This is a genomic window from Pseudomonas sp. GW823-FHT02E01 (genome assembly GCF_058797535.1).
In genome coordinates this window covers 56,254-140,308 of record NZ_JBXAJS010000013.1, presented here as the reverse complement: position 1 = coordinate 140,308, position 84,055 = coordinate 56,254, and the positions used below count along the sequence as shown (strand labels likewise).

General features: G+C 58.1%; 74 protein-coding genes and 1 pseudogene (1 of these 75 cut by a window edge). 16 read left to right on the top strand and 59 right to left on the bottom strand.

All coding sequences use genetic code 11. The features are described 5' to 3' along the window. The 24 genes from AC1RDQ_RS25845 to mtnA all read right to left on the bottom strand — a co-directional run. The coding region (locus AC1RDQ_RS25845; RefSeq protein ID WP_492588460.1) for a nucleoside-diphosphate sugar epimerase/dehydratase at positions 1–1,097 on the bottom strand (1,097 nt) is incomplete at its 3' end. 313 nt (positions 1,098–1,410) lie between these two features. Further along, positions 1,411–2,589: a DegT/DnrJ/EryC1/StrS family aminotransferase gene (locus AC1RDQ_RS25840; RefSeq protein WP_492588461.1), complete on the bottom strand. Its 1,179-nt coding sequence runs from the start codon at positions 2,587–2,589 to the stop codon at positions 1,411–1,413. Between the two features lie 86 nt (positions 2,590–2,675). Then, complete coding sequence (locus AC1RDQ_RS25835) at positions 2,676–3,302, bottom strand: acetyltransferase (protein ID WP_492588459.1); 627 nt, start codon at positions 3,300–3,302, stop codon at positions 2,676–2,678. Beyond that, entirely contained in the window at positions 3,299–3,895 is a 597-nt protein-coding gene (locus AC1RDQ_RS25830) for a sugar transferase (protein WP_492588458.1), read from the bottom strand. The genes AC1RDQ_RS25835 and AC1RDQ_RS25830 overlap by 4 nt, the downstream gene beginning before the upstream one ends. A 48-nt stretch (positions 3,896–3,943) precedes the next feature. Then, positions 3,944–5,164, bottom strand: a complete 1,221-nt coding sequence (locus AC1RDQ_RS25825) for a glycosyltransferase family 4 protein (protein ID WP_492588457.1) — start codon at positions 5,162–5,164, stop codon at positions 3,944–3,946. A 5-nt stretch (positions 5,165–5,169) separates the two neighbouring features. Beyond that, positions 5,170–6,300: a non-hydrolyzing UDP-N-acetylglucosamine 2-epimerase gene (gene wecB / locus AC1RDQ_RS25820; RefSeq protein WP_150726251.1), complete on the bottom strand. Its 1,131-nt coding sequence runs from the start codon at positions 6,298–6,300 to the stop codon at positions 5,170–5,172. 311 nt (positions 6,301–6,611) lie between these two features. Continuing rightward, complete coding sequence (locus AC1RDQ_RS25815; protein WP_492588456.1) at positions 6,612–7,775, bottom strand: EpsG family protein; 1,164 nt, start codon at positions 7,773–7,775, stop codon at positions 6,612–6,614. 239 nt (positions 7,776–8,014) lie between these two features. After that, positions 8,015–9,133, bottom strand: coding sequence for a UDP-2-acetamido-2,6-beta-L-arabino-hexul-4-ose reductase (gene wbjC, locus AC1RDQ_RS25810; protein ID WP_492588455.1), 1,119 nt, complete (start codon positions 9,131–9,133; stop codon positions 8,015–8,017). Between the two features lie 4 nt (positions 9,134–9,137). Next, complete coding sequence (locus AC1RDQ_RS25805) at positions 9,138–10,172, bottom strand: polysaccharide biosynthesis protein (RefSeq protein ID WP_150726248.1); 1,035 nt, start codon at positions 10,170–10,172, stop codon at positions 9,138–9,140. A gap of 7 nt (positions 10,173–10,179) precedes the next feature. Next, entirely contained in the window at positions 10,180–10,584 is a 405-nt protein-coding gene (locus AC1RDQ_RS25800) for a hypothetical protein (RefSeq protein ID WP_492588454.1), read from the bottom strand. A gap of 24 nt (positions 10,585–10,608) precedes the next feature. Then, positions 10,609–11,814 (bottom strand): glycosyltransferase family 4 protein, encoded by a 1,206-nt coding sequence (locus tag AC1RDQ_RS25795; RefSeq protein WP_489270973.1) that lies wholly within the window; start codon positions 11,812–11,814, stop codon positions 10,609–10,611. Further along, on the bottom strand, positions 11,811–13,064 hold the full coding sequence (locus AC1RDQ_RS25790; protein WP_492588453.1) for an O-antigen translocase: 1,254 nt from the start codon (positions 13,062–13,064) through the stop codon (positions 11,811–11,813). Before AC1RDQ_RS25790 ends, AC1RDQ_RS25795 begins: the two co-directional genes overlap by 4 nt. Before the next feature lie 920 nt (positions 13,065–13,984). Continuing rightward, positions 13,985–15,019, bottom strand: coding sequence for an LPS O-antigen chain length determinant protein WzzB (locus AC1RDQ_RS25785; RefSeq protein WP_492588451.1), 1,035 nt, complete (start codon positions 15,017–15,019; stop codon positions 13,985–13,987). Between the two features lie 79 nt (positions 15,020–15,098). Further along, positions 15,099–15,323 carry a lipopolysaccharide assembly protein LapA domain-containing protein gene (locus AC1RDQ_RS25780; RefSeq protein WP_150726242.1) on the bottom strand — a complete coding sequence of 75 codons (225 nt, stop codon included), beginning with the start codon at positions 15,321–15,323 and terminating at the stop codon, positions 15,099–15,101. A 23-nt stretch (positions 15,324–15,346) separates the two neighbouring features. Then, the gene (gene ihfB / locus AC1RDQ_RS25775; RefSeq protein ID WP_150726241.1) at positions 15,347–15,649 is read right to left on the bottom strand and encodes an integration host factor subunit beta; all 303 of its coding nucleotides are present in this window, start codon (positions 15,647–15,649) and stop codon (positions 15,347–15,349) included. Positions 15,650–15,798: 149 nt separating this feature from the next. Further along, the gene (locus AC1RDQ_RS25770) at positions 15,799–16,083 is read right to left on the bottom strand and encodes a hypothetical protein (RefSeq protein ID WP_492588450.1); all 285 of its coding nucleotides are present in this window, start codon (positions 16,081–16,083) and stop codon (positions 15,799–15,801) included. 211 nt (positions 16,084–16,294) lie between these two features. Further along, a complete protein-coding gene (gene rpsA / locus AC1RDQ_RS25765) occupies positions 16,295–17,986 on the bottom strand; it encodes a 30S ribosomal protein S1 (RefSeq protein WP_007973639.1) in 1,692 nt (563 codons plus the stop codon). Positions 17,987–18,106: 120 nt separating this feature from the next. Then, positions 18,107–18,796 carry a (d)CMP kinase gene (cmk, locus tag AC1RDQ_RS25760; protein WP_007973641.1) on the bottom strand — a complete coding sequence of 230 codons (690 nt, stop codon included), beginning with the start codon at positions 18,794–18,796 and terminating at the stop codon, positions 18,107–18,109. After that, a complete protein-coding gene (locus AC1RDQ_RS25755) occupies positions 18,793–21,000 on the bottom strand; it encodes a bifunctional prephenate dehydrogenase/3-phosphoshikimate 1-carboxyvinyltransferase (RefSeq protein WP_235863965.1) in 2,208 nt (735 codons plus the stop codon). Before AC1RDQ_RS25755 ends, cmk begins: the two co-directional genes overlap by 4 nt. 28 nt (positions 21,001–21,028) lie before the next feature. Further along, positions 21,029–22,141, bottom strand: coding sequence for a histidinol-phosphate transaminase (gene hisC, locus AC1RDQ_RS25750; RefSeq protein ID WP_090457149.1), 1,113 nt, complete (start codon positions 22,139–22,141; stop codon positions 21,029–21,031). Positions 22,142–22,154: 13 nt separating this feature from the next. Continuing rightward, positions 22,155–23,249: a prephenate dehydratase gene (pheA, locus tag AC1RDQ_RS25745; protein ID WP_007939916.1), complete on the bottom strand. Its 1,095-nt coding sequence runs from the start codon at positions 23,247–23,249 to the stop codon at positions 22,155–22,157. Continuing rightward, positions 23,249–24,334 carry a 3-phosphoserine/phosphohydroxythreonine transaminase gene (serC, locus tag AC1RDQ_RS25740; RefSeq protein ID WP_492588448.1) on the bottom strand — a complete coding sequence of 362 codons (1,086 nt, stop codon included), beginning with the start codon at positions 24,332–24,334 and terminating at the stop codon, positions 23,249–23,251. Before serC ends, pheA begins: the two co-directional genes overlap by 1 nt. 201 nt (positions 24,335–24,535) lie before the next feature. Continuing rightward, on the bottom strand, positions 24,536–27,190 hold the full coding sequence (gene gyrA / locus AC1RDQ_RS25735) for a DNA gyrase subunit A (RefSeq protein WP_057713769.1): 2,655 nt from the start codon (positions 27,188–27,190) through the stop codon (positions 24,536–24,538). Between the two features lie 425 nt (positions 27,191–27,615). Continuing rightward, positions 27,616–28,692, bottom strand: a complete 1,077-nt coding sequence (gene mtnA / locus AC1RDQ_RS25730; RefSeq protein WP_057713768.1) for an S-methyl-5-thioribose-1-phosphate isomerase — start codon at positions 28,690–28,692, stop codon at positions 27,616–27,618. Positions 28,693–28,800: 108 nt separating this feature from the next. Here mtnA and AC1RDQ_RS25725 point away from each other — a divergent pair, with 108 nt between their 5' ends. The 5 genes from AC1RDQ_RS25725 (at position 28,801) to AC1RDQ_RS25705 (ending at position 33,756) form a co-directional block, all read left to right on the top strand. Continuing rightward, the gene (locus tag AC1RDQ_RS25725; protein ID WP_090457151.1) at positions 28,801–30,135 is read left to right on the top strand and encodes a TRZ/ATZ family hydrolase; all 1,335 of its coding nucleotides are present in this window, start codon (positions 28,801–28,803) and stop codon (positions 30,133–30,135) included. Positions 30,136–30,193: 58 nt separating this feature from the next. Beyond that, positions 30,194–30,892, top strand: a complete 699-nt coding sequence (gene ubiG, locus AC1RDQ_RS25720; RefSeq protein WP_057713766.1) for a bifunctional 2-polyprenyl-6-hydroxyphenol methylase/3-demethylubiquinol 3-O-methyltransferase UbiG — start codon at positions 30,194–30,196, stop codon at positions 30,890–30,892. 4 nt (positions 30,893–30,896) lie between these two features. Next, positions 30,897–31,568: an N-acetylmuramic acid 6-phosphate phosphatase MupP gene (gene mupP, locus AC1RDQ_RS25715; protein ID WP_057713765.1), complete on the top strand. Its 672-nt coding sequence runs from the start codon at positions 30,897–30,899 to the stop codon at positions 31,566–31,568. Between the two features lie 143 nt (positions 31,569–31,711). Then, positions 31,712–32,452 carry a YciK family oxidoreductase gene (locus AC1RDQ_RS25710; protein WP_007999919.1) on the top strand — a complete coding sequence of 247 codons (741 nt, stop codon included), beginning with the start codon at positions 31,712–31,714 and terminating at the stop codon, positions 32,450–32,452. Between the two features lie 377 nt (positions 32,453–32,829). Then, a complete protein-coding gene (locus tag AC1RDQ_RS25705; RefSeq protein WP_057713764.1) occupies positions 32,830–33,756 on the top strand; it encodes a GGDEF domain-containing protein in 927 nt (308 codons plus the stop codon). Positions 33,757–33,892: 136 nt separating this feature from the next. Here the strand turns inward: AC1RDQ_RS25705 and AC1RDQ_RS25700 are convergent, their stop codons facing one another. The 7 genes from AC1RDQ_RS25700 to AC1RDQ_RS25670 form a co-directional block, all read right to left on the bottom strand. Further along, complete coding sequence (locus AC1RDQ_RS25700) at positions 33,893–34,654, bottom strand: iron-containing redox enzyme family protein (protein WP_492588447.1); 762 nt, start codon at positions 34,652–34,654, stop codon at positions 33,893–33,895. Between the two features lie 76 nt (positions 34,655–34,730). Beyond that, positions 34,731–37,190, bottom strand: coding sequence for an EAL domain-containing protein (locus AC1RDQ_RS25695; RefSeq protein WP_090457153.1), 2,460 nt, complete (start codon positions 37,188–37,190; stop codon positions 34,731–34,733). 187 nt (positions 37,191–37,377) lie between these two features. After that, the gene (locus AC1RDQ_RS25690) at positions 37,378–39,195 is read right to left on the bottom strand and encodes an ABC transporter ATP-binding protein (protein ID WP_492588446.1); all 1,818 of its coding nucleotides are present in this window, start codon (positions 39,193–39,195) and stop codon (positions 37,378–37,380) included. Beyond that, complete coding sequence (locus AC1RDQ_RS25685; protein ID WP_057713760.1) at positions 39,188–39,823, bottom strand: DsbA family protein; 636 nt, start codon at positions 39,821–39,823, stop codon at positions 39,188–39,190. The genes AC1RDQ_RS25690 and AC1RDQ_RS25685 overlap by 8 nt, the downstream gene beginning before the upstream one ends. Positions 39,824–39,826: 3 nt before the next feature. Next, a complete protein-coding gene (trhO, locus tag AC1RDQ_RS25680; RefSeq protein WP_090457157.1) occupies positions 39,827–40,768 on the bottom strand; it encodes an oxygen-dependent tRNA uridine(34) hydroxylase TrhO in 942 nt (313 codons plus the stop codon). Between the two features lie 102 nt (positions 40,769–40,870). Continuing rightward, the gene (locus AC1RDQ_RS25675; protein ID WP_057713758.1) at positions 40,871–41,170 is read right to left on the bottom strand and encodes a BolA family protein; all 300 of its coding nucleotides are present in this window, start codon (positions 41,168–41,170) and stop codon (positions 40,871–40,873) included. 12 nt (positions 41,171–41,182) lie between these two features. Beyond that, positions 41,183–41,707, bottom strand: a complete 525-nt coding sequence (locus AC1RDQ_RS25670; RefSeq protein WP_007997268.1) for a DUF2059 domain-containing protein — start codon at positions 41,705–41,707, stop codon at positions 41,183–41,185. 191 nt (positions 41,708–41,898) lie between these two features. On the opposite strand from AC1RDQ_RS25670, the gene AC1RDQ_RS25665 reads away from it, so the two are divergent. After that, positions 41,899–43,293 carry a class II fumarate hydratase gene (locus AC1RDQ_RS25665; protein ID WP_492588445.1) on the top strand — a complete coding sequence of 465 codons (1,395 nt, stop codon included), beginning with the start codon at positions 41,899–41,901 and terminating at the stop codon, positions 43,291–43,293. Between the two features lie 130 nt (positions 43,294–43,423). Here AC1RDQ_RS25665 and AC1RDQ_RS25660 read toward each other — a convergent pair whose 3' ends face one another. The 3 genes from AC1RDQ_RS25660 to pap all read right to left on the bottom strand — a co-directional run bounded on the left by AC1RDQ_RS25660 (position 43,424) and on the right by pap (position 47,453). Then, positions 43,424–44,383 carry a DMT family transporter gene (locus AC1RDQ_RS25660; protein WP_057713756.1) on the bottom strand — a complete coding sequence of 320 codons (960 nt, stop codon included), beginning with the start codon at positions 44,381–44,383 and terminating at the stop codon, positions 43,424–43,426. Positions 44,384–44,645: 262 nt separating this feature from the next. After that, positions 44,646–45,830, bottom strand: a complete 1,185-nt coding sequence (locus AC1RDQ_RS25655) for a thiolase family protein (RefSeq protein ID WP_492588444.1) — start codon at positions 45,828–45,830, stop codon at positions 44,646–44,648. A 102-nt stretch (positions 45,831–45,932) separates the two neighbouring features. After that, positions 45,933–47,453 (bottom strand): polyphosphate:AMP phosphotransferase, encoded by a 1,521-nt coding sequence (pap, locus tag AC1RDQ_RS25650; RefSeq protein ID WP_154863392.1) that lies wholly within the window; start codon positions 47,451–47,453, stop codon positions 45,933–45,935. A 329-nt stretch (positions 47,454–47,782) separates the two neighbouring features. Here pap and mnmC point away from each other — a divergent pair, with 329 nt between their 5' ends. The 5 genes from mnmC to AC1RDQ_RS25625 all read left to right on the top strand — a co-directional run bounded on the left by mnmC (position 47,783) and on the right by AC1RDQ_RS25625 (position 55,232). Further along, positions 47,783–49,762: a bifunctional tRNA (5-methylaminomethyl-2-thiouridine)(34)-methyltransferase MnmC2/FAD-dependent 5-carboxymethylaminomethyl-2-thiouridine(34) oxidoreductase MnmC1 gene (gene mnmC / locus AC1RDQ_RS25645; RefSeq protein WP_492588443.1), complete on the top strand. Its 1,980-nt coding sequence runs from the start codon at positions 47,783–47,785 to the stop codon at positions 49,760–49,762. 170 nt (positions 49,763–49,932) lie between these two features. Next, a complete protein-coding gene (locus AC1RDQ_RS25640; RefSeq protein ID WP_492588442.1) occupies positions 49,933–51,705 on the top strand; it encodes an N-acetylglutaminylglutamine amidotransferase in 1,773 nt (590 codons plus the stop codon). Positions 51,706–51,708: 3 nt separating this feature from the next. Continuing rightward, a complete protein-coding gene (gene ngg / locus AC1RDQ_RS25635) occupies positions 51,709–53,457 on the top strand; it encodes an N-acetylglutaminylglutamine synthetase (protein ID WP_057713751.1) in 1,749 nt (582 codons plus the stop codon). Positions 53,458–53,613: 156 nt separating this feature from the next. Further along, a complete protein-coding gene (locus AC1RDQ_RS25630; protein ID WP_492588441.1) occupies positions 53,614–54,804 on the top strand; it encodes an osmoprotectant NAGGN system M42 family peptidase in 1,191 nt (396 codons plus the stop codon). Between the two features lie 200 nt (positions 54,805–55,004). Continuing rightward, positions 55,005–55,232, top strand: a complete 228-nt coding sequence (locus tag AC1RDQ_RS25625; protein WP_056727184.1) for a YheU family protein — start codon at positions 55,005–55,007, stop codon at positions 55,230–55,232. A 5-nt stretch (positions 55,233–55,237) separates the two neighbouring features. Here AC1RDQ_RS25625 and csrA read toward each other — a convergent pair whose 3' ends face one another. The 3 genes from csrA to AC1RDQ_RS25610 all read right to left on the bottom strand — a co-directional run bounded on the left by csrA (position 55,238) and on the right by AC1RDQ_RS25610 (position 56,790). Further along, the gene (gene csrA, locus AC1RDQ_RS25620) at positions 55,238–55,423 is read right to left on the bottom strand and encodes a carbon storage regulator CsrA (protein WP_057713749.1); all 186 of its coding nucleotides are present in this window, start codon (positions 55,421–55,423) and stop codon (positions 55,238–55,240) included. 154 nt (positions 55,424–55,577) lie between these two features. Beyond that, the gene (locus tag AC1RDQ_RS25615) at positions 55,578–55,910 is read right to left on the bottom strand and encodes a YnfA family protein (RefSeq protein WP_057713748.1); all 333 of its coding nucleotides are present in this window, start codon (positions 55,908–55,910) and stop codon (positions 55,578–55,580) included. A gap of 64 nt (positions 55,911–55,974) precedes the next feature. Continuing rightward, complete coding sequence (locus AC1RDQ_RS25610) at positions 55,975–56,790, bottom strand: SDR family oxidoreductase (RefSeq protein WP_057713747.1); 816 nt, start codon at positions 56,788–56,790, stop codon at positions 55,975–55,977. 277 nt (positions 56,791–57,067) lie between these two features. Between AC1RDQ_RS25610 and AC1RDQ_RS25605 the strand changes: the two genes are divergently transcribed. Beyond that, a complete protein-coding gene (locus tag AC1RDQ_RS25605; protein WP_172435350.1) occupies positions 57,068–57,226 on the top strand; it encodes a DUF3309 family protein in 159 nt (52 codons plus the stop codon). 57 nt (positions 57,227–57,283) lie between these two features. Here AC1RDQ_RS25605 and AC1RDQ_RS25600 read toward each other — a convergent pair whose 3' ends face one another. From AC1RDQ_RS25600 to AC1RDQ_RS25555, 10 genes are all read right to left on the bottom strand, one after another. Then, positions 57,284–59,377: an LTA synthase family protein gene (locus AC1RDQ_RS25600; RefSeq protein ID WP_492588440.1), complete on the bottom strand. Its 2,094-nt coding sequence runs from the start codon at positions 59,375–59,377 to the stop codon at positions 57,284–57,286. Positions 59,378–59,714: 337 nt separating this feature from the next. After that, positions 59,715–60,320, bottom strand: coding sequence for an START domain-containing protein (locus AC1RDQ_RS25595; RefSeq protein WP_057713745.1), 606 nt, complete (start codon positions 60,318–60,320; stop codon positions 59,715–59,717). Between the two features lie 41 nt (positions 60,321–60,361). Continuing rightward, a complete protein-coding gene (locus AC1RDQ_RS25590) occupies positions 60,362–60,616 on the bottom strand; it encodes a YkgJ family cysteine cluster protein (RefSeq protein ID WP_057713744.1) in 255 nt (84 codons plus the stop codon). Positions 60,617–60,782: 166 nt separating this feature from the next. After that, positions 60,783–61,262, bottom strand: a complete 480-nt coding sequence (locus tag AC1RDQ_RS25585) for a translation initiation factor 2 (protein WP_492588438.1) — start codon at positions 61,260–61,262, stop codon at positions 60,783–60,785. 80 nt (positions 61,263–61,342) lie between these two features. Continuing rightward, on the bottom strand, positions 61,343–62,782 hold the full coding sequence (locus tag AC1RDQ_RS25580) for an aminotransferase-like domain-containing protein (protein WP_007973699.1): 1,440 nt from the start codon (positions 62,780–62,782) through the stop codon (positions 61,343–61,345). Between the two features lie 200 nt (positions 62,783–62,982). Continuing rightward, on the bottom strand, positions 62,983–63,795 hold the full coding sequence (locus AC1RDQ_RS25575) for an OmpA family protein (RefSeq protein ID WP_218494419.1): 813 nt from the start codon (positions 63,793–63,795) through the stop codon (positions 62,983–62,985). Then, positions 63,792–64,148 (bottom strand): DUF4398 domain-containing protein, encoded by a 357-nt coding sequence (locus tag AC1RDQ_RS25570; RefSeq protein ID WP_056727192.1) that lies wholly within the window; start codon positions 64,146–64,148, stop codon positions 63,792–63,794. Before AC1RDQ_RS25570 ends, AC1RDQ_RS25575 begins: the two co-directional genes overlap by 4 nt. Positions 64,149–64,157: 9 nt before the next feature. Then, positions 64,158–64,997: a substrate-binding periplasmic protein gene (locus AC1RDQ_RS25565; protein WP_492588437.1), complete on the bottom strand. Its 840-nt coding sequence runs from the start codon at positions 64,995–64,997 to the stop codon at positions 64,158–64,160. 197 nt (positions 64,998–65,194) lie between these two features. Continuing rightward, positions 65,195–66,124, bottom strand: a complete 930-nt coding sequence (locus AC1RDQ_RS25560) for an electron transfer flavoprotein subunit alpha/FixB family protein (protein ID WP_008004325.1) — start codon at positions 66,122–66,124, stop codon at positions 65,195–65,197. Beyond that, a complete protein-coding gene (locus AC1RDQ_RS25555) occupies positions 66,125–66,874 on the bottom strand; it encodes an electron transfer flavoprotein subunit beta/FixA family protein (RefSeq protein ID WP_015093946.1) in 750 nt (249 codons plus the stop codon). Between the two features lie 548 nt (positions 66,875–67,422). Here AC1RDQ_RS25555 and AC1RDQ_RS25550 point away from each other — a divergent pair. Then, a complete protein-coding gene (locus AC1RDQ_RS25550) occupies positions 67,423–69,087 on the top strand; it encodes an electron transfer flavoprotein-ubiquinone oxidoreductase (RefSeq protein WP_057713739.1) in 1,665 nt (554 codons plus the stop codon). A gap of 184 nt (positions 69,088–69,271) precedes the next feature. Here AC1RDQ_RS25550 and AC1RDQ_RS25545 read toward each other — a convergent pair whose 3' ends face one another. Further along, positions 69,272–70,162: an AraC family transcriptional regulator gene (locus AC1RDQ_RS25545; protein WP_492588436.1), complete on the bottom strand. Its 891-nt coding sequence runs from the start codon at positions 70,160–70,162 to the stop codon at positions 69,272–69,274. 191 nt (positions 70,163–70,353) lie between these two features. Here AC1RDQ_RS25545 and AC1RDQ_RS25540 point away from each other — a divergent pair, with 191 nt between their 5' ends. Further along, positions 70,354–71,406, top strand: coding sequence for an NAD(P)-dependent alcohol dehydrogenase (locus AC1RDQ_RS25540; protein ID WP_057713737.1), 1,053 nt, complete (start codon positions 70,354–70,356; stop codon positions 71,404–71,406). On the opposite strand, the gene AC1RDQ_RS25535 is transcribed toward AC1RDQ_RS25540, so the two are convergent. From AC1RDQ_RS25535 to AC1RDQ_RS25510, 6 genes are all read right to left on the bottom strand, one after another. After that, positions 71,403–72,206: an IclR family transcriptional regulator gene (locus AC1RDQ_RS25535; protein WP_492588435.1), complete on the bottom strand. Its 804-nt coding sequence runs from the start codon at positions 72,204–72,206 to the stop codon at positions 71,403–71,405. The genes AC1RDQ_RS25540 and AC1RDQ_RS25535 overlap by 4 nt on opposite strands. Positions 72,207–72,266: 60 nt before the next feature. Then, complete coding sequence (locus AC1RDQ_RS25530; protein WP_057713735.1) at positions 72,267–73,577, bottom strand: MFS transporter; 1,311 nt, start codon at positions 73,575–73,577, stop codon at positions 72,267–72,269. A 168-nt stretch (positions 73,578–73,745) separates the two neighbouring features. Next, positions 73,746–74,894, bottom strand: a complete 1,149-nt coding sequence (gene dgoD, locus AC1RDQ_RS25525; RefSeq protein WP_008047041.1) for a galactonate dehydratase — start codon at positions 74,892–74,894, stop codon at positions 73,746–73,748. Positions 74,895–74,942: 48 nt separating this feature from the next. Continuing rightward, complete coding sequence (locus tag AC1RDQ_RS25520) at positions 74,943–75,563, bottom strand: 2-dehydro-3-deoxy-6-phosphogalactonate aldolase (RefSeq protein ID WP_057713734.1); 621 nt, start codon at positions 75,561–75,563, stop codon at positions 74,943–74,945. Between the two features lie 19 nt (positions 75,564–75,582). Beyond that, complete coding sequence (locus AC1RDQ_RS25515; protein ID WP_492588434.1) at positions 75,583–76,575, bottom strand: 2-dehydro-3-deoxygalactonokinase; 993 nt, start codon at positions 76,573–76,575, stop codon at positions 75,583–75,585. A gap of 145 nt (positions 76,576–76,720) precedes the next feature. Continuing rightward, positions 76,721–77,203 (bottom strand): GNAT family N-acetyltransferase, encoded by a 483-nt coding sequence (locus AC1RDQ_RS25510; protein ID WP_057713732.1) that lies wholly within the window; start codon positions 77,201–77,203, stop codon positions 76,721–76,723. A 293-nt stretch (positions 77,204–77,496) separates the two neighbouring features. On the opposite strand from AC1RDQ_RS25510, the pseudogene AC1RDQ_RS25505 reads away from it, so the two are divergent. Together AC1RDQ_RS25505 and AC1RDQ_RS25500 are read left to right on the top strand one after the other, a co-directional pair. Next, positions 77,497–78,701 (top strand): annotated as a pseudogene (locus tag AC1RDQ_RS25505) (MFS transporter). An 81-nt stretch (positions 78,702–78,782) separates the two neighbouring features. Further along, positions 78,783–79,106: a hypothetical protein gene (locus AC1RDQ_RS25500; protein WP_057713730.1), complete on the top strand. Its 324-nt coding sequence runs from the start codon at positions 78,783–78,785 to the stop codon at positions 79,104–79,106. Positions 79,107–79,157: 51 nt separating this feature from the next. Here AC1RDQ_RS25500 and araH read toward each other — a convergent pair whose 3' ends face one another. The 5 genes from araH to AC1RDQ_RS25475 all read right to left on the bottom strand — a co-directional run. Beyond that, complete coding sequence (gene araH, locus AC1RDQ_RS25495) at positions 79,158–80,126, bottom strand: L-arabinose ABC transporter permease AraH (RefSeq protein ID WP_090457976.1); 969 nt, start codon at positions 80,124–80,126, stop codon at positions 79,158–79,160. A gap of 12 nt (positions 80,127–80,138) precedes the next feature. Beyond that, on the bottom strand, positions 80,139–81,683 hold the full coding sequence (gene araG, locus AC1RDQ_RS25490) for an L-arabinose ABC transporter ATP-binding protein AraG (RefSeq protein ID WP_492588433.1): 1,545 nt from the start codon (positions 81,681–81,683) through the stop codon (positions 80,139–80,141). A gap of 64 nt (positions 81,684–81,747) precedes the next feature. Beyond that, on the bottom strand, positions 81,748–82,752 hold the full coding sequence (locus AC1RDQ_RS25485) for a substrate-binding domain-containing protein (RefSeq protein ID WP_090457187.1): 1,005 nt from the start codon (positions 82,750–82,752) through the stop codon (positions 81,748–81,750). A 142-nt stretch (positions 82,753–82,894) separates the two neighbouring features. Continuing rightward, the gene (locus AC1RDQ_RS25480) at positions 82,895–83,713 is read right to left on the bottom strand and encodes an SDR family oxidoreductase (RefSeq protein ID WP_090457189.1); all 819 of its coding nucleotides are present in this window, start codon (positions 83,711–83,713) and stop codon (positions 82,895–82,897) included. Between the two features lie 274 nt (positions 83,714–83,987). Further along, positions 83,988–84,055: the end of an SMP-30/gluconolactonase/LRE family protein gene (locus AC1RDQ_RS25475; protein ID WP_492588432.1), read on the bottom strand. The gene runs 808 nt beyond the window's last position; 68 of the gene's 876 nt are visible here — the last part of the coding sequence; its start codon lies beyond the right edge, outside the window — the gene reads right to left on this strand; the stop codon is at positions 83,988–83,990.

Here is an 84,055-nt window from a genome sequence, read left to right as displayed (position 1 = left end):
TCCGGATTGCGCACGGAACCGAGAATCGGCAATAGACGGACGGACAAAGACTCACGAGCAATCCGCTGTTCAAGTTCAGACAAGATGCTGTAGAGATTGAATTCACTGTGCTCGAACAACAGCAGCGTAGTTGGATGCAGGGCAAGAATCTGTCGGCATAACTCTGAACCGATAGAACCACCGGCCCCGGTGACAAGAACAGACTGTCCCTTGATGCAATGTTCAAGCAGGTCGCCCTGGGCCGGAACCGCATCCCGGCCCAAGAGATCAGCGATATCCACTTCCTGGATGTCGTCGACCTTTACCCGTCCGCTGGCCAAGTCCATGAAACCGGGAACGCTTCGGACGTGAAGCGGGAAACCTTCGAGATAACCAAGAATTTCACGCCGCCGCCCACGGTTTGACGAAGGGATGGCCAGCAGGACTTCCTGAGCCCCGGTGTTATCGATCATCTGCTGGATATGCTTGGGTTTATAGACCTGCAAACCGGAAATAACCCTGTCGGCAATCCCGCTATCGTCATCGATAAACGCCACCGGGCGCATGAGGCGCCCCATCCGTAAGGCAGCGACCAACTGGTTACCGGCTGAACCCGCACCGTAAATGGCAACTTTCGGCAAGCCATCGTCCCGATTGGTAAACGGGACATGCTGAGCCGCACTGAACCAGTCGCCCAAGAAGTACTGACGCATGGCCAGGCGAAGCCCGCCGATCATGATCAAACTCAACCACCAGTAGTTGAAAATGATTGAGCGTGGGACGACGTTTTGGTGATTGCTGTACCAGTACACGGAAACACCTAAGATCAACGACGCCAATGTGACAGCTTTGATAATGGCGATTAGCGCATCATTTCCAAAGTAGCGCATGACAGCACGGTACATGCCAAAGCGAATGAAAAGCGGAATAGCAATCACAGGAGCGCTAATAAATAGCCAGACGTGCTGAATAAACGGATTGACCATCTCGTCTGGTCCCAGACGCACAATAAACGCCATCCATAAGGCTACCCACACAAGAACGACGTCGGCCACAACCTGAATGAGCCGTTTTTGACGGCGTGGTAGCTCAAGCAACAGTTTGCGCAATTTACCCATAATCCCGTCGTACACCTCGAACCGCTCACCTATTGATCATGCTGACGAGTGTACGTCTCCGACGCTCTCGTAACGTTGAAATAACTTATCTGATTCAAAACATTGAAACCGGTAGCGCCATAAGGAAGCTAAATCACCATCACGGGGCGTGTGCAAGGAATGCAGGCCTCGACCGATACTACCGGCAAGAACTGAAAACTGTGAGGAGAAGGGGATCAGATATCGCGAATATCAGGCGGTTTTTCGCCATCCCTTTTCCCCACCAGCAAGAACCGACTCGCACCAAAAGGAAATTGTGAGCCCCCAAACAGGTCTAAGGCTTCACGGCTTGCTGCATAACACTGCGAATCACCTCGCAGGTCTTTTCGATTTCGGCTTCAGTCAACGTCGGGTGTACCAAGAACATCAAGCTTGTCTCACCCAGCTCTTTCGCAATAGCCAGTCGTACTTCTGGACGCCAGCCCGTATCGTCGAACGCTTTCTCGAGGTATACCTCAGAGCAAGAACCCGAAAAACATGGAACGCCAAGAGCAGAAATCTCGGACAGAATACGATCTCGATTCCAGTCAGCCTTCAACTGCTGCGGCTCTACGAACACATAACATTTATAGGCAGCGTGAGCATAATTTTCGGAAACCGCTGGAGCACGCAAACCTTTAAGCTCTCGAGCCTGCGACCAAATACGTTCCGCATAATTGATTCGGCTAGCACGCCACTGCGCCATGCGACGAAGCTGAATCCGGCCTATGACCGCTTGCACTTCCAGCATCCGCCAGTTCGTACCAAAGCTCTCATGCAACCACCGGAAACCTGGTTGATGGTCTCCTTCGTAAATGGCTTCCCAGCTCTTGCCATGATCCTTGAATGCCCACATTTTCAACCAAAGGGTGCGGTCATTCGTCGTGACCATCCCACCCTCCCCCCCAGTGGTCATGATTTTGTCCTGGCAAAACGACCAGGCGCCTATATGACCAATGGAACCTACGGGGCGTCCCTTATACTTCGCACCATGTGCCTGGGCGCAATCTTCGATTACCTTGACATCATGAAGTGCTGCCAACTCCATGATCGGATCCATATCACACGGCCAGCCGGCCAAATGCACACAGATAATACCCCGGGTACGAGGGGTCAAGACGGCCTGGATCGTCTGTGCGGTAATGTTCTGGGTATCGCGGTCGACCTCAGCGAAGACCGGAATCGCACCGGCATTGACAATGCTGGAAACTGAGGCGAGGAAGGTGCGAGGCGTGACGATGACTTCGTCTCCACGCCCAATACCCAGCGCAACCAGTGCAAGGTCAAGTGCTACAGTGCCGTTCGCCAGGGCGACGGCATATTCAGTGCCTGCCCATGTGGCGAACTCTTTCTCAAACTCGCGGCATTCCTGCCCGGTCCAGTAGTTGACCTTATTGGAAAGCACTACGTCGCGAACGGCATCGGCCTCTTCCTCAGTGAACGAAGGCCAAGGAGAAAATGGGGTATTCAACACGGTTTTTACCTGCCACACATAATTTATAAAGAACCATCGACAATCCAGCACGGCCAATCAGTCACGTGTATCCGATGGTTAAACACTCAGGATCTTGCAATCGCTCGAGCGGGCACTCCTGCGACCGTCATGTTATCAGAGATATCGCAGATCACCGCGGCTCCGGCCCCCACCATCACGTTAGAACCTATGCTGAGCACCTGTCTGACACAGGCACCGATACCAATCCAGCTTCCGTCGCCGACGGTTACTGAACCAGCCAACCGCGCACCTGGACTGACATGCACGCACGCGCCAAGAACACAGTCGTGATCAATGCTGCAGCCGGTGTTCAGAATTGCCCCTTCACCAACGATCGCATAGGCATTGACTACTGCAGATGCAAACACGACGGTTCCGGACCCGATCTTAGCGTATCGGCTTATGATCGAAGAAGGGTGCATCAAAACAGGAAGTTGTGCGCCTGAAGCTTTCAGTTCGTCCATTTTACGTCGACGGACACTATTGTTGCCAATAGCAACCAGAACTCCATCAAACTCCCCTACACGGCCGAGCAAGTCTCTGGTGTTTCCAACGACCGGCCAAACCCCGATGGAAGACACTTGTGGCCATGCGTCATCAAAGAACTCTATGACTTGCCATCCACAACATTCCGCCGTGTCAGCGACAACTTTTCCATGTCCACTCGCACCAAGAATTGCCAGCCTCTTCATTTTTTTGACCCGGTGAACTTGGTCATTGTTACTTCACCCTCAGCGCTGATCCCATCCCTGATCAAAACTTTTTTGATGGTGAGAAAAATAATTTTCAGGTCGAGCCACAGCGACTGATTGTCTACATACCAAACATCAAGTTTGAATTTTTCTTCCCAGGACAACGCATTGCGACCATTTATCTGTGCCCACCCGGTAACCCCGGGTCGCGCATCATGCCTGCGAACCTGCACTTCATTGTACAGAGGCAGATATTCCATCAATAGCGGACGAGGCCCTACCAAACTCATATCCCCCTTGATGACGTTCCACAACTCCGGCAACTCATCCAAGCTGCTGGATCGAAGAAATCTGCCAAAATCTGTCATTCGCTCAGAATCAGGTAACGGATTACCATTGGCGTCCAACGCATCCCGCATAGTGCGAAACTTAACCATCTCAAAGGGTTTACCACCGAGACCCGGTCTGACTTGTCGAAACAAAATCGGAGATCCCAATCGCTTGCGAATCAGGTATGCGACAACCGCGATCACGGGAGACAAGATAATCAACCCGGCTACAGAAGCCACAATATCGAAGAAGCGTTTTGACATCGGAAGTCCTTGAAAGACAAATTATTGTTGGGGAAAAAGCGTTGGAGTTCATTTCGACAAACGCTTGAAGTGCTCACCAAAACGCTTGACACCGACATGCAAGGACAGCTCTCTGTGATAGAACGCCAATCCGTTTTCAGCCATGTCCTTATGCCCTTGTACCGAGACATCTATCAAGGCCAGGACCGCGTCCGCAAGAGCCTGCGGATTGTCTGACTCGCTGACAACTCCACAACCGGCGTCGCGCACAAGATCGGCAGCATCACCGTCTACCGCCATCAAGATCGGCTTACCGGCCGCCATATACGCCTGGGTTTTAGAAGGAATAGTGATGGTGAACAACGGATCCTTCTTCAAATGTACAAGCAAGGCATCGGCGCTGGAAAGATAGGCTCCCACTTCAGGCATCGGAACAGCAGGCAGGAAGAATACATTGTCGAGCTGTCTGCTTTTCGCAAGTGCTTCCAGCCTGGAGGCCTCAACTCCCCCGCCCAGGAAGATAAACGCTACTTGACTGGCCTTTTCCTGCAACAACTGTGCAGCTGCAATGACTGTATCAAGCGACTGCGCCTTGCCCATATTTCCAGCAAACAGAATTCGAAACTTCGAAGTCACTGGAAAATTGGCCGGTGGATTACTCGAAGTGGAACGAACCATATCTTCGGCACACCAGTTGTAGATGACATCGATTTTTTGCGAAGGCACTCCCCGCTCGATCAATAGATGCTTGAAACCAGGAGACAATACGACAATCTGGTCTACGTGACCGTATACCCAATCGCAGACGCGAGAGACAATTTTCAGGAGCTTTTCGTTGGAAAACATCCCGGTGGCCTTGAGCGTGTCAGGCCACATATCCTGAATATCGTATACCACGGGCACACGCCGAAAAAAACGAACCAGCGCAGCCGCAATACCTACCGTCAATGGAGGATGGTAGGCATAAATGACATCCGGTTTTTTCGCTCGAAAAAGGCCATACAGCAAAATACTGGCTGCAAAGCTTATGTAGTTAAAAAGTCGGCCGACACCACTCTGCCCATGGCTTGGGTAGAGTGGTAGACGCGTCACATGGACGCCGTCGATGACTTCGCGCTGCAAGGGTTTGATCCTATAGCCAGGATACAATTTACCACCGGGATAGTTTGGAAACCCGGTGACAACCTCGACTTCAAAACCCTGCTCAACTAACTCACGAGCAAAAACAAGCCCTTTGAACGTTGGCTCAGGATCAAACCACTGAGTGAACAGTAAAACACGAATGGTCATTCGTATTAGTACCTTCTCCAAACGGTCCGCATGACATAATCACGATAGCTGTGAATGATTCGAACCACTTTCTCAGCCACGTTAGGCATGCTGTAGTCCGCTACAAGTCGCAGCGTACGCTCTTCGTCACGATCCTGACCTTCCAGCACTTGCAAGCCCTGCATCACGCGCTCGACCTCGAGACCAACCATCATTACCGCGGCCTCTTCCATACCCTCTGGACGCTCATGAGCTTCCCGAATATTCAACGCAGGGAAGTTAAGAATGGAAGATTCTTCGTTGATCGTACCGCTGTCAGAAAGGACTGCCTTGGAATCAAGCTGCAACTTGTTGTAGTCCTTGAACCCCAATGGCTTGAGCAAGCGAACATTTTCATGGAACTTCACACCCATGGCGTCAACCCGCTTCTGGGTACGTGGGTGGGTTGAAACAATAACGGGATAGCCATAATGCTCGGCGACCGTATTCAGAACCTCGACTAGCTTGCCGAAATTTTTATCGGAATCGATATTCTCTTCGCGGTGTGCGCTAACGACGAAAAACTTACCCTTCTCCAGACCGAGACGAGCAAGGACATCCGACGCTTCAATGCCTTCACGATAATAATTGAGCACTTCAAACATCGGGCTACCGGTCTTGATTACCATGTCAGGCGAAAGACCTTCGCGCAGCAAGTAATCACGAGCGATCGTACTGTAAGTCAGATTGATATCCGCAGTATGATCGACAATACGACGATTGATCTCTTCGGGAACACGCATGTCGAAACAGCGATTACCAGCTTCCATATGGAAGGTCGGGATCTTGCGGCGCTTGGCAGGAATGACTGCCATGCAGCTATTTGTGTCTCCCAAGACCAACAGAGCCTCTGGTTCAATTTCAGCCAGGACGCGATCCACACTAATAATCACGTTACCGATAGTTTCGGCGCCAGTGGCACCCGCAGCGTTCAGAAAATGATCAGGCTTGCGGATCCCTAAGTCCTGAAAGAAAATTTCATTCAGTTCGTAATCGTAATTCTGCCCGGTATGGACAAGTACGTGATCACAATACTGATCCAGAGCAGCCATTACGCGCGACAGACGAATGATTTCCGGACGGGTTCCCACTACGGTTACGACTTTTAATTTTTTCATGATTTTAAACGTCACATTTCAAAAAGTGATAGATAAGTAATTAACACTAGCCAGCGCTTTCATCATCAGCCAGCACGATAAAAGCGCTTAACTCATCGGCAACCCCGTCACACATCACTGTGTAACCTTTGCTTTGTCACAGCTGCTGACCAGGCCTGACTGAGGACTGCGCTCTCACTGGGCTGGCATAATGACACATTTGAGTCCAATTCTTTGATTATCGTCGGCGCACCATCCAAAGGTGACCATTTTAGCATCGCGCGCCGACCCCGACACCAGCACGTCGTCAGTAGACAGCGCCCCTGGTGCCATCACTCGCTTACCTTATTCGCAGCGTTGAAGTCTTCGTAATACTGTTGCGTTCGCAGTCGACCATCACCCTCTTCATTGGTCAGCACATATTTTATATATGACTGATAGGGAGTAAATGGCATCGCAGAACCGGCAGAAACAAAAAACAACAGTGAAGCGAGACTAACAACCGCGACACTTGCAGCTACCATTGCGCGACCAGGCTCCCGCAACTGCCTGAGAATGTCGTATATGATTACCGCCTGAGCAAAACAAGCCAGATATTGAATGCGGTTCCATATCAGAGCAAAATCAAACAAAAATGATTGCGCACCGATCAAACATATAAGCGCACCAATTAACACTAACTCTCGACGCGTTATTTCTTTTAGATACAGCTTGGCCAACCCAAGCAACATACAATTCAAAACCAAGTAACCGGCCCCCGCTATTGAGCGCTGGGAAAAACCAAAACCAGCATAGACACTGAGCTTCTCGGAAACGAACGGAATATTTGCGACGGCCCCCAAGCCTAGAGCAACTTGGCCTGAACCGATACCAACACTATAAAAAAGCAAACAGACTGCGATATAGATCCATACATGTGTGATCAGGTAACGGATTCCGCGAAGAAAGAATATGGGCGCATACATAAGCGCCGAGTACTGAAAACCCATAGCAATGAAAAAACCAAAAAAGGCTTTCTTCGACCGTCCGAAAACAAAGCTTTCCATTGACAAAAGCATAATGGAAACAGCAATAGACTGACGTATTGTCCCCATCTCCAATGGAATATACACCCAACAAAAAACAAAAGCCAAACCAAGTGAAACACGCGAATCAAACCGATAAAAAAATCTGCACGCACAATATGTATTGAAAGTACCAACTAAAAACAGAAAAAACTGAAAGTTACCAACCCGAGAAACAAGGTAATTCAACAAATAGAAAAGTGGCTCCATTGAGACCACATCTCGCGGAAAGTCCATAAACACGGAATTTTCTACGGCATTATAATATTGCTCATAAACCACCCAATCGAAGCCTGTTTCGAATCTAAACGCGCAAATTAACCAAAAGGCGAGTAATGCTACGAAAAAGCTTATGCCAGTCTTCGTCTTAATGAACAGTCCTGGAATTGTTATGACCCAAAGCAAGACACCAATACCAAGATAAAAAAACATGACAATCCTTTCCTTAACACCTGCAGACCAAAGACGGCGACTAACGATCCGAACATTTAAAAGTTATTAACCGATACATCCATCTTACCGTGATCTAATTAGACCTGCCATCTTAATAGCCCGCATCGCCTGAACGAACATACGCCAGCATGTATCATCAAATTAACACTGCAGGGTCACGCGAAAAATGACTCCCCGCCCTGCTCGCTCAGGCGATCAAAGCAGAGAGCATTTCCAACCTAGGCCTCGCTGCCGACCGGACGTGCGTACGTGTCCGGTAGCTCGCGATCAAAAATTTCGTTCGCCCAAAGCATCACAATCATCTCCTCATCCCCGGCATTGGTGATGTCATGAGTCCAACCTGGAACCGTCTCAACGATTTCCGGTTGATCACCGCTGGTGAACAACTCATAAAACTCGTCAGATACGATATGCCTAAAGCGAAAACAAGCCCTACCTTTTATTACCAAAAACTTTTCAGTTTTCGAATGGTGGTAGTGACCACCACGTGTAACACCCGGATGAGCGGTGAAGTATGAAAATTGACCACTGTCTCCGGTTTTCAGCATCTCGACAAATACCCCTCTAGGATCACCGTACTTTGGAACCTGGTAGGTGAAACTCTCGGGAGGTAAATAGCTGACATAGGTGGAGTAAAGCGCACGTACCAAGCCAGTACCGACCGGCTCCGTGATCAAGGTGTCACGACTTTCGCGAAACGCCTCCAACTGCTTTGCCAGAGCTCCAACACTGATACAGTATTGAGGCTGGACGTCTACGAATCCATCATCTGACGACTTTCCATCCATCGCTGAAATGAAGTGTTTGATAACATCATCGATATAGACAAGATTAATATTTGCGTGTGGGTCATTGATAGTAACCGGCAGTCCACGCGCAATATTATGGCAAAACGTTGCAACTGCCGAGTTGTAATTCGGCCGAGCCCACTTGCCAAAGACATTTGGAAGCCTGAACAAGTAAACGGGTGAACCAGACTTTTCCGCGAGCGCTGTCAGCGCCTCTTCAGCACCAAGCTTGCTATGGCCGTACGGATTATCCTGCTCAGCCTGAATGGACGAAGTATAAAGTACTGGCACCGGTTTACCGCATGCTGATACCGCTTCACAAAGAGCTTGCGTCAAGTCCGTATTACCAGCCTTGAACTCTTCCGGATCTTGTGGTCGATTCACTCCTGCCAAGTGAAATACAAAATCCACACTGCTTATTAGTGCCAATAACTGATTGATACTATCGTCCCGAGTGAACCGGACGACTTCAATATCAGCGCGCTCGTTCAGATGCGCTATCAAGTTCTTGCCCACAAAACCATTGGAACCGGTGACCAGCACTTTCATGGTTTCACTCCTCCGGCGTCGCGTGTTCACCACGCTGAATAGCGCGCATAAAGTCCAGCTTCAACAGCAGGTTCTTCATACCTTCGATATCCAGTCTCTCGGTATTATGGGAGTTATAATCTTCAGTGCGAGAAATTTTTTCCTCCCCTTGCTCCACAAATTTTGCGTAGTTCAAATCGCGTAGATCAGGCGGCACTCGGAAGTAATCACCACGATCTTCCGCGCAGGCCATTTCTTCACGACTCAACAGCGCTTCATACAGCTTTTCACCATGGCGAGTACCGATCACTTGAATCGGGTGCTCCGGCAGATTGAGCATTTGAGTCAGCGCATTGGCAAGAGTTTCTACTGTAGCTGCTGGCGCTTTCTGCACAAACAGGTCGCCATTGTTGCCGTGCTCAAAAGCATACAACACCAAATCCACCGCATCCGCCAGAGTCATCATAAAGCGAGTCATGCTAGGGTCGGTCAGGGTCAAAGGCTTGCCGTCGCGAATCTGCTGAATGAACAGCGGAATAACCGAACCTCGCGAAGCCATGACGTTGCCGTAGCGCGTTCCGCAAATGACAGTCTTCTCATCATCAGCACTACGCGACTTGGCCACCATCACCTTCTCCATCATCGCCTTGGAGATTCCCATTGCATTGATGGGATAAACGGCCTTGTCAGTACTCAAGCAAACAACGCGCTTGACACCATTTTGAATAGCCGCTTCAAGTACGTTCTCCGTACCCAGGACATTGGTCTTCACAGCCTCCATAGGGTGGAACTCGCAGGATGGAACCTGCTTGAGCGCCGCCGCGTGGAAAATGTAATCGACGCCACGAGTGGCATTCAGGACGCTCTGGTAATCACGAACATCACCAATATAGAACTTCAGCTTGGAGCTCGCGTAATGCTTACGCATGTCATCCTGCTTTTTTTCATCCCGACTAAATATGCGAATCTCGGCAATATCGGTATCAAGAAAGCGCTTCAAGACAGCATTACCAAAGGACCCGGTACCACCGGTGATCAAAAGCGTCTTATTCTGAAACATAATATCCTCACAACATTATTTGTTTCAAACAGCCACAAGAAGACTCATATTTTATGCCTTTAAAACTGATGACAACAAACATCAGAAATACAATGCAAAAAAACAAATCTGACACGTGTGCCGATTGATTGTTAGCTAGTGTATTTAACACCGACAAATACACAAACAAGCACAGGAGCACCAAGGTTTTAGCACTCATTTTCCACAGTACTGCATTTTTCCAGGCGCCGCGCCAGAAAAACCCCATCACGACTATTGGCAGAGTAACTCCCAGAAAACCTAGATCGCCAGTTAGCCGCGGAAAGATAGTCACCCACTGCGAGCCATCGTCACTTTCTACAGTCACCATCAAAGCACAGGCCATGCCCAACATAAAAGGAGGCAGAAGAACCTTACCTAATTCATTGGACATAAATCACACTCCACAAGCACAGAGCTATACGACCAAATCAAGAAGTTGGGACGTAATGTGCTTCACTTCAAACACTTCTTTAAAACGCACCGGCCCCAACTCACTCATCACCCTCATCTTATCAGTATCGCGCAGCAACACCTCGATAGATTCGAGCAACTTATCAGGCTCTCCAGCTTCAACACTGATGCCTACGCCTAATGAGGCTATATAGTCCCCATAATCCGTAGAGGACTCTACCGACGCGATAATAGGCAAACCCACTCTCAAATAATCTATCGTTTTAGATGGAAAGCTTGGGACATCAACATCCCTGACCGTACATACAAGAGCGAGATCACAGGATTTTATCAACCCCACATACTCATCTCGAGGTATACGTGGAATCCAGATAAGATTTCCACAGCATTGCTCGATACTTGCCTCCACAAGTGACTCAAGGGAACCACTCCCGATCACGAGAAACGTTACGGGAGAACCACGCTGCTGCGAAAGCTTAGCGGCCCCTATCAGGTCTTCAAGACCTCGACCGTGAACGAGTTGGCCACCAAAAACAACAAGCGGCCTGTCCTGCGGCAAAGAATACTTTTGGCGAATATCGGCACGATCCACCCCAGGCAATGTTGTTTCTTTCCCCCACACCGGGGTGATGCAAATTTTTTGCTCATCGCGAATAGGGTAATGAGTACGAAGATAAGTTTCGTTCGCAGGCGACATACACGCAATCACATCGAATTGGCGTATCAGCGTCTCTTCAACCTTTCTTGCTACAAAGAAAGAAACACCAGACGAAAATAAACCGATTTGTCGATGATGATGCGGAAAGAAATCCCACTGAATCAATAGCGACGTAAGCTTTTTGTTTCGGGCCAACAACATAATTGGCAAAGCCATGGTAATGGCAGGTGAAAACCCAATCACCGCATCAAATTTGCGTTGCTTGACCAGCTTTCGCGAAATCGAATATGCAGAAAATGACGAGAGGCTCCACTTCAGGATACGAGTAACGAACCCAAATGGGGAACTCACCAACACCGGAGGGATCGAAATCACTTCGACCCCGTTTCCCAGCTTTAGATTCGAACGGGTGCTGCCGGGTTTTGCCGACCAGTCGAGACATAGCACGGTCACCTCATGCCCCAACTCCTGGAAAGAATCGGCCAATTCGTTTGTAAGCCAAGGATCATTTTCAGACAATGAAAACTTGGTACACATCATAAGAATCTTCATGACTTCCCTCTCTTAAACCAAAATCCCAGCCCTACGGCCATGAATATGGAAAGCAACCCGTAAGTAATCACGTGCGCATACACTGGAGCCATAGATCCAAAAGTACTCAGCAGCATGAGAAACACGCTAAAAATAAATATACCTTGTGCAAATTCGAATATTATCGACACTCGCACAGCACCTCTAGCCATGAATATCAAAGATATTGAAGACGCGATCGTTCGAAAAATATCTCCAACCATTTGAGGCAAAAAATAGTCAGTCATCGGAAGAAACTCGTCTGAAAAAACCAACTTAACAACAATATTTTTCAGACTATAAAGAGCGATAAAACCTAACATGAGAGCTGACAACAACCACAATAAACTGACTTTAAACTCTTTAATAACCAAGTTAAGATTGGCTGCTGATGCATACCGAGGCAACACATAATTCATCAAAACAACACCAACGAACTGCATATAGACATCAGACAGCTTAATCACACCCTGCCACAGCCCCACCTGCTCCCAGCCAAACCTCTGCGCCATACCATCACGCATCAAAATTTGCGCAACTGGAACGGATGTAGAACCTACCAAGGCCAAAACTGAAAAAGACAACAGGTGACGCATTCTAACCTTATCGACCAGGAATCTCGAAAAATGGAATAGCTCTCTCCGACCTGAAGCCATAAACAACAATGTGACAATTGCGGTTAATGCCGGCATTAGCATTACCGAGTACGCAGCACCGTCAAAACCAAACGAGTTGACTGCAAGGGCCAACACAAGCGTACCAAGTACGGTTCCTAATATATTGACCTTCGCATAGAAAACGCTCTCACCACGACTGCTTGCCTCTGCCTGAACCAAGCTTGCGTAACCCACAATCGCTTGAACCAACCCAAGGCCTACGAAAAGAGCGGTAAACCCTCCCTGCATTAAACGATTTGAAAGTGCGGTGGAGAAAAGCATCAATAACAGTGCAACAATTGCAGAGATTACGGTCGTTAGTGTAAATGCCGTAGCAAACCAGGCCTTCCCTTCCTTCGATGCAACAGGTGACTCCGCCAGGACCTTGATCAAACCATTGGTTATTCCGCCGCCGGCAAACATGCCCGTAATAGCAACCAGCGTCATGAGCTGACCAAGCAATCCAAAACCATCCGGCCCCAACTTCCAAGCCAGTAGTTTTATTACTATGAGTCCTGCTACGGCCTTCACTAGTATTGAGGAGGCGAAATGGATACCAGCTTTCAACCTTGCCAAACTTCAAACCTCATCGCAGTGCCCTTTTTCTTGCAGCCTGGAATCACGCCAAGAAAGCCACACCCAAGCAGTGGCATCCACTGCTGGGTAATCCATCACTTAAGCACACGTCCCAATACGAATGGAGCAACAAAAGGTACGCCCCCTGAATTCCTTTATCCAAGCAACCATCAGTGCCACCATCAAACACACCCTTACGTGCTACCAGACGAGAAATGCTGGCCAGACAGCAGCGTACGACTGAGAAAAACCCGCAAATTCAACACACTTACAGCTCCAGAGTCAACCCTCACTCATCAGCCAGAACGCCTTGCTCAAGGCACGCTGCCGATACAAACCGGGCGTACGCCTTGAAATGACAAATAGCTCTCTGTAATCGGGCTCGAAAGCAATACCGAAACCCGCCGACCAGGCCATTCAAAGCCCCCATCGGACTGTGTCCGTACAGCTACAAAAAATTGATTATACCTGTGCACACGTAGCATCGCTGCCACACAATTCGACAATCTCACCTTCAAGCACAAATTCACTCCTGTCGAGCCAAATCCGTCGGAATTTATCGGTGGCACGCTCAAGCAACGCAAGACCGAGCAAAAAGCATAGACTCTGATCTCCAGACGAACGGGCACATGGCAAAGCTGTAGGTTTAAATGGGAATTCCCAGAATAAAAATCAAGGCCGAATCTTCAGAATGCCGACAAATAGCCAGCAACTTCTTCAACTAAATAGCTTGATAGATGTTACGAATGGGGGGGGGGCAGAAAAAGAGTCAAAAGTGCAGGATATCAACAAAAAAACTGAAGAGTATGCATTACCCTAATCACTTCGATTGTGCCCCCATTGAGAAGCAACCGCATCATGATACGCGCCAAAAATTGATTAATCCGCCAGTCATTAATATGATAAGGGTTACCACATCTTTACTGAGAAAAAACCGACTTCTTGGATGAATTCGAAGAAAGGAAATAGAGCACCAAGACAAAGCCCACCCCCAACAACACGCCAAAGAGAAAACCGAGCATAATTATTAAAGATTTTTTAGGTTTTATAGGGTTGAGCGGTGGCTTGGCATCTCCATCCATGCGATAGGCGACTACATCCTGAAGATTTGAAGAAATGGACTTGTAAAACGCCCGCTTTGACTCAAGATCCCGCAGACGCCCAATGAAAGGGTCATTCGCACCTCGCGCCTCCAGGTTTTCAATTTCCGCTTCCAGCGCTTTAGTGCCACGCATGTAAATGAGCTGCCCATCGACGCTGCCAGCGATTTGAACCGCGGGATTGCCAGTAATAATAGGAGGCTTCTCCAATCCAATGGCGTTCGCAACCCGAAGAGCTTCACGCAGTTTTGTGATGGTATCCTCTCGGACTTTTTGAGCATTTTCACGCAAATCGGCAATTTGTCGATCAAGACTGCGAACTTTGACATCCGCCTCATATAAAACGTTTTTTACTATTTCCTGCTCCGCCAACTTACCTGCTCGATGAATATATTCTTGCGCCCATTGCGCAGCTTGGTCGGGGTTACTACTTTGAATAGTAACCACATACTCATCAGGAAGATCTTTTCTTGTCTGAGACACAACCAAGCGTTTGGAAAGCTCGGAATACAGAAGATTACTGCCAGCCTTGCCCTCGTCTTTACTTGATCCGGGCGCCATTACTTCAGCAATGAATGTTTGACGGAGAGTCTCGCCCCTCAAACTCTGCAAAAAAATCGAGTACACATCTTTAACGGTAATAGGAACCAGCTCTGTTTCGCTGCCTCGGCCGTAATTTAGATTCGCAATATCATTGTAAGTAGGAGGCATAGCAATTGCACTTGCCTCATAAACTGGGTGAGCCAAAAAAACGTAGGCTATTGCAATCAAGGTTACTACGCTTGTAGTAGCGAAAGTCGTCCATTTTTTTTTCCATAGCACGCGAAAAATATCGGAGATATCAATCTCGCCCATGTCATTGGATTCTTTACTATTCAAAATTCTTAATTTCCACTACAGATTGATCACTCAGCTCAGCAAATCATCAGCCCAATCAGGTACGGCTTCGCCTTTGCTTAAAAGCCATCGCCAAAAGCGGACCAAGCAAAATACCACCTAACAAAAATGTCGCTACGAAAACAGAAACCGGGAGTGGCTGCGTTGTCATCCCCAAAAAAGAAATAGAGGTAAGCTGCTGATTTTCAAGCATAAAAACTAAAATAGCAGCAAAAAGCACTAGTAAGCACAGCCCCAGGACAGCCTTTCTGAAACTATTCATTAGAGCCTACCCCGGAAAACGCATTAAAACTCACCAGCATCATCCTCATCCTCATTCACCCGATCCCTAAGCTCTTTCCCCGGCTTGAAATGCGGAACGAACTTGCCATCGAGACTGACAGACTGGCCAGTTTTCGGATTGCGCCCTACCCGTGGCGCACGGTAGTGCAGAGAGAAGCTGCCAAACCCCCGGATCTCGATACGATCCCCGGTAGCCAGACATTGGGACATTTGCTCAAGCATGGTCTTGATGGCCAGCTCCACATCCTTGGATGAGAGCAGCCCTTGATGGGTGACAATTCGTTCGATCAACTCCGACTTCGTCATATTTTTCCCTTCTTTTTCAAGCAGCTAGATCAGCGCTTCAAAGGTTTTAGCACGCCTGCACGATTTTGAACAGCCTGAGTTTTGCCATCCATCCCAGGCCCCCAAAATGCTTGATTCCCGGAACGGGAAGACTCTGGGCGATCACCCTGTCATCGGCAAATCACCAGCATAGTGCGCGTCAGGAAACCTGCCGGGTTGAACCCAAAAAGCCCCCCTTCCTCCTCCTCTTCCTTGAGATCATCAGACCTTGTCACAACCTGGTAGCCCATCCCCTTGCATTCCCTGGCCGCACGCTTGTAACACTTCTCCCATTTCGAACCGAGCCCCGAGCAATCGACCTCAATACCGCTAACCCCACGCACTACGTGAGTTTTGGCGTTAGTGGTACAACCCGCCAATGCCAGCGCGGCTACTGCGACAATGAGCTTGTTCATTCACGTCCTTTTGCCAGAAAGCCTATCGGGCGATCATTAGCCTCAGGCTAAAGACTAGCTGCAAATAAGCGATTGATCCGACTAAACATTCAGACCCTCTTTCGGCGTTTTTGGTTCACGACCCAAGCAACTGCATCCGCACCTAACTCACCAAACGCCAGGCACAAAAAAGGGCGACCGAAGTCGCCCTTTTTTTACAGAAAGTCAGAACTTAGTTCTGTTTTTCCATTTGTGCACGCAGCAGGTCACCCAGAGTGGTGGCCACAGGAGCATCAGTAGCTACTGGCTTGTCGCGCAGGCTCTGGATTGCTTCTTTCTCGTCTTCAACGTCTTTCGACTTGATCGAGAGCTGAATTACACGGCTCTTGCGGTCAACGCTGATGATCTTGGCTTCTACTTCTTCGCCTTCTTTCAGAACGTTGCGCGCGTCTTCAACGCGGTCACGGCTGATTTCGGAGGCTTTCAGAGTCGCTTCGATATCGTCGGCCAGAGTGATGATGGCGCCTTTAGCGTCAACTTCCTTCACGATGCCTTTAACGATGGCGCCTTTGTCGTTCTCTTGAACGTACTCGGAGAACGGATCGCTTTCCAGTTGCTTGATACCCAGGGAGATGCGCTCGCGCTCTGGGTCAACCGACAGGATAACGGTGTCCAGCTCGTCGCCCTTCTTGAAGCGGCGAACGGCTTCTTCGCCCACTTCGTTCCAGGAGATGTCGGACAGGTGAACCAGACCGTCGATGCCGCCGTCCAGACCAATGAAGATACCGAAATCGGTGATCGACTTGATGGTGCCGGAGATTTTATCGCCCTTGTTGAACTGGCCAGAGAAATCTTCCCATGGGTTAGATTTGCACTGCTTGATGCCCAGGGAGATACGACGACGCTCTTCGTCGATGTCCAGAACCATGACTTCCACTTCGTCGCCGACTTGTACGACTTTCGAAGGGTGGATGTTCTTGTTGGTCCAGTCCATTTCGGAAACGTGTACCAGACCTTCAACGCCTTCTTCCAGCTCAGCGAAGCAGCCGTAGTCGGTCAGGTTGGTTACACGCGCGGTAACGCGAGTGCTTTCTGGGTAACGGGCTTTGATAGCAACCCATGGATCTTCGCCCAGCTGCTTCAGGCCCAGGGAAACACGATTGCGCTCGCGATCGTATTTCAGAACCTTGACATCGATCTCGTCGCCAACGTTGACGATTTCGGAAGGATGCTTGATACGCTTCCAAGCCATGTCGGTAATGTGCAGCAGGCCATCGACGCCACCCAGATCGACGAATGCGCCGTAATCGGTGAGGTTCTTGACGATACCTTTGACTTGTTGGCCTTCCTGCAGGGATTCCAGCAGAGCTTCGCGCTCGGCGGAGTTCTCGGCTTCCAGGACGCTGCGACGGGAAACGACAACGTTGTTGCGCTTCTGGTCCAGCTTGATGACCTTGAATTCCAGCTCTTTGCCTTCCAGGTGCGTGGTGTCGCGCACTGGACGGACGTCAACCAGAGAACCTGGCAGGAACGCACGGATGCCGTTAACGTCGACAGTGAAGCCGCCTTTAACCTTACCGTTGATAACGCCCTTGACCACTTCTTCGGCTGCGAAGGCTGCTTCCAGAACAATCCAGCATTCAGCGCGCTTGGCTTTTTCACGGGACAGCTTGGTTTCACCAAAGCCGTCTTCAACCGAGTCCAGAGCAACGTGAACTTCGTCACCGACGTTGATGTTCAGTTCGCCAGCGTCGTTGTAGAACTGCTCAAGCGGGATGAGTGCTTCAGACTTCAGGCCAGCGTGAACGGTTACCCAGCGAGCTTGGTAATCGATATCAACGATAACACCGGTGATGATGGAGCCTGCCTGAAGGTTCAGGGTTTTTAGGCTTTCTTCAAAGAGTTCCGCAAAGCTTTCGCTCATTTTAATTCCTGTTGATGAGGGCGAAGAATACGCCCATCTCCACACCCCAGACGGTGTGGGTTAGTTTCATTTAAAAGAAGCCACCGCAGGACTATGACTGGTCCCCTGCGGCCTTCTTGGTCACCCGGCGATATCGCGAATGGCGATCTCGCTCATGATGCGTTCCAGCACCTGGTCGATGGATAATTCCGTAGAATCCAGCTGTATGGCGTCAGCCGCCGGTTTAAGCGGGGCTACCGCTCGCTGGGTGTCACGCTCATCGCGCGCACGTATCTCATCTAGCAGACTCGACAGACTAACACCCTCGACCTTGCCCTTCAACTGCAAATATCGACGGCGCGCCCGTTCCTCGGCGCTGGCGGTCAGAAAAATTTTCAGCGGTGCGTCCGGAAAAACCACTGTGCCCATGTCGCGACCATCCGCCACAAGGCCCGGCGCTTCCTGAAAAGCCCGCTGGCGCTGCAGCAGCGCCTCGCGCACAGCCGGCAACGCAGCTACCTGGGAAGCACCGGAACCGACGCTTTCGGTGCGAATGACATCGCTGACTTCATCACCTTCCAGAATGATGCGTTGCAACTGACCGTCCGTCGCCGCGATGAACTGCACATCCAGATGAGCGGCGAGTTTCTTCAGCAGCTCTTCATTGGTCAGGTCGACACCATGGTTATGCGCGGCGAAGGCCAGCAATCGGTACAACGCACCGGAATCCAGCAGGTTCCAGCCCAGGCGCTTGGCCAGAATCCCGGCTACCGTACCCTTGCCCGAACCGCTTGGCCCATCGATGGTGATGACCGGTGCAATGTTGTTCACGACTGTGCCTCTTGCGCCACGCGAATACCGACCTGTGCGCACAGCGCCAGGAAATTCGGGAACGACGTCGCGACGTTGGCGCAATCATGAATGCGGATTGGCGCACTGGCGCGCAGCGAAGCAACGCTGAACGCCATGGCAATACGGTGATCACCATGACCGTGCACTTCACCGCCGCCGATCTGGCCGCCGTCGATGATGATGCCATCCGGGGTTGGTTCGCACTTGACGCCCAGCGCCAGCAAACCATCCGCCATGACCTGGATGCGATCCGACTCCTTGACCCGCAGCTCTTCGGCGCCACGCAACACTGTGCGCCCTTCGGCACAGGCGGCGGCGACGAACAGCACCGGGAACTCGTCGATCGCCAGCGGAACCAGCGCCTCGGGAATCTCGATACCTTTGAGTTTAGCTGCACGTACGCGCAAGTCCGCCACCGGCTCGCCACCCACTTCACGCTGGTTTTCCAGGGTGATGTCGGCGCCCATCAGGCGCAGGATGTCGATCACGCCGGTACGGGTCGGGTTGATGCCGACGTGTTCAAGCACCAGCTCGGAACCCTCGGCGATCGATGCCGCCACGAGGAAGAACGCCGAGGACGAAATGTCACCCGGGACTTCGATGTGGGTCGCGGTCAGTTTGCTGCCGGACTCGACCGATGCGGTCGCACCGTTGACCGTTACCGGGTAGCCGAAGCCACGCAGCATGCGCTCGGTATGGTCGCGGGTCGGAGCAGGCTCGGTCACCGTGGTCTTGCCTTCGGCATACAGACCGGCCAGCAGCAGGCAGGACTTAACCTGGGCACTGGCCATCGGCATGGTATAGGTCAGGCCCTTGAGCTTGTTGCCACCACGAATGGTCATCGGTGGACGACCTTCGGCGGCGGTTTCGATCACCGCGCCCATTTCACGCAGCGGATTGGCCACACGATTCATCGGGCGCTTGGACAGCGAAGCGTCGCCGGTCAGGGTGCTGTCGAAGTTCTGCGCGGCCAACAGGCCGGACAGCAGACGCATCGAAGTACCGGAGTTGCCCAGATAGATCGGGCCCGGTGCCGGCTTCAGGCCATGCAGGCCAACGCCGTGAATGGTCACGCGACCGTGGTGCGGACCTTCGATGACCACGCCCATGTCACGGAACGCCTGCAAGGTCGCCAGGGCATCTTCGCCCTCGAGGAAACCTTCGACTTCGGTGACGCCTTCGGCCAGGGAGCCAAGCATGATCGAACGGTGGGAAATCGATTTGTCACCCGGTACGCGAATCCGACCGGACAGGCGGCCACCAGGTTGAGCCAGGAAAATCAGATCGTTGGAATTCATAGCGTCCACATAGGCCCTGCGGGCCAGGATTTTACTGAAATGCTCGCGGGCAACCCGGGCGCGAGTGAAAACGCCCAACAATTGGTGCCCATCCCCTGCATCGACCGCGTCGCGCAAGGCGTCGAGATCGCTGCGAAATGTATCGAGTGTGCGCAGGACAGCTTCGCGGTTGGCGAGGAAGATGTCGTGCCACATGACCGGGTCGCTTCCGGCGATTCTTGTGAAATCGCGGAAACCGCCCGCAGCGTAACGGAAGATCTCAAGATTTTCATTGCGCTTGGCCAACGAATCGACCAGGCCGAACGCCAACAAGTGCGGCAGATGGCTGGTCGCGGCCAGTACTTCGTCGTGACGCTCGACCTGCATGTGCTCGACATCGGCGCCCAACTCGCGCCACAAACGGTCGACTACCGCCAGGGCTGCCGGATCGGTTTGCTCCAGCGGCGTCAGGATCACCTTGTGGCGACGGAACAGTTCAGCGTTGGAGGCTTCCACCCCACTCTGCTCTGAACCGGCAATCGGGTGCCCCGGCACAAAGCATGACGGCATCTTGCCAAATGCTTCGGTGGCCGCGCGCACCACATTGCCCTTGGCACTGCCGACATCGGTCAGGATCGCCTGCCCCAGATCCATGCCCGCCAGACGCGCAAGCACTTTCTCCATGGCCAGGATCGGCACCGCCAGCTGGATGACGTCGGCGCCCTGACAAGCAACGCCCAGGTCTTCCTCGCAGCGATCCACCACACCCAACTCGACCGCGAGCTTGCGCGATTGCGGATCGAGATCGACTCCGACCACTTCGCGGCACAGACCGCTTTCACGCAAGCCCTTGGCAAACGAACCGCCGATCAACCCGAGACCGACCACCACCAGGCGACCGATCATAGGCTCAGCAGATTGCAGCGCAGTGACATCAACCACGAGCCAGAACCTTGGTCAGCGCCTCAAGGAAGCGGCTGTTCTCTGCCGGCAGGCCAATGGTGATGCGCAGGTGGTTTGGCATGCCGTAGTTGGCCACCGGACGCACGATCACGCCTTCACGAAGCAAGCCCTGGAACACCGGGGCCGCAACCTGACCGAGATCGACGCAAATGAAATTGCCTTTGGATGGTATCCAGCTCAGCCCCAGCTCACGGAAACCGGCCTCCAGCTGCTGCATGCCGGACTCGTTCAACTGACGGCTTTGCGCCAGATACTCTTCGTCCTTCAACGCTGCACAGGCCGCGGCCAGGGCCAGGCTGTTGACGTTGAACGGCTGGCGTACACGGTTCAGCACGTCTGCGACCACCGCCGTGGACAAGCCATAACCCACGCGCAGCGCCGCCAGGCCATAGGCCTTGGAGAAGGTGCGGGAAACCAGCAGGTTCGGATAAGCCGCCAGGAAGTCCAGGCCATCCGGCAGATCGCTGCCTTCGGCGTATTCGATGTAAGCCTCGTCCAGTACGACCAGCACATGCTCCGGCACATCCTGCAGGAATTCGTCCAGCGCCTCGGCGTCGAACCAGGTCCCGGTCGGGTTGTTCGGGTTGGCGATGAACACCACGCGGGTGTTGGCATCGATCGCCGCCAGCATGGCAGGCAGGTCATGCCCCCAATCCTTGGCCGGAACCACCTTGGCCTGTGCGCCGACCGCCTGAGTGGCAATCGGGTAGACAGCGAACGCATGCTCGCTGAACACGGCGTTCAGGCCCGGCGCCAGATAAGCACGCGCAACCAGTTCCAGGATGTCGTTGGAACCGTTGCCCAACGTGACCTGGTCGAGTTCGACGCGGCACTGCTCGGCCAGCAGGCTCTTGAGGGCAAAACCGTTGCCGTCCGGATAACGGGTCAGCTCGGCCAGCGCATCGCGGATCGCCGCCAGCGCCTTGGGGCCAGCGCCCAGCGGGTTTTCGTTGCTCGCCAGCTTGACGATACTGGCTGGATCGAGGTCCAGCTCACGCGCCAGTTCGTCCACGGGTTTGCCCGGAACGTAAGGCGAAAGTTGTTGCACGCCCGGCTGTGCCAGAGCGAGGAAATTGCCACTCATTTGCTACCGCCCCTTAGAGAACTGCTTTCGGGTAGGAACCCAGCACCTTGAGTGCCACTGCTTCCTGACTGATCTTTTCCAGCACACCTTTGACCAAGGGGTCGCGGTGGTGGCCGACGAAGTCGATGAAGAACACATAGGTCCATTTACCGCTGCGCGACGGACGAGTCTCGATTCGCGTCAGGTCGATGCCATTGTCGTGGAACGGCACCAGCAACTCGTGAAGCGCACCCGGCTTGTTGCTCATCGAAACGATGATCGATGTCTTGTCGTCGCCGGTCGGTGGCACTTCCTGGTTGCCGATCATGAGGAAGCGCGTGGAGTTATCCGGACGGTCCTCGATTTTTTCGGCCAAACGGGTCAAGCCGTACAGGCCGGCCGCCATATCGCCGGCAATCGCCGCCGAGTTCCACTCACCCTTGACCCGCTTGGCCGCTTCGGCGTTGCTGGACACCGCCACGCGCTCGACATTCGGGTAATGGGCGTCCAGCCACTTGCGGCACTGGGCCAGTGACTGGGCGTGGGAGTAGATGCGGCTGATGCTGTCGGTCTTGGTGTTTTCACCGACCAACAGGTGATGGTGGATACGCAGCTCGACTTCACCGCAGATCACCATGTCATGTTCGAGGAAGCTGTCGAGGGTGTGGTTGACCGCGCCTTCGGTGGAGTTCTCCACCGGCACCACACCAAAATTCACCGCCCCCGCCGCCACTTCACGGAACACTTCGTCGATCGCCGCCATCGGCTTGCTGATCACGGCGTGGCCGAAATGCTTCATGGCCGCTGCCTGAGTGAAGGTGCCTTCAGGGCCGAGATAAGCCACTTTCAGCGGCTGTTCGAGCGCCAGGCACGAAGACATGATTTCACGGAACAACCGCGCCATCTCTTCGTTGCCCAGCGGCCCCTGGTTGCGCTCCATGACACGCTTGAGCACCTGAGCTTCGCGCTCGGGACGATAGAACACCGGCACTTCGCCTTCGGCCAGCGAGGCCATCTTTACTCGCGCGACTTCCTGGGCGCAGCGCGCACGCTCACTGATCAGCTCCAGGACCTTTTCGTCCAGGGCATCAATGCGCAGGCGCAGTGCCTTGAGTTCTTGCTCAGACATTAGCCGTGTTCCTTCTCGAACTCTGCCATGTACGAAATCAGCGCATTGACGGCGTTGATGTCGACGGCGTTATAGATGGAGGCGCGCATGCCACCCACGGAACGGTGGCCCTTGAGGTTCAACAGGCCACGCTCGTCGGCACCGGCCAGGAACGGCTTGTCCAGGCGATCATCAGCCAGGCGGAACGGCACGTTCATCCACGAGCGGTCCGACTTGTTGATCGGGTTGCTATACAGGCCGCTGGCATCGATGAAGTTGTACAGCGTGCGCTGCTTGACTTCGTTGAGCTTGCCGATGGCCTCGACGCCGCCCTGCTCCTTGAGCCACTCGAACACCAGGCCGGACAGGTACCAGGCCAGCGTCGGCGGGGTGTTGTACATCGAACCGTTATCGGCCGCGATCTTGTAGTTGAGCATAGTCGGGCACAGGGAACGAGCCTTGCCCAGTAGGTCTTCGCGAACGATATTGACGACGATACCGCTCGGGCCGATGTTTTTCTGGGCGCCGGCGTAGATCATGCCGAAACGCGAAACATCAATCGGGCGCGACAGGATATCCGAAGACATGTCGGCGACCAGCGGAACATCACCGGTTTCCGGAATCCACTGGAATTCCAGACCGCCGATGGTTTCGTTCGGCGCGTAGTGGACATAGGCCGCGTCTTTCGACAGCTTCCATTCATTCTGGCCGGGAATGGCGAAATAGTCGTAAGGCTTGGCGGTGCCGGCAACGTTGACGTGGCCGTAGCGCGAAGCTTCTTCGATGGCTTTCTGCGACCAGATACCGGTGTCGATATAGTCGGCCGAGCCATTTTCCGGCAACAGGTTCAGAGGAATCTGAGCAAATTGCTGGCTGGCGCCACCTTGCAGAAACAGCACTTTATAGTTCGAGGGGATATTCAGCAGATCACGCAGATCCTGCTCGGCCTTGGTGGCAATGGACACGAACTCATCGCTGCGATGGCTCATTTCCATGACCGACAGACCCTTGCCGTGCCAGTCGAGGAGTTCACCCTGGGCGCGCTGCAGGACAGCTTCGGGAAGCGCCGCAGGACCGGCACAGAAGTTATAGGCTCTCTTGCTCACATCCAATCTCGCTCTGATTTGGTGGTATCACTGTAGGAGCGAGCTTGCTCGCGAAAAACCTGAGAGCGCAAGGGTGCACCAGACGCCCTGCGTTATCGTTGACGACCATCGCGAGCAAGCTCGCTCCTACAGGGGATTTCATTATTTCAAAAGGGACAAACAACAAGGGGGCGAATTTTCATCCGCCCCCTGCTTGCCCACTTATTCCTGTGGTTCTTCGTCAGCGGCGGCGTCGAGTTGCTGGTCTTCGGCAACGTCGTCGATCACGACTTCACCGACAAACCCTTCACCCTCTTCACCTTCCAGCTCTTCACCCTCGACTTCCGACGGCTCTTGAACCCGCTCCAGCCCGACCAGTGTTTCGTCGTTGGCCAGTTTGATCAGGGTCACGCCCTGGGTGTTACGACCCAGGCTGGACACTTCGTCGACACGGGTACGCACCAGGGTGCCCTGGTCGGAAATCAGCATGATTTCCTCGCCGTCGAGTACCTGGACCGCACCGACCAGACGGCCGTTACGTTCGTTGCTGACCATGGCGATAACGCCCTGACCGCCACGTTTGTATTCAGGGAACTCGGTGATCGCCGTGCGCTTGCCGTAGCCACGCGCCGAAGCGGTGAGGATCTGGCTGCCTTCTTCCGGAATCAGCATGGAAATCAACTTCTGACCTTCCGGCAGACGCATGCCGCGCACACCGCGGGCGGTACGGCCCATGGCGCGAACGTCGGATTCCTTGAAGCGCGTCACTTTGCCGCCGTCGGAGAACAGCATGACTTCACGCTCGCCATCGGTGATGGCAGCAGAAATCAGCACGTCGCCTTCGTCCAGTTCCAGTGCGATCAGGCCGACGCTGCGTTGACGACTGAAGGATTCCAGCGGGGTCTTCTTCACGGTGCCGTTGGCGGTGGCCATGAAGATGTAGTGACCTTCGGTGTATTCCTCGACCGGCAGCATGGTGGTGATGTATTCACCGTCATCCAGTGGCAGCAGGTTGACCAGCGGACGACCACGGGCAGCGCGGGACGCTTCAGGGATTTCGTAGGTTTTCAGCCAGTACACCTTGCCCTTGCTGGAGAACAGCAGCAGCGTGGTGTGGCTGTTGGCAACCAGCAGGTGAGCGATGTAGTCCTCATCCTTGACGCCGGTCGCCGACTTGCCTTTACCGCCACGACGCTGGGCCTGGTACGCAGCCAGCGGCTGGGTCTTGGCGTAGCCACCGTGGGAAATGGTCACGACGCGCTCTTCTTCCGGGATCATGTCACCCAGGGTCAGGTCGAGACGGGCATCGAGGATTTCGGTACGACGCACGTCGCCGTATTCGGCGCGGATCACTTCCAGCTCTTCGCGGATCACTTCCATCAGGCGCGTGGCGCTGTTGAGGATGCGGATCAGCTCGCCGATCTGGTTGAGGATCTCTTGATACTCGGCCAGCAGTTTTTCGTGTTCCAGACCGGTCAGGCGGTGCAGACGCAGTTCCAGAATGGCTTGCGCCTGCTCTGGCGACAGGAAGTACTTGCCGTCGCGCAGACCGTATTGCGGATCGAGGTTTTCCGGACGGCACGAATCGGCGCCGGCACGTTCAACCATTGCCACCACAGCAGAGGATTCCCAAGGGGTGCTGACCAGGGCTTCCTTGGCTTCCGACGGCGTTGGCGAGGCCTTGATCAGGGCGATGACCGGGTCGATGTTCGACAGGGCAACCGCTTGACCTTCCAGAATGTGACCACGCTCGCGCGCCTTGCGCAGTTCGAACACGGTACGACGGGTCACCACTTCGCGACGGTGGCGGACGAAGGCTTCCAGCAGATCCTTGAGGTTCAGGATCCGCGGACGGCCGTCGATCAGCGCGACGATGTTGATACCGAACACCGCTTGCAGCTGGGTCTGGGCGTAGAGGTTGTTGAGGATGACCTCAGGCACTTCGCCGCGACGCAGTTCGATCACGACGCGCATACCGTCCTTGTCGGACTCGTCGCGCAGCTCGGTGATGCCTTCGAGCTTCTTCTCTTTTACCAGCTCGGCGATCTTCTCGATCAGACGCGCCTTGTTCAGCTGGTAAGGGAGTTCGGTGATGACGATCTGCTGGCGGCCACCGACCTTGTCGATGTCTTCGATCATCGAGCGGGCGCGCATGTAAATGCGCCCGCGACCGGTGCGGTAGGCTTCGATGATGCCGGCACGACCGTTGATGATCGCGGCGGTCGGGAAGTCCGGACCGGGGATGTATTGCATCAGCTCGTCGACAGTCAGCTCTGGATTGTCGATGAGCGCCAGGCAACCGTCGATGACTTCACCGAGGTTGTGCGGCGGAATGTTGGTCGCCATGCCCACGGCGATACCGCTGGAGCCGTTGACCAGCAGGTTGGGAATACGGGTCGGCATGACCGCCGGGATCATTTCGGTGCCGTCGTAGTTCGGCACCCAGTCCACGGTTTCTTTATGCAGGTCAGCCAGCAGCTCGTGCGCCAGCTTGGTCATGCGCACTTCGGTGTATCGCATGGCCGCGGCGTTGTCGCCGTCCACCGAGCCGAAGTTGCCCTGGCCGTCTACCAGCAGGTAGCGCAGGGAGAATGGCTGCGCCATCCGAACGATGGTGTCGTACACCGCGGTATCACCGTGCGGGTGATACTTACCGATCACGTCACCGACAACACGGGCAGATTTCTTGTACGGCTTGTTGAAGTCGTTGCCCAGCTCGCTCATCGCGAACAGCACGCGCCGGTGCACGGGCTTCAAGCCATCGCGCGCATCCGGCAGTGCCCGCCCGACAATTACGCTCATCGCGTAGTCGAGGTAGGACTGCTTCAGCTCGTCTTCGATATTGACCGGGAGGATTTCTTTGGCCAGTTCGCCCATGAGAAGCCTGATTCCTTTTTCTGGTGAAACTTCGTCACATCCATATGGGACCAACGAAGCTCGCCGATACAGGCTGAGTGCCATGCACCGACTTACGACAAATCAACGAGTTATGCCATGGATCTGCGCAGTACGGGTCGCCACTTCGGGCAACCCTGGAAACCGCCGGATGTTATCACAAGAGCCGCCACGCACCTATCCCCCAGACGCGCATGGAGAGTAGTTAGTTGACCGGTGACAGGCTTGAAGGGGACGAGAGGGGCTTAGAGCCGTGTTGAATGGAGAATTTGTGGCTGATTCGGGTTGGTTCATTGGGTTTGACGACCCCATCGCGAGCAAGCTCGCTCCCACAGGTTTTGTGTGCACCGCAAACACTGTGGGAGCGAGCTTGCTCGCGATGGCTATCTTTCAGACGCCAGAAGCTATTAATGCAGGCGCTTACGGCACATCAACTGCGCCATTTTCGCCGTATCCGGGCGCTCGACGATGCCTTTTTCGGTGACGATCGCATCGATCAGGTCCGCCGGAGTCACATCGAACACCGGATTGAACGCTTCGACATCCGCGCCCACCCGCTTGCCACCGACCTCCAGCAACTCGCGGCCATCACGTTCCTCAATCGGGATGTCATCGCCGCTGGCCAGGTGCATGTCGATGGTCGAACTCGGCGCCACCACCATGAAGCGCACGCCGTGGTGCATGGCGTTGACGGCCAGTTGATAGGTGCCGATCTTGTTGGCCACGTCGCCATTGGCGGTGATCCGGTCAGCACCGACGATGACCCAGGTAGGGCCTTTGGTCTTCATGATATGCGCGGCGGCGGAATCGACATTGAGGGTCACGGGAATGCCTTCATTGGCCAGTTCCCACGCGGTCAGCCGCGAGCCCTGCAGCCATGGGCGGGTTTCGTCGACATACACTCGCTCGACCATGCCCTCGATGAAAGCCCCACGAATCACCCCCAGCGCCGTGCCAAAGCCGCCCGTGGCCAGTGCGCCGGTGTTGCAGTGGGTCAGGATCGCCTGGGCGTTGCCCTGATGCTTGCGGATCAGGTCCACACCCAGTTGCGCCATGGTCAGGTTGGCTTCGCGATCGCTTTCGTGAATGGCGATGGCCTCTGCCTCCAGCACCTCCAGCGGATCGGCATTGTCTTTCAGGCGATCAAGCCGGTCGTGCATGCGGCCCAGCGCCCAGAACAGGTTGACCGCAGTGGGACGGGAATCGGCCAGCAGCGCAAAATCCTCTTCCAGCGCCGCGTACCAGTCGCCACCTTCGGCAATCCGGGCACGGGCCGCGAGCACGATGCCATAAGCGGCACTGATACCAATCGCCGGCGCACCGCGCACCACCATCGAGCGAATGGCCTCGGCCACACCGGCTGCACTGGTGTAGGCGATCCAGGTTTCCTCGAACGGCAAAATGCGCTGATCCAGCAGATGGAGAGCGCCATCACGCCAATCGATGGCCTTTACCTTTTCCGCAGCCAACAGTCGATCGCGCATCCCTCACCCCGCACTCATGAACAAAAGCCGCCGATTATAGCGATCCCCCCGCGAAGACGCTCGGGTATACTTCGCCATCCTTTACAAAAGCACTGGAACCGACCCTCGATGCCGAACACTGCCGCTGCGCTCGACCTGTTATTGCTGCCGACCTGGCTGGTACCCGTCGAACCTGCTGGTGTTGTCCTCAAGGAACATGGCGTGGGCATCCGTGATGGACGCATCGTGTTTATCGGCCCACGTTCCGCCGCACTGAAGCTTAACGCAACCGAAACCCGCGAGTTGCCCGACATGTTGCTCAGCCCCGGCCTGATCAATGCCCACGGGCACGCGGCGATGACGCTGTTCCGTGGCCTGGCCGATGACCTGCCATTGATGACCTGGCTGGAGAACCACATCTGGCCCGCCGAAGCCAAGTGGGTCGACGAGGACTTCGTGCGCGACGGCACGGATCTGGCCATCGCCGAGCAAATCAAAGGTGGCATCACCTGTTTCTCTGACATGTACTTCTTCCCGAAGGTTGCCAGCGAGCGCGTGCACAACAGCGGCATTCGCGCGCAGATCGCGATTCCGATCCTCGACTTCCCCATTCCGGGCGCCGCTACAGCGGACGAAGCCATTCGTCAGGGCGTCGAGTTGTTTGGCGATCTCAAGCACCACGAGCGCATCAAAATCACCTTTGGCCCCCATGCACCCTACACCGTGGGCGACGAAAACCTGGAAAAAATCCGGGTGATCGCCGAAGAACTGGATGCCTCGATCCACATGCACGTGCATGAAACGGCGTTTGAAGTGCAGCAATCGGTCGAGCAGCGCGGCGAACGACCGCTGGCCCGACTGGCGCGCCTGGGCTTGCTGGGGCCACGCTTCCAGGCGGTTCACATGACCCAGATCAGCGAAGAAGACATGACGCTGCTGGTAGAAAGCAACAGCAATGTGATTCATTGCCCGGAATCGAACCTGAAGCTGGCCAGCGGGTTCTGCCCGGTAGAGCGCTTGTGGCAGGCCGGGGTCAATGTCGCGGTCGGCACCGATGGCGCGGCCAGCAACAACGACCTGGACCTGCTCGGCGAAACCCGCACCGCGGCCCTGCTGGCCAAGGCTGTCGCCGGCTCGGCCACCGCGCTGGATGCCCATCGAGCCTTGCGCATGGCCACCCTCAACGGTGCCCGGGCACTGGGTATCGAGGCCGAAGTCGGCTCGCTGGAAATCGGCAAGGCCGCGGACATGGTGGCTTTCGATCTCTCCGGGCTGGCCCAGCAGCCGGTCTACGACCCGGTTTCGCAGCTTATATACGCCACCGGCCGGGACTGCGTGAAACACCTTTGGGTTGCCGGCAAGCAGTTGCTCGACGACCGCCGCCTGACACGCCTGGATGAACAACAGCTAAGTACTGTCGCGAAGGCCTGGGGCCGGCGCATCAGTGGCCGCACCGAATCGTAAGCACCCTGGAGCACAATCCGGGGCAACAGGATTTTTCAAGTTTTAGAGGACTTAAACCATGAGCAACGTCGACTACGCCGAAATCGCCAAATTCGAGGCCCTGGCCCATCGCTGGTGGGACCGCGAAAGCGAATTCAAACCGCTGCACGACATCAACCCGCTGCGGGTCAACTGGATTGATGAACGCGTCCACCTGGCCGGCAAGAAGGTCCTCGACGTCGGTTGCGGCGGCGGCATCCTCAGCGAGGCCATGGCTCAGCGCGGCGCGACCGTGATGGGTATCGACATGGGCGAAGCGCCGTTGGCGGTTGCCCAGCTTCATCAGCTGGAGTCGGGCGTGAGCGTCGAATACCGGCAGATCACCGCCGAAGCCCTGGCCGAGGAAATGCCCGAGCAGTTCGACGTGGTCACCTGCCTGGAAATGCTTGAGCACGTGCCAGACCCGTCGTCGGTCATCCGTGCCTGCTTCCGCATGGTCAAGCCCGGCGGCCAGGTGTTCTTCTCGACCATCAACCGCAATCCGAAGGCGTACCTGTTCGCCATCGTCGGCGCCGAATACATCATGAAGTTGCTGCCGCGCGGCACCCACGATTTCAAGAAATTCATTCGCCCTTCCGAACTTGGCGCCTGGAGCCGCATGGCCGGCCTGTCCGTCAAGGACATCATCGGCCTGACCTACAACCCGCTGACCAAGCACTACAAACTGGCCTCCGACGTGGACGTCAACTACATGATCCAGACCCTGCGCGAGGAATAAGCCGATGCCAATCAGAGCAGTTCTTTTCGACATGGACGGCACCCTGCTCGACACCGCGCCGGACTTCATTGCGATCTGCCAGGCGATGCGTGCCGACCGTGGCTTGCCACCGATGAACGACAAACACATTCGCGACGAGATTTCCGGCGGCGCCAAGGCGATGGTCGCAGTGACCTTCTCCATGGACCCGGAATCGCCGGGATTCGAGGAATTGCGCCTGGAGTTCCTGGAGCGCTACCTCGTCGGTTGCGCCGTCCATAGCAAGCTGTTCGACGGCATGGGCGAACTGCTGGCCGACATCGAAAAAGCCAACCTGATCTGGGGCGTAGTGACCAACAAGCCACTGCGGTTTGCCGAGCCGATCATGCAGCAACTGGGGCTGGCCGAGCGTTCGGCGCTGCTGATCTGCCCGGATCACGTGAAGAACAGCAAACCGGATCCCGAGCCGCTGATCCTCGCCTGCAAGATGCTCGACCTGGACCCGGCCAGCGTGCTGTTCGTCGGCGATGACCTGCGCGACATCGAATCAGGCCGCGATGCCGGCACCAAGACTGCTGCGGTGACCTTCGGCTACATCCACCCGGATGACAACCCGCGACACTGGGGAGCGGACGTGGTGGTCGATCATCCGTTGGAGCTGCGCAAGGTTTTGGATAGCGCCCTCTGTAGCTGCTGAGACTGTCGTTGACCTCTGTAGGAGCGAGCTTGCTCGCGAAGAACCTGAGAGCGCCACGGGTCGTCATCGTTTACGCCCGTCGCGAGCAAGCTCGCTCCTACAGGGATAGCGCTTGACCTGAAGAATTTTCGTAGAGGTTTTTTATGTTTGATTATTCCGCCCGCCCCGAACTGCTCAAGGATCGGGTCATTCTGGTCACCGGCGCAGGACGCGGTATCGGTGCCGCAGCGGCAAAAACCTACGCGGCACACGGCGCAACCGTGCTGCTGCTGGGCAAGACCGAAGCCAACCTGACCCAGGTCTACGACGAAATCGAAGCCGCCGGCCATCCACAACCGGCAGTCATCCCCTTCAACCTCGAAACCGCCCTGCCCCATCAATACGATGAGCTGGCAGCGATGATCGAAAGCGAATTCGGGCATCTCGACGGTCTCCTGCACAATGCCTCGATCATCGGCCCGCGCACGCCGATCGAGCAGCTTTCCGGCGAAAACTTCATGCGGGTCATGCAAGTCAACGTCAATGCCATGTTCATGCTCACCAGCACCCTGCTGCCGCTGCTCAAGTTGTCGCAGGATGCCTCGGTGGTGTTCACTTCCAGCAGCGTCGGCCGCAAGGGGCGTGCGTATTGGGGCGCTTACGGCGTCTCCAAATTCGCCACTGAAGGCTTGATGCAAACCCTGGCTGACGAAGTCGATACCGTAGCCCCGGTGCGCTCCAACAGCATCAACCCGGGCGCCACCCGCACCAGCATGCGCGCCCAGGCTTACCCGGGTGAAAACCCACTGAACAACCCGACGCCCGAGGAGATCATGCCGGTCTACCTTTACCTGATGGGCCCGGACAGCACCGGTATCAATGGCCAGGCGTTCAACGCACAGTAACGACCGTACGTCGCTTTTTAGTGCCGCGCCAGCTTCCTGTCGCGGCACTTGAAGGCTCTCGGGTTCGAGCCAGACACCTGTCAAACAAACGTCACATGCTGCGCTACACAGATAGCAGACAAACAACAACCCATTGATTTAATACGACTTTTATTCGGATGAACCGAATGGCACGACTTTCGCTCTAAGTTTGCTCAGACACGTAAAGTGAAAGCAGACGGGGGTGAAGCTTGAGCGCAGAGATTACTCATCTTCTACAAAGCGGATTAAACTTGTACGAAATGTCCTACGGGACTGACGGACCAGTACGACGCGCAGCCCTAAGCCGCTCTCACCCTGCTTGTAAGACAGCCTTACTGCTTAGGGGCGCATGCCTTATGAAACCACCTTCCCAGACCAACGCAATTGACTTCGATAGCGCCAAATTGCAGCGCCTGGGCTTTGGTCAGCAGCCGCCCCTCCTGGAAAGACCTGTCAGTCTTGCGCAATTGCGCCAGCAACTGAGCCTGCAGTTGCAAACCAGTCTGGAGCCGCAACGCATTCTTGGGACGTTCTATCGCGAGATTCAGCGGTTGGTGCCGTTGGACGCCTTGTGCTACCAGCACAAGAGCAGTGACCTGCGCCTGGAGTTCGGCCAACGCGGCCACCACTCCATCAGTTACAGCCTCAGCCACGAAGGCGAACACCTGGGTGAGCTGATCTTCCGTCGCAATCAGCGTTTCAGCGAACAGGATCAGGGCAATCTCGAATCACTGCTGGCCGCACTGCTTTTCCCGATGCGCAATGCGCTGCTGTACCGTACCGCCACCCAAAGCGCACTGCGCGACCCGCTGACCGGTGCCGGTAACCGCATCGCCATGGACCAGACGCTGCAAAGGGAAATCGAACTGTCCCGGCGCCATCTGCAACCGTTGTCAGTACTGATGCTGGACATCGATCATTTCAAGCTAGTCAATGATACCCATGGCCACAGCACAGGTGATGACGTGCTCAAGGCGGTCGCCGCCACGATCAAAAACCAGCTGCGCAACGTGGACATGGTGTTCCGCTATGGCGGCGAGGAGTTCCTGATCCTGCTGTCGAATACCTGTCGCGAGGCCGCGGCCATGGTCGGTGAGCGGCTGCGGTTTGCAGCCCAGTCTGAAGAGTACCTGGCCGATGGTCACAGGATCCTGCTGACGGTCAGCCTCGGCTGTTCGACCCTGTTGCCCGGCGAGTCTGCCGAAAGCCTGTTGCGACGGGCAGACAGCGCGTTGTATGTGGCCAAGCGCGAAGGTCGTAACCGGCTGGAGATGGCGGGCTGATTTTTCAGCCACGACACAAACCAATGTGGGAGCGGGCTTGCTCGCGAAGGCGGCGTATCAGCTGACATCTGAGCTGAATGACACTCCGCATTCGCGAGCAAGCCCGCTCCCACCGTTTTACTGCGTGATAGCTGAATCAGCCTTCGGCCAATGCCATCCGCTCACGCACAACCGGTACCCGCTCTGCGTGCTCCATTTGCATGCAACGTTCGAGAAACAGGTACATATAGTCGTAGCTCTTGCAAACGGCCTGACGCAACTCCACCTGCAGGGATTTGCCGGGGTTGGTGCCCGCCAATGTGCAGATGATCTCAAGGGCTTCCCATGGATGGGCATCGTCGTACTGGGCATGCATCTTCAGCCACTTCATCGCCCGCTTACGATCTTCCTCGGGGAACGAGGCGGCGTAGATACCGTTGGAACACACTACCGCCGACCATTCCCCGGTCGCCCCTTCGATGGCGTAGTTGGTAGCGGCAATCGCAACGATCAGCGAGTCGGCTGAACTGGTGTGCCAGCACCAATGGCTCAAGGCGTGAAGCTCGGGGGGAACCTGCTGAGCCTGCAGCTCTTCCAGGCTGACACCGTGCGCGCGACTCCAGTTCACCCAGTAATCGGCGTGGTTCAGTTCGACGCGGATGTTACGCATCAGCCAGCGACGGGCCATGTCTTCGCCGGGATGACGGGCAAAGCGGGTCTTGGTCAGGTTTTGTGCCATATACAACGCGAACTGTTCGACCACCGGCCAGCCACCGATCAGGTACTGGCGCATGGTCTTCGCACTGAGTTTGTTGTCTCGCATGCGTTGGTACAGTTCGTGTTCGACAACCCGGCGCTTGCTCTCGCTGCAATCCTGGATCAGGCGCTGGGCCCAGGCAGGGTAACTTGCAGCTTCCATGAGCGGTCCGGTTCGGTTGAATGTATCGATCACTGTCGAGCTCCTTTTGATTGTGATTGTAAGACCGGCAGGAGTCTCAACGGAACGTGCCAGGCGCCTTGAACAACAGCGGTTGCGGCCTGGCGGGACGACTTAACAGACTATCACTGGTAAACAACTGCGGGCGTTCAATCACATACCCTTGAGCGTAATCCACCCCGATCTCCAGCAATGCCTGCTCGATCTGGGGCGTTTCGACAAACTCGGCAATCGTGCGCTTACCCATCACATGGCCAATGTGATTGATCACTTCGACCATGGCGCGGTTAATCGGGTCGTCCAGCATATCCTTTACGAAACTCCCGTCGATCTTCAGGAAGTCTACAGGCAAATGTTTCAGGTACGCGAATGAGGACATTCCGGCGCAAAAGTCATCCAGCGAAAAATGGCAGCCTAAGCCTTTGAGTTCATTAATGAATCGAATGGCGCTGCCAAGATTTGAAATGGCACTGGTTTCAGTAATTTCAAAACAAATCATTTCAGGTGGAATCGAATACGTCACAAACTGTTCGCGCAAGAAGTCCAGAAACGCCTCATCCCCGATCGTCGTGCCTGACAGATTGATCGCACACATGGCCAGCGGTCCGTGGCCTTGCTCGGCCCGGCATTGGGCGATGATCTTGAACACGTTCTGCACCACCCAACGATCAAGCGAGCTCATCAGGCCATAGCGTTCAGCTGCCGGAATGAAGCTGTCGGGCAAGATCATCCGCCCGGCTTCATCATGTAATCGCAGCAGGATTTCAATGTGCCCGCCGTCCTGATCGACATGACCCAAGGGGGCAATTTCCTGGGCGTACAGGCAGAAGCGGTCTTCCTCCAGCGCCATGTGCAAACGCTGCACCCAGGCCATCTCGCCGAAGCGCAGGGACAATTCCGAGTCATCCGGATGATAGACCTGGACCCGGTTCCGACCCTTTTCCTTGGCCATGTAGCACGCCATGTCGGCAGCACGCAGCGAGGCTTCGAGCGTCGTCGGGTTCTGCGCGACATGGACCAGCCCGATACTGACAGTGGTCACGAAAGGCCGGCCTTTCCAGACAAAATGCAGATTCTGCACCGTCTGGCGCAGGCTTTCGGCAATTTTCTCCGCCGCTTCCGGTGCGCAGTTTTCCAGCAGGATGCCGAACTCGTCGCCGCCAAGGCGCGCCAGGGTGTCGCCTTCGCGCAGCCCCGATTGCAACAGCGCGCAGATGTGCCGCAGCAGTTCGTCCCCCGCCGCGTGGCCGCAGGTGTCGTTGACCAGCTTGAACTGGTCCAGATCGAGGAACATCAGGGCATGGCGACCCGAATGGCGGGTCAGGTTGTGCAGCGCCTGTTCCAGGCGATATTCGAACTCGCGACGGTTGGCAAGGCCGGTCAAGGCATCGTGGGTCGCCTGCCACGACAGATTGGCGATGTACTGCCGCTCCTGGGTCATGTCATGCAGCACCAGCACCGTCCCGCTGACTTTTCCGGCATTGCGGATGGGCGCGCCCACCAGCGTGACCGACACCGTGCTGCCGTCCAGGCGTTGAATCAACTTGGAGTGTTCACTGCCGCCACTGAGCTGGCCGCTCAGAATATGCTCGATCAGGGTGAAACCATCGGTCTGGGCATTTTCGTCCAACAGGTTGAACAGCGCCGCCAGCGGCAATCCCGTCGCCTGCTCGGCCTTCCAGTGGGTCATCGCCTCGGCCGCCGGATTCATGTAGGCGATTGCACCGGAAACATCCGTGGTGATCACCCCATCACCAATTGATTGCAGGGTGATCTGCGCCCGTTCTTTTTCCAGTTGCAGCGCATCGGCGAACGCATGGCGCTGCTTGAGCAGTTTATGGGTGCGCATCAGCGCCAGCGCAATCAATCCAAGAGCAGTGGCGAGGTTAGTCAGCAGCAGCAAACGAAGAATGACCCGCGAACCTTCACCCAAGGCATCGCTGAACGCCTTTGCCGCCGGCGTCACACCGTCGTTGATGGCGAAAATCTGCTCCTTCCAGCGCTGTACGTCCGCGCCGGAGGCCGGGCCGGCAGTGATGTGCTGATGCATGTCCCGCGCAACGTCATCGAGCTGGACCAGATAGGCATCCCCCACGGTCCAAAGGTTGATGGCTTTTTCGAGATAACTGAAATGACGAAAGTTGAGGTACAGCCAGATCAGGCTGGAAACGTCTTCCGGGTGGTTGCCACCCTTGAGAATCGCCACACGTGCCGCCTCTATATTCGGCGGTTGATGATCCAGCGCCACGCGCAACTCATGCCCGCCCTGAGGCACGGAAATGGCGTGCTGGTATTTACGAAAAATCGCTTCGTCGCCGCTGTCGGCATAGAGGTTGAGGTAATAGATCGCGTCCTTCTGGCCCTTGGACCAGAGGCTTTCCCCAGCAACATAGCCGCGAACCGCCGACAGTACGTAAAGGCTAACGCCGCCCAACAAGGCTTGAAACACTACAACGGCGATAAATGGCCAGACGATGCCCAACAGCCGTGGCGTTCCGAGAGTCCGCGTTTGATTCATGAGGTCCCTTGCATTAGCACCGCTTGCTCGTCTTCCGGACGAAATCGCTATAGCTAGACTAGGTTGCGATTCCGATCCCGGCAAGCGACAAGCTATGCCCGGAGGGAATATCGCGGCCACTGAATTCGGCCGCGATGATGTTTTTTATAGTATTGAAGTGGCGCCCTGCAACCTTGATATCATTTCACTACAACCGCTGCAAATGCCCATACAGCTTGGCGTACAGGCCACCGTCGGCAATCAGTTGCTGATGATCGCCATCCTCGGCAATTTGCCCGCCGTCGAACACCAGCACACGGTCGGCCTGTTTTACTGCCGAAAGGCGGTGGGCAATGATCAACGTGGTGCGGTTGCTCAGAAACCGCGCCAAGGCCTGGTGCAGGTTGTATTCGGTGGCGGCATCCAGCGCAGAGGTGGCTTCGTCGAGGATCACCACCTTGGGCTCGGCCAGTACCATCCGGGCAATGGCCAGGCGTTGACGTTGCCCGCCGGACAACCGCACCCCGGAGCGCCCGACGATGCTGTCCAGGCCCTTGGGCAAATCCCGGACCGTACCGTGCAACTGGGCGATTTCCAGCGCCTGCCAGCAGGCCTCGTCACTGCGCTCGCGACCCATGGTCAGGTTGGCCCGGATGGTATCGTTGAACAGCGCCGGATGTTGCAGGACCACGGCAACATTTTCCCGCACGGTTTCCAGGCCGATCTCCTGCTGGGTCGAACCGCCGAAGCGAATGGTTCCGGCCAACGGCGTGTACAAGCCCAGCAGCAGTTGCACCAGAGTGCTCTTGCCGCCACCGCTGGCGCCGACGATCGCGACCTTTTCGCCTGGGGCGATGGACAGGTTCATCTGGTTCAGGACCAGTTCATCACCGTAACCGAAGCTCAACCCTTGTACTTCCAGCCCGACCGTCTCGCGACCGACGAAAGGGTCGATGCCGCCCGGGTATTGGGGCTCATCGGCTCGGGACAGCAACTCGTTGATCCGCGACAGCGCACCGCCGGCAGCGTAGTAGGCATATTGCAGGTTCAGCAACTGTTCGACCGGGCCGATCATGAACCACAGGTAGCTGAACACCGCGAGCATCTGGCCGATTGAAAGGTCGGAAAACAGCACGGTGAGCATCGCCGCGGCCCGGAAAATATCGATGCCGAACTGGAACAGCAAACCGCTGGCCCGGTTCGATGCATCGGTTTTCCATTGCGAATTCACCGCATAGTCGCGCACGTCCCGGGCGCGCTGGCCCAAGCGACCGAGGAAAAACCCCTGGCGGTTGCCGGCGCGAACTTCCTGGATGGCATCCAGCGTTTCGGTCAGCGCCTGGGTAAAGCGTGAAGTGCTGTCGTTCTCGAGTTTCTTCAGGTGCTTGACCCGCTTGCCCAACTGCACCGTGGCATAGATCACCAGCGGGTTGAACAGCAGAATCAGCAAGGCCAGTTTCCAGTGCATCCACATCAGAATGCCCGCCGTGCCGACCAGGGTCAGCATGGCCACGAGGAAACGGCTGAGGGTTTCACCGACGAATTTGTCCAGTGTGTCCAGGTCGGTGACCAGATGCGTGGTCACCGTGCCGCTGCCCAGGCTTTCGTACTCACCCAGCGAAATACGCTTGAGCCGTTCGATCAGCCGTATGCGAATGCGGTAGACGATGTCCTTGGCCAACCCGGCGAACAATTTCGCCTGCACCACGTTGAACAGCAACGCCGTACACCGCAGGGTCAAGGTCACCAGCAGCATCAGGCCAATGTAGCCCGCGGCCTTCTGCCAGCCTTCAGGCAGCGCGTGGTTCATGATCTTCAGCGCGGCATCACCGTGCCCCAGCAACACCTCGTCCACCAGCAACGGCAGGAGCAAGGGAATCGGCACGCTGCACAAGGTCGCCAGCACGGCTACGCCGTTGGCGATCCACAGGGATTTCTTGTGATGCAGGGCCAGGCGGCGGATTTCCGCCCAGCTCAGACGGTCGACACGTTTAGCGGGTGCGACATCATCAGGCAGGTCATGCACAGGCAGCACGCTCCAGCCAGCGGCCGAGCAGCGGGGACAACTCGCTCAACGGCTGATAGCCATTGGTCAACAACGCCAGTTGGCCGTTACGCTCGGCCAGCAGGGTGGGGAAACCGGCAATGCCCAGGTCCTGGACCCAAGTGAAATCGGCTTCAGTCGCAGTGTGCATGTCAGCACGGTCGAAAGCGGCGGCGAACTCGATGCGCGGCACGCCGGCCTGCTCGGCCAGTTCCACCAGCACGCTGGCGCGGGTGACGTCCCGACCTTCGACATAAAACGCATGCTGAATCAGCCCGAGCAGCTTCCAGGCACAATCCGGCGCCAGTCCGCGCGCCGTCACCAGTGCCCGGCAGGCAGGCTCGGTGTCGTAGACAAAGCCATCGGGTAACGCGCCCTCAAACTTGAAGGGCTGGCCGGTGGCCTCGGTGACCGCCTGCCAGTGCTCAAGAATGTAGCGTCGGGTGGTCGGCTCCAGCGCCGCACCGCTACCGGTGCGCAAACCACCTACGATCAAGTGCACATCCACACCCGCGGCTTGCGCCTGCTCGACCAGTGACTTGGCCACGGGGGCAAACCCCCAGCACCAGGAACACATCGGGTCCATCACATAGAGCAGGCGCGCAGACATGGTTCAGGCCTCGGAAGATGCTTGCTTGTAGTTGAAGCCGATCGGGTGAGGCTGGTTACGAGCCTTGGCCAGTTCGATCTGCTTCTGCCGGTCGATCGCACTGCGACGGGTCTTCTCGCTCAGCTTATCCCAGCAATGCGGGCAACTGATGCCGGCCACGTAATGCTCGGACGCGCGGTCTTCCACACTCACCGGTGTGCGGCAGGCATGACATTGATCGTAGTCGCCCTCGCTCAGGTCGTGACGAACGGTCACGCGGTTGTCGAACACGAAGCAATCACCCTGCCACTTGGTTTCTTCCTGCGGCACCTCCTCGAGGTACTTCAGGATGCCACCCTTGAGGTGAAAAACCTCACCGTAGCCCTCGCTGAGCATGTAGCTAGAGGCCTTCTCGCAGCGGATGCCACCGGTGCAGAACATCGCGACCTTCTTGTGCACGGCCGGGTCGAAGTTGGCTTTGATGTAATCGGGAAATTCGCGAAAACTGGTGGTTTTCGGGTCGATGGCGCCTTCGAAGGTACCGATCGAGACTTCGTAGTCGTTACGGGTGTCGATCAACAACACTTCCGGGTCGCTGATCAGCGCGTTCCAGTCCTGCGGATCGACGTAGGTGCCGACCTTTTTGTTCGGGTCCACGCCTTCCACGCCGAGGGTGACGATTTCTTTCTTGAGTTTGACCTTGGTGCGGTAGAACGGCTGCTCGTCGCAGTACGACTCTTTGTGGTCGATGTCGTCCATGCGCGGGTCGTTCTTGAGCCAGGCCATCAGCCCGTCGATGCCTTCGCGGCTGCCGGACACGGTGCCGTTGATGCCTTCTTCGGCAATCAGCAGCGTGCCTTTGATGCCGTTGTCGACCATCGCTTGCAGCAGGGGCTCGCGCAGGGCGACGTAATCTTCCAGGGTGACGAACTTATACAGTGCCGCCACGACAATCTGTTGTGTCATGGGTAAATCTCCAGGTGGCTACCCTCGTAAGGGGTGAACCGGATGCGAAAAAAAACGCGCCGGGTTAGCGGCGCGTTGGGCATTCTAACAAAAAACCGGAGTTTAGTGCTTGCTGCCGCCGGCACAGGTCGGCGAGGCCGGAGCCGCGTCGATCTGTGCCCATTCTTCTGGCGTGTAGGTATGCAGCGCCAACGCATGGAACTCTCCCATCAGCTCGCCGAGCGTGCCGTAGACCTTCTGGTGGCGCTTGACCCGGTTCAGGCCTTCGAACTGCGCACTGACCACCACAGCCTTGAAATGGGTTTGCAGCCCACGGCTGTGCATGTGGCTTTCATCCAGCACTTGCAGATGCTCGGGCTGAAGCAGGCCCAGCGTCGATTCGATGCGTTGTTGCATGGTCATACCGAACTCCGCTTAAGGCTTTTTCTTGGCTGGGGCGGCTGCGTCTTTCGGCGTCAGCTCGGCGGTCATGTCAGCCAGCAGCTTGTTGACCACAGGCACCGCGCTTTCCAGCTTGGCCTGGGTCATCTGGGCCGATTGCTGGGTCAGCTGAGGCATTTTTTCCAGGACTTTCTTGCCCAGTGGCGACTGGTAGAACGCAACCAGGTCCTTGAGCTCGGATTCGGTGAAGTTGGTGGTGTAGAGCTTGACCATGTCCGGTTTCAGCTTGTTCCAGCCAATGGCCTGGTCCAGAGCGGCGTTGGCCTTGGCCTGGTAGGTTTCCAACACGGCCTTTTTCGACTCAGGGGCTTTGGTCTGTTCGAAACGCTGGGCAAACATCTGCTGTACTTGCATGTACACCGGGGTGCCCAGTTTGTCAGCGTGCGCCATGGTCAGGAAAGCCTCGGCACTGGCGTTATGGCTGGCGGTGTCGGCAAGAACCTGGCCGCTGGCGCAGACCAAAGCAACGGCGGTACAGATGGCACGAAGACGAGTCATCGAGTTTCCTTTTCTAGCTGGCGAGGTAAGACCCCAAGGGCGTCCATTCTGCGCCTAAAAAAGTGTGTCGCTCAACCCCAAGCCTTGTCGCACCTGATTTAGAGGGGTTGAATGGTCAAATTCAGACTGATGGAACCACGGCCGTCGATCACGGCCTAAACTGCGCAATCGGACCTACAGGAGTGAGCAAGATGAGCCGTATCGAAACCGACAGCCTCGGCCAGGTTGAAGTCCCGGATGAAGCCTATTGGGGCGCTCAGACGCAACGCTCGCTGATCAACTTCGCCATCGGCAACGAACGCATGCCGCTGGCCGTGTTGCATGCCCTGGCGCTGATCAAGAAAGCCGCGGCACGGGTCAATGATCGCAATGGCGATGTGCCCGCCGATATCGCCCGCCTGATCGAGCAGGCGGCCGACGAAGTGCTCGCCGGCGACCACGACGACCAGTTTCCGCTGGTGGTCTGGCAAACCGGCAGCGGTACCCAGAGCAACATGAACGTCAATGAAGTGATCGCCGGTCGCGCCAACGAGCTGGCCGGCAACCCCCGTGGCGGCAAGTCCCCGGTGCACCCCAACGATCACGTCAATCGCTCCCAGAGCTCCAACGACTGCTTCCCCACCGCCATGCATATCGCAGCCGTCCAGGCGGTGCAACAGCACTTGCTGCCGGCGATCAGCGAACTGTCTGGCGGGCTGGCCGAACTGGCCGCACGCCACATGAAACTGGTCAAGACCGGCCGCACCCACATGATGGATGCGACACCCATCAGCTTCGGCCAGGAAATCTCGGCCTTCATCGCGCAACTCGATTACGCCGAGCGGGCGATCCGCAGCGCACTGCCCGCGGTCTGCGAACTGGCCCAGGGTGGAACGGCCGTCGGCACCGGGCTCAATTCACCCCACGGCTTTGGTGAGGCCATCGCCGCAGAATTGGCCGCCCTCTCCGGTTTGCCGTTTATCACCGCGCCGAACAAGTTTGCCGCGCTGGCCGGTCATGAGCCGCTGACCACGCTGTCCGGCGCGCTGAAAACCCTCGCCGTGACGCTGATGAAAATCGCCAACGATCTGCGCCTGCTGGGTTCCGGCCCGCGCGCCGGCTTCGCCGAAGTCAGGCTGCCGGTCAATGAACCGGGCAGTTCGATCATGCCGGGCAAGGTCAACCCGACCCAATGCGAAGCGCTGTCGATGCTGGCCTGCCAGGTATTGGGCAACGATGTCGCCATCGGCTTTGCCGCCAGTCAGGGCCACTTGCAGCTCAACGTGTTCAAACCGGTGATCATCCACAACCTGCTGCAATCGATCCGTTTACTGGCGGATGGCTGCAGCAACTTCCAGCAGCACTGCGTGGCCGGTCTGGAGCCGGATGCGGAAAAAATGGCTGAGCACCTGGAGCGTGGCTTGATGCTGGTGACGGCGCTCAACCCGCACATCGGCTATGACAAATCGGCGGAGATCGCCAAGAAAGCCTACAGCGAAGGCCTGACCTTGCGCGAAGCGGCGTTGCAGCTCGGGTATCTGACAGACGAAGAGTTCGATGCGTGGGTGAGGCCGGAGAACATGCTGGAGGCTGGCACCAAGGGCTGAGTTTTGTAGCGCCTGACAGTCAGTCTTCGCGAGCAAGCCCGCTCCCACAGGTTTTGCGTCGTCCACAAAGTTGATAAACGACTCGAAACCTGTGGGAGCGTGGCTTGCCCGCGATGAACGATAACGCGGTCTAACTGGCTGCCATCCGCACCTTCCGCGCCTTCAGCCCGGCAATCAACGAAGGCCCCAACGCCACCAGCGCCGACCCCAGCACCACCAGCACCGCACCGCCATATCCCAGGCCATTGATCGTCTCGGCATGCACATAGTCGGGCCACAGCCACGCAGCCATGGCAACCGCGGCAAAGGTCACCAACGGCGTGATGGCCAGCGTCGCGCTGACCCGGGAGGCTTCCCAATGGGCCAGGGCCTCGGCAAACGCGCCATAGGCAATCAGGGTGTTGAGGCAGCACGCCAGCAGCAGCCAACCCTGCAAGGGGCTTAATTGCAACGCTTCGAGCGGATGCACCCACGGCGTCAACAGCGCCGCGCAGAACAGGTAGATCACCATCATCACCTGCAGCGAATTCCACACCGTCAGCAATTGCTTCTGCCCCAGGGCATAGAAGGTCCAGACCGTGGACGCCAGCAACACAAGCAGCACACCGGCGGTGTAGTCGGTCAGAGACGTGAGCAACTCACTCAAGCGCTGGTTGAAAAACAGCGCAAAGCCGATCAGCAGCACCAGCAGGCCAATCCCCTGCCCCAGGCTGAAACGCTCCTTGAACACAAACAGACTGGCGATCAGCAGCATGATCGGTCCCATCTGCACTACCAGTTGCGCCGTACCGGGGCTGAGCAGGTTCAGGCCCATCAGATACAACACATAGTTACCGACTAGGCCGAGCACCGCCATCAGCACCAACCAGCCACCACGAGGACCGAGCACCTTGCGGCTGGGCAGACGCCTGGTGGCCGCCAGGTAAATGAACAGGCAGCCGCCGGATACCATCAGGCGAAACCAGGTCACCGTCACCGGGTCCATTACCAGCAACACTTGTTTGAGCTTGATCGGCAGGATTCCCCACAACAACGCGGTCAACAAGGCCAGGAACAGACCGTAACCCCAGCGACCCGATGAAATGTGCATGTGAACCCCAACGCCAACTGACAGGAGTCGACATTCTAGGCCCGCTGCGGTGGCGTACACAGGCACAGTTTCGGTCTGGCCGCGAATGAAACTGTGCGGGTCGTAATCTTCAGGTGATTTTTTTGACCGTGGCGCACCCATCGCGAGCAAGCTCGCTCCCACAGGTTTTGCGACGTACACAACATTTGTGATCGCCGCTGAACACTGTGGGAGCGAGCTTGCTCGCGATGACTATCGAACTGACAACGAGAAATATCGAGGCTTACCGCACCGCTTCAAACAGCCCGGTTGCCCCCATCCCGCCACCCACGCACATGGTGACGATGCCGTACCGCAGATTGCGTCGCTGCAATTCACGAACCAGATGCCCGACCTGGCGCGAACCGGTCATGCCGAACGGGTGACCGATGGAAATCGAGCCGCCGTTGACGTTGTACCGGGCGTTGTCGATTTCCAGGCGATTGCGGCTGTACAGGCACTGCGAGGCGAACGCTTCGTTGAGTTCCCACAGGTCGATGTCGTCAATCCGCAAGCCTTTGGCCTTGAGCAGTTTCGGGACCGAAAACACCGGGCCGATGCCCATTTCATCCGGCGCGCAACCGGCCACGGTAAAGCCGCGGAAGAACGCTTTCGGCTTGAGCCCCAGCTCCAGCGCTTTCTCCAGGCTCATCACCAGAGTCATGGACGCGCCGTCAGACAGCTGCGAAGAGTTACCCGCCGTGACCGAGCCATCTTCGGCGAACACCGGCTTCAACCCGGTCAGACTTTCCAGGGTGGTGTCCGGGCGGTTGCAGTCATCGCGGTCGACGATGCCGTCGAGGATCTGTGCTTGACCTGTGGCCTTGTCTTCAACGCGATACTTCACCGACATCGGCACGATTTCATCAGTGAACAGCCCGGCGGCCTGAGCCTCTGAGGTGCGCTGCTGGCTTTGCAGCGCATACAGGTCCTGCTCTTGGCGGCTGACGTTGTACCGACGCGCGACGATTTCAGCAGTCTGGCCCATCGGGAAGTAGATGCCCGGCACCTGTTCCTTGAGCAGCGGATTGATCAGGTTGTCGGTGTTGACGCTCTTCATGGTCAGGCTGATGGACTCGACGCCGCCAGCGACGATGATGTCGCTGCAACCCGAAGCGATCTGGTTGGCGGCAATGGCGATCGCCTGCAGGCCCGAGGAACAGAACCGGTTGAGGGTCATGCCGGCCGTGCCGATGCCCAGGCGCGAGAGCACCGCGACATTGCGACCGATATTGAAACCCTGGGCGCCTTCGTTGGAGCCGGCACCAACGATGCAGTCCTCGACGCTCGCCGGATCGATACCGGTGCGCGCCAACAGTGCATCGACACAGTGTGCCGCCATGTCGTCCGGGCGGGTCATGTTGAATTTACCGCGAAAGGATTTGGCCAGGCCGGTCCGCACGCTGTCGACGATCACCACTTCACGCATGACATACCTCATTGTTGTTATCGGTTGAGAGTGGACCGAGCATAAGTCCAGCTCTTCACCCGCCGCGACGATCATTCATCCCGCGTATGCGTAACCATGGCCTCAATCCTTGTCCTTACGCTTGCGTTCATGCTTGGCGGATTTTTCGAAAGCCTCCTCCAGTGCCCGGTTGATGGTGCGCAAGACTTTTACCCGCGCCCAGCGTTTGTCGTTGGCTTCCACCAGGGTCCAGGGCGCAATCTCGGTGCTGGTCCGGTCGACCATGTCGCCGACCGCCGCGCGATAGTCGTCCCATTTATCACGGTTGCGCCAGTCGTCCTCAGTGATCTTGAAGCGTTTGAAGGGGATCTTTTCGCGCTCTTCGAAGCGCTCCAGTTGCGTCTGTTTGTCGATGGACAGCCAGAACTTGACCACGATCACACCGGCGTCGGTGAGCTGTTCTTCGAAATCGTTGATTTCACCGTAGGCACGCAGCCAGTCTGCCGGGCTGCAAAAACCTTCGATGCGCTCCACCAACACCCGGCCATACCAGGAGCGGTCGAACACGGTGAACTTGCCCCGGGCCGGCAGGTGCCGCCAGAAGCGCCACAGATACGGTTGCGCCCGTTCTTCTTCGGTGGGCGCGGCAATCGGCACGATGCTGTACTGGCGCGGATCAAGCGCTGCCGCTACCCGGCGGATCGCCCCGCCCTTGCCGGCCGCGTCGTTGCCTTCGAACACCGCCACCAGCGCGTGGCGGCGCATGCGTTTGTCACGCATCAACCCGGAAAACCGCGCCTGCTCGGTGATCAGTTGTTCTTCGTAATCTTCTTTGTCCAACTGCAGGGTCAGGTCCAGGCTGTCGATCAGGTTCACTTGATCGACACTGGGGAACACTGGCGCAGCGCTGACCTTTTCCGGATGGATCTTCGGTCGCTTCAATGCGCCCTGCAGACCCGCCAGCAGAATCCGCCCCACGGCCAGGCTGCGATAATGGGCATCCGCCCCGGCGATCACATGCCAGGGTGCATAAACGCGACTGGTGCGGCGCAGCGCCCGTTCACCATACTTCACGAACCTGTCGTAGGTTTGCGACTGCTGCCAGTCCAGCGGGCTGATGCGCCAGCTGTGCAGCGGGTCGTCGGCCAGTGCCTTGAGGCGAGCCTTCATTTGCTTCTTGGAGAGGTGGAACCAGAACTTGAAGATCAGCGCACCTTCATCGCAGAGCATCTTTTCCAGGCGCTCGGCGGCATTGATCGCCTGATCCAGACGCGGATCCTTGAACTCGCCATGGACCCGCCCCTGCAGCATCTGGCTGTACCAATTGCCGAAGAAAATCCCCATGCGCCCCTTGGCCGGGAGCATCCGCCAGTACCGCCAGGCCGGTGGCCGCGCCAGCTCTTCATCGGTTTGCTGATCGAACGTGCGGACTTCGATCAGGCGCGGGTCCATCCACTCGTTGAGCACCTTGATCGTCTCACCCTTGCCGGCACCTTCGATGCCATTGATCAAAATGATCACCGGGAAGCGGCGTTGCTGCTGCAATTCGAATTGCGCTTCGAGCAACGCTTCGCGCAGGGCCGGGATTTCGGCGTCGTAGGTTTCTTTGTCGATGGCGTGATCGATTTCGGCGGATTCAAACATGGGCGGCTCCCTTCCAGATGTGAGCAAGACTAGCGGATGGACCTGAAGGTCAGTGGAGATTTTCCGGATGGTTGCGGATTCCTGTGGCGAGGGGGCTTGCCCCCGTTGGGTTGCGAAGCAGCCCTGAATCAACCAACCGGGCCTGTCAGGTAAATCCGGTTGGCTGGTTTTACGACTGCTTCGCAGCCGAACGGGGGCAAGCCCCCTCGCCACAGGGCTTTGTGCAGGTTGATGATTTTCCCGGTTTCAGCCCGTTCATACCTTGCCACGGATCAAGCACCACACCTTCAATCGGCTAGAATGGCCGCCTTGCCGCTGCAGAGCCTGCCATGAAACCTGTATTGCCCCACGCCCAGCTCGACTGGGACGACCAAGGTCGCCCGTATTCGCGAGTGTTCGACGATGTGTACTTCTCCGACAAGTCAGGGCTGGATGAAACCCGCTATGTATTCATCGAGCAGAATCGACTGGCCGAACGCTTTGCCGCCTTGCCCGAGGGTGGGCGGCTGGTCATCGGTGAGACGGGGTTCGGCACCGGGCTGAATTTTTTGTGCGCCTGGCAGGTGTTCGAGCAACACGCAGCGGCCGGAGCGCGGCTGCATTTTGTCAGCGTAGAGAAATACCCGTTGAGCCCGGCCGACCTGCAACGTGCCCTGGCGCTGTGGCCGGAACTCAAGGTATTTGCCGATCAATTGCTTGAGCAATACGTGGCCATCCATCAGGGTTTTCAGCGCCTGACGCTGGACCACGGCCGCGTCACCCTGACGCTGCTGATCGGCGATGCATTGGAGCAACTGCCGCAACTCGATGCCCGAATCGACGCCTGGTTCCTCGACGGTTTCGCCCCGGCGAAAAACCCCGACATGTGGACCGCCGAACTGTTTGCCGAGCTGGCTCGCCTGGCCGCTCCCGGTGCATCCATCAGCACCTTCACCAGCACCGGCTGGGTGCGGCGTCTGCTCAACGCCGCCGGCTTCAAGATGAAACGCACCCCCGGCATCGGCCACAAATGGGAGATCCTGCGCGGCGAGTTCCTCGGCTGGCCCCGGGAAACGCCGGCCCCGACCCTGGATAAACCCTGGTTCGCCCGCCCGGCCCCGCTGACCAGCGAGCGCCAGGCACTGGTGATCGGTGCCGGCCTGGCCGGTTGTGCCAGCGCCGCCAGCCTCGCCGCGCGGGGCTGGCAAGTGACATTGCTGGAGCGCCACGACGCCATCGCCCGGGAAGCCTCGGGCAACCCGCAGGGTGTGCTCTACCTGAAGTTATCCGCCCATGGCACGGCGCTGTCGCAAATGATCGTCAGTGGATTCGGCTACACCCGACGTCTGCTCGAACACTTGCAACGGGGCCGCGACTGGGACGATTGCGGCGTGCTGCAACTGGCCTTCAATGCCAAGGAAGCCGAACGCCAGGCGCAATTGGCCGCGGCGTTTCCCGTGGACTTGCTGCACCTGCTGGATCAACCCGAAGCACAGGCGGTGGCCGGTATCGGACTGGCACACGGCGGCCTGTTCTATCCCGAAGGCGGCTGGGTCCACCCACCGGCGCTGTGCCAGTGGCAGGCTGCGCATCCACTGATTCAATTGCTCACCCATCACGATGCGCTGGAACTGCGCAAGGTTGAAGGCCGTTGGCAAGCCTGGGACGGCGAGCGATTGCTTGCCAGCGCCCCCGTGGTGGTGCTCGCCGGTGCCGCCGAAATCCAGCGTTTCCCCGAGAGCGCCGAGCTGCCGCTCAAGCGCATTCGCGGGCAAATCACCCGCTTGGCGCAAACTCCGCAAAGCCAGGCCCTGAGCACCGTGGTGTGTGCCGAAGGCTATGTCGCCCCCGCCCGTTTGGGCGAACACACCCTGGGGGCCAGTTTCGATTTCAAGAGCGATGACCTGACACCGACCACGGCAGAACACCTGGGCAACCTGGCCATGCTCGAAGAGATTTCCCACGATCTGGTCGAGCGTTTACAGGCCGATAAACTTGCGCCTGAAAGTCTCCAGGGGCGCGCCGCTTTTCGCTGCACCAGCCCCGACTACTTGCCAATCGTCGGCCCCTTGGCCGACACCCAGGCGTTCACTCAGGCGTATGCGGCGCTGGGCAAGGATGCCCGGCAGGTGCCGGACGTCGAATGCCCATGGCTTGACGGTTTGTACATCAACAGCGGTCACGGCTCGCGCGGCCTGATCACCGCGCCGCTGTCCGCAGAACTGCTGGCAGCCTGGCTGGACAACGAACCCCTGCCGTTGCCCAGAAGCGTGGCCGAAGCCTGTCACCCCAACCGATTTGCCCTGCGACGCCTGATCCGGGGCAAGTAGTCGATACAGCAGCCGAAGTCGCCCTCACGGGGCGATTCGGCCGTGGTCTGGCGCGCATATAACTCATCGATCTAAAACTCCCCTTACCGAGGAGGGTCACTTTCTGAGTACCCGCCGTTTCGGCGCGATATCGATCGACCCTCCCCAACGGAAAAACCGGTAAGGAATTTATGTGCGGATTAGCTGGCGAGTTACGTTTTGATCATCAACCTGCAGACCTTGCAGCCATTGAACGAATCACCCATCACCTGGCCCCCCGCGGCCCCGACGCCTGGGGATTTCATAGCCAGGGGCCGGTTGCCCTGGGCCATCGGCGCCTGAAGATCATGGACCTGTCGGACGGTTCGGCGCAGCCGATGATCGACCCGCAACTGGGCCTGTCCATGGCCTTCAACGGGGCGATCTACAACTTTCCGGAACTGCGCGCGGAACTTGAAAGCTTGGGTTACGCCTTCTATTCCGGTGGCGACACCGAAGTGTTGCTCAAGGGTTATCACGCCTGGGGCGAAGCCTTGCTGCCGAAACTCAACGGCATGTTTGCCTTTGCCGTTTGGGAGCGCGATGCCCAACGCCTGTTCATCGCCCGCGACCGTCTCGGCGTGAAACCGCTGTACCTCTCGCGCACCGGCCAGCGCCTGCGCTTCGCCTCGGCGCTGCCGGCATTGCTCAAGGGCGGCGACATCAACCCGATCCTCGATCCCGTGGCGCTCAATCACTATCTGAATTTCCACTCCGTGGTCCCGGCACCGCGCACTTTGCTGGCGGGCATTGAAAAACTGCCGCCGGCCACCTGGATGCGCATCGAAGCCGATGGCCACACCGAGCAGAAAACCTGGTGGACCCTGCCCTACGGCCCTCACGCCGATGAGACGAATCTGACCCTTGAGGACTGGCGCGACCGTGTGCTCGACAGCACCCGCGAAGCGGTAGCGATTCGTCAGCGTGCGGCGGTGGATGTCGGCGTGCTGCTGTCCGGCGGTGTCGATTCAAGCCTGCTGGTGGGTCTATTGCGGGAAGTAGGCGTGGACAATCTGTCGACCTTCTCCATCGGCTTCCAGGATGCCGGCGGCGAACGTGGAGACGAGTTCCAGTATTCGGACCTGATCGCCCGACACTACGGCACGCAGCACCATCAACTGCGCATCGACGAAAAGGAAATCATCGAACAACTGCCCGCCGCGTTCCGTGCCATGAGCGAGCCGATGGTCAGCCATGACTGCATCGCCTTCTACCTGTTGTCACGGGAGGTGGCCAAACACTGCAAAGTCGTCCAGAGCGGCCAGGGCGCCGATGAACTGTTCGCCGGTTACTACTGGTATCCGCAAGTGGACGGCGCGAGTGATCCGTATGCCGCGTACCGCGAAGCGTTTTTCGACCGCAGTTACGACGACTACGCCGCCACCGTGCAACCGAAATGGCTGACCGCGAATGACGCCGCCGGTGACTTCGTCAAAGCCCATTTCGCCCAGCCCGGTGCCGATGCGGCGGTGGACAAGGCCTTGCGTCTGGACAGCACGGTGATGCTGGTGGACGACCCGGTCAAACGGGTCGACAACATGACCATGGCCTGGGGCCTGGAAGCGCGCACGCCGTTTCTCGATTACCGCCTGGTGGAGCTGTCGGCACGGATTCCGGGACGTTTCAAACTGCCGGACGGCGGCAAGCAAGTCTTGAAAGAAGCCGCGCGACAAGTAATTCCCAGTGAAGTGATCGACCGCAAGAAAGGTTACTTCCCGGTGCCGGGCCTCAAGCATTTGCAGGGCGATACGCTGGAATGGGTGCGCGAGCTGCTGCTCGATCCCAGCCAGGATCGCGGCCTGTTCAACCCCGCGATGCTCGACCGTCTGCTGACTGATCCACAGGGGCAATTGACACCGTTGCGCGGCTCGAAGCTGTGGCAACTGGCGGCCCTCAACCTGTGGCTCAGCGAACAAGGAATCTGACCGATGAAACCTCACGCCACGGCTTTCAGCCAACGCCTGTTGCGCGGCCAGTCGCCCTCCTACGAACGCTTGCAGGCACGTCTGGCCGAGGATGGCAGTGAACTCGGCGGGGCGCCGATTGCCGTGCATTGCGGCTGGGGGCGCTTGCTGATCGGCCACACCTTTGCCGATGCCGCGAGCCTGGCCGGGGAGTTGCTCAACGAGCAGCCCGGCGAACGGGACATTGCCCTGTACGTTGCCGCGCCCCAGCAAGTGCTGGGGCTGGAGCCGACGCAGCTGTTCCTCGACCCGTCCGATACCTTGCGCCTGTGGTTCAGCGACTACCGTCAGGCGACCCGGGTGTTTCGCGGTTTCCGCATTCGACGCGCGCAAAGCGATGCCGACTGGCAGGCGATCAATCAGCTGTATCAGGCCCGCGGCATGTTGCCGATCGATGCCACCCTGCTGACGCCGCGCCATCTGGGCGGCCCGGTGTACTGGCTGGCCGAAGACGAGGACAGCGGCGCGGTCATCGGCAGCGTCATGGGCCTCAACCACCACAAGGCCTTCAACGACCCGGAAAACGGCAGCAGCCTGTGGTGCCTGGCGGTCGACCCGCATTGTGCGCGGCCGGGTGTCGGTGAAGTGTTGGTGCGGCATTTGATCGAACACTTCATGAGTCGCGGGCTCGCCTGCCTCGACCTGTCGGTGCTGCACGACAACCGCCAGGCGAAAAACCTTTACGCCAAGCTCGGTTTTCGCAACCTGACGACCTTCGCCATCAAGCGCAAGAACGGCATCAATCAGCCGCTGTTTCTCGGGCCCGGCCCGGAAGCCGCGTTCAACCCCTACGCGCGGATCATTGTCGAAGAAGCACACCGTCGTGGCATCGATGTGCACGTCGATGACGCCGACGCCGGGATGTTCACCCTCAGCCATGGCGGGCGCCGGGTACGCTGCCGTGAATCCCTGAGCGACCTGACCAGCGCCGTCAGCATGACCCTATGCCAGGACAAAAGCCTGACCCACAAAGTGCTCAAGGCAGCAGGGTTGAATCTGCCAGCGCAGCAACTGGCGGGTAACGCCGATGACAATCTGGCCTTCCTCGATGAACACCAGCGCGTGGTGGTCAAGCCACTGGATGGTGAACAGGGCCAAGGGGTGGCGGTGGATTTGCGCACCATAGAGGAAGTGCAGCAAGCCATAGAAGCCGCTCGCCACTTCGACAGCCGCGTGCTGCTGGAAAGTTTCCACGAGGGCCTGGACCTGCGCATTGTGGTGATCGGTTTTGAAGTGGTCGCCGCCGCCATTCGCCGGCCAGCCGAAGTGGTCGGCGACGGCCAACACTCCATCGGTGCATTGATCGAAGCCCAGAGCCGACGGCGACAGGCGGCCACGGGCGGCGAAAGCAAGATCCCGCAGGACCAGGAAACCCTGCGCACCTTGCGTGTCGCCGGATACGACTACAACAGCATTCTGCCGGCCGGTGAGCACCTGTTCGTACGGCGCACGGCGAATCTTCACACCGGCGGCGTGCTTGAGGATGTCACGGCGATCCTGCACCCGACGCTGGTGGACGCCGCCGTCCGCGCGGCTCGGGCCCTGGATATTCCCATGGTCGGCCTCGACTTGATGGTGTCCGCCGCTGACCAGCCGGACTATGTGTTTATCGAAGCCAACGAACGGGCCGGGCTGGCCAACCACGAACCGCAGCCGACGGCGGAGCGGTTTGTGGATCTGTTGTTTCCGTACAGTCAGCCGGTGGTCTCTTAGTGATGCGTTGTCTGGGCTGATGCCATCGCGAGCAAGCTCGCTCCCACCTTTGATCGCATTTCCCTGTGGGAGCGAGCTTGCTCGCGATGGCGGCCTGACAGGCAAAACAAACCCCTCATCGAAACCATCGATGCGCTCAACTCATCAGGAGTTTCCATGACCAGCAAAATCCCCGAACCGGACCTCGGCTATCTGCAAAAAGTGCTGCTGGAAATGCTCGCCATTCCCAGCCCCACCGGGTTCACCGACACCATCGTGCGCTACGTCGCCGAACGTCTTGAAGAACTGGGCATTCCCTTCGAGATGACCCGTCGCGGCACCATCCGCGCCACGCTCAAGGGCAAGAAGAACAGCCCCGACCGCGCCGTTTCCGCCCATCTGGACACCATCGGCGCGGCGGTGCGTGCAGTAAAGGACAACGGCCGTCTGACCCTCGCACCCGTCGGCTGCTGGTCCAGCCGCTTTGCCGAGGGCAGCCGGGTCAGCCTGTTTACCGACAATGGCGTGATCCGCGGCAGCGTCTTGCCGCTGATGGCTTCCGGGCACGCATTCAATACCGCCGTGGATGAGATGCCGATCAGTTGGGATCACATCGAATTGCGTCTGGACGCCTACTGCGCCACCCGTGCCGACTGCGAGTCGCTGGGCATCAGCGTCGGCGATTTCGTCGCCTTCGACCCGCTGCCGGAGTTCACCGAAAGCGGCCACATCAGCGCCCGTCACCTCGACGACAAGGCCGGGGTGGCCGCACTGCTGGCGGCGCTCAAGGCCATTGTCGACAGTGGTGAAGAGCTGATGATCGACTGCCATCCGCTGTTCACCATCACCGAAGAAACCGGCAGCGGCGCGGCGGCGGCGTTGCCCTGGGACGTCAGTGAGTTCGTCGGCATCGACATCGCACCGGTCGCGCCTGGCCAACATTCCAGCGAGCACGCAGTGAGCATCGCGATGCAGGATTCCGGCGGGCCGTATGACTATCACCTGTCGCGCCACCTCCTGCGCCTGGCCAGCGACAACGACTTGCCGGCACGCCGGGACCTGTTCCGCTACTACTTCAGCGACGCCCATTCAGCGGTGACCGCCGGCCACGACATTCGCACCGCCCTGCTCGCCTTCGGCTGCGATGCCACCCACGGTTACGAGCGCACCCACATCGACAGCCTCGCCGCCCTGAGCCGCCTGCTCGGTGCGTACATCCTCAGCCCGCCCGTGTTTGCCAGCGATGCACAACCGGCCAAGGGCTCACTGGACCGCTTCAGCCATCAGCTTGAACATGACACACAGATGGAAAGCGATACACGGGTGCCGTCGGTGGACAGCCTGGTGGGGCAGCGGTCGGAGAGCTGATCCAGGATCTTCATCGCCAGGTATACCGCTATCGCGAGCAAGCTCGTTCCCACACTCGACCGCATTCCCATGAAAGAACCCGGTCGCCTGTGGGAACGAGCTTGCTCGCGATGGCGTCAGAGCAGACGACATCAAACCCCAGGCTAGCCGATACCGGTCATTCGCCGTAGCATCGCGCCATTGATCCAACCGAGGTGCCTATGCTGATCCCCCACGACCAACTTCAAGTCGACACCCTCACCCGCCTGATCGAGGATTTCGTGACCCGCGACGGCACGGACAATGGTGACGACACCCCCCTGGAAACCCGCGTACTGCGCGTGCGCCAGGCCTTGACCAAGGGTCAGGCACTGATTGTCTTCGACCCGGAAAGCGAGCAGTGCCAACTGATGCTCAAGCACGATGTGCCCAAGCACCTGTTCGACTGAAGTCTTCAGCGTCCCTTGGTTTTCGCCAGTTTGTTCTGGATGCGTTCGTAGATTTCACAGCGGTGCACATTGACGTCCTGAGGCGCTTCAACGCCAAAGCGGATGTTGCTTCCGTTGATCGCGAGAACGCGCACGGAAATGTTTTCACCGATGGAAATGGTTTCGCCCACAACGCGAGTGAGTACGAGCATGAGGAGTGTCCTTCAGGGGTTTCTGGCCCTTGAAGATGCCCGGCCCGCGGTACGCCTACAATGCTCCGACAGCAAACCAGACCGGACTGACAGCCCTTGACGCACACCACTTACGGAAAGGTCTGACAGACCGGTTGATTGTAGGACCGATCTGTCAGGACGCGGAGAATCGCGGCCCGAACAGAATGATGCTCGCGCCGATCACACACAGCGCCACGCCGAGCCAGTCCGAACCCAGCGGACGAATCCGCTCAACCACGGCCAGCCAGCCGATTGAGGCAATGATGTAGATGCCGCCGTAAGCGGCGTAGGCGCGGCCGGCGTAGGTGGCTTCGATCCGGGTCAGCAGCAGGGCGAACAGGGTCAGGCTCAGGAGCGCCGGCACCACCCACCACATGCTTTTCCCCTGGCGCAGCCACATCCAGAAAGCAAAGCAACCGGCAATTTCGAACAGCGCGGCGACGAAAAACCACAGGTAATTGAGCATGCAAGCGTCTCGCGAGGATGGCCGATGGCGGCCACCCTAACCACAGCGTTGCCTGCGGGCAAGATCAGCTTGCGGATTGCCTGGCCTTGGCGCGCATTTTGTCGGCCATGGCGGTCATTTCGTTGTAGAGCAATTGCGGGTTCTTCTGCTTGATCGCCCAGGCCATGCGGCCCTGTTCGTGGGGCAGAATCATGAACTCGCCGGCGGCGACCTGCTGATAGATGTAGTCGGCGATGTCGGCGGCGCTGATGGGCGAGCTTTCCAGCAACTTGCCGACCTGGGCTTTCATGGCCGGGGTCGGACCACGGAAGGAGTCCAGCAGGTTGGTCTGGAAGAACGACGGACACACCACATGCACGCCGACTTCCTGATGCGCCAGCTCGATCAGCAGGCTTTCGGACAATGCCACCACGCCCGCCTTGGCCACGTTGTAGTTGCTCATCGCCGGGCCTTGCATCAGCGCGGCCATGGACGCGATGTTAATGATCTTGCCTTTGCTTTTTTCCAGCAGTGGCAGGAAAGCCTTGCAGCCCTTGACCACGCCCATCAGGTTGATCGCGATCTGCCAGTCCCAGTCCTCCAGGGACAACTCACTGAAGAACCCGCCAGACGCTACACCCGCGTTATTGACGATGACATCGATGCCGCCGAGTTTGACCTCGCAGGCCTGGGCGAACGCTGTCAACTGGCTGTAATCGCGTACGTCGCAGCGCTGGATGAAACCGTCGCCGCCCGCTTCGCGGACCAGCTTGAGGGTTTCCTGCAAGCCGGGCTCGCTGACGTCCGACAAAGCCAGTTGCCAGCCTTCACGCGCCCAGCGCAGCGCGATTTCGCGACCCAGGCCAGAGCCTGCACCAGTGATCATCATGCGATTTTGCATAGCAGACAGCCTTGTTGTTCTTGGAAGATGCACCGAGTGTAGCGAAGGAAATTGCCCGACCCACGCTCCATCAGATTGCTGAATGGCCCGAGCAAACTGCGGGAGCGTCTGACGCAATCAAGGCAACTACAAAAAATAAGAACCCGTGCGAAATACTTCAAAAAAACTTGGAATTTTCCTGCAAACGCAATAGTCCGAATTTTTAAGCAGCTCGAATTTACTTCATTCCCGCTGACCTTGATTGGCATGGTCAATCCACTGCATTTTCGACAAGGAAATAGACATGGGCACAATACTGATCATCATTCTGATCCTGTTACTGATCGGTGGTTTACCGGTCTTCCCGCACTCCAGAAGTTGGGGTTACGGCCCGTCCGGTATCATCGGCGTCGTATTGGTGGTGCTGTTGATCCTGCTCTTGCTTGGCCGAATATAAGTATCCGCCAGGCAAAAAAAAGAGGCCCTTGAAGGGCCTCTTTTTTTGCGTCACAACTTAGTCCGGCTTGCCATCAACAACACCGGCGGTGTTGTCCAGCAGACTCTTGGTCGCTGTTTGCAGGAACGCTTCGAGCTTGAGTTTCAACTCGGCGGTACGCGGCGCATCAGCAATGACTTCGGCGCGAGGGTTGGCACCCAATTCATACTGATACAACTTCGGCGCCATGTCCTTGTCCTTCGGCAGGACCAGAATCTGGTCCGCGGTGAGGACGGCCGTGGTCTGCTCACTGCCCGACGGCTTGATCACACCAATACCGGCGTCGCCTTCCGGCAGGTTGAGCAGGTCGCGTCCCCAGCACTGATGACGTACTTCGCCACCGATGCGGCCCATGATGGTCGGCACGATGTCGATCTGAGTGCCCACGGTGTGGTCACGCTGGCCGAACTTTTCCTGGATGCCCGGCGCGATCATCAGCATCGGCACGTTGAAGCGGCCCAGGTCCATTTCGGTGATCTGCCGTTCGTTACCAAAACCGTGGTCACCGACGACGACAAACAGGGTTTCCTTGAAGTACGGCTCCTTGCGGGCCTTTTCAAAGAACTGGCCCAGTGCCCAGTCCGAGTAACGCATGGCGGTCAGGTGTTCGTTCAGGTTGCCACGATCGGTCACGCGCTCGACCGGCAATGGCGTCGGCAAGGCGTAAGGCGTGTGGTTGGACAGGGTTTGCAGCAAGGCATAGAACGGCTTGCCGTTTTCCCGCGCCTTGAGCTCGACCAGGCCACGGTCGAACATGTCCTGGTCGGACACGCCCCAGGTCGGATCAGAGAACACCGGATTCACGAAATCGTTACGGCCGATGAAGTTGGTCATGCCCTGGTTGCTGAAGAAACCCGACTGGTTGTCCCAGGCGAAATCGCCGTTGTAGACATACACGTCGTCGAAGTCACGGGCGCTGAGCAACTGCGGCAGACCCGACAGCTTGTGGCTGCCTTCCGGGGTCTGCATCAGGTATTCGAAGCCCGGCAGGTTCGGGAAACAGGCCATGGTGGCGAACATGCCCTGGTGGGTATGGGTACCGTTGGAGAAGAAGCGGTCGAACAGCAAGCCTTCCTTCGACAGCTTGTCGAGGTACGGCGTGATGTTGCCTGGCCCACCCAGCGCACCCACCGAGTGACCGGCCATGCTTTCCATCAGGATCACGACGACGTTCTTGATCGGCAAGGTCTTGTCGGCTGGCGGGGTGTAATCGCGACGTACCGCCGCGGTCTCGCCATCCACCAGTTTGTCATCCGCCATCACCAGCATGTCACGCACCACTTGCTGGGCTTGTGGCTGTGGCAGCGTGGCTTTCCAGATATTGTCGCGATCCTCGGACATCCGGCTCTTGGCGGCGGCGACCAGAGAAAGCGTACCGTTGAGACCCAACTGGTTGGCGAAGTTGGAATCTGTGGTGTAGACATCACCCCAGCGCATCGGCGGGCCTTGGCGCAAGGTGCCACGGGCCGCGACGACGCAGATCAGCAGGCAAACCACGAACACGCCAATGCGTGCATACCACGGCGCGACCTTGCGTGTGCCGATGCTGCCGCCACTGAACGGGCCACGAGGGCGGGTCGCACGGTCGGCGCCCTTGAATGCCATGCTCAGGATCACGGTACCCAGAGCCCACGCCAGCAGATAGCGGACCACCGGAAAACCATACCAGAGCATGCTGGCCACGGTTTTCGGGTCTTCCTTGACGTACTGGAAGACCAGGCCGTTGAGGCGCTGGTGGAATTCACGATAAAAGTCCATCTCCATCAGGCCCAGGAACAGCGCGATGCTGGAGACCACTGTCAGCCAGAGTCGGAACAGCCCGCGTGCCGCCATGGCCCGGACGCTGAACAAGGCCAGCAGCAACGGAATACTGAGATAGACCACCAGGCGCAGGTCGAAACGCAGACCGTTGGCGAATGCCTCGAGGAAGGTCGAAGCCGGTGTGTCGAGGATCATCGAGCTGTTGTAAGCCAGCAGCGCGACGCGCAGCAGACTGAACATGACCATCATGACCAGGGCACACAACAGCGTGTAGGCCAGATGCGATTTGACGGTCGGTTGCAGCAGGCGACTAGAAGCTCGCTGCTGACTCAGGGCGTCCGGGATTGCCATGTCGTTTTAGGACCCATTGGAAGTTGAAGTTTCAAAAATACAGCTGCGCCTTGCCCTCTTTTCGGCCCGTACCAGGCCTGGGGGTTTGCGCGGTGCGCAAATGTTGCACGATCAACGGCAGCATTGCCATTGATAACTACCCTCATCCCGAGTCTTTCATCCTGCATTCAGCCATACGCTGCGCGTTACGGGAGAGCCGGCGAATTGTCTTGGAGAGTGGGTGAAAATTTCGTGCAACGCATATCCGGAAACAAATTAAAACCTGAGCATCGTTCAAAAAAGCAAACGCCCCGATCGAGTCGGGGCGTCACGAAGTCACCTCAAAAGAGTGACACAATTACTTCTCGGCGCGTTCCTTGAGGGCTTTCAAGGTATTGAACGGGGCATCCACCACGAACTTGTTGGCCACCATCGACGGCACGCTGCCGCCCGGCTCGGTGTGCACCTGATAGGTCACTTCGATCTGGTCGCCCTTGGGTACGAACTTCCAGAAACCGTCGACCTTGGTGACCCGGACGAAGCCTTTTTCTTCAGGAATGTATTTCGGCACGCCTTCGAGCTTGCGGGTCAGGCTGCCATCGGCCCCTTCGATGGTGGTGATGTGCAACACCGAATCACGGGGAGTAACCGGCCAAGGGGTGTTGAACTGAGTGTAGGTCCAGCTCTGCTCACCTTCGTGCTTGAGCAGCTTCTGGGTTTTGCATTCGTGAATCCAGGCGCAGGCTCCGGACACGTCGTCCTGCAACGCACGCAGCTTGGCCATGGTGGTCTTCATCAGCGTGACGCCCTGGTAGGCCTTGTAGTCGGAGCCGGCCACTTCACTCAGGGAGATCTTGATGCCGTCTTCGTCTTTCTTGACCTTCCAGTCTTCGGCCTGGGCCGTCGAGGTAGCCAGCACAACCGTCAAACCACACAGCACAGCCATACGATGCAGCGAACCCATAGTCTTATTCCTTATTGTTGAAGTTCCGTTCGTAGAACACATCACGCCGCCGTCATTTGCTCCCACCAGCCAATCAACCGGATGGCTTCTTCGCTGCTGTTTCCGCACACCTCGGGGTCGGCCTCGAAGGCAGAACACACCGCCGGCCGTTCCGGCTGGCCGAAAATACTGCACAGGTTATCGGAGGAAAGTTGCAGGCAACGCTGCCCCGCGGCCTTGCCATTGGGCATACCGGGAATCGGCGAACTGATGGAAGGGGCAATGCAACAAGCGCCACAGCCCTCACGGCATTTCATGACGACAAGCTCCTCGCGACGAGCAATGTGTTAATGGACGGGGCACAGAGTACCCGTTAAAACAGTTGTTTTAAATTACCTGCGGGCGGGTTTTTCAACGCAAACGAGCATGACCGGCCAGTCTCCGACAAAGCGTCTGGCCTGCGGCTCGCGGATCCTGACGGGGTTACTGCTTGAACTCGAAATCCAGTGCCGCGCCTTCGACCTCGTGGCGTTCTTCATTTCGCAGTTGCAGCTGCATTTCGTTGCTGAGCAGGCGGCCGTTGAGCTGGAACTCGCTGTTGCCGCTTTTGTCACCGAACATCTGGGGTAACAACGGTTCGCGCCTGACCAACGGCACCGTTCCGACCGGCTTGAGCTCTTGAACCATATCCTTGGGCAAGCTCAGATCCAGTTTGGTAGATGGAAGCTCAGTCTTTGCCACCTCGCTGGCCGGTTTCGATTTGGAGGCAATGGGCGGACGCTTTTTCACGGGCGTCGCCTGCTTACCGGCCACCGAGGCTTTTTTGACAGGTGCGGTTTCTATCGGTGCGACGTGGAAACTGCCGGTAGTCTGATCCTGCTCGGTGGCAGCCACGACGGATGCCGGCTGAATACTCGCAATCAGGCAGAGCCAAAGCCAGGCGGCAGGAAAAGTCGGTTTCATGTATCCAACGGTGGGTGCAAACGGCAGAGATGCATATGCTCGCCTGTTGCAGCCCACAAGACAAGCGCAGTCGCAGCCTGTTACAAACCGCCAGCCATCTCCTGGCAGAGTTGGGTGGCCAGCATGCCCAGGGTCATCAATGCACGCTCGGCCTCGCGGTTCCACGGGGTGCCGCAGTTGAGCCGGATGCAGTGATTGAATTGCTCGGTATTACTGAAGATCAGTCCCGGCGCGATACTGATGCCCTGCTGCAATGCCCGCACGTGCAACTCTTGCGTGTTGACCCGCCCCGGCAGACTGACCCACAGAATGAAGCCACCGGTAGGTCGGGTCATCTGCGTGCCTTCAGGGAAATACTGTTGCACGGCCAATTGGAAGGCGCTGAGGTTTTTCCGGTACTCCTGACGGATGAAGCGCAAATGCCGGTCGTACCCGCCATTTTCCAGGTACGCGGCAATGCCCATCTGGGTCACGCTGCACGCGGAATGTGTACTGAAGGTCTGCAAGCGCTGGATTTCCTGCTGATACTTGCCGGCAATCATCCAGCCGATCCGCACGCCAGGCGACAGGGTCTTGGAGAAGCTCGAGCAATAGATCACCCGGTCCAGCCGATCGTAGGCCTTGAGAGACTTGGTGCGCCCCTGCTCGAACATCAGCTCACCGTAGATATCGTCTTCGACAATCTGGATATCGAAGTCCGACGCCAGGCGCAGCAATTGTTTCTGCCGCTCCTCCGGCATGGTGCCGCCCAACGGATTGCTCAGGCGGGTGGTCAGCACCAACGCCTTGATCGACCATTGGTTGGCCGCCAGTTGCAGGGCTTCCAGGCTCATGCCCGTGGCTGGATCACTGGGGATCTCGATGACCTTGAGCCCCAACAGGTCGGCCAGTTGCAGCAACCCGTAATAGGTCGGCGACTCGGCCGCGATCAGATCGCCCGGACGGGTCAGCACACGCAAGGACATCTGCAGCGCATCGACGCAACCGTGGGTGATCACCACCTCCGACGGATCGACCACCACGCCGGCATCGCGCATGCGGATCGCCACCTGTCGGCGCAACGGCTCGAAACCAGGGCTGAACATGTAGCTGAAGGCCCGCGGGCTATGGAAACGGGTGACTTTGGCCAATTGCTGATGCAGTGCCCGCACCGGCAAATAGTCGACACTCGGCACCGCAGCGCCCAGCGGGAAGACACCTTCACGACGGGACTCGACCAGGACTTGCTGAATGATGCTGCTGCGGGTGACCAGGCCAGGGCGCTCGACCCGGGCGATGTCCGGCGTCGGCGCGGTGAGTGCCGGCGTCTGGTGCACGTAGTAACCCGACTGCGGCCGGGCGCGGATCAGCCCCTGATCCTCGAGATTGGCATACGCCTGCAACACCGTCGCATGGCTGACATTGAGCTGCGAGCTCATCTTGCGCACCGAAGGCACGCGCTCCCCCGGCTGATAGACCCCACGGCGGATGTCTTCGGCCAGTTGTTGAGCAATACGTTGATAGAGCAAAAGATTGGTCATGACGCAGCACTCGATTTCACGGGCATTTTATTCTTGTGTGAAACAATACCGGAACAGTTTAGAAGTGTACGGGGACAGTTGCCACAATAGTCGACCGTACAGTGCAGTGTCAGCAAAATCTGTACTGTTTTGTGCGGTAATCGGCAGGCAAAAAAAACCCGGCACTGCATGGCAGGCCGGGCTTTCCAGCGACGCAACCCTTAGCGGGCAGCGCCGAGCTGGCCCTTTTCATCGGAAAACACAATTTCCACCCGACGATTCTGCGCCCGGCCCCGTTCCGACGCGTTCGCGTCCACCGGATACTCGTCGCCATAACCCTCGACCTGGATGCGCTTGTCGTCGATACCCAGGTCCATCAGCACGTCAGCCACCGATTGCGCGCGGTCGCGGGACAGCTTGAGGTTTTCCTGCTTGCCCCCGGTACTGTCCGTATAACCTTCGATCCGCACCACTCGCTTGGGGTTGAGTTGCAGGAACTGCACGATCTTCAACACCACACGGTTGGCCGACGGTTTCAATTCCGCTTCACCAGTGTCGAACAGCATGTCGCCCAAGGTCATCACCAGCCCGCGGTCGGTCTGGCTGGTCGTCAATGCCAGGATCTGCTCCTCGAGCCATTTGCCTTGCTGCTGCACGCTGAACAGTTTGGACTCACGCAATGCCAGTTGCAGACGCTGCCGCTCCAGTTCGAGTTTTGCCGCTTGCTCTTCGTTGAGCACCTGATTGGTGTGCTCCCGGGCAATGGCGCTGTAGCGCTGGCTCAGGTAGGCGTAATGCACCACGTCCGAACCGCTGCCCCAATAGCTGGACAGGCGATCGGCACGGGCCAGGGACTCACCGGCGCGAATCACGTCCTTGGGGGCGATTCGCAGCACATTGGAGTCTTCCTTGACCTTCTGAAAGTCGGCACTGGCCTGCTGCAACGCGGACTCGCTGTGCTGGCTGGCGCAGCCAAAGAGGCTCGCGCAGCCTGCCAGGATCAAACCGCCGAGGGCTTTGCTCTTGAGGCTCATTGGGCATCTCCCAGTTGCTTGCGCAGGCGGGCGATGCGGGTGTTGAGCACGTTCAACTGTTCCTCGCTCTTGGCCGTCAACACCTTGGCTTCAGCCAGGCGCGCATCGAGTTCGGCCTGTTCGGCCCGCATGCGTGCGTTTTTGAAGGATTGATCGGTCATGTTGCCCTTGGCGCGGTTGAACTTGTCTTCGGCCAGTTTCATTTCCGGCACATCGTCGGCGGTGGCGCCTACGGCCTTGGCCTGTTCGAGTGCCTGTTCGGTCAGGCGAATCTGTTCATTCGGCGCAGGATCGGTTGCACAACCCGCCAGGGCGGCAAAGGCCACGGCAGCGAAAAGAGGTCGAATACTCACTGAAAATCCTTACTGTTTTGGGGTACTGACGGGTTGTTGCGGGGGGCTTGGCTGTGGTTGTGAGCGTTGCGCTTTCCATCGCTCGATATTGCGCATCAGCACGGCCTCCGTCAGTCCGGACGCGGGCAATTCTGTCATCTTTTTGGCCAACTGTCCGCGCAACCACGGATCGTTGCACGCCGAGTCATGGGAAATCGCCAGGTACAGGCCAGGCTTGTCGACCGGTTGCGAGCGCGCGACCAGGTCAGCGGCCATGCCCAGTGTCTGTGCGGTCGCCATGCCCGAGTAACGCCCTGCCAGTACAAACTCGACTTCGCCCAACAGTAGTTTCTGAAAGGCCTGGGTCAGGTTGGACGTGCGCGTGAGAGTCAGTTGCTGTTCGGCAAAGGTGCTGAATAGCGGGGTCATTCGGGCCTTTTCCGACACGGCACCGGGATGGCCGTGCAGGTCCTGTGCTTCGTTGTAGACCAGTGTCGAGTCCTTGCGAGTCCAGACCAGGTAGTCGTTTTCCAGCAAGGCTGGATGGATGTAGTCCAGGGTCTCCAGTTCGCTGACGGTCAACGTCGCGTCCGCCAGCATGTCCATGCGCCCGCTGCGCACTTCGTCCAGGGCCTGGGCGCGTTTTCCGGCATAAAGCAGTTCGACCTTGAGCCCCAACTCCCCCGCCACTTGCTGCAGCAAATCGGCGCTGGCACCGATCAGGTATTTGGGATTGTGCGGGTCTTGCCACAGGTACGGCGGTGCATCCGGGCTGCCGGTGACCACCAGCCGCTCGCATTTACCCGCGGCGACAGACAGCGCCGGCAATAGCGTCAATCCCAGCAAGCTCCACACACAGCGCAGATCCATGGCTTCACACTCCACTCATACTTGGTTATGCCCCCTGTAGGAGCGAGCCTGCTCGCGATGGATTCAAAGACACCGCGTTTATCCAGGATCGACGCGTCATCGTTAACGTCCATCGCGAGCAAGCTCGCTCCTACAGAATGAAGAGCAAAAAAAAGCCCGACCAAAAGGCCGGGCTCTTTATAAGTGAAGCAGCCGGATTAGACCAGCTTCTCCAACTCAGGGATGGCTTCGAACAGGTCCGCCACCAGGCCGTAATCGGCCACCTGGAAGATCGGCGCTTCTTCGTCCTTGTTGATCGCAACGATCACTTTGGAGTCTTTCATGCCGGCCAGGTGCTGGATCGCGCCGGAGATACCGACGGCGATGTACAGCTGTGGTGCAACGATCTTGCCGGTCTGACCGACCTGCATGTCGTTGGGAACAAAACCTGCGTCGACCGCGGCGCGCGATGCACCGACGGCAGCGCCCAGCTTGTCGGCCAGGGCGTACAGGTGTTTGAAGTTGTCGCCGTTCTGCATGCCGCGACCGCCGGAAACGACGATCTTGGCAGCGGTCAGTTCCGGACGATCGGACTTGGCCAGTTCTTCGCCAACGAAGCTGGAGATGCCAGCGTCGTGGGCAGCGCCAACAGCTTCAACGGCAGCGGAGCCACCTTCGGCTGCAACCGGGTCGAAACCGGTGGCACGCACGGTGATCACCTTGACCGCAGCGTTCGACTGAACGGTAGCGATGGCGTTACCGGCGTAGATCGGGCGCTTGAAGGTGTCAGCGCTTTCTACCGAGATGATCTCGGAGATCTGGTCAACGTCCAGTGCAGCGGCAACGCGCGGCAGGATGTTTTTGCCGTTGGAAGTAGCGGCAGCCAGGATGTGGCTGTAGCCCTTGCCCAGCTCTGCAACCAGAGGAGCGACGTTTTCCGGCAGCTGGTGAGCGTAGGCAGCGTTATCGGCTACCAGCACTTTAGCCACGCCAGCGACTTTCGCAGCGGCTTCAGCCACGGCGCCAGCGCCCTGACCTGCAACCAGCACGTGGATGTCGCCACCGATTTTGGCGGCAGCAGCAACGGTGTTCAGCGTGGCCGGGGCCAGCACTTTGTTGTCGTGTTCAGCAATAACCAAGATAGTCATTTAGATTACCTTCGCTTCGTTTTTCAGTTTCTCGACCAGTTCAGCCACCGACTTGACTTTGATACCCGCGCTGCGTGCAGCCGGCGCTTCGACTTTCAAAGTCTTGTTGGTGGAGGCGGTGGAAACGCCCAAAGCATCCGGAGTCAGCACTTCGAGAGGCTTCTTCTTGGCTTTCATGATGTTTGGCAGAGACGCGTAGCGCGGCTCGTTCAAACGCAGGTCGGTGGTGACGATCGCCGGCAGCTTCAGGGAAACTGTCTGCGCGCCGCCGTCGATTTCACGGGTCACAGCTACGCTGTCGCCGCTGATTTCGACTTTCGAAGCGAACGTGCCCTGCCCGTAACCGCTCAATGCAGCAAGCATCTGGCCAGTCTGGTTGTTGTCGCTGTCGATGGCCTGTTTGCCAAGGATCACCAGCTGAGGCTGTTCCTTGTCGACAACAGCTTTCAACAGTTTGGCAACAGCCAGGGAAGTCAGGTCTTCGGCGGACTCGACGAGGATGGCGCGGTCGGCACCCAGAGCCAGCGCAGTGCGCAGTTGCTCTTGAGCGGTGGACGGGCCTACGGAGACGACGACGATTTCAGTCGCAACACCCTTCTCTTTCAGGCGTACGGCTTCTTCCACGGCGATTTCGCAGAACGGGTTCATCGACATCTTGACGTTGGCAAGATCGACGCCGGAATTGTCCGCCTTGACGCGAACCTTGACGTTGTAATCCACAACGCGTTTGACAGCTACAAGAACCTTCATGGATTCCTCGTTACTCTCCGGTGAAAAGAAAGTCGCCTAGGCGAACCTGGCGGTTGATGCTCATCGGGCGCAAGGGCACCTCCAAAAACGCCGGCAAAGCTGTCAAGTGACCATCGCTCATGATCTGGATGACCGTTGGTCAGTGGTGACTGACGAGTCATTCAACATCGCGGCGTGTAAACTGCACATCAAACCCGCGCAGCGCATCACTCTCTACTGCCATCGCCCTGTCTTTAGAGGTGCTCTTGAAACCAACAGCCAGCCTACGGCGAGCGCAAAACCGCCCGTATCTTGACCGGAACGCCTATTCCGGTCAATACGCCAAAATGGCCGTTCATAAGGCGCGTGACTTTGATTTCTCTGGCTTTGAGCCAATTCAAACAAACGTTTGTATTGGACGCTGAGAGTGGTGTAGATATAATGCGCCACCAAAAGAGAAAGGTGGTCAATCGATTGTCCTCTTCCGGCGTTGCGCCGGAATTCATGGATGCGACACCCGACTTCCAAATTAGAAAAAAAACTGTTGAGCCTTGAGTAGGAGATAACCTGTGGAACGCGAATACATGGAATTCGACGTGGTCATCGTCGGTGCCGGCCCCGCTGGTCTTTCCGCCGCCTGCCGCTTGAAGCAGAAGGCCGCCGAAGCCGGTAAGGAAATCAGCGTCTGCGTGGTCGAAAAAGGCTCCGAAGTCGGTGCTCACATTCTGTCCGGCGCCGTGTTCGAACCACGGGCCCTGAACGAACTGTTCCCGAACTGGAAAGAACTCGGCGCGCCGCTGAACACGCCCGTCACCCGCGACGACATCTTCGTGCTCAAGAACGCTGAAAGCGCGCAGAAAATTCCAGACTTCTTTGTGCCCAAGACCATGCACAACGAAGGCAACTACATCATCTCCCTGGGCAACCTGTGCCGCTGGCTGGCCCAGCAGGCCGAGAACCTGGGCGTGGAAATCTACCCTGGCTTCGCCGCTCAGGAAGCGCTGATCGACGAAAACGGCGTGGTTCGCGGGATCATCACCGGCGACCTGGGCGTTGACCGCGAAGGCAACCCGAAGGAAGGCCTGTACACTCCGGGCATGGAATTGCGTGGCAAGTACACGCTGTTCGCCGAAGGTTGCCGTGGCCACATCGGCAAGCAACTGATCAAGCGCTTCAACCTGGACACTGACGCTGATGCCCAGCACTACGGCATCGGCCTGAAGGAAATCTGGGAAGTCGACCCGGCCAAGCATCAGCCAGGCCTGGTAGTGCACACCGCCGGTTGGCCGATGGACATCATGGGCACCGAGAACACCGGTGGCTCGTTCCTCTATCACCTGGAAAACAACCAGGTCGTGGTTGGCCTGATCGTCGACCTGTCCTACAGCAACACCTACCTGTCGCCGTTCGACGAGTTCCAGCGTCTCAAGCATCACCCGGTGCTTGCTCAGTACCTGGAAGGCGGCAAGCGCATCAGCTACGGCGCACGTGCCATCTGCAAGGGCGGCCTGAACTCGCTGCCGAAAATGGTGTTCAAGGGCGGCGCGCTGATCGGTTGCGACCTCGGTACCCTGAACTTCGCCAAGATCAAAGGCAGCCACACCGCGATGAAGTCGGGCATGCTCGCCGCTGAATCCGTGGCCGAGGCGCTGTTCGCCGAGAAGGACGGCACCGAAGAGCTGACCACTTATGTGGACGCGTTCAAGAAGAGCTGGCTCTACGAAGAACTGTTCGCCAGCCGCAACTTCGGCCCGGCGATCCACAAGTTCGGCGCCATCGTCGGCGGCGGTTTCAACTGGCTCGACCAGAACATCTTCGGCGGCAAACTGCCGTTCACCCTGCACGACACCAAGCCGGATTACGCTTGCCTCAAGCTCGCGGCCGACTGCAAGAAGATCGACTACCCGAAACCGGACGGCAAGCTCAGCTTCGACAAATTGAGCTCAGTGTTCATCTCCGGTACCAACCACGAAGAAGAACAGCCGTGCCACCTGAAGCTGGCCGACGCGAGCATCCCGATCAGCAAGAACCTGCCGCTGTACGATGAGCCGGCACAGCGTTACTGCCCGGCCGGCGTGTATGAAGTGATCACCAAGGAAGACGGCGAGAAGCGCTTCCAGATCAACGCCCAGAACTGCGTTCACTGCAAGACCTGCGACATCAAGGATCCTGCTCAGAACATCACCTGGGTGGCGCCGGAAGGTGCCGGCGGCCCGACTTACCCGAACATGTAAGCCGAACCGCTGAACATCAAGGCTCCCGAAACGGGGGCCTTTTTGTTGCGTGCGATTCAGGACATAACACCGCCCCCTGTGGGAGCGAGCTTGCTCGCGATAGCGGAGTGTCAGTCGACATAAATGTTGGATGTTAAGCCGCTATCGCGAGCAAGCTCGCTCCCACAGGGGATCTATTACCAACTCAGGCAGCGCGTTCATCCCCGGGATTACGCTCGAAGTACCGCTTGTACTCGCGACTGAACTGCGACGTGCTCTGATACCCCACCCGATGCGCCACCTGCGCCACACCTAGCCCCTCCCCCACCAACAACTGCTGCGCCCGCAGCAGACGCAATCGCTTCAGGTACTGCACCGGTGACAACAAGGTGCTGCGCTTGAAATGCTCGTGAAAGGTCGACGCACTCATGTTGGCGCAACTGGCCAGGGTCTCGACGTTCAACGGTTCGGTGTAATGCGCATGCAGATGACTGAGGGATGCCGCGATCCGGGCGAACTGCCCCTGCTGCTCAACCAGTGCCCGCAATACATCGGCTTGCGGACCGCGCAAGGCGACGAACAGCAACTCACGCAAACGCGCTTGCCCCATGATCTGGCATTCCAGCGGATCGTGCAGGCAACGCAGCAGCCGCTCGACACAACCGCGCATGGCGTCATCGAGCACTGCCGAGGTCATGGACTCCGGTGTTTGCGCCGGAATATGCCGCACCGGCGCCAGGCCCATCGCCAACACCAACTCGCCCAGCATCACCCGGTCGATCGCGACGGAAACACCCAGCATCGGCCCGCTGGGCGCGGCAAAGGTTTCACACTCGAACGGCACCGGCAGCGCCTGAATCAGGTAATGCCCAGCACCATATTCCAGGGTGCGCGGCCCCAGGTACGCCAGTTTGCTGCCCTGGGCGATGATCACCAGGCTCGGCTCATAGATCTGCGGCCCACGGGCCACGTCGCAACTGGCCCGCAGAACCTGTACGCCCGGCAACGCAGTCGGGACGAAACCGTCGCGAGTGGACAGCGGCTCGATCAGCGAAACCAGGGTGGCATTGGCATCAAGGTAACGGGTCAACAGCATCGGGGCTCTTCACAAAAAAGGTCACGGAATAAGGGACGAAAGCATCATCGCAGGTCTGATTGCCAATGGGTTCGAACAGAGGCGGATGCCGGAGGAATAGGCATGACACCCGGAGGAATCGCCATGGCCGGTACAGGGGACGACGCCCAAAATGCGCCACCTCACCCGTCAGCGCTTTTGCGAGGTTCACCATGTACACCGCCATTGGATACGCCGCCCAGTCGGCCACCACTCCCCTCGCCCCCGTGAAATTCGAACGTCGCAGCCCAAGGCCTGACGACGTTGCCATCGAGATTCTCTACTGCGGCGTCTGCCATTCCGACATCCATCAGGCCCGCAACGAGTGGGGCATTGCCGTTTACCCGCTGATGCCTGGCCACGAAATCGTAGGCAAGGTGACCGCCGTGGGTGCGAGTGTCACCCAGCATAAAGTCGGCGATCTGGTCGGTGTCGGCTGCATGGTCGACTCGTGCCGCAGCTGCGAAGCCTGCCAGGCCAACCTCGAGCAATACTGCCTCGAAGGTCCGACCATGACCTACGCCACCCCGGACCGCGTGGATGGCAGCAACACCATGGGCGGCTACTCCGACAGCATCGTGGTCAGCGAGCACTTTGTGGTGCGTATCCCGGAAAAACTGCCCCTGGCCAGCGCCGCGCCGATCCTGTGCGCCGGCATCACCACCTACTCACCGCTCAAGCACTACGGCGTGAAGGCCGGTGACAAGGTCGGGATTCTCGGCATGGGCGGCCTGGGCCACATGGGCATCAAGTTCGCCAAGGCCATGGGCGCCGAGGTGACCTTGTTCACCCGTTCGGCGAGCAAGGCCGAAGAGGCTCGTCGTCAGGGCGCGGACCATGTGATCGTGTCCACCGATGATGCCCAGATGCAGGCTGCGGCCGGGCACTTCGATTTCCTGCTCGACACCATTCCGGTGCAGCACGACCTCAACCCTTACCTCGATACGCTGCGATTCGACGGCGTACATATCCTGGTGGGGTTGATCGAACCGGTGGAGCCACCGGTACATGCCGCCAAACTGGTGTTGGGGCGTCGCGTGCTCGCCGGCTCGCTGATCGGCGGCATCGCCGAAACCCAGGAAGTGCTGGATTTCTGCGCCGAACACAACATCACCTGCGACATCGAGATGCTCGACATCCGCCAGATCAACGAGGCTTACGCCCGCATGATCGCCGGTGACGTGAAGTACCGCTTCGTCATCGACATGGCGACCTTGAAAATCTAAACCTTTAAGCCAAGCTCCGCCGACAGCCGGGCCGTGACCCCTTTGACCAGGGGAATCAGCTCGGCCATTTTTTCCAGCGGCATGTAAGGCACGGTACTGGCAATGCTGATGCCGGCGACGATGCGCTTGCTGGCATCACGGATCGGAGCGGCCACACAGCGGATCGACGGTTCGTTGTCTTCCAGGTCGAACGCATAACCGCCGGCCACATACTCGACCATGCGCTGCTGAAACTGCTCCCAGGATTGCTCCGGGTGCTGCGGCCAGAACTGGTTTTTCCCACCCACCGGCAGGCTGACTTCGTACAGGCGCTGCCACTCTTGCGGTGAATCATCGAGCATCAGCGCCTTGCCGATCCCGGTGCGCGCCAACGGCATGCGATGGCCAACCCGCGAACGCATTTCCGGGCCATTGCGCCCCGGATTCTTGTGCAGGTACAGCACTTCGTCGCCTTCACGGATCGCCAGGTGAATGGTGTCGCCGGTCAACGCCGACAACTCATCCAGGTACGGCCCGGCCAGGGTCACCAACGGCAGCTCTTCACGGGCCTGAAAGCCCAGTTCGATCAGTTTCGGCCCCAGCAAATAACCGACTTGCGGCACCACCCGCAGATAACGCTCGTCCACCAGGCAACTGGCCAGGCGATGGGTGGTGCTGCGCGTGGTGCCGATCAGCCGGGCGATTTCCTTGAGATCGCGGGCGCCGCTGGCCACGGCCTGGACCACACCCAACCCGCGAAGCAGGGTCTGGGTGCCGGTCGGCGCGGCGTCCTTGGCGATTTTTGGGGCGTCTTCCTGCATATCCAGCCTTTACCGTTGAGCGAGTGAACGGGCGGCATTATGGTCGCCCGCGTGCCACGACTACAACTTGATACGCTCGACCTTGCCTACCAGCAAGATGTAGGACAGTGCGCCAATCAGTGCCAGCACCGAGATGTAGGTGATCGCCGGGGCAAAAGAATCACCCGTCGCGAGGAAGCCGATCACGATAGGCGTGGCAATCGCCGACAGGTTGCCGATGAAGTTGAACACACCGCCGGTCAGCCCGAGCAAACGCGCCGGAGCCAAGGTCGATACCAGCGACCAGGTAATCGAAGCCAGGCCATTGCCGAAGAATGCCAGCGCGAGGAAGGCAATCACCAACGGCGTCGACTCGACAAAGTTGGCGCCGATGATCGAGGTGGAAATCAGCAGGCCGCTGATGATCGGCAACTTGCGGGCGAAACCTACCGTGTAACCGCGACGGATCAAAAAGTCCGAGAAGAAACCGGAACACAGCACACCGATAAACGCGGCGAGAAACGGCAGCGATGCCAACAGGCCGGACTTGATGAAGTCCATGCCGCGATACTTCACCAGGTAGGTCGGGAACCAGGTGAGGAAGAACCACAGTGTCGAGTTGAGGCAGAACTGCCCGAGATAAATGCCCCAGAGCTTGCGCTTGGTCAGGACAATCCCCAGGTCGGTCCAGCTGAATTTGGCTTTGACCCTGGCCTGTTCGGCCTGGATATCCACCAGCCCGCCGCCCTCGCGGATCAAATCGATTTCCGCGTCATTGGCACCTTTGAAATCCCGTGGCTCGCGATACACCGCGTACCAGATCACCGCCCACACAATGCCCACCGCGCCAGTGGTGACGAACACCATGTGCCAGCCGAATTCGTGCTGCAGCCAGGCCAGCACCGGCGTCAGGAAGGCCAGACCGACAAATTGCCCAGAGGTATAGAAACCGATGGCCGTGGCACGCTCGCGCTCGGGGAACCAGGTGGTGACCACACGGCTGTTGATCGGGTACGCCGGCGCTTCCAGGGCGCCGACTGCCATGCGCAACACGAACAGCGCGATGAAGCTGCCGGCGAAGCCGAGCATCACCGTGGCCACCGACCACAGCAGCAAGGCAACACTGTAAAGGATGCGCGGTGGCACGCGATCCACCAGCCAGCCGCCGGGGATTTGCATGGCCGCGTAGGTCCAGCCGAACGCGGAGAAGATCAGACCGACGTGGATCGGGTCGATGCCCAGGTCACTGGTCAATGCCGGGGCAGCGATGGACAGGTTGCTGCGGTCCAGGTAGTTGATCACCACGGTGATGAACAACAGCACCATGATGAAAAAACGCTTGCGGCTGGGCGTCACCAACGACGCCTGCCCGGTGAGGGTTTGCGGTTGCATGAGGGGGTGCCTCTTCTTATGGTTATTGAGGTCAATTTGAAACTTCGTGCAGACCCCTTGTAGGAGCGAGCCTGCTCGCGATGGTGTGTCAGTCGACATCAGGCTGAATGACACACCATCGCGAGCAAGCTCGCTCCTACAGGGGATAAGTAGTGGATCAGGGAGTGATCACCACTCGGCAAAACTGCCATCGGCATGGCGCCAGATCGGGTTGCGCCAGCGGTGGCCGATGGCGGCGCGTTCGATCACGTATTCCTCGTTGATCTCGATGCCCAGGCCCGGGCCGTTCGGGATTTTCACGAAGCCTTTGTCGTAGTCGAACACCCTTGGGTCTTTGACGTAGTCGAGCAGGTCGTTGCTCTCGTTGTAATGGATGCCCAGGCTCTGTTCCTGGATGAACGCGTTGTAGCAAGCCGCGTCCAGTTGCAGGCACGCCGCCAGGGCAATCGGGCCCAACGGGCAATGCAGCGCCAGCGCCACGTCGTAGGCTTCGGCCATGTTGGCGATCTTGCGGGTCTCGGTGATGCCACCGGCGTGGGAGGCATCCGGCTGGATGATGTCGACATAACCTTCGCTGAGCACGCGCTTGAAATCCCAGCGCGAGAACAGCCGTTCGCCCAGGGCAATCGGCGTACTGGTCAGCGGCGCCAACTCTTTGAGCGCTTCGTAGTTTTCGCTCAGCACCGGCTCTTCGATGAACATCAGCTTGTACGGATCAAGCTCCTTCATCAGCACCTTGGCCATGGGCTTGTGCACCCTGCCATGGAAGTCCACGCCTATGCCGACGTTCGGGCCGACGGCATCGCGCACGGCAGCGACGTTGGCCAGGGCCTGGTCGACCTTGTCGAAGGTATCGAGGAATTGCAGCTCTTCGGTGCCGTTCATTTTTACCGCGGTAAAACCACGCTCGACCGCTTCTTTCGCCGCACGCGCGGTGTCCGCTGGACGGTCACCGCCGATCCACGAGTACACACGAATCTTGTCCCGCACCTGGCCACCCAGCAGATCGCTGACAGACACGCCCAGCGCCTTGCCCTTGATGTCCCACAAGGCCTGATCGATACCGGCCAGAGCGCTCATGTGGATCGCGCCGCCACGGTAGAAGCCGCCGCGATAGAGCACGGTCCAGATGTCTTCGATGTTGCGCGGGTCTTTACCGATCAGGTAGTCGGACAATTCTTCAACGGCAGCGGCAACGGTGTGGGCGCGGCCTTCGACCACGGGCTCACCCCAACCGGTGACGCCCTCGTCGGTTTCGACTTTGAGGAAGCACCAGCGCGGCGGAACGATGAAGGTGGTCAGTTTGGTGATTTTCATCTTTTGGCTCTCTTATTAGATGCAGCGCGCTCGGCGCTCAATGAAGTCTTAGCGAAGGGCTTTCCAGGCAGCGACGTAGGCCTCGGCATTGGCCGCCACTTGCGTAGGCGTCATGCCCGGTTTGAACAGGCCGGAACCGAGGCCGAAACCTTTGACGCCGGCGTCGATGAACGACTGCATGTTGTCCGGCGTGATCCCGCCGACCGGCGCCAGCAGGGTTCCGGCAGGCAATACGGCGAGCCAGGCTTTGACGACTGCCGGCCCCATCTGCTCGGCCGGAAACAGCTTCAGCACATCCGCGCCTTCAGCCAGTGCCGTGAAGGCTTCGGTCGGCGTGGCGACACCCGGCGACAGGTACAGCCCTGCCGCTTTCGCCGCGCGCAAGACCTTCGGATCACTATGGGGCATGACGATCACTTGGCCGCCCGCGGCTTTCACTTGCTCGACCTGCTCCGGCGTCAACACCGTACCGGCACCGATCAGGCAATCGGCGGGCAAGGTACTGCGCAGGATGCGAATACTTTCGTACGGTTCAGGGGAATTGAGCGGCACTTCGATGACGCGAAATCCGGCGGCGTACAGGACTTCGCCGATGGCCGCCGCTTCCTGCGGGCGCAGGCCACGCAGGATCGCGATCAGGCCGTTTTGCGCCAGGGCTTGTTTGAGCATGTCAGGACTCCAGTCAGGTTTAACGGGATGCGGTGCACGTGACCAGGCCGGCAGCCAACGCCAGTTGCCACAACCCGCGTTCGGTGGCCTGTTCGGCCAGGGTCACCCGGGCAAAACCGCAGGCGTCGAGCGCACGGCTGTAGCGGGCACAGAGTTGGGTGTTGCCGATGAGGATGATCGAAGGCAGATGCACACTGTTGCGTCGGCGCCGCTGGACATTGGCCACGGCCGTCAACTCGTGGCCGATCAGCAGGCCGGACAGATAGTCCGCCTGGGCGATTGCGCTCAACTCGCCGGTCAGCCCGAGACTGCGGGCGCTGAACATCGTCGACAGCAGGCCGATTTCACCGTGCGCCGACGACGCGACCTTCACGCCGCGATCAAACGCATCGCCATCGAAAGACGCGCCACATTGTTGGGTGCGTCCGAGAATGCTGTGTTGACTGAGCACTGCGAAGACTTCGCCGGTCATGAAAGTGTCGAAGTGCACGATGCAGCCGTCGGCCACTTCCACCCATTTCGAATGGCTGCCCGGCAGGCCGATCAGCAGATCAGCGCCCGCCTCGCTCGTCAGGTTTTGCAGCACGCCGAGTACCTGGGTTTCTTCGCCACGCATCACGTTCGGCAAAGGCGAACGCTCGATGACGCCGGGCACGATGTGCACATCGACGCCGCGCCGGCTGCGCACGGTTTGCAAGGAAGTACCGAGCGTGGCGACGTTCGCCGGCGTGTCCCGGTAGGCCGCTTCACTCCAACCCTGGGCGCTGCCGACCATGCCGCAGGCAATCACCGGTAAATCCGGCTGGGCGTCGAGCCAGTCGCCACAAGCCTCATCGAAGGCCAGTTCGAAACCATCGGCGCATTCCCGGCCGCCAATGATTCGCGGCGCTTTCGGCAGCTGCATGATCCCCGACGACAGCGAACGCTGTTCGAGCACTTGCCCGCCTTCGGCCAGTTTGTAAGCACGTAATGAGGTTGTCCCCCAGTCGAGCGCGATCAATTGCGCCTGCATCGCTTCACCTGTTTTGGTTTTTGGCAGTGAGTGAGCGGGACTATAAACCTGCGAGGGGACAAATCTCAATATATAAATATCAATCCCATATTGTGAGACGAGACAAAAAAATCGCAGCTCGAAGGCTGCGATCTTTTAGAAGCGATCAGTTACCCGCTGCAAAATCCCGCAACACCGCCCCATCCATCCGATAGCGCACCCACTCCTCCTGCGGCTGCGCGCCCAGGGATTTGTAGAAATCGATGGCCGGCGTATTCCATTCCAGCACGCTCCACTCGAAACGGCCGCAGTCGTTGGCGCAGGCGATTTTCGCCAGATGCCGCAACAGGGTCTTGCCCGCGCCACCGCCGCGTTGCTCCGGGGTGATGTAGAGGTCTTCGAGGTACAGGCAGTTGCTGCCAAGCCAGGTGGAATAGCTGAAGAAGAACACCGCGAAACCGATGGGTGCACCCTCGCGCAGGCAGATCAGACCATGGGCTGTGGCGCCTTCGCTGAACAGGCTGCGCTCGATATCGGCAACGCTGGCGATGACTTCATGGCGGGCACGTTCGTAGTCGGCCAGTTCAGTGATGAACGCGAGGATTTGCGGTGCGTCACTGGGGGTCGCCGGGCGGATTTCGATCGTCATGGACGTGCCTTGTCAAAAGTGGAAAACGCCATACTAAGTCGGCGCGGTATTTGTGGCGAGGGAACTGTCCCAACACCTGTAGGAGCGAGCTCGCTCGCGATGGTCGTTAACGATAACGCGTGCTTTCTGGATACACGCGGTGTTCTCGGATTCATCGCGAGCAAGCTCGCTCCTACAAAGGGGGTTTACTCCGGCCGGCACTAACCCTGGAATCGATAACCTCGGACCTAATATTCGGGGTCTGCGTGGTTAGATAGACGCGCTGCTCATTTATCCGGTCAAGGAACCGCGTCATGCCCACCGCAACACCCCCAGTTTCAAACAAGCTGTTCGGCCTTTTTTGCCTCGCCAGTTACCTGTTGTCATTGTCCTACGGCTCGACGTTTCTGCTGTCGTTGCTGATTGGTTCTCGCGGCGGTAACGAACACGACGCCGGAAGTGTGATTTCGGCGGCAATGCTCAGCACCTTTGCAGCGGTGATTGTTTCCGGTCATTTGTCCGACCTGCTCGGTGCCGCCCGCTCGGTGGCGCTGTTCGGTGTATTGCTGGTAGCCGCCAGCCTGGGCTTCGCCCTGACCCCGGGCTTCGGTCACCTGTTGTTGTTTTTCGGCCTGCTGCTGGGCTTGGGCTGGGGCGTGTTCTACACCCTGGGGCCGATCATCGTGGCAAGCCTGGTGACACCCGCGCAGCGCGCCAGATACTTCGCCCTGTTGTCCGGAAGCATGATGACCGGGATCGGCAGCGGCCCTTTGCTCGGCGCGCGGCGAGTGCGCTTGGCTATCCGGTGACCGCGGCGTTTTACCTGGCGGCACTGGCCAGCCTGATCGGCGTATTGCTGTTCTGGCGCCTGGATCGACAACTGAAACCGGCGCCCGCGCAATCTGGCAGCGTGTCGCGAATTTCCTGGCGTGCAGCGGGTCAGGTGCTGTCGTCCAGGGCCGTTTTCCCGATCATCATGGTTGGTCTCGGCGGCTGCGTGTTCGGTGGTCTGTCGAGCTTTCAAACCAGTTATGCCGCAGCGCGCTCGCTCGACTATTCGCTGTTCTTCCTCGGCTTCATGAGCGCGGCGATCATCGGCCGCATGCTGGTTGCCGGTTTCGTGGTCAAGCGCGATCCATTGCGTGCATCGTGCCTGCTTTCGGGGCTGATGCTGGCATCGATCGTGATGTTCGGTGTTGTCGTCGACAGCAGCGTCAGCTACGTGCTCGCGGCGGTGATGCTCGGGATCGGTTACGGCCTGACCTACTCGGTGATCAACGGCCTGGCCGCCAATGAAGCGCCGAACGGCACCACCGCACAATCCTTGCTGCTGTTCAGCCTGTCGTACTTCATCGGCGTGTTCGGATTTCCATTGCTGGCAGGGAAAATCATCGTCGAGCAAGGCATGCCCACACTATTGCTCACGGTGTTGGCGGTTGCCTCGCTCAACTGGCTGATCACCGTGGGCCGCTTGATCTGGCGTAGAGCCACAGCGGTCAGGGCACTGGAGGAGGCCTGAGCCGTTCGTCGCTGACAATGCACCCATCCGGATCGAGGGCGGACTAATCAGGTAAGGACTCTACTCGCTGGAGACACCACCATGACCCTGTCCAGGTTGACCGCCCTCGTTCTCACTGCCCTTTTATCCGCCGCCTCCTTCGCCGGAACCATCGGCTCGAGCACCGGCCCGACCAATCCGGTGGAAAAACCCAGGGCTCCCGCCATCCAGAGTGCCCCCGGCATGAACACCGATGGCACGACGATCGACCAAAACCTGCCGCCCGCCACCGGCACCGACCCGCGGATTCAAGGCAACGACGCGGGACGTCAGGGCGGGACGAACCTGCCGGACAAAAAAACACCCGGCAGTGGCGGCCTCGGTTCAAGCACCACCGAGGACGAGGAAAGCCATTTGAGAGAGTAATGAAGCCAGTCCGTCATCGCGAGCAAGCTCGCACACAGGTGTAATGGGGTGTCAGCGCTGTTTCAGGCGGTCAATCACGACGGCCAGAAGCAAAATCGAACCCCGGATCACATACTGATAAAACGTATCGATGTTCTTCAGGTTCATCGCATTTTCGATGATCGCCAGAATCAACACCCCGGCGATCACGTGCCGGATCATGCCGATCCCGCCACTCAATGACACCCCGCCCAGCACGCAGGCCGAGATCACCGTCAATTCGAAACCCTGGCCGATCATTGGCTGGCCGGAGGTCATGCGCGAGGCCAGGATCACCCCGGCCAACGCGCCGATCACACCGTGCACGGCGAAGATGATGATCTTGGTCCGGTCGACATTCACACCGGCCAGCAGCGCCGCTTCCTGGTTGCCGCCGATGGCCATGGTATTGCGCCCGTAGGTGGTGTAGTTCAGCAGCCAGCCGAAGAACAGGAAGCAGACGATGGTGATCAGGATCGGTACCGGCACGCCAAACATCTGGCCGTTACCGAACACAAAGAACGATTCCTGGGACACCCCCACCGCTTTGCCGTTGGCGAAGATGTAGGCCAGACCGCGCACGATCTGCATGGTCGCCAGCGTGGTGATCAGCGCATTGACCCGCAGCTTGGCGATCACTATCCCGTTGATCAACCCGACGATCAGGCCCATCACCAGCGCCGCACAGACACCGAGAAACACGCTGTCGGTGTCGCGCATCACCACCGCCGCGACCACCCCGGCACAGGCAATCACCGAGCCCACCGACAAGTCGAAATGCCCGGACGCCAGGCAATACAACATGGTGCAGGCAGCAATGCCGGTGGTGGAAATCGCCAGGCCCAGGCCACGCATGTTCAGCGGTGAAAGGAAGTTGTCGATCAGCAAGGTGCAGGCGACAAAGATGCCGACCGCCGCCAGCAGCATCACCCAGTCATCAAGGAAGCGCCGCAGGTCCAGCGGTTTACGCGTGGTCGGCAGGGTGTTGTTTTGGGTTGTCATCATAGTCACCTCTCAGTTCGCCACGCCGTCGGCGCGTTGGCGCGGCAAAGCCAGTTGCAGCAGGTTGGATTCGTTGGCCTGTTCGCGGCTCAGCTCGCCACGCAGGGCGCCTTCGCACAGCACCAGGATGCGGTCGGAAATGCCCATGACTTCCATCAAGTCGCTGGACACCACAATCACCGCGATCCCCTTGGCTGCCAGGTTATGGATGATCTGGTAGATCTCGGCCTTGGCACCGATGTCGATGCCGCGTGTGGGTTCGTCGAGCAGCAGCACTTTCATCGGCATCGACAGCCAGCGACCGAGAATGGCCTTCTGCTGATTGCCACCGGACAGGTACATGATTTTCTGCGTCGCGTTGGGCGTCTTCACTTTCAACGCCTTGATCTGCTGCTCGGCGTTGTCCTTCTCCCACAGGCCACGCAACAGGCAACCGAAGGTGGAGTGGGCGCCGCGCGCACTGATGTTGATGTTCTCGGCGACGCTGGCCAGCGGCAGGATGCCTTCCTTCTTGCGGTCTTCGGGGCACAACAGGATCCCGGCGGCAATCGCGTCCCGGGGTGAACGCAGCTTCAGTTCATGGCCTCGAAGTTTCAGCTGTCCGGCGCTGTTGCGCGCCAGGCCACTGAGCAGGCGCAACAGCTCGGTGCGACCGGCCCCAACCAGCCCGAACAGCCCGAGGATTTCGCCTTTGTGCACCTCGAAACTCACTGGCTCGCGCAACCCCGGCCCGAGCAGTCCGTCGACCTTGAGTGCCACCGCGCCGCGCTGGCGCGGGCGGTAATCGTAGATGTCCTGGATGTCGCGCCCGACCATGCAGGTGACCAGTTGATCGTGGGTCAGTTGGCTCATGTCATCGAACGTGCGCACGTAGCGCCCGTCCTTGAACACCGTCACCGCGTTGCAGATGCGGAATACTTCTTCCATGCGATGGGAGACATAGAGCACCACTTTTCCCTCGTCCCGCAGCCGGCCGATGATCGCCATCAAGCGGTCGATCTCCCTTGCCGAAAGGCTGCTGGTGGGTTCGTCGAAGGCAATCACGTGGGCGCCACGGGACAAAGCCTTGGCGATTTCCACCAGTTGCCGCTGGCCGAGAGACAGGCGCCCGACTTTCTCCTGCGGGTCGATTTCATCGGCCAGGCCTTTGAGGCAGGCCAGTGCCTGCTGGCGCAGGGTGCTGCGATTGATCAGGCCGAAACTGGCTGGCAGATGCCCGAGAAACAGGTTCTCGGCCACGGTCATTTCCGGCACCAGATGCAGCTCCTGGTGGATCACCGCGACGCCACTGCCGATGCTGTCGGCGGTGGACTTGAAGTCCATCGTCCGCTCGCCGATCTGCAAGGCACCGCTGCAAGGCGTGTAGGCCCCGCCGAGAATTTTCAGCAGCGTCGACTTGCCGGCGCCGTTCTCGCCCATCAAGGCGTGAACCTGTCCCGGATGGGCGACGAAGCTGATGTTGTCCAGCGCCTTCACCCCGGGAAAGGTCTTGCCGATCCCGTTGAAGCGCAAGCTGCCGGTAAGGCTGTGTTCGTGTTGGATTGTTTGCGCGTGCATAACCACCTCTTCACACCGATCAGGCGACCCCGCCGCCGAGGCCGCCGCTGAAGTCAAACGGCCGTCAGTTCCACAGGCCGATCTTTTCCAGTTCCTGCTTGAAGTTGTCGCGGGTGATCAGCGTCACGTCATCCATGGCGGTGTACTTCGCCGGTTCTTTGCCGGTGGTGACCCACTCGTACATCATGCTGGCGGTGTTGTAGCCCTCGATGTGCGGGCTCGGCAGCATCGAGCCGTAGAAGCCGCTGTCGGGTTTCTTCAGCTCGCCGATGGCGTCGGTACCGTTGATGCCGATGCCGATCACGTTGGCTGCGGCGAAACCGGCGCTCTCGGTGGCGCGCACACCGCCGAGCACGGTGTTGTCGTTCATGCCGCCGATGATCAGGTTTTTCGCCGCCCCTGGCAGTTTCACCAGGGCCGAATTGGTAGCGTCCATGCTGCCCGGCACGTCGAGGGTCTTGAGGGCCGCGAACAGGATGTGGTCTTTCGGCATGCCGGCATCCTGCAGCGCTTTCACCGAACCGTCGGTGCGCTTCTTGCCGGTGTCGAGCTCGTTGTAGGTGTTGATCACCGCATAGGTGTCTTTCCAGTCCCAGCCGCGTTTCTTCGCTTCGGTCGCCATGGCATTACCTTGTTTCTGGCCGACTTCGAAAGCGGCCATGCCGAGGTACGGCACGTCTTCCATGAACTTGCCGCTGGCATCGACGAAACGGTCATCGACGGCGATCACTTTCAACCCGTTGAGTTTGGCCTTGGCCATGATCGCCGGGCCAAGGGACACGTCCGGCGGGCAGATCACGAACCCCTTGGCGCCATTGGCCGCGAGGCTGTCGATGGCAGAAAGGGTTTTCTCACCGTCGGGCACAGCGATCTTGATCAGGGTGAAGCCTTTCTCTTTCGCGGCCTTTTCGGCAAAGGCCCACTCGGTCTGGAACCAGGGTTCTTCGGCCTGCTTGACCAGGAAACCGATCTTCACTTCCTCGACTGCCAGCAGCGTGTTGCTCAGGCTGAACGCCGAGACCGCCAACGCGGCACAGCACAGGGAACGGATAGCATGACGACGATTCATAAGCTGACTCCTTGTTATTTTTCTTGAGCACTCGTTGAAAGCGTTCTTTGTTAACCAACGGGCGGTAAAAACATACTGCCAATAGTCATATCGTATGATGATTGGATTTCAGGCGTAGCAAGGCGCCGGAAAGCCCGATCACTCAGTCGTGGTACATCACCGAGCGACCACCATCGATGGTGATGCATGAGGCATTGATGAACGGCGCTTCATCACTGGCCAGGAACACGGCGGTCATTGCCACTTCGATCGGCTGCCCGATACGGCGCGGCGGGTGCAGGTCAAACGCTCGCTGGCGTTCGGCGTGGGGGTCGGCAAAACCGTTCCAGTAATCGACGTTCAACTGGGTTTCGATGTAGCCCGGCGCAATCGCGTTGACGCGCACACCCTTGGGCGCATATTCGATGCCCAGCGCGCGGGTCAGGCCGAGCAGGCCATGCTTGGCCACCGGGTACGGGAAGCAGCCAGGAATGATGTGGGTGGAATGGGTGGACGCGATATTGATGATGCTGCCGACGCCCTGCTCGATCATCTGCGGCAGCACCGCCTTGCAACCGTACCAGGCACCATCGAGGTCGATGGCAAAGCAGCGACGCCAGTCTTCCTCGGTCATTTCCAGCGGATCGCGGAATACGTTGACCCCGGCGCAGTTGACCAGCACATCGATCCGGCCGTGCAGGTCGATCGCCAGCCGGGCCATGGCGTGCAGGTCCTGCTGACGCGACACGTCGGCCTTGATCGCCACCACATCGGCGCCCTGGTCTCGCCAATGCGCCGCGACTTTCTCGACTTTCTCGGCCTGAATGTCGCTGATGATCAGCCTGGCCTGCTGGGACGCGAAGGTCGCCACAATCGCTTCGCCAATACCCTGGGCGGCACCGGTCAGCAAGACGACCTTGTTTTTCAGGCGTTCGCCCCTGGGCGGTTCGGGCACCGGTGGCAATGACAATGGTTCAGCCATGGATCAAGACTCCTGTTCGAAAACACGACGAAAACCGGGCATCTGTCGATGTCCGGTCAAAAAGGCGCTGGGTAGGAAACAGGTGAGTGTGAAAACGTTTCAGCCTGGAAACGTTCTGAGGCACAGGCTCCGCAAGGGAGCACGGGGGAAATTCGCTGCATCACTTCACCTGTTTTGTTTTTTTAAGTGTGAGTGCATGTAACTGGTGGGGCCGACTATAAACCCGGCCCGCGACAAATCTCAATATATATATTTACATCCCATATTTTGGGATTTATCCAGCAAAGCGCGTGCAATGTTTTCCAACCACATCCACTGCGATCGACAACACAGCCCCATCCA

Bases quoted from the DNA above. Each gene is read 5' to 3' on its own strand.
- AC1RDQ_RS25835 (WP_492588459.1), bottom strand. From the start codon at position 3,302: ATGAAGAGGCTGGCAATTCTTGGTGCGAGTGGACATGGAAAAGTTGTC.
- AC1RDQ_RS25830 (WP_492588458.1), bottom strand. From the start codon at position 3,895: ATGTCAAAACGCTTCTTCGATATTGTGGCTTCTGTAGCCGGGTTGATT.
- AC1RDQ_RS25825 (WP_492588457.1), bottom strand. From the start codon at position 5,164: ATGACCATTCGTGTTTTACTGTTCACTCAGTGGTTTGATCCTGAGCCA.
- wecB (WP_150726251.1), bottom strand. From the start codon at position 6,300: ATGAAAAAATTAAAAGTCGTAACCGTAGTGGGAACCCGTCCGGAAATC.
- AC1RDQ_RS25815 (WP_492588456.1), bottom strand. From the start codon at position 7,775: ATGTTTTTTTATCTTGGTATTGGTGTCTTGCTTTGGGTCATAACAATT.
- wbjC (WP_492588455.1), bottom strand. From the start codon at position 9,133: ATGAAAGTGCTGGTCACCGGTTCCAATGGTTTTGTGGGCAAGAACTTG.
- AC1RDQ_RS25805 (WP_150726248.1), bottom strand. From the start codon at position 10,172: ATGTTTCAGAATAAGACGCTTTTGATCACCGGTGGTACCGGGTCCTTT.
- AC1RDQ_RS25800 (WP_492588454.1), bottom strand. From the start codon at position 10,584: ATGTCCAATGAATTAGGTAAGGTTCTTCTGCCTCCTTTTATGTTGGGC.
- AC1RDQ_RS25795 (WP_489270973.1), bottom strand. From the start codon at position 11,814: ATGAAGATTCTTATGATGTGTACCAAGTTTTCATTGTCTGAAAATGAT.
- AC1RDQ_RS25785 (WP_492588451.1), bottom strand. From the start codon at position 15,019: ATGGGCGAGATTGATATCTCCGATATTTTTCGCGTGCTATGGAAAAAA.
- AC1RDQ_RS25780 (WP_150726242.1), bottom strand. From the start codon at position 15,323: ATGAATAGTTTCAGAAAGGCTGTCCTGGGGCTGTGCTTACTAGTGCTT.
- ihfB (WP_150726241.1), bottom strand. From the start codon at position 15,649: ATGACGAAGTCGGAGTTGATCGAACGAATTGTCACCCATCAAGGGCTG.
- AC1RDQ_RS25770 (WP_492588450.1), bottom strand. From the start codon at position 16,083: ATGAACAAGCTCATTGTCGCAGTAGCCGCGCTGGCATTGGCGGGTTGT.
- rpsA (WP_007973639.1), bottom strand. From the start codon at position 17,986: ATGAGCGAAAGCTTTGCGGAACTCTTTGAAGAAAGCCTAAAAACCCTG.
- AC1RDQ_RS25755 (WP_235863965.1), bottom strand. From the start codon at position 21,000: ATGATCGGTCGCCTGGTGGTGGTCGGTCTCGGGTTGATCGGCGGTTCG.
- hisC (WP_090457149.1), bottom strand. From the start codon at position 22,141: ATGAGTGGCAATTTCCTCGCTCTGGCACAGCCGGGCGTGCAACAACTT.
- pheA (WP_007939916.1), bottom strand. From the start codon at position 23,249: ATGTCTGAGCAAGAACTCAAGGCACTGCGCCTGCGCATTGATGCCCTG.
- gyrA (WP_057713769.1), bottom strand. From the start codon at position 27,190: ATGGGCGAACTGGCCAAAGAAATCCTCCCGGTCAATATCGAAGACGAG.
- mtnA (WP_057713768.1), bottom strand. From the start codon at position 28,692: ATGCGCGATCGACTGTTGGCTGCGGAAAAGGTAAAGGCCATCGATTGG.
- AC1RDQ_RS25725 (WP_090457151.1), top strand. From the start codon at position 28,801: ATGCCGAACACTGCCGCTGCGCTCGACCTGTTATTGCTGCCGACCTGG.
- ubiG (WP_057713766.1), top strand. From the start codon at position 30,194: ATGAGCAACGTCGACTACGCCGAAATCGCCAAATTCGAGGCCCTGGCC.
- mupP (WP_057713765.1), top strand. From the start codon at position 30,897: ATGCCAATCAGAGCAGTTCTTTTCGACATGGACGGCACCCTGCTCGAC.
- AC1RDQ_RS25710 (WP_007999919.1), top strand. From the start codon at position 31,712: ATGTTTGATTATTCCGCCCGCCCCGAACTGCTCAAGGATCGGGTCATT.
- AC1RDQ_RS25705 (WP_057713764.1), top strand. From the start codon at position 32,830: ATGAAACCACCTTCCCAGACCAACGCAATTGACTTCGATAGCGCCAAA.
- AC1RDQ_RS25700 (WP_492588447.1), bottom strand. From the start codon at position 34,654: ATGGAAGCTGCAAGTTACCCTGCCTGGGCCCAGCGCCTGATCCAGGAT.
- AC1RDQ_RS25695 (WP_090457153.1), bottom strand. From the start codon at position 37,190: ATGAATCAAACGCGGACTCTCGGAACGCCACGGCTGTTGGGCATCGTC.
- AC1RDQ_RS25685 (WP_057713760.1), bottom strand. From the start codon at position 39,823: ATGTCTGCGCGCCTGCTCTATGTGATGGACCCGATGTGTTCCTGGTGC.
- trhO (WP_090457157.1), bottom strand. From the start codon at position 40,768: ATGACACAACAGATTGTCGTGGCGGCACTGTATAAGTTCGTCACCCTG.
- AC1RDQ_RS25675 (WP_057713758.1), bottom strand. From the start codon at position 41,170: ATGACCATGCAACAACGCATCGAATCGACGCTGGGCCTGCTTCAGCCC.
- AC1RDQ_RS25670 (WP_007997268.1), bottom strand. From the start codon at position 41,707: ATGACTCGTCTTCGTGCCATCTGTACCGCCGTTGCTTTGGTCTGCGCC.
- AC1RDQ_RS25665 (WP_492588445.1), top strand. From the start codon at position 41,899: ATGAGCCGTATCGAAACCGACAGCCTCGGCCAGGTTGAAGTCCCGGAT.
- AC1RDQ_RS25660 (WP_057713756.1), bottom strand. From the start codon at position 44,383: ATGCACATTTCATCGGGTCGCTGGGGTTACGGTCTGTTCCTGGCCTTG.
- AC1RDQ_RS25655 (WP_492588444.1), bottom strand. From the start codon at position 45,830: ATGCGTGAAGTGGTGATCGTCGACAGCGTGCGGACCGGCCTGGCCAAA.
- pap (WP_154863392.1), bottom strand. From the start codon at position 47,453: ATGTTTGAATCCGCCGAAATCGATCACGCCATCGACAAAGAAACCTAC.
- mnmC (WP_492588443.1), top strand. From the start codon at position 47,783: ATGAAACCTGTATTGCCCCACGCCCAGCTCGACTGGGACGACCAAGGT.
- AC1RDQ_RS25640 (WP_492588442.1), top strand. From the start codon at position 49,933: ATGTGCGGATTAGCTGGCGAGTTACGTTTTGATCATCAACCTGCAGAC.
- ngg (WP_057713751.1), top strand. From the start codon at position 51,709: ATGAAACCTCACGCCACGGCTTTCAGCCAACGCCTGTTGCGCGGCCAG.
- AC1RDQ_RS25630 (WP_492588441.1), top strand. From the start codon at position 53,614: ATGACCAGCAAAATCCCCGAACCGGACCTCGGCTATCTGCAAAAAGTG.
- AC1RDQ_RS25625 (WP_056727184.1), top strand. From the start codon at position 55,005: ATGCTGATCCCCCACGACCAACTTCAAGTCGACACCCTCACCCGCCTG.
- csrA (WP_057713749.1), bottom strand. From the start codon at position 55,423: ATGCTCGTACTCACTCGCGTTGTGGGCGAAACCATTTCCATCGGTGAA.
- AC1RDQ_RS25615 (WP_057713748.1), bottom strand. From the start codon at position 55,910: ATGCTCAATTACCTGTGGTTTTTCGTCGCCGCGCTGTTCGAAATTGCC.
- AC1RDQ_RS25610 (WP_057713747.1), bottom strand. From the start codon at position 56,790: ATGCAAAATCGCATGATGATCACTGGTGCAGGCTCTGGCCTGGGTCGC.
- AC1RDQ_RS25600 (WP_492588440.1), bottom strand. From the start codon at position 59,377: ATGGCAATCCCGGACGCCCTGAGTCAGCAGCGAGCTTCTAGTCGCCTG.
- AC1RDQ_RS25595 (WP_057713745.1), bottom strand. From the start codon at position 60,320: ATGGGTTCGCTGCATCGTATGGCTGTGCTGTGTGGTTTGACGGTTGTG.
- AC1RDQ_RS25590 (WP_057713744.1), bottom strand. From the start codon at position 60,616: ATGAAATGCCGTGAGGGCTGTGGCGCTTGTTGCATTGCCCCTTCCATC.
- AC1RDQ_RS25585 (WP_492588438.1), bottom strand. From the start codon at position 61,262: ATGAAACCGACTTTTCCTGCCGCCTGGCTTTGGCTCTGCCTGATTGCG.
- AC1RDQ_RS25580 (WP_007973699.1), bottom strand. From the start codon at position 62,782: ATGACCAATCTTTTGCTCTATCAACGTATTGCTCAACAACTGGCCGAA.
- AC1RDQ_RS25575 (WP_218494419.1), bottom strand. From the start codon at position 63,795: ATGAGCCTCAAGAGCAAAGCCCTCGGCGGTTTGATCCTGGCAGGCTGC.
- AC1RDQ_RS25565 (WP_492588437.1), bottom strand. From the start codon at position 64,997: ATGGATCTGCGCTGTGTGTGGAGCTTGCTGGGATTGACGCTATTGCCG.
- AC1RDQ_RS25560 (WP_008004325.1), bottom strand. From the start codon at position 66,124: ATGACTATCTTGGTTATTGCTGAACACGACAACAAAGTGCTGGCCCCG.
- AC1RDQ_RS25555 (WP_015093946.1), bottom strand. From the start codon at position 66,874: ATGAAGGTTCTTGTAGCTGTCAAACGCGTTGTGGATTACAACGTCAAG.
- AC1RDQ_RS25545 (WP_492588436.1), bottom strand. From the start codon at position 70,162: ATGCTGTTGACCCGTTACCTTGATGCCAATGCCACCCTGGTTTCGCTG.
- AC1RDQ_RS25540 (WP_057713737.1), top strand. From the start codon at position 70,354: ATGTACACCGCCATTGGATACGCCGCCCAGTCGGCCACCACTCCCCTC.
- AC1RDQ_RS25535 (WP_492588435.1), bottom strand. From the start codon at position 72,206: ATGCAGGAAGACGCCCCAAAAATCGCCAAGGACGCCGCGCCGACCGGC.
- AC1RDQ_RS25530 (WP_057713735.1), bottom strand. From the start codon at position 73,577: ATGCAACCGCAAACCCTCACCGGGCAGGCGTCGTTGGTGACGCCCAGC.
- dgoD (WP_008047041.1), bottom strand. From the start codon at position 74,894: ATGAAAATCACCAAACTGACCACCTTCATCGTTCCGCCGCGCTGGTGC.
- AC1RDQ_RS25520 (WP_057713734.1), bottom strand. From the start codon at position 75,563: ATGCTCAAACAAGCCCTGGCGCAAAACGGCCTGATCGCGATCCTGCGT.
- AC1RDQ_RS25515 (WP_492588434.1), bottom strand. From the start codon at position 76,575: ATGCAGGCGCAATTGATCGCGCTCGACTGGGGGACAACCTCATTACGT.
- AC1RDQ_RS25510 (WP_057713732.1), bottom strand. From the start codon at position 77,203: ATGACGATCGAAATCCGCCCGGCGACCCCCAGTGACGCACCGCAAATC.
- AC1RDQ_RS25500 (WP_057713730.1), top strand. From the start codon at position 78,783: ATGACCCTGTCCAGGTTGACCGCCCTCGTTCTCACTGCCCTTTTATCC.
- araH (WP_090457976.1), bottom strand. From the start codon at position 80,126: ATGACAACCCAAAACAACACCCTGCCGACCACGCGTAAACCGCTGGAC.
- araG (WP_492588433.1), bottom strand. From the start codon at position 81,683: ATGCACGCGCAAACAATCCAACACGAACACAGCCTTACCGGCAGCTTG.
- AC1RDQ_RS25485 (WP_090457187.1), bottom strand. From the start codon at position 82,752: ATGAATCGTCGTCATGCTATCCGTTCCCTGTGCTGTGCCGCGTTGGCG.
- AC1RDQ_RS25480 (WP_090457189.1), bottom strand. From the start codon at position 83,713: ATGGCTGAACCATTGTCATTGCCACCGGTGCCCGAACCGCCCAGGGGC.